The 115,343-nt window shown below is 61.3% G+C and carries 98 protein-coding genes, 3 tRNA genes and 2 pseudogenes (2 of these 103 only partly in view); 52 read left to right on the top strand and 51 right to left on the bottom strand.

The annotated features are described in order from the left end of the window. On the bottom strand, positions 1–695 hold the 5' portion of the coding sequence (locus tag SR908_RS11845; RefSeq protein WP_246921492.1) for an alpha/beta fold hydrolase. Its footprint begins 43 nt before the window's first position; only the first 695 of its 738 coding nucleotides appear in the window; it begins with the start codon at positions 693–695; its stop codon lies off the left edge, out of view. Positions 696–793: 98 nt separating this feature from the next. On the opposite strand from SR908_RS11845, the gene fnr reads away from it, so the two are divergent. Continuing rightward, positions 794–1,537: a fumarate/nitrate reduction transcriptional regulator Fnr gene (gene fnr, locus SR908_RS11840; RefSeq protein WP_246921489.1), complete on the top strand. Its 744-nt coding sequence runs from the start codon at positions 794–796 to the stop codon at positions 1,535–1,537. A 3-nt stretch (positions 1,538–1,540) separates the two neighbouring features. Here the strand turns inward: fnr and ttcA are convergent, their stop codons facing one another. From ttcA to SR908_RS11825, 3 genes are all read right to left on the bottom strand, one after another. Continuing rightward, on the bottom strand, positions 1,541–2,395 hold the full coding sequence (ttcA, locus tag SR908_RS11835) for a tRNA 2-thiocytidine(32) synthetase TtcA (protein WP_040244549.1): 855 nt from the start codon (positions 2,393–2,395) through the stop codon (positions 1,541–1,543). An 87-nt stretch (positions 2,396–2,482) separates the two neighbouring features. Next, positions 2,483–3,100 carry a 3'-5' exonuclease gene (locus SR908_RS11830; RefSeq protein WP_246921486.1) on the bottom strand — a complete coding sequence of 206 codons (618 nt, stop codon included), beginning with the start codon at positions 3,098–3,100 and terminating at the stop codon, positions 2,483–2,485. A 75-nt stretch (positions 3,101–3,175) separates the two neighbouring features. After that, positions 3,176–4,993 (bottom strand): putative nucleotidyltransferase substrate binding domain-containing protein, encoded by a 1,818-nt coding sequence (locus SR908_RS11825; protein ID WP_246921485.1) that lies wholly within the window; start codon positions 4,991–4,993, stop codon positions 3,176–3,178. 552 nt (positions 4,994–5,545) lie between these two features. Between SR908_RS11825 and SR908_RS11820 the strand changes: the two genes are divergently transcribed. The 6 genes and pseudogenes from SR908_RS11820 to mntR all read left to right on the top strand — a co-directional run. Further along, a complete protein-coding gene (locus SR908_RS11820) occupies positions 5,546–5,806 on the top strand; it encodes a DUF4212 domain-containing protein (protein ID WP_097022774.1) in 261 nt (86 codons plus the stop codon). 6 nt (positions 5,807–5,812) lie between these two features. Beyond that, the gene (locus SR908_RS11815; RefSeq protein WP_097022775.1) at positions 5,813–7,594 is read left to right on the top strand and encodes a sodium:solute symporter family protein; all 1,782 of its coding nucleotides are present in this window, start codon (positions 5,813–5,815) and stop codon (positions 7,592–7,594) included. A 93-nt stretch (positions 7,595–7,687) separates the two neighbouring features. Then, the gene (locus tag SR908_RS11810) at positions 7,688–8,203 is read left to right on the top strand and encodes a hypothetical protein (RefSeq protein WP_097022776.1); all 516 of its coding nucleotides are present in this window, start codon (positions 7,688–7,690) and stop codon (positions 8,201–8,203) included. Between the two features lie 66 nt (positions 8,204–8,269). Then, a complete protein-coding gene (locus tag SR908_RS11805) occupies positions 8,270–12,220 on the top strand; it encodes a hybrid sensor histidine kinase/response regulator (protein ID WP_097022777.1) in 3,951 nt (1,316 codons plus the stop codon). A 141-nt stretch (positions 12,221–12,361) separates the two neighbouring features. Beyond that, positions 12,362–13,642 (top strand): Nramp family divalent metal transporter, encoded by a 1,281-nt coding sequence (locus SR908_RS11800; RefSeq protein ID WP_097022778.1) that lies wholly within the window; start codon positions 12,362–12,364, stop codon positions 13,640–13,642. A gap of 10 nt (positions 13,643–13,652) precedes the next feature. Continuing rightward, positions 13,653–14,075, top strand: a pseudogene (gene mntR / locus SR908_RS11795) (manganese-binding transcriptional regulator MntR); the annotation flags it as partial. Positions 14,076–14,197: 122 nt separating this feature from the next. Here mntR and SR908_RS11790 read toward each other — a convergent pair. From SR908_RS11790 to SR908_RS11780, 3 genes are all read right to left on the bottom strand, one after another. After that, positions 14,198–14,860 (bottom strand): response regulator, encoded by a 663-nt coding sequence (locus SR908_RS11790; RefSeq protein ID WP_040244569.1) that lies wholly within the window; start codon positions 14,858–14,860, stop codon positions 14,198–14,200. A gap of 259 nt (positions 14,861–15,119) precedes the next feature. Beyond that, positions 15,120–17,069 carry an acetate--CoA ligase gene (gene acs / locus SR908_RS11785; RefSeq protein WP_246921483.1) on the bottom strand — a complete coding sequence of 650 codons (1,950 nt, stop codon included), beginning with the start codon at positions 17,067–17,069 and terminating at the stop codon, positions 15,120–15,122. 140 nt (positions 17,070–17,209) lie between these two features. Then, complete coding sequence (locus SR908_RS11780; protein WP_246921481.1) at positions 17,210–17,764, bottom strand: SprT family zinc-dependent metalloprotease; 555 nt, start codon at positions 17,762–17,764, stop codon at positions 17,210–17,212. Between the two features lie 72 nt (positions 17,765–17,836). Between SR908_RS11780 and SR908_RS11775 the strand changes: the two genes are divergently transcribed. Next, on the top strand, positions 17,837–18,475 hold the full coding sequence (locus tag SR908_RS11775; RefSeq protein ID WP_246921479.1) for a UPF0149 family protein: 639 nt from the start codon (positions 17,837–17,839) through the stop codon (positions 18,473–18,475). 8 nt (positions 18,476–18,483) lie between these two features. On the opposite strand, the gene SR908_RS11770 is transcribed toward SR908_RS11775, so the two are convergent. After that, complete coding sequence (locus SR908_RS11770; protein ID WP_246921477.1) at positions 18,484–19,596, bottom strand: phospholipase D-like domain-containing protein; 1,113 nt, start codon at positions 19,594–19,596, stop codon at positions 18,484–18,486. Between the two features lie 144 nt (positions 19,597–19,740). Between SR908_RS11770 and plsB the strand changes: the two genes are divergently transcribed. Further along, positions 19,741–22,176 carry a glycerol-3-phosphate 1-O-acyltransferase PlsB gene (gene plsB, locus SR908_RS11765; RefSeq protein ID WP_246921475.1) on the top strand — a complete coding sequence of 812 codons (2,436 nt, stop codon included), beginning with the start codon at positions 19,741–19,743 and terminating at the stop codon, positions 22,174–22,176. 23 nt (positions 22,177–22,199) lie between these two features. Here the strand turns inward: plsB and SR908_RS11760 are convergent, their stop codons facing one another. The 7 genes from SR908_RS11760 to ampD all read right to left on the bottom strand — a co-directional run bounded on the left by SR908_RS11760 (position 22,200) and on the right by ampD (position 31,422). Beyond that, positions 22,200–22,970 (bottom strand): class I SAM-dependent methyltransferase, encoded by a 771-nt coding sequence (locus tag SR908_RS11760; RefSeq protein WP_246921473.1) that lies wholly within the window; start codon positions 22,968–22,970, stop codon positions 22,200–22,202. Then, complete coding sequence (locus tag SR908_RS11755; RefSeq protein WP_075370337.1) at positions 22,967–23,764, bottom strand: undecaprenyl-diphosphate phosphatase; 798 nt, start codon at positions 23,762–23,764, stop codon at positions 22,967–22,969. The genes SR908_RS11760 and SR908_RS11755 overlap by 4 nt, the downstream gene beginning before the upstream one ends. Positions 23,765–23,849: 85 nt before the next feature. Beyond that, complete coding sequence (tsaB, locus tag SR908_RS11750) at positions 23,850–24,536, bottom strand: tRNA (adenosine(37)-N6)-threonylcarbamoyltransferase complex dimerization subunit type 1 TsaB (protein ID WP_040244583.1); 687 nt, start codon at positions 24,534–24,536, stop codon at positions 23,850–23,852. 143 nt (positions 24,537–24,679) lie between these two features. Further along, a complete protein-coding gene (gene adk, locus SR908_RS11745; protein ID WP_097022787.1) occupies positions 24,680–25,336 on the bottom strand; it encodes an adenylate kinase in 657 nt (218 codons plus the stop codon). A 293-nt stretch (positions 25,337–25,629) separates the two neighbouring features. Next, the gene (gene aceF, locus SR908_RS11740) at positions 25,630–27,687 is read right to left on the bottom strand and encodes a dihydrolipoyllysine-residue acetyltransferase (RefSeq protein WP_246921470.1); all 2,058 of its coding nucleotides are present in this window, start codon (positions 27,685–27,687) and stop codon (positions 25,630–25,632) included. A 156-nt stretch (positions 27,688–27,843) separates the two neighbouring features. After that, a complete protein-coding gene (aceE, locus tag SR908_RS11735) occupies positions 27,844–30,534 on the bottom strand; it encodes a pyruvate dehydrogenase (acetyl-transferring), homodimeric type (protein WP_040244589.1) in 2,691 nt (896 codons plus the stop codon). A 312-nt stretch (positions 30,535–30,846) separates the two neighbouring features. Further along, positions 30,847–31,422 (bottom strand): 1,6-anhydro-N-acetylmuramyl-L-alanine amidase AmpD, encoded by a 576-nt coding sequence (gene ampD / locus SR908_RS11730; RefSeq protein ID WP_040244591.1) that lies wholly within the window; start codon positions 31,420–31,422, stop codon positions 30,847–30,849. A 195-nt stretch (positions 31,423–31,617) separates the two neighbouring features. Here ampD and nadC point away from each other — a divergent pair, with 195 nt between their 5' ends. Beyond that, on the top strand, positions 31,618–32,472 hold the full coding sequence (nadC, locus tag SR908_RS11725) for a carboxylating nicotinate-nucleotide diphosphorylase (RefSeq protein WP_040244593.1): 855 nt from the start codon (positions 31,618–31,620) through the stop codon (positions 32,470–32,472). 45 nt (positions 32,473–32,517) lie between these two features. On the opposite strand, the gene nadA is transcribed toward nadC, so the two are convergent. The 11 genes and pseudogenes from nadA to pqqB all read right to left on the bottom strand — a co-directional run. Further along, positions 32,518–33,549: a quinolinate synthase NadA gene (gene nadA, locus SR908_RS11720; RefSeq protein ID WP_040244595.1), complete on the bottom strand. Its 1,032-nt coding sequence runs from the start codon at positions 33,547–33,549 to the stop codon at positions 32,518–32,520. A 205-nt stretch (positions 33,550–33,754) separates the two neighbouring features. Next, a tRNA-Lys gene (locus SR908_RS11715) sits at positions 33,755–33,829 on the bottom strand. Between the two features lie 34 nt (positions 33,830–33,863). Then, positions 33,864–33,938: transfer RNA gene (locus SR908_RS11710), tRNA-Lys, on the bottom strand. Positions 33,939–33,994: 56 nt separating this feature from the next. Then, a tRNA-Lys gene (locus tag SR908_RS11705) sits at positions 33,995–34,069 on the bottom strand. A gap of 68 nt (positions 34,070–34,137) precedes the next feature. Next, entirely contained in the window at positions 34,138–34,998 is an 861-nt protein-coding gene (gene rluB / locus SR908_RS11700) for a 23S rRNA pseudouridine(2605) synthase RluB (protein WP_040244597.1), read from the bottom strand. Continuing rightward, on the bottom strand, positions 34,995–35,858 hold the full coding sequence (gene scpB, locus SR908_RS11695; protein ID WP_040244600.1) for an SMC-Scp complex subunit ScpB: 864 nt from the start codon (positions 35,856–35,858) through the stop codon (positions 34,995–34,997). The genes rluB and scpB overlap by 4 nt, the downstream gene beginning before the upstream one ends. Next, the gene (locus tag SR908_RS11690) at positions 35,858–36,769 is read right to left on the bottom strand and encodes a segregation and condensation protein A (protein ID WP_040244601.1); all 912 of its coding nucleotides are present in this window, start codon (positions 36,767–36,769) and stop codon (positions 35,858–35,860) included. Before SR908_RS11690 ends, scpB begins: the two co-directional genes overlap by 1 nt. 114 nt (positions 36,770–36,883) lie before the next feature. Continuing rightward, the gene (pqqE, locus tag SR908_RS11685) at positions 36,884–37,999 is read right to left on the bottom strand and encodes a pyrroloquinoline quinone biosynthesis protein PqqE (RefSeq protein ID WP_040244604.1); all 1,116 of its coding nucleotides are present in this window, start codon (positions 37,997–37,999) and stop codon (positions 36,884–36,886) included. After that, positions 37,996–38,277 (bottom strand): pyrroloquinoline quinone biosynthesis peptide chaperone PqqD, encoded by a 282-nt coding sequence (pqqD, locus tag SR908_RS11680; RefSeq protein WP_040244607.1) that lies wholly within the window; start codon positions 38,275–38,277, stop codon positions 37,996–37,998. The genes pqqE and pqqD overlap by 4 nt, the downstream gene beginning before the upstream one ends. Then, entirely contained in the window at positions 38,274–39,041 is a 768-nt protein-coding gene (pqqC, locus tag SR908_RS11675; protein WP_246921466.1) for a pyrroloquinoline-quinone synthase PqqC, read from the bottom strand. The genes pqqD and pqqC overlap by 4 nt, the downstream gene beginning before the upstream one ends. Next, positions 39,041–39,922 (bottom strand): annotated as a pseudogene (gene pqqB / locus SR908_RS11670) (pyrroloquinoline quinone biosynthesis protein PqqB); the annotation flags it as partial. The pseudogene pqqB and the gene pqqC, both read right to left, overlap by 1 nt. 98 nt (positions 39,923–40,020) lie before the next feature. Between pqqB and SR908_RS11665 the strand changes: the two are divergent. Beyond that, entirely contained in the window at positions 40,021–41,058 is a 1,038-nt protein-coding gene (locus tag SR908_RS11665) for an IS481 family transposase (RefSeq protein ID WP_322527358.1), read from the top strand. Here SR908_RS11665 and pqqA read toward each other — a convergent pair. The 3 genes from pqqA to SR908_RS11655 form a co-directional block, all read right to left on the bottom strand. Beyond that, positions 41,030–41,098, bottom strand: coding sequence for a pyrroloquinoline quinone precursor peptide PqqA (gene pqqA / locus SR908_RS16775; protein ID WP_407652258.1), 69 nt, complete (start codon positions 41,096–41,098; stop codon positions 41,030–41,032). The two genes, SR908_RS11665 and pqqA, sit on opposite strands and share 29 nt — an antisense overlap. A gap of 251 nt (positions 41,099–41,349) precedes the next feature. Next, positions 41,350–42,027 carry an MOSC domain-containing protein gene (locus SR908_RS11660; RefSeq protein WP_246924407.1) on the bottom strand — a complete coding sequence of 226 codons (678 nt, stop codon included), beginning with the start codon at positions 42,025–42,027 and terminating at the stop codon, positions 41,350–41,352. Beyond that, complete coding sequence (locus SR908_RS11655) at positions 42,024–42,725, bottom strand: glutamine amidotransferase (RefSeq protein WP_246924404.1); 702 nt, start codon at positions 42,723–42,725, stop codon at positions 42,024–42,026. The genes SR908_RS11660 and SR908_RS11655 overlap by 4 nt, the downstream gene beginning before the upstream one ends. Before the next feature lie 100 nt (positions 42,726–42,825). Between SR908_RS11655 and pdxR the strand changes: the two genes are divergently transcribed. Beyond that, a complete protein-coding gene (pdxR, locus tag SR908_RS11650; RefSeq protein WP_246924401.1) occupies positions 42,826–44,289 on the top strand; it encodes a MocR-like pyridoxine biosynthesis transcription factor PdxR in 1,464 nt (487 codons plus the stop codon). Here the strand turns inward: pdxR and SR908_RS11645 are convergent. After that, positions 44,286–46,118: a DEAD/DEAH box helicase gene (locus tag SR908_RS11645; RefSeq protein WP_246924398.1), complete on the bottom strand. Its 1,833-nt coding sequence runs from the start codon at positions 46,116–46,118 to the stop codon at positions 44,286–44,288. The two genes, pdxR and SR908_RS11645, sit on opposite strands and share 4 nt — an antisense overlap. Positions 46,119–46,269: 151 nt before the next feature. Between SR908_RS11645 and SR908_RS11640 the strand changes: the two genes are divergently transcribed. Further along, positions 46,270–46,479 carry a hypothetical protein gene (locus tag SR908_RS11640; protein WP_097022797.1) on the top strand — a complete coding sequence of 70 codons (210 nt, stop codon included), beginning with the start codon at positions 46,270–46,272 and terminating at the stop codon, positions 46,477–46,479. Between the two features lie 48 nt (positions 46,480–46,527). After that, the gene (locus SR908_RS11635; protein WP_246924394.1) at positions 46,528–46,845 is read left to right on the top strand and encodes a putative quinol monooxygenase; all 318 of its coding nucleotides are present in this window, start codon (positions 46,528–46,530) and stop codon (positions 46,843–46,845) included. Between the two features lie 69 nt (positions 46,846–46,914). Here the strand turns inward: SR908_RS11635 and purL are convergent, their stop codons facing one another. Next, complete coding sequence (gene purL, locus SR908_RS11630) at positions 46,915–50,841, bottom strand: phosphoribosylformylglycinamidine synthase (RefSeq protein ID WP_246924391.1); 3,927 nt, start codon at positions 50,839–50,841, stop codon at positions 46,915–46,917. A gap of 191 nt (positions 50,842–51,032) precedes the next feature. On the opposite strand from purL, the gene mltF reads away from it, so the two are divergent. Further along, a complete protein-coding gene (gene mltF / locus SR908_RS11625) occupies positions 51,033–52,490 on the top strand; it encodes a membrane-bound lytic murein transglycosylase MltF (protein ID WP_246924388.1) in 1,458 nt (485 codons plus the stop codon). A 1-nt stretch (position 52,491) separates the two neighbouring features. Here mltF and tadA read toward each other — a convergent pair whose 3' ends face one another. After that, entirely contained in the window at positions 52,492–52,947 is a 456-nt protein-coding gene (tadA, locus tag SR908_RS11620; protein ID WP_246924386.1) for a tRNA adenosine(34) deaminase TadA, read from the bottom strand. 72 nt (positions 52,948–53,019) lie between these two features. Here tadA and SR908_RS11615 point away from each other — a divergent pair, with 72 nt between their 5' ends. Then, positions 53,020–53,826 carry an acyl-CoA thioesterase gene (locus SR908_RS11615; RefSeq protein WP_246924383.1) on the top strand — a complete coding sequence of 269 codons (807 nt, stop codon included), beginning with the start codon at positions 53,020–53,022 and terminating at the stop codon, positions 53,824–53,826. Positions 53,827–53,920: 94 nt separating this feature from the next. Here the strand turns inward: SR908_RS11615 and SR908_RS11610 are convergent, their stop codons facing one another. Then, complete coding sequence (locus SR908_RS11610; protein WP_246924380.1) at positions 53,921–54,976, bottom strand: NAD(P)-dependent alcohol dehydrogenase; 1,056 nt, start codon at positions 54,974–54,976, stop codon at positions 53,921–53,923. A gap of 240 nt (positions 54,977–55,216) precedes the next feature. Here SR908_RS11610 and SR908_RS11605 point away from each other — a divergent pair, with 240 nt between their 5' ends. Then, positions 55,217–56,152, top strand: a complete 936-nt coding sequence (locus SR908_RS11605) for an AraC family transcriptional regulator (RefSeq protein ID WP_246924377.1) — start codon at positions 55,217–55,219, stop codon at positions 56,150–56,152. A gap of 60 nt (positions 56,153–56,212) precedes the next feature. Here SR908_RS11605 and iolB read toward each other — a convergent pair whose 3' ends face one another. Continuing rightward, positions 56,213–57,019, bottom strand: coding sequence for a 5-deoxy-glucuronate isomerase (gene iolB, locus SR908_RS11600; protein WP_246924374.1), 807 nt, complete (start codon positions 57,017–57,019; stop codon positions 56,213–56,215). A 56-nt stretch (positions 57,020–57,075) separates the two neighbouring features. Then, positions 57,076–57,936 carry a MurR/RpiR family transcriptional regulator gene (locus tag SR908_RS11595; protein ID WP_246924360.1) on the bottom strand — a complete coding sequence of 287 codons (861 nt, stop codon included), beginning with the start codon at positions 57,934–57,936 and terminating at the stop codon, positions 57,076–57,078. Positions 57,937–58,404: 468 nt separating this feature from the next. Between SR908_RS11595 and SR908_RS11590 the strand changes: the two genes are divergently transcribed. From SR908_RS11590 to SR908_RS11545, 10 genes are all read left to right on the top strand, one after another. Continuing rightward, entirely contained in the window at positions 58,405–59,232 is an 828-nt protein-coding gene (locus SR908_RS11590; RefSeq protein WP_246924357.1) for a TIM barrel protein, read from the top strand. 43 nt (positions 59,233–59,275) lie between these two features. Next, positions 59,276–60,178, top strand: coding sequence for a sugar phosphate isomerase/epimerase family protein (locus SR908_RS11585; RefSeq protein ID WP_246924353.1), 903 nt, complete (start codon positions 59,276–59,278; stop codon positions 60,176–60,178). 15 nt (positions 60,179–60,193) lie between these two features. Then, positions 60,194–61,204 carry a Gfo/Idh/MocA family protein gene (locus SR908_RS11580; RefSeq protein ID WP_246924349.1) on the top strand — a complete coding sequence of 337 codons (1,011 nt, stop codon included), beginning with the start codon at positions 60,194–60,196 and terminating at the stop codon, positions 61,202–61,204. A 321-nt stretch (positions 61,205–61,525) separates the two neighbouring features. Next, a complete protein-coding gene (locus tag SR908_RS11575) occupies positions 61,526–63,466 on the top strand; it encodes a bifunctional 5-dehydro-2-deoxygluconokinase/5-dehydro-2-deoxyphosphogluconate aldolase (RefSeq protein ID WP_246924346.1) in 1,941 nt (646 codons plus the stop codon). Further along, positions 63,463–65,313, top strand: coding sequence for a 3D-(3,5/4)-trihydroxycyclohexane-1,2-dione acylhydrolase (decyclizing) (gene iolD / locus SR908_RS11570; protein WP_246924334.1), 1,851 nt, complete (start codon positions 63,463–63,465; stop codon positions 65,311–65,313). Before SR908_RS11575 ends, iolD begins: the two co-directional genes overlap by 4 nt. 46 nt (positions 65,314–65,359) lie before the next feature. Then, complete coding sequence (iolE, locus tag SR908_RS11565; protein WP_246924321.1) at positions 65,360–66,259, top strand: myo-inosose-2 dehydratase; 900 nt, start codon at positions 65,360–65,362, stop codon at positions 66,257–66,259. Positions 66,260–66,317: 58 nt separating this feature from the next. Continuing rightward, positions 66,318–67,820 carry a CoA-acylating methylmalonate-semialdehyde dehydrogenase gene (locus SR908_RS11560; RefSeq protein WP_246924318.1) on the top strand — a complete coding sequence of 501 codons (1,503 nt, stop codon included), beginning with the start codon at positions 66,318–66,320 and terminating at the stop codon, positions 67,818–67,820. Between the two features lie 250 nt (positions 67,821–68,070). After that, complete coding sequence (locus SR908_RS11555) at positions 68,071–68,454, top strand: tautomerase family protein (RefSeq protein WP_246924316.1); 384 nt, start codon at positions 68,071–68,073, stop codon at positions 68,452–68,454. Positions 68,455–68,674: 220 nt separating this feature from the next. Then, positions 68,675–70,408 carry a purine-cytosine permease family protein gene (locus SR908_RS11550; RefSeq protein WP_246924313.1) on the top strand — a complete coding sequence of 578 codons (1,734 nt, stop codon included), beginning with the start codon at positions 68,675–68,677 and terminating at the stop codon, positions 70,406–70,408. Positions 70,409–70,816: 408 nt separating this feature from the next. After that, positions 70,817–73,312 (top strand): EAL domain-containing protein, encoded by a 2,496-nt coding sequence (locus tag SR908_RS11545; RefSeq protein WP_246924311.1) that lies wholly within the window; start codon positions 70,817–70,819, stop codon positions 73,310–73,312. A gap of 158 nt (positions 73,313–73,470) precedes the next feature. Here the strand turns inward: SR908_RS11545 and SR908_RS11540 are convergent, their stop codons facing one another. Further along, positions 73,471–74,256, bottom strand: coding sequence for a DeoR/GlpR family DNA-binding transcription regulator (locus tag SR908_RS11540; protein WP_246924308.1), 786 nt, complete (start codon positions 74,254–74,256; stop codon positions 73,471–73,473). 244 nt (positions 74,257–74,500) lie between these two features. Here SR908_RS11540 and deoC point away from each other — a divergent pair, with 244 nt between their 5' ends. The 5 genes from deoC (at position 74,501) to cdd (ending at position 79,101) form a co-directional block, all read left to right on the top strand. Further along, positions 74,501–75,274, top strand: a complete 774-nt coding sequence (gene deoC, locus SR908_RS11535) for a deoxyribose-phosphate aldolase (protein ID WP_246924305.1) — start codon at positions 74,501–74,503, stop codon at positions 75,272–75,274. A gap of 64 nt (positions 75,275–75,338) precedes the next feature. Beyond that, on the top strand, positions 75,339–76,673 hold the full coding sequence (deoA, locus tag SR908_RS11530; protein ID WP_246924302.1) for a thymidine phosphorylase: 1,335 nt from the start codon (positions 75,339–75,341) through the stop codon (positions 76,671–76,673). Further along, positions 76,670–77,950, top strand: coding sequence for a phosphopentomutase (locus tag SR908_RS11525; RefSeq protein ID WP_246924299.1), 1,281 nt, complete (start codon positions 76,670–76,672; stop codon positions 77,948–77,950). Before deoA ends, SR908_RS11525 begins: the two co-directional genes overlap by 4 nt. 4 nt (positions 77,951–77,954) lie before the next feature. Then, on the top strand, positions 77,955–78,686 hold the full coding sequence (deoD, locus tag SR908_RS11520; protein WP_097022811.1) for a purine-nucleoside phosphorylase: 732 nt from the start codon (positions 77,955–77,957) through the stop codon (positions 78,684–78,686). Next, on the top strand, positions 78,679–79,101 hold the full coding sequence (gene cdd, locus SR908_RS11515; protein ID WP_246924296.1) for a cytidine deaminase: 423 nt from the start codon (positions 78,679–78,681) through the stop codon (positions 79,099–79,101). The genes deoD and cdd overlap by 8 nt, the downstream gene beginning before the upstream one ends. A gap of 15 nt (positions 79,102–79,116) precedes the next feature. Here the strand turns inward: cdd and SR908_RS11510 are convergent, their stop codons facing one another. Continuing rightward, positions 79,117–80,046: a LysR family transcriptional regulator gene (locus SR908_RS11510; protein WP_246924293.1), complete on the bottom strand. Its 930-nt coding sequence runs from the start codon at positions 80,044–80,046 to the stop codon at positions 79,117–79,119. Positions 80,047–80,130: 84 nt separating this feature from the next. On the opposite strand from SR908_RS11510, the gene SR908_RS11505 reads away from it, so the two are divergent. Continuing rightward, positions 80,131–80,559: a DMT family transporter gene (locus tag SR908_RS11505; protein ID WP_097022814.1), complete on the top strand. Its 429-nt coding sequence runs from the start codon at positions 80,131–80,133 to the stop codon at positions 80,557–80,559. A gap of 10 nt (positions 80,560–80,569) precedes the next feature. Continuing rightward, positions 80,570–81,052: a DMT family transporter gene (locus SR908_RS11500; RefSeq protein ID WP_097022815.1), complete on the top strand. Its 483-nt coding sequence runs from the start codon at positions 80,570–80,572 to the stop codon at positions 81,050–81,052. A gap of 3 nt (positions 81,053–81,055) precedes the next feature. On the opposite strand, the gene SR908_RS11495 is transcribed toward SR908_RS11500, so the two are convergent. After that, on the bottom strand, positions 81,056–81,262 hold the full coding sequence (locus SR908_RS11495; RefSeq protein ID WP_246924290.1) for a DUF3820 family protein: 207 nt from the start codon (positions 81,260–81,262) through the stop codon (positions 81,056–81,058). Between the two features lie 203 nt (positions 81,263–81,465). Here SR908_RS11495 and SR908_RS11490 point away from each other — a divergent pair, with 203 nt between their 5' ends. The 4 genes from SR908_RS11490 (at position 81,466) to SR908_RS11475 (ending at position 87,479) form a co-directional block, all read left to right on the top strand. Further along, positions 81,466–83,016, top strand: coding sequence for a BCCT family transporter (locus tag SR908_RS11490; RefSeq protein WP_246924287.1), 1,551 nt, complete (start codon positions 81,466–81,468; stop codon positions 83,014–83,016). Beyond that, positions 83,013–85,049 (top strand): CocE/NonD family hydrolase, encoded by a 2,037-nt coding sequence (locus SR908_RS11485; RefSeq protein WP_246924285.1) that lies wholly within the window; start codon positions 83,013–83,015, stop codon positions 85,047–85,049. The genes SR908_RS11490 and SR908_RS11485 overlap by 4 nt, the downstream gene beginning before the upstream one ends. Before the next feature lie 53 nt (positions 85,050–85,102). Beyond that, positions 85,103–86,014, top strand: a complete 912-nt coding sequence (locus SR908_RS11480) for a LysR substrate-binding domain-containing protein (protein WP_179703044.1) — start codon at positions 85,103–85,105, stop codon at positions 86,012–86,014. Between the two features lie 109 nt (positions 86,015–86,123). After that, a complete protein-coding gene (locus SR908_RS11475) occupies positions 86,124–87,479 on the top strand; it encodes a DEAD/DEAH box helicase (protein ID WP_246924282.1) in 1,356 nt (451 codons plus the stop codon). 63 nt (positions 87,480–87,542) lie between these two features. On the opposite strand, the gene SR908_RS11470 is transcribed toward SR908_RS11475, so the two are convergent. Next, on the bottom strand, positions 87,543–88,226 hold the full coding sequence (locus SR908_RS11470) for a GntR family transcriptional regulator (protein WP_246924280.1): 684 nt from the start codon (positions 88,224–88,226) through the stop codon (positions 87,543–87,545). 201 nt (positions 88,227–88,427) lie between these two features. On the opposite strand from SR908_RS11470, the gene SR908_RS11465 reads away from it, so the two are divergent. Genes SR908_RS11465 through SR908_RS11455 form a run of 3 tightly spaced genes read left to right on the top strand, consistent with a single transcriptional unit; the run spans position 88,428 to position 91,158 of the window. Continuing rightward, complete coding sequence (locus tag SR908_RS11465) at positions 88,428–90,062, top strand: gamma-glutamyltransferase family protein (protein ID WP_246924277.1); 1,635 nt, start codon at positions 88,428–88,430, stop codon at positions 90,060–90,062. Between the two features lie 2 nt (positions 90,063–90,064). Then, positions 90,065–90,631, top strand: coding sequence for a chromate transporter (locus SR908_RS11460; protein ID WP_246924274.1), 567 nt, complete (start codon positions 90,065–90,067; stop codon positions 90,629–90,631). After that, complete coding sequence (locus tag SR908_RS11455; RefSeq protein WP_178997592.1) at positions 90,628–91,158, top strand: chromate transporter; 531 nt, start codon at positions 90,628–90,630, stop codon at positions 91,156–91,158. Before SR908_RS11460 ends, SR908_RS11455 begins: the two co-directional genes overlap by 4 nt. Before the next feature lie 6 nt (positions 91,159–91,164). Here SR908_RS11455 and SR908_RS11450 read toward each other — a convergent pair whose 3' ends face one another. After that, positions 91,165–92,172 carry a zinc-dependent alcohol dehydrogenase family protein gene (locus SR908_RS11450; RefSeq protein ID WP_246924272.1) on the bottom strand — a complete coding sequence of 336 codons (1,008 nt, stop codon included), beginning with the start codon at positions 92,170–92,172 and terminating at the stop codon, positions 91,165–91,167. A gap of 218 nt (positions 92,173–92,390) precedes the next feature. On the opposite strand from SR908_RS11450, the gene SR908_RS11445 reads away from it, so the two are divergent. Further along, positions 92,391–92,912 carry a cupin domain-containing protein gene (locus SR908_RS11445; RefSeq protein WP_246924269.1) on the top strand — a complete coding sequence of 174 codons (522 nt, stop codon included), beginning with the start codon at positions 92,391–92,393 and terminating at the stop codon, positions 92,910–92,912. A gap of 18 nt (positions 92,913–92,930) precedes the next feature. Here the strand turns inward: SR908_RS11445 and SR908_RS11440 are convergent, their stop codons facing one another. Genes SR908_RS11440 through SR908_RS11430 form a run of 3 tightly spaced genes read right to left on the bottom strand, consistent with a single transcriptional unit; the run spans position 92,931 to position 94,978 of the window. Then, the gene (locus SR908_RS11440) at positions 92,931–93,548 is read right to left on the bottom strand and encodes a TPM domain-containing protein (protein ID WP_178997578.1); all 618 of its coding nucleotides are present in this window, start codon (positions 93,546–93,548) and stop codon (positions 92,931–92,933) included. Positions 93,549–93,569: 21 nt separating this feature from the next. Beyond that, positions 93,570–94,355: a TPM domain-containing protein gene (locus SR908_RS11435; protein WP_246924267.1), complete on the bottom strand. Its 786-nt coding sequence runs from the start codon at positions 94,353–94,355 to the stop codon at positions 93,570–93,572. Next, positions 94,355–94,978: a LemA family protein gene (locus SR908_RS11430; protein WP_371399745.1), complete on the bottom strand. Its 624-nt coding sequence runs from the start codon at positions 94,976–94,978 to the stop codon at positions 94,355–94,357. The genes SR908_RS11435 and SR908_RS11430 overlap by 1 nt, the downstream gene beginning before the upstream one ends. 190 nt (positions 94,979–95,168) lie before the next feature. Between SR908_RS11430 and SR908_RS11425 the strand changes: the two genes are divergently transcribed. The 5 genes from SR908_RS11425 (at position 95,169) to SR908_RS11405 (ending at position 99,175) form a co-directional block, all read left to right on the top strand. Next, a complete protein-coding gene (locus SR908_RS11425) occupies positions 95,169–95,891 on the top strand; it encodes a YebC/PmpR family DNA-binding transcriptional regulator (RefSeq protein ID WP_246924263.1) in 723 nt (240 codons plus the stop codon). A 121-nt stretch (positions 95,892–96,012) separates the two neighbouring features. Then, positions 96,013–97,023 carry an ABC transporter ATP-binding protein gene (locus SR908_RS11420; protein ID WP_082021409.1) on the top strand — a complete coding sequence of 337 codons (1,011 nt, stop codon included), beginning with the start codon at positions 96,013–96,015 and terminating at the stop codon, positions 97,021–97,023. After that, complete coding sequence (locus tag SR908_RS11415; RefSeq protein WP_040244998.1) at positions 97,020–97,781, top strand: ABC transporter permease; 762 nt, start codon at positions 97,020–97,022, stop codon at positions 97,779–97,781. Before SR908_RS11420 ends, SR908_RS11415 begins: the two co-directional genes overlap by 4 nt. A 68-nt stretch (positions 97,782–97,849) precedes the next feature. After that, positions 97,850–98,845 carry a nucleoid-associated protein YejK gene (gene yejK, locus SR908_RS11410; RefSeq protein ID WP_246924260.1) on the top strand — a complete coding sequence of 332 codons (996 nt, stop codon included), beginning with the start codon at positions 97,850–97,852 and terminating at the stop codon, positions 98,843–98,845. A gap of 141 nt (positions 98,846–98,986) precedes the next feature. Next, complete coding sequence (locus SR908_RS11405) at positions 98,987–99,175, top strand: DUF3008 family protein (RefSeq protein WP_075370445.1); 189 nt, start codon at positions 98,987–98,989, stop codon at positions 99,173–99,175. A gap of 66 nt (positions 99,176–99,241) precedes the next feature. On the opposite strand, the gene SR908_RS11400 is transcribed toward SR908_RS11405, so the two are convergent. Further along, positions 99,242–100,036: an RsiV family protein gene (locus SR908_RS11400; protein WP_246924257.1), complete on the bottom strand. Its 795-nt coding sequence runs from the start codon at positions 100,034–100,036 to the stop codon at positions 99,242–99,244. 363 nt (positions 100,037–100,399) lie between these two features. Here SR908_RS11400 and SR908_RS11395 point away from each other — a divergent pair, with 363 nt between their 5' ends. Further along, positions 100,400–101,446: an aldo/keto reductase gene (locus tag SR908_RS11395; RefSeq protein ID WP_246924255.1), complete on the top strand. Its 1,047-nt coding sequence runs from the start codon at positions 100,400–100,402 to the stop codon at positions 101,444–101,446. A 711-nt stretch (positions 101,447–102,157) separates the two neighbouring features. Next, positions 102,158–102,760, top strand: coding sequence for a class I SAM-dependent methyltransferase (locus SR908_RS11390; RefSeq protein ID WP_097022832.1), 603 nt, complete (start codon positions 102,158–102,160; stop codon positions 102,758–102,760). A gap of 160 nt (positions 102,761–102,920) precedes the next feature. Here the strand turns inward: SR908_RS11390 and SR908_RS11385 are convergent, their stop codons facing one another. Further along, positions 102,921–104,381: a catalase gene (locus SR908_RS11385; protein ID WP_097022833.1), complete on the bottom strand. Its 1,461-nt coding sequence runs from the start codon at positions 104,379–104,381 to the stop codon at positions 102,921–102,923. 454 nt (positions 104,382–104,835) lie between these two features. Then, positions 104,836–105,300 carry a transcriptional regulator gene (locus SR908_RS11380; protein WP_281256330.1) on the bottom strand — a complete coding sequence of 155 codons (465 nt, stop codon included), beginning with the start codon at positions 105,298–105,300 and terminating at the stop codon, positions 104,836–104,838. Positions 105,301–105,486: 186 nt separating this feature from the next. Here SR908_RS11380 and SR908_RS11375 point away from each other — a divergent pair, with 186 nt between their 5' ends. Continuing rightward, positions 105,487–107,832 (top strand): sensor domain-containing phosphodiesterase, encoded by a 2,346-nt coding sequence (locus tag SR908_RS11375; RefSeq protein WP_246924253.1) that lies wholly within the window; start codon positions 105,487–105,489, stop codon positions 107,830–107,832. Positions 107,833–107,838: 6 nt separating this feature from the next. Here SR908_RS11375 and SR908_RS11370 read toward each other — a convergent pair whose 3' ends face one another. Continuing rightward, entirely contained in the window at positions 107,839–109,032 is a 1,194-nt protein-coding gene (locus SR908_RS11370) for an aldose epimerase family protein (RefSeq protein WP_246924251.1), read from the bottom strand. 330 nt (positions 109,033–109,362) lie between these two features. On the opposite strand from SR908_RS11370, the gene SR908_RS11365 reads away from it, so the two are divergent. Further along, positions 109,363–110,367, top strand: coding sequence for an NADP-dependent oxidoreductase (locus SR908_RS11365; protein ID WP_246924248.1), 1,005 nt, complete (start codon positions 109,363–109,365; stop codon positions 110,365–110,367). A 10-nt stretch (positions 110,368–110,377) separates the two neighbouring features. On the opposite strand, the gene hemG is transcribed toward SR908_RS11365, so the two are convergent. Both hemG and SR908_RS11355 read right to left on the bottom strand, forming a co-directional pair. Then, positions 110,378–111,808, bottom strand: a complete 1,431-nt coding sequence (gene hemG, locus SR908_RS11360) for a protoporphyrinogen oxidase (RefSeq protein WP_246924245.1) — start codon at positions 111,806–111,808, stop codon at positions 110,378–110,380. 102 nt (positions 111,809–111,910) lie between these two features. Further along, entirely contained in the window at positions 111,911–113,206 is a 1,296-nt protein-coding gene (locus tag SR908_RS11355; protein ID WP_281505269.1) for a dicarboxylate/amino acid:cation symporter, read from the bottom strand. An 89-nt stretch (positions 113,207–113,295) separates the two neighbouring features. On the opposite strand from SR908_RS11355, the gene SR908_RS11350 reads away from it, so the two are divergent. Beyond that, the gene (locus SR908_RS11350; protein ID WP_246924243.1) at positions 113,296–114,069 is read left to right on the top strand and encodes an HAD-IIA family hydrolase; all 774 of its coding nucleotides are present in this window, start codon (positions 113,296–113,298) and stop codon (positions 114,067–114,069) included. A gap of 169 nt (positions 114,070–114,238) precedes the next feature. On the opposite strand, the gene yghU is transcribed toward SR908_RS11350, so the two are convergent. Both yghU and SR908_RS11340 read right to left on the bottom strand, forming a co-directional pair. Next, entirely contained in the window at positions 114,239–115,099 is an 861-nt protein-coding gene (gene yghU, locus SR908_RS11345) for a glutathione-dependent disulfide-bond oxidoreductase (protein ID WP_246924240.1), read from the bottom strand. Between the two features lie 157 nt (positions 115,100–115,256). Further along, on the bottom strand, positions 115,257–115,343 hold the final stretch of the coding sequence (locus SR908_RS11340; RefSeq protein WP_246924237.1) for an AGE family epimerase/isomerase. It continues 1,161 nt past the right edge of the window; 87 of the gene's 1,248 nt are visible here — the last part of the coding sequence; its start codon lies beyond the right edge, outside the window; its stop codon occupies positions 115,257–115,259.

Below are 115,343 nucleotides of genomic sequence, written 5' to 3'. Positions count from 1 at the left end.
TCTTCTATCAACGCCGCCTGATCATGCCTGGCTCGCCGTCGCGGCTGCCAGTCATGATCCCCATCGTCGAGAAAATGCACGTGTGCCGTCGCCGGCAAGGCATATTCACGAACTTCGCTCTCACCCCCGAACGGGTCCCGCGTGCCCTGCAATACCCAGGTGGGACAGGTCAGATTCGGCCAATGCGCCAACCGTGTGCGCTCGGGCTTGCCAGGGGGATGAAACGGATAGCCGAATAGCGCCAGGCCCGACGCCTCGTCACGCGCCGCCAGTAAACTCGCCACGCGCCCACCCATCGACTTGCCTCCCAGCCACAGTGGCGATGGCGCGTCGCCGGCAAGCGAGATCAACGCGTCTCGCCATACAGCCAGTTCGTCGACCAGGCTCTCGACACGCGGCGGCGGTCGCCGACGGTCTTCATGCCATACCCGCTGCATGTAGGCGAAATCGATAGCCCATACCTGCACGCCATGCAGCGCCAGCGACTCACGCAAGCGCTGCATGAAGAGCGATGTCTGCCCGGCCCCGGCACCGTGGGTCAGCAACAAGCGTCCTACACGTGGCATGCCACGCACTTCCAGGGGGCCAAGGCCGTCCAGATAATAATGCTGCGCCGCAATCGTGGGCGATACGCCGACCTTGCGCAGTGACGTCAGCGAGCGTGGTGTCGCCGCATAGGCATTTTCGAAACTCATATCAGCCGTGTCTCATAGGGTATCAGGGTGCGTCACTATGCGGCTTTGACGGGGTTCACACGCTACCCTAAGGTAGGCGCGTCCTAGGAGAAAACGCCATGACCGACGATACCGCCATTCCGGCCTCGCCGATGCATGCCCATTGCCAGACATGCCGGCTGAACTCGTTGTGTCTTCCGCTGGCGCTGGGGCTTGACGATCTTGACGACTTCGACGCCATCATCCGAAGACGCGCGCCTCTCAAGCCCGGTGAAACGCTTTTCGACACCACGACGCCTTTCACGCACCTCTTCGCGGTACGCTGCGGCAGTCTCAAGCAGAGCGTCGCACAAGCCCACGGCGAGGAGCGCATCACGCACTTTTACCTGCCCGGAGAACTCGTCGGTCTGGATGGCCTCGCCAGCGGTGGTCATCCGGGGCTCGTCGAAGCGCTCGAAACCACTGCCGTATGCGCGATTCCCTTCGATCAACTGGACCGCCTCTCCGTTGATCTACCCGAGCTGCGCCATGCGCTCTACCGCAGCATGAGCCGCGAGCTTCACGACGACCGGCATTGGCTTTGCCGGCTCGCCGGCCACACGGCGGAGGCACGCCTCGCCAGCTTCATCATCGACGTATCACACCGCTTTAAGCGCTGCGGTTTCTCCCCTATTCGTTTTCGCCTGCCCATGGCACGTGCCGATATCGGCAATCATCTCGGCCTGGCGGTGGAAACCATCAGCCGCCTGATGAGTCGTTTTCAGCAGGCCGGGTTGCTCCAAGCGGCACGCCGCGAGATCACGCTTCTCGAGTACGAGCGCCTCGCTGCCTTAGCGCGCGGCGAGACGTCGCTTCGCGAGTGAGCATCAAGCCTCGCGAGTCAGCACGTCGAGTGCCTCGATGCGCTTGCTCTGGAACTCGCGTTGCTTGTCTTCCAGCCCCACGAAATCGAAGAGGTCGCGGTCGGCCAACTGCGACGGCGCCACATTGGTGATCGACTTGAACATCGCCTCCAGGCGCCCTGGGTGTTTCTCTTCCCACTCCGCGAGCATCTCCTTGACCACCTGACGCTGAAGATTGGGCTGCGAACCGCACAGATTGCAGGGAATGATCGGAAACTCGCGCCACTCGGCGTACTCGGCGATATCGGCCTCACGGCAATACGCCAAGGGCCTAATGACGACATTCTTATTGTCGTCGGAGAGTAGCTTGGGGGGCATCGACTTGAGCGTGCCGCCGAAGAACATGTTGAGGAACAATGTCTCCAGCATATCCTCGCGGTGATGGCCCAGCGCGATCTTGTTGGCCCCAATCTCTTCGGCGAAGCCATAGAGCGTGCCACGCCGCAAGCGCGAGCAAAGCGCGCAGGTAGTCTTGCCTTCCGGGGTTTTCTCCTTGACCACCGAATAGGTATCGCGCTCGACGATGTGATAAGGCACGCCCACGCCGTCCAGGTATTCGGGCAACACGTGCTCGGGGAACCCTGGCTGTTTCTGGTCGAGGTTGACGGCCACCAGCTCGAACGAAACGGGTGCGTTACGCTGCAGGTTCATGAGGATATCCAACATTGTGTAGGAATCCTTTCCGCCGGAGAGGCATACCATGACCTTGTCGCCGTCTCGAATCATCCCGTAGTCGACGATGGCGTTCCCCACCTGGCGCCGCAGGCGTTTTTGCAACTTATTGAATGCCAGTTTGTCTTGGCCGTTGAGTGCATGCATGACGATAGCGCTTTGGCCTGCCGTGGTGAGTGAAGCACCCCATGTTATCACCGCAGGCTACTACGACGAAGTATCGGGCCCAGCCGCTCAGGCGCTGATCGCGCGCCCGTGACACAGGCGCAGATACATCAGTGCCGTGGTCACGGCATCGCCCAACGCTGTATGGCGCCCCATGACCGGCACGCCCAAGGCCTCGCTCATAGCCTCGAAACGCACATCCGGCTCGATGTCTGGCTGCACGCGCCGACGTTCACGCACATACAGCCGGCAGACATCCAGCGTCCGATTGGGTAGATCGAATCCCGTACGCGGGCGCAGGTGACGATTGATGACTGCCACATCGTAATCGATGCACCAGCCGACCAACGGGCGATTGCCGATGAAATCGAGCAAACGGTCGAGTGCATCGCCCAACGCCTCGCCGCCCCATAGATCGACACCGCGCAAGCCATGAATGCGGATGGAGTCGCCCGACAAGCTCTCCGGCCGCTGCAGGCGCAAGTCCAACGACTCGCTGGTCAGAACACGTCCATCGCGCACCTTGACCGCCGCCAGCGCCACTAACTCCGCACGCCGCGGGTCAAGATCGGTGGTCTCACAATCCAGAGCGATGACTTCGCTGCCGCAATACCGTTCGAAACGCCAGGCATGATGCCCGCCCAGTTGTCGGCGCCGATCACCGGCACGACGCAATGCTTTTATCATCGCAACCTCCCGTATACCCCTGACGATGGCCCGCGGAGCGTGACTCGATCTCGCGGCCCGTGCCTGACGAGCACCTCAATATTCAAGATGAAAACGCTGTGACAAGCGTTGTTTGAATTCCTTGACCGTATGCAACGCCTCGCGCAGCAAGTCACGCTCGAAGCCGCTGAGACGCTGAACGACCACGCGATTGGGCTCCTGCGACGCGTCGTTCCCCTCTAGGTTTTCCAACTGCTGACGCAGCCGCAGCTCGGAAAATAGCGACATGGCTTCGCCCAGATCGTCAGCGAAAGGCCGGTCGAGGCGACCGTCGTCAACCAATGCATCGAGACGCGCAAACGTCGAGGTGGCGGCGACTCGGCGCTCCAGCGCCAGCGTGCGCACGCCATGCACGATGGGAAAAATGCCTCCTTTCTTGATGTCGATGCCATGCTCCGGACGCTTGAGCGTGCCAAACAGGGTCAGCGGGGTGGAGTAACGCAATACGCCCCGCGCGAAGTAAGACAACAGCAACTCATCGTGGGAGCCGCGCGCGAACAAGTGCTCACGAAGACCTTCGAGCAAGCTCGCGTTACCGGCGATGGCATGGGCGTCGAGCATGATGGCGAGATTCATCAATGCATCTGGATCGCGACTCGAGGCCCAGCGAGCGATTTTGCCGCGCCATGCCGACTCGCTCGCTACCCACTGCGGATTGGAGACCATGATGTTGCCCGGGCAAGGCGGATAGCCAAGCCTGCCCAGTGTGTCGGTCAGGGCACCCATGGCGTCCTCGATACCCGGCCAATCGCTGCCATCGGCCAGAATCAGGGCATTGTCCTGATCGGTCTTGAGGATCTGTTCGCCGCGCCCCTCGCTGCCCATGACAAGCAGGCATGACTGAGACTGACGATCCTCGGGTATCAAGAACCGGAACGCCTTGTGGATGATCCGACCGTTGAGCGCCGCCAGAAGCTCCATGGCGAAGCGCAACTTCACGCCTTGCGCCGTCAATGTCTGAATCAACTGAGGCAGACGCGCGCTGGCATGCGCTAACGCCTCGATATCCTCCGCCTGCTCGATCTGCAGGCTAACGGCATGGGCGCGGCTCGAGAAATACCCCAGCACATCGGTCAACTCGACGACGCCCACCGCCTGCGCGCCCTCCATGACCACGACACGCGCCACCTCATGGCGCGTCATGCTCACCAACGCGGTAAAGAGATAGTCGTCGGCGTGCGAGGTGATCAGCGTGAAATGCGCAATGCCGCCCACCTCGGCGGAGTGCGGCAAGCCTTGCTGAACCAGCGCATCGAGAAGGTCAGTCTTGGTGACCATCCCGCAGCGTCCCGCATGGCTGACCAGCAAGCTATCGGCATGACGCTCGCGCAAATGCGTGACGGCCTCGGCAATCGTAGTATGCCCTTCGACCACGACGGGTTCGCGCATGCATTCCGCCACCCGTGCCAGCATGAAGCGTGCCATGCTCATGCCCCCTTCTGCGCGTCGCTCGAGCACATGGCGCGCCTTTTCGGCCAGATGCTGCCGAAAGTAGTTATCGAAGGCGGGGTACGCAGTGCAAATGTCCTCAAACAACGCGCGCGGCAGCAAATAACATAGACTTTCTTGCTCGGCCTGAAAGCGGTAGCGACTGGTGCCGTTGAGAATGCTGATCGCCCCAAACAGATCGCCCGCCGTGTAGTGGCCGATACGCCGCTCCCTCTCGCTAGCGTTGAGATCGAGTTCCGCCACTTCACCTTTGTGAATCAGGAATACATGCTCACCGGGTTGACCGGCATCGAGTATGACCTCGCTCTCATTGAAATAGGCGAGATCGACTCCGTCCCGGACACGCTGCCGCCCTTTTTCATCGAGCAAGCTGAAAGGAGGTTGCGAAAGGTTGATATCGACCATGGTAGTACCCTCGTCCTGTGCCGGCCCTGGCACGACTTGGTGTCATCATTACCGCTTCATATTCCTTATACTTTTCGGTAACACGGCCGAAAGATGCTAACCATATTACGCACTCAAGAGTAGCAAAGCTGACTTTTATTACGACACATAGACTATCGTTCTAGCTGGAGCCGCCTCCCCAAAATGGCCATTGACTTACGCTCCACAAGCCTCGACCACTTCTTTTTATAAGCCTGCTAAAAAAACTCACACCCTATCACAAAACCATGAAAAACATGACAATTCCAAAAATGACTCTTTAAACTAATGGCTTGATACCAAAGTATGGGGTTCTTTTTTTTCCGTCATTGGCCACTATCATAAGAATGGCCATTCAAGGCAATCTTAGGTAGTTAACACATGACGGATAGCACAGTCATTGTCGATAAAAGTCTAGCGCCACTATCGTATCAATGACGTTACCCCACATAATGTTCTATACCTGCGATTGCTTTGAAGCGTCTCGGACTCTTATCACAACACCAACCTGTTCTTACCAGTGGAGAGCACACCATGGCAGATGAAAAAACCAATGCCGAAGCTTACTGGAAAGCCAACGTGCGCCTAATAACCGGCTGCCTGATCGTCTGGGCACTCGTCTCTTACGGCTGCGCGATCCTGCTGCGCCCCCTGCTGTCCAGCATTCCCGTCGGTGGCACTGACCTGGGCTTCTGGTTTGCTCAACAGGGCTCCATCCTGACGTTCATTGGCCTGATCTTCTTCTATGCCTGGAAGATGAACCGGCTGGACAAGCAATACGGACTCGAGGAGTAAGCCAGCATGAGTCAATTTGCCATTAATATCCTGTTCGTCGGTGCTTCTTTCGCGATCTACATTGGCATCGCTATCTGGGCCAAGGCGGGTTCAACCAAAGATTTCTATGTCGCCGGTGGCGGCGTACACCCGATCACCAACGGCATGGCGATTGGGGCTGACTGGATGTCCGCCGCATCGTTCATTTCCATGGCGGGTCTCATCGCCGCTGGTGGCTATGCCAACTCCACCTTCCTAATGGGCTGGACCGGCGGTTATGTGCTGTTGGCCTTGCTGTTGGCGCCTTACCTGAGGAAATTCGGCAAGTTCACGGTGCCAGAGTTCATTGGCGACCGCTTCTACAGCCGCACAGCACGTATGGTTGCCGTCGTCTGCCTGATCGTGGCTTCCCTGACCTACGTCATCGGCCAAATGGCCGGCGCTGGCGTCGCTTTTTCACGCTTTCTGGAGGTCGATGCGACCACCGGCCTGATCATCGCCGCCGTCGTGGTATTCTTCTATTCGGTGTTGGGTGGTATGAAAGGCATCACGTATACGCAGGTGGCCCAGTACATCGTCCTGATCATCGCCTACACCATTCCGGCGGTGTTCATTTCGCTGGAATTGACCGGTAACCCGCTTCCGCCGCTAGGCCTGTTCTCCGATCATAGCGCCTCGGGTCAACCGCTGCTGGCCAAGCTCAACGAAGTGGTCACCGCGCTAGGCTTCGATGCCTATACGGCGATGGTGGACAACAAGCTCAACATGGTGTTGTTCACACTGTCGCTGATGATCGGGACGGCCGGCCTTCCCCACGTGATCATGCGTTTCTTCACCGTCCCCAAGGTGGCAGATGCGCGCTGGTCCGCCGGCTGGGCGCTGGTATTCATCGGCTTGCTCTATCTGACTGCCCCGGCCGTGGCTTCCATGGCACGCCTGAATCTAATGACTACCATCTACCCCGACATGGCAGGTCAAGTCGAGAATTACGACGCCGCCGCCGCCAACCCCCTCGCCTACGAAGACCGGCCGGAGTGGATACGGACCTGGGAAGAAACAGGGCTGATCACCTTCGAAGACAAAAACAACGACGGCAACATCCAGTTCTACAACGACGGCGCCAGCTTTGAGGACCGTGGCTGGGAAGGCAACGAGCTAAGCGTCAACAACGACATCCTGGTGTTGGCCAACCCGGAGATCGCCAACCTACCCTCCTGGGTCATAGGACTGATCGCCGCCGGCGGTCTGGCGGCGGCACTCTCCACCGCTGCCGGACTACTCTTGGCCATCTCCTCGGCGATCAGTCATGACTTGATCAAAGGGGCCATAAACCCAGGCATAACGGAGCGAGGGGAGTTACGAGCGGCACGCATCTCGATGTCGGTTGCCATCGTCGTCGCCACTTACCTCGGCGCCAATCCACCAGGATTCGCGGCACAGGTCGTGGCATTGGCCTTCGGTATCGCCGCTGCATCGCTATTCCCGGTGCTGATGATGGGGATCTTCTCCAAGCGGGTGAATAACAAGGGGGCCATCGCAGGGATGTTGTCAGGGCTGATCTTTACCCTCGTCTACATCTTCATCTACAAAGGCTGGTTCTTCATCCCCGGCACCAATAACCTGGCGGATACGCCTGAAAATTGGGTGCTCGGCATCTCCCCCCTCTCCATCGGCGCGGTGGGTGCGATCGTCAACTTCGCGGTCGCCTACCTGGTTTCCAAATCATCCGAGGAACCGCCCCGGGAGATCCAGGAACTGGTAGAAAGCGTGCGCTATCCCAAAGGTGCTGGTGGTGCCATCAACCACTAAGCGATAATATCCATCGGCTCGGCTGGCCCGGGCCGCGGGATCACACTATCGGGCTTCCCAGGGGGAGGCCCGATTTCGTTGCAGGGAGAGATTATGATTTGGCAATTGGTCGCAGTGATATTTGCCGGCCTCGGCGCTGCGGGGATCGGGTTGATCCTGCGACAGCTCAGCGGCAAGCGCTTGCCCCGCTGGATCGTGCCGGCACTAGCAGGCGTAGGAATGCTCAGCTATCAGATCTACTATGAATACACTTGGCTGGCTTCCAAGCAGCAGCAACTGCCCGACTCCGCCGAGGTCGTCGATGTCGAATACGATTCGATGTTCTGGCGTCCCTGGACATATCTGTACCCCTTACCCGTCGCCTTCGAGGTGATCGATCGCGATCATTTACGCATCACCGAGGCCAACGGCCAGCGCCTCATGGAGTTTATCCTCTACCGTTTCGAGAAACAGGTCACGGACCGTGTGACCCATCAGGCCTATCTGATGAACTGCGGCGAACGGGAATGGACGCCACTGGTCGGCGATGAGCGCCAACCCGACACCTCCGCGCTGCACGACATTGGCGCCGACAACCCGCTTTACCAGGCCCTGTGTGAAACGTCCTAAGCGTACGGACGACTGACGCGTGCCAGCGGATTACCCTAGAATGGCCGCAAACACAGGGGAGAGAGCATGTTTGCTGGCTGGCTACTGATCGTCGTATCGCTGATCTACATTGCCGTGTTGTTTGCCATCGCCTGGCGTGGCGACAGCCAGGCCAAGCGCCATGGGCCGGGCAGACGGCGGCCCATCGTCTACAGCCTCGCGCTGGCGGTCTACTGTACATCATGGACGTTCTACGGCGCCGTCGGCGAGGCCGCTACGTCGGGCTGGTCGTTCGCCAGCATCTTTGTCGGCCCGATTCTGACCTTCCTGCTGTTCTGGCCCGTGCTGGCCAAGATGATCCGCGTCGCCAAACGCCAGAACGTGACCTCGATCGCCGACTTCATCGCCTCGCGCTACGGCAAGACACAATCGCTTGCCGCTTTCGCCAGCCTCGTGGCCTTGATCGGCACGCTGCCCTATATCGCCTTGCAGCTGAAGGCCGTGGCCTCGGCGTTCACCGTATTGACCGACAGCGCCGACCTGACTCGCGCCCCTGTGTTCGGCGATACGGCCTTCTATATCGCGGCCGTCATGGCGCTGTTCGCCATTCTCTTCGGAACGCGACATACCGATGCCACCGAGCACCACGAGGGCTTGATTCACGCCATCGCCTTCGAATCGCTGGTCAAGCTGGTCGCCTTCCTGGTGCTCGGCGCCTATGTCACCTGGGGCATGTTCGACGGCCTCGGCGACCTGCTCGGCCGCGCCGATACCCATCTGGAATTGCAGCGCCAGCTCACCGAGCAGGATTTCGGCCACGGTTTCTGGGCACAGACGCTACTCGCGATGCTGGCCATCTTCTGTCTGCCCCGCCAGTTCCACCTCGCCGTGGTCGAAAACACGCACGCGGATGACGCTAAACGCGCCCGCTGGCTATTCCCGCTCTATCTAGCCGCCATCGGTTTCTTCGTGCTGCCTATCGCAGCAGCAGGCCTGACGGTATTCCCCGATGGCAACGTCAATCCCGATACCTTCATGCTGGCGCTGCCCATGGCCGGCGGCAGCGAATGGCTGGGACTGCTCACCTTCATCGGTGGGCTCTCGGCCGCGACCGGCATGGTCATCATGGCCGCCGTGGCGGTATCGATCATGATCTCCAACGAGATCATCATCCCGCTGCTGTTCCGTCTACGTTGGTTCGTCACCGAAGGCGACTACGCCAAGCTGGTACTACGTGCGCGACGCGCGACTATCGTCGTCATCCTGCTGCTGGCCTACATCTTTTATCGCCTGATCGCCGAATACAGCACCCTGGCCTCGACAGGCATGCTGTCGTTCGCTGCGGCCGCCCAGTTCGCGCCTGCCTTGCTCGGCGGGCTTTACTGGAAGCGTGGCAACCGCCTCGGCGTCATTGCCGGCATGAACGTGGGTTTCGCGGTGTGGGCCTACACGCTCCTGCTGCCGGCGCTGGTGCAGGCCGAATTGCTGCCGATAACCTGGCTGACCAGCGGCCCCTTGGGACTCGACTGGCTGGCACCGACGCACCTGTTCGGGCTCAACGTCGGGGACAGTTTCACTCACGGCGTCATGTTGTCCTTGGGGCTCAACCTGTTCTGCTACATCTTTGTCTCGCAGATCACCCCGCAGCGCGTGGTCGAGCGCATCCAAGCATCACTGTTCGTCGATAGCGTCGAAACTCGCCAGACCTCGGTCAACCGTCCCTGGACCGGCGCCACCACGGTGGGCGATCTCAAGGTCCTCTGCGAACGCTTCCTGGGCACCAGCCAAGTACAGCGCGCCTTCGAGGATTACTCCCGCCGTGGCGGCCAGTCCGTGGACGACAATACCCGCGCTTCGATCGACGTCATCCAGTTCACCGAACGGCTATTGTCATCGGTTCTCGGGGCGTCCTCGGCACGCATCGTGGTCAATTCGGCGCTGCAAGGGCGCGGTATCGGCATCTCCGATGTCATCTCGATCGTCGACGAAGCCTCGCAGGTGCTGGAGTTCAACCGTGCCCTGCTGCAAGCGACCATCGAGAACATCAACCAGGGCATCAGCGTGATCGATCAGAACGCGCGCCTGGTGGTATGGAACCAGCGTTATCTGGAGCTGTTTCGCTTCCCCGACAGCTTGATCCGGGTCAACGCGCCGTTCGACAAGATTCTGCGCTACAACGCGCATAACGGCGAATACGGCCCCGGCGACCCCGAGGAGCACGTCGAGCTGTTGATGGACAACATCCGCCAAGGGCAACCGCACCGCTACGTGCGTTACCGCCAGGACGGCACGGTGCTCGAGGTCCAGGGCAATCCCATGCCAGGCGGCGGATTCGTCTACACCTATCAGGACATCACCCAGCAAAAGCGCACCGAAGAGGCGCTGATCCGCTCCGAAAACAACATTCGCATTTACACCGACAATGTGCCGGCGCTGATCGCCTATTTCGATAAGGAATGCCGCTACCTCTTCACCAACCGCGCCTATGAAGCGGCGATGGGCATCGACCGCAACGAAGCGATCGGCGAACGCTTCGACCACGTCATGCCCGCCCAGGTCATCCGCGAACGTTCGCCGTGGATGCAGCGTGTCCTGGCCGGTGAGCGGGTGAGCTTCGAAATCTCCCAGGATGACGGTGACGGTGGCGTGCGCTACATGCTGGTGACCTACACGCCTCACTTCGGCGAAGGCGAGAGCGTGCTCGGGTTCTTCGCCCTCTATCAGGACATCACCGAGCGCCGTCTGGCCGAAATCGCCCTGCGCGAGACCAACGAAAATCTCGAGGAACGCGTCCGCGAGCGGACCCAGGCGCTGTCGGAGGCCAACGCGGCTCTGCGCCAGGAAAACCGCGTGCGCGCCGAGGCCGAGTCGGCGCTGCGCCAAGCCAAGCAAGTCGCCGAGGAGGCCAATGCCTCGAAGACACGCTTTCTGGCCGCCGCCAGCCATGACCTGCTCCAGCCGCTCAACGCCGCGCGTCTGTTCACCTCGGCACTGGGGCAGCAGGTCGAGGCCGACGAGCTGCGCCATACCATCGACCATATCGACAATTCGCTACAGGCCGCCGAGGAGCTTTTGAGCACGCTGCTCGACATTTCCAAACTCGATGCCGGCGCCCTGACACCTCGACGCACGCAGTTCCCGCTGACCGACATCCTGCGCCCGCTGCGCGCCGAGTTCGAGGTCATGGCCACGGATCGTGGGCTCGACCTTGATGTCGTCGCCACCGGCACCTGGGTCGATAGCGATGCCCAGATGCTGCGCCGCATCGTGCAGAACTTCCTCTCCAACGCACTGCGCTATACCCAGCAAGGGCGTGTACTGCTGGGTTGCCGGCGCAAGGGCGAGCAATTGAGTATCGAGGTCTGGGATACCGGTCCGGGGATTCCCGAGGCCAAGCAGGCGGAAATCTTCCAGGAGTTTCGCCGCCTCGATCAGGCCTCGCGTCACAAGGAGAGCGAGAAAGGCCTGGGGCTCGGGCTGTCCATCGCCGACCGCATGAGCCGGGTACTCGAACATCCCATCAAGATTCGCTCGTGGGAAAACGTCGGCACCGTATTTTCGGTGTCGGTGCCCCGGGTCGAGGGACGCCAGCAGGAAAAAAGTACCGAGGACACGCCCACGCGGCGTCCCGGCAACAAACTCGCAGGTGCCAGAATCCTGTGTATCGACAACGAGACACTGATCCTCGAGGGCATGAAGGCGATGCTCGATGGCTGGGAGTGCGAAGTATTCACTGCCACGTCCATCGGCGGCGCCAAGTCGGTGTTACGCCATCTGGATAGCGATCCCGAGGCCATCCTCGCCGACTATCACCTGGACAACGAGGTTACCGGGTTGATGGCCCTGGAAGCGCTCGAAGAGCTCTGCGAAGGCCCCGTTCCAGGTATCGTGATCACCGCCGATCGTACCGACGAGGTCGCCGAGGAGATTCGCCGCAATGGTTATCAGTTGCTGCTCAAGCCGGTGCGCCCCGCCGCCTTGCGGGCGCTTTTGACACGCACCTTGCAAGCCAACCGCGCCGCTCGCCAAGACCGCTAGCGCGCGGGACACGCACGACGTCCAGACGCGACTGATAGTCAAACTCAATCGCCTCTGGGGACAACGGCTATTGGTCAAGCCAAGGCCTCTAAGTTAACCTTTAGACATTCGATTAACCATGGTTAACTTAGAGTCGCTACCATGCTGAGTACGATTTCCGACAGCGCGATCCGCGAGCAAGCGGCGTCGACGCTCAATGGCAAGGCTCGACGCTGGGGATGGACCGCTTTTTTCGGCCCCGCGCTGATCGCGGCGGTGGCCTATATCGACCCCGGCAACTTCGCCACCAATATCGAAGCGGGGTCACGCTACGGCTATACCCTACTGTGGGTGGTGCTCGTCGCCAACCTGATGGCCATGCTGATCCAGACCCTGTCGGCACGTCTGGGGCTCGCCACCGGGCGCAACCTGCCCCAGGTGATTCGCGCACGCTATCCGCGCCCCGTGGTCTGGTGCTACTGGATACAAGCAGAGGTCGTGGCCATTGCGACCGACCTCGCCGAGTTCCTCGGCGCGTCGCTGGCCTTCAACCTGTTGTTCGGGCTATCGCTGATGGAAGGCGCGCTGCTCACCGGGGCGATTACCTATCTGGCACTGCATCTTTACCATTACGGTTTCCGACTCATGGAAATCGTCATCGGCGCCATGATCCTTGCCGTGGCGAGCGGATTCATCCTCGAGCTGGTGATCAGCCGACCGGAACCGACACCCCTGCTCGAGGGTCTGCTGATTCCCGGCTTCCCGGATGGCTATTCGCTCTACCTGGCGGCGGGCATACTCGGCGCCACCGTCATGCCGCATGTCATCTACCTTCACTCGGCGCTTTCACAGCAGCGGATTCAAGTGAAAGATGATGCCCATCGCATACGCTTGATGCGTTACTATCGCCTCGATGTCATCATCGGCATGGCCATTGCCGGCGTGGTCAACCTCAGCATGCTGGCCATGGCGGCGGCGGCCTTCCATGCCAATGGTCGTCTCGATGTCGCCACCATCAGTGACAGCTATAAATTGCTGGCACCGATGCTCGGCCAGGTCACCGCCAGCCATGTCTTCGGCGCCGCGTTGCTAATCGCCGGCCTGTCGTCGTCCATCGTCGGTACGCTCTCGGGGCAGGTGATCATGCAAGGCTTCATGGCCTTCACGATCCCCCTTTGGCTACGCCGTCTAGTGACCATGTTGCCGGCGCTTGTGATCATCATGCTCGGCGTGTCCGAGCAGAAGGCCTTGGTTGCCAGTCAGGTGATTCTTAGCTTCGGAATTCCGTTCGCACTCATCCCGCTGCTTTTTTTCACCGCCAATCGCCGTATCATGGGCAACCTAGTCAATCACAGATCGGTAACCGTGGTGGGCGGTATTGTGTGCACGTTGATCGTCGCCCTCAACGCGTACGTGCTATTTTCTACGTTCACGGGACACTGAAAGCAGGGGTTGCATGAAGTCTCAGCCCAAGCACGAATATTTCAAACGCGTCCGGCAGGATCATCAGACCGAACTGGTCGAGGATTATGTCGAGGAAATCGCGCACCTGCATACGCAGCTGGGCGAAGCACGGGCCAGCGATCTGGCCGAGTGTTTCGGCGTCAGCGCGGCGGCGGTGTCGAAAGTCATTGCACGCTTGAAACGCGACGGGCTTGCCGTCGCTCGTCCCTACCGCGGGATCTTCCTTACCGATGAGGGAGACGCGCTCGCCAAGCGCGTCATGGCACGCCACCGGGTAGTACTCGATGCCTTGCGGGCGCTCGGCGTGCCCGAGGAAGTCGCGCGTGCCGACTCCGAGGGCATCGAGCATCACTGCAGTGAGGAAACCGTGAACGCCATGCGCGATTTCCTGGACCGCCAGTCGCAGTCATAGGCCGCCTTGCATGGCCCGGGGAGCGCATGCTGATACACAGAGACGAAGAAGCCGTTCCCATTAAGCTACGGGAACGGCTTCTTGTCTCTCACGTGGCCTCGTATGCTGCCGCCAAGGACAGTCTAGGACTCGACCTTGGGCGGCTCGACCTCGAGTTTCTGTGCAGCGATGACCGCCTGGGTGCGCGAATGCACCCCCAGTTTACGGAGAATCGCCGTGACGTGCGCCTTGATGGTCGCCTCCGACACGTTGAGTTCATAGGCGATCTGCTTGTTGAGCAGACCTTCGTTCAACATGTTGAGTACCCGGAACTGCTGGGGTGTCAGTGAAGCGATGGCTTCGGCGAAGCGCGCTTCATCTTCGTTCGACTCCCCGAGAACATCGGCCATTTCCTCGGGCAACCAGACCTCCCCTTCGAGCACCTGGCGGATCGCCTCGGCGATAACATCCAGCGACGAGGATTTGGGAATGAAACCCGATGCGCCGTAGTCGATGGCACGACGCACTACCGGCGGCTCCTCGCTGCCCGAAATGACGACCACGGGCACCTCAGGCGACTGACCGCGCAACTGGATCAGTCCCGAAAAACCATGTGCGCCCGGCATGTGCAAGTCGAGCAAGATAAGGTCGGCATCGGGATGGCGCATCACCATGTCGGACGTCGCCTCCATGGTATCGGCTTCGACGATCTCCGCCTGTGGCGCTACTTGGCGCAACGCCTGGTTGAGCGCGGCACGAAATAGCGGGTGGTCATCGGCGACGATGAATTTCTGGGCAAAAGCCATTGTGTCTCCTCCGGATCCCCCTGGAGCGAACGGTCGTGCCGCGAATGTCATCGGCAAGCATCAGGTTCACTTCTTGTTTTCAGCATGTTACCCCATGCTGTAGACAATACCCAAGCCTTGCGTCGACGCACCCCTGAACGTTCCTGGTGGCACGAAAAAGCCGGCCAGCGGCCGGCGAAAGTCGGGCGGGTACCCGAGGCGAGCTGGCGTGCCGCCCCGTGTCGAACGAACCGACGCTGGATACCCACCCCAACGCGTATCAACGATTGGCGCGGTGCTCGATCAACTCATCGACCACGCTCGGATCAGCCAGCGTACTGGTATCACCCAAGCCCTCGCACTCGTTGGCGGCGATCTTACGCAAGATACGCCGCATAATCTTGCCGGAACGGGTCTTCGGCAGCCCCGGCGCCCACTGAATGACATCCGGCGTCGCGATAGGCCCGATATCCTTGCGCACCCATTGCGTCAATTCCTTGCGTAGCTCCTCACTAGGCTCGACGTCGTCACCCAGGGTCACGTAAATGTAGATGCCCTGACCCTTGATGTCGTGGGGGTATCCCACCACAGCCGCTTCGGCCACGGCGCTGTGTGCCACCAGCGAGGATTCGATCTCGGCGGTGCCCATGCGGTGCCCGGAGACGTTGAGCACGTCGTCGATACGGCCAGTGATCCAGTAGTAGCCATCCTCGTCGCGACGGCAGCCATCGCCGGTGAAGTAGACGCCTTCGTAAGGAGAGAAGTACGTCTGTACGAAGCGTTCATGATCGTTCCAGATGGTCCGCGCCTGACCGGGCCAGGAATCGAGAATCACCAGGTTACCCGAGGTGGCGCCTTCAAGCACATTGCCCTCATTGTCGAGCAGCGCCGGCCGCACGCCGAAAAACGGCCGCGTGGCGGAACCCGGCTTGAGATCGGTGGCCCCGGGCAGCGGCGTGATCATGATCCCGCCGGTCTCGGTCTGCCACCAGGTGTCGACGATCGGGCAGCGCGAGCTGCCGATCACACGGTGGAACCAGCTCCAGGCCTCGGGGTTGATCGGCTCACCCACCGAGCCCAGCACGCGCAGGCTGTCACGCTGGCTGGAGTCCATGATGTCCTCGCCATGCGCCATCAACGCGCGGATCGCGGTCGGCGAGGTGTAGAGGATCGATACCTGATGCTTGTCGATGATCTCACCGAGGCGTCCGTGCGAGGGATAGCTCGGCACGCCCTCGAACATCAGCGTGGTGGCACCGTTGGCCAGAGGCCCATAGACGATATAGCTGTGACCGGTGACCCAGCCCACATCGGCGCTGCACCAGTAGACTTCACCCTCGTGGTAGTCGAATACGTAGCGATGCGTCAGCGCCGCATAGAGCAGATAGCCTCCGGTGGTGTGCTTGAGCCCCTTGGGACGCCCAGTGGAGCCAGAGGTATAAAGAATGAACAGCGCATCCTCGGCGTTCATCTTCTCCGCCGGGCATTCGCTGGACTGACGCTCGACCCACTCGTGGTACCAGACGTCGCGGTCGTCGTGCCATTCGATATCGCCACCGGTGCGGCGCACTACCAGCACCTTGTCGACGATATCGGTACCGTCGCGGGTCATCGCGGCGTCGACGTTGTCCTTGAGCGGCACATGCTTGCCACCGCGCACCGACTCGTCGGCGGTGATTACCACACGCGATTGGGCATCGACCACGCGCTGTGCCAGGGCATCCGGTGAAAAGCCACCGAAGACCACCGAGTGAATCGCCCCAATACGGGCACACGCCAGCATCGCCACCGACGCCTCGGGGATCATCGGCATGTAGAGCGTGACGGTGTCGCCCTTGGTGACCCCCATTTCCTTGAGTGCGTTGCTCAAGCGGCACACCTCGGCATGCAGCTCACGGTAGGTGATGGTCTTATCCTGCCCCGGGTCGTCGCCTTCCCAGATGATCGCTGGCTGATCGCCGCGGGTCTCAAGATGACGATCGAGACAGTTGTAGGCGGCGTTGAGCTCGCCATCCTCGAACCAGCGAATATCCACGTTGGAAGCGGCGAATGAAGTGTTCTTGATCTTGGTCGGCGCCTTGAACCAATCCAGAGACTCGGCCTGTTCTGCCCAGAAGCCTTCGGGGTCGTCGACGGAGCGCTGATAAAGGCTCAGATACGTCTCGTTATTCGCCCAGGCATTGGCGGCGAAATCCTCTTCCACCGGGTAGACTTTCGGCTGTTCGGTCATGGCTGCCTCGCAAAGGTCGAGAAATGGATGATCGGCCACACGGTTGCCAACGTGACCGTCCAAGAATACCTATCCAGCATATACCCCTAGACCCCCTGGCCCCCTATTAGACCTTGGTATTACCATTTTTTCTTTTTAATTCATTGAGTTACATCACTTTTTCCAACGAAACGCAAGCGCTGTCGACAATGTCGGCAATGATAGTTCGCACCTCGCTGTGCCCGCGAATGGCGCCGCGCGGAAAATCGATGTTCGGTGCCACAACCACAACGGTAGCAATACGGCGCGGGACTGGCACGCGTAACATCGAAACGATGCGTGGTACGTGGCGGCAAGCCGTAGAGTTTCTGCATGACGGTACGCCATTCGTGGCCGTGCGGACGCGCCGGCGGTCCTTCCAGGTGAAAGACCAGCCAATGCGCCATCTCGTGCGGCACGACGTCTTCCATGAACGCCCGACGGTTCTCGCGCAGCAGGACCGGATTGAAGCGCAGGCCACCACGCGTGAAGTGCGCCTGACCGGCCCCCTTGCCACGCAGGTCCAACCATACGTCGGGGCGCGGCAGTGAAGGATGAACATCGAGGGCGACACGCCAAGCCGCCTCAACGCGTGCACGTAGCGCCTCGTGGAGGGCCGGCTCGTCGAGCGACACTAACCAATCGTAATCGGGAGAAGGCAAGGTGGCAGACATCATGGGATGCTAGAATGCCGCGCAACGCGACTGGCGTCCACCACTCACCGACCGCTACCCTGCAAGAGGCCCATCATGTCCGAGACGTCGCCCCCCATGCCACTGCTCGACGACACAGCGCTCGAGACCCTCGACGATTTCCTGGAATCCGATCAAGTCGACCCCGAAGCGCTCGACTTGATCGGCACGCACGGTTTCCTCGTCGCCCTGGCAATCGCACCGATCGAGACACCGGCCACGACCTGGGTCGCCGAGCTATACCATGGCGAGCCGCAGTTCACCGACGCCGCGCAGCGCGAACAGATCCTCGGCCTCTGCGAGACGCTCAAGCAAAACGCCATCGATGCCCTCGAACATGGTCACCTGCCCGAACTACCCTTCGATCTTGAGCTCGGCGACATCGGCCCGGAGGAAACGCCCATCGGTGATTGGTGTGCGGGCTTCATGGAAGGCGTGTTTCTCAATGAAGTCGCCTGGTTCGAGCACGACGAGGCCCGGGTTGCCGAGTTACTACTGCCCTTCATGGCCTTGTCAGGTCTATTCGACGACGAACCCGACATGCACGAATTGATCGCCGACAGCACCCGGGCCGAGGCTCTCGTCAAGCAGCTACCCGAGCTGATTCTCGATCTCTACCTGCACTACCGCGTCCCCGAGGAAAAACCCAAGCCCACGCCGCGCAAGAAGAAGCCTGCCGGACGTCCGGGTCGCTAGGCGTGTGCTCAGCGCAATCGCGTCATCCATCCATTGAGGGTCCCGAAAACCCACTCACGGCAACGCTGAGTCCATGGACGATGGCGCCACTGATCCCAATGGATTTCCTCGCTGGCGGCGAAGTTACGCTCGAACAGGGCCGCCACGTCGCAGGCAAACCCTGTATCCTCGACTTCCTGGTTAGCCTCCAGATTCCATTGCAGGCTCCAGTGATCGAAGTTGCACGAACCAATCGACGCCCAATCGTCGACCAGCACGAACTTGGCGTGGATGAAGGTCGGCTGGAACTCATAGATACGTACCCCGGCCCGCAACAGTCGCGCGTAGAAACGTTGCCCGGCATAGCGAATGCTCGGGTGGTCGTGGCGCGAGCCCGGTAACAATAGCCGCACGTCAACGCCTAGACGCGCGGCACGGATCAGGCGTCGGCGCAGGCTAAAGGTCGGCACGAAGTAGGGCGTGCACAGCCACAACCGCCGCTCGGCGGCGACAATACGCCGATGCAGCGAATGCCGGATCGCCTGGTAACGATGCCCACGCCCACTGATCATGCGCCCGCGCATGTTCTCCGTGAGTGGTGCAATCGGGGCCGGGGACGGCCAGTGACGCGGCGCTGTCTTGCGGCGTGTCAAAGGCGACTCCCAGAGCTGCGCGAACAGGCCGACCCAATCCGCGACGACTGGCCCCTCGATACGTACGGCGACTTCATACCATGCCTCGACGAAGGAATCGACGGCCCCGAAACCACCGGTAAAAGCCAGCTGCTCGTCGACGATCAGCAGCTTGCGGTGATCGCGCGACAGATTCTTGCCCAACTGACGCCAGGCCAGCGGATTGAAGAAGCGCAGCGCCACACCGGCCTCACGCAGGCGCCCACGGTCCGAATACGCGAGTTTCATCGAACCATAGCCATCGAGCAGTACCAGCACCGTGACACCACGCCCGGCCGCCGCGCACAAGGCATCGATCACCCGTGTGGCGAGCGTTCCCGATTCCATCAGGTACAATTCGAGATAAAGCGTGGTGCGCGCTTCATCGATGGCTTTAAACAAGGCGGGAAGAAAACGTTTGCCTTCCGGCAACAAGGTGAAACGGTTGCCTACCTGCCAACGTCCGCGCATGGTGTCTCCTTGATTCGCCGCCTGCGCGGCGGCTTGATCATGCGATATTGACGCACGTTTGCAACGTCGCTGAAAAGCGCCGGCCTTGGGCCTACCCGGCCTGGCTGGCTATACTGCTTCATCGCGTTCCTTCAAGGCTAATGGATGGCTGTTCTACGCACGCTCCTCGCTCCCTTGCGCGCCCTGTGCCGCACGCTGCTCGGTCACTGGCTCGATTATCGTCATGTCGAAGCGCCACGGCCCGTGCTCGATGCCACGCGCCCCACACTTTACGTGCTGCCGCATCCCGCCTTCTCGGACAGATTGGCACTCGAACTGATGACCCGCCGCGAGGGCTTGCCCAGCGCCCGAGGCAGCGTCACGCTCGGCGAGACGCGCCTTCCCGCTTGTATCGCCCTGCCCCGACTCAGCCGTGGGCTGACAAAGGTACGCGGGCGGCACTCACCGCACCTCGACACCTTACTGGCACAGCTAGCCGACGAACCCGGGCGAGATATACAGCTAGTGCCGGTCAGCGTGTTCTGGGGGCGCGCCCCGGGCAAGGACTTCGGCTTCTGGAAACTGCTCGCGGCGGATAGCTGGCAGTGGAGCGGACGCCTGCGCCGACTCTTGTCGATGGCGATCAATGGCAAGCACGTGCAAGTGCATATCGGCGCACCGTTGCAACTACGCACGCTGGTCGAGACACGTCCGCTACCGGTCGCCCAGCGCAAGACGGCACGCGTGCTGCGCGTTCACTTTCGTCGTGTTCGCGCCCGCGTGCTGGGCCCCGACCTCTCGCACCGTAACACGCTGATCCGCGGCGTGGTCGACAGCCCACAAGTGCGCCAGGCGATCTCCGACGCGGCCACCGCCCGCGGCACCAGCCCCGAGCGTGAAACACGCCGCGCGCTGCGCTATGGCCGCGAGATTGCCTCCAACACCTCATACCCGGTGTTGCGTTTCCTCTACCAACTGCTACGCCGGCTCTGGAATCGCCTCTACGACGGCGTCACCGTCAACGGACTCGATGACGTCAAGGCGCTGGCCGGCGACCACGAGTTGATCTACGTGCCCTGTCATCGCAGCCATATCGACTATCTGTTGTTGTCCTATGCACTATTTCGCGAGGGATTGATGCCGCCGCACATTGCGGCGGGCCGTAACCTCGACATGCCGGTGATCGGCGCACTGCTACGTCGCGGCGGGGCGTTCTTCCTGCGCCGCAGCTTTCGTGACAACCGCCTCTACGCGGCGGTGTTCAACGAGTACGTGCATCGCCTGATCTCCCGCGGGCACCCACTCGAGTACTTCATCGAAGGTGGCCGCTCGCGCACCGGGCGAATGCTGGCGCCGCGCCCAGGCATGCTCGCCATGACCCTACGCTCCTTCGCCCGCGATCCCCGTCGCGAGGTCGCCTTCGTGCCGGTCTACGTCGGCTACGAGAAGGTCCTGGAAAGCGGTAGCTACCTCAAGGAATTGCGCGGCGGGCACAAGAAGAAGGAATCGCCCCTCGACCTGTTGCGCATCGTGCGTCGCCTGCGACAGTCATACGGGCATGTCACGGTCAATGTCGGCGAGCCGCTCATGCTCAGCGGCTTTCTCGACCGCCAGGTACCCGATTGGCGAGACAACCGCCGCCAAACACGCCCCGACTGGCTGAACCAGGCCGTGCCCGCGCTGGGCGCCAGCCTGGGCCAGCGCATCAACGCGGCAGCGGCCATCACGCCGGTTTCGCTGGTCGCCCTGGGGCTTCTGGCCAATTCGCACCATGCCATCGAGGCCGACCTGCTCGAGCGTCATATGCGCTTGCTAGTGGATTTGAGGCAGCATCTACCGGGCGGTGAGCGAATCACTCTGCCCGAAGGCGAGCCTCGGGACTGGATCGCCCATACCGCTCAATTGGAGTTCATCGAACGCCGCCAACAGGCACTCGGCGAACTCGTACTCGCCACGCCAGAACAGGCCACTTTATTGACGTGGTATCGCAACAACGTCTTGCACTTGTACATCGACATGGCACTGGTCGCCTTCGCGTATCGGCATAACGCACGCTTCAATACCGAGGAGCTGCTGACTCTCTTGGGGCCCGCGTGGCCGGTACTCGCGCATGAGTTTCACCTGCCCGTCGATGCCTTTTCGACGCGGCTGGAACGCGCCTTGGCGGCGCTCGCGTCAGAAGACCTGCTGATTGAGACCGATCACGGTTGGGAGCGCCCGGCGGGGCACCTGGCCAGCAGCGAGCATCTACGCCTGCTAGGTCGGCTGGTACAGCCAACCCTGGAGCGCGGTTATCTGCTGTTGGCCGTGTTGCTACGCGAAGGAAGCGGCACCCTGACCCGCGAGGCGCTAGAGGAACAAAGCCGTCAGTTGGCTGAACGCCTCACCCTGCTCTCCGGGCTCAACGCACCGGAGTTCTTCGACAAACGCCTGTTCAGCGGCTTGCTCGACACCCTCGAGTCTCAGGGCTGGTTATGGCAGGAAAACGACAAACTATGCTATGACAGCTCGCTCGAAAACGCTCAGCGTCGCGGGCAAGCACTCTTCGATCCCAGCCTGCACCACCGCCTGACCCAGTTGGTACATCGCCGGTCATCGTAGTATCAGGTGCGTGAAAATTATCGTCACGCGGATTTCAGGCTGCGATGCACGTAGAGATCATAGCGACTGGTCTTGCCCTCGAGCACGTGATCGGGTGCCGGGCCCTCAAGCGGCGGCGCGCGGCGGGGGCGCTTGACCACTACCCGGTGCGTAGCAACGTCCAGGGCAGCCTCCAGCAAACGTGACGCGTCGTCATCGTCACCGGCCAGTTCGCGGAAGACGCGCATCTCCTTCTTGACCAACGCGCTCTTGTCACGGTGTGGGAACATGGGGTCGAGATGCACCACCTGCGGCGCAACGTCGTGAAGCGCCACCAGCGTCGCCAGCTCACGCGCGGCATCGCCATTCGCCACCCGCATGCGCGCCACGATCTCGGCGGCCTCTTCATCCGCTCGGGCACGCCGCACGCCATCTTCGAGCAGGGCGTATATCGCCGCCACGCGCTCGATCAATAAAATCTCGGCGCCGAGACTCGCCAGCACGAAGGCATCACGCCCCAGCCCCGCCGTGGCATCGACGATGCTCGGCGTCACACCGTGCGCCAGTCCGCATGCTTTGGCGATCAGTTGCCCACGCCCACCGCCGAAGCGGCGCCGGTGCGCGACTTTGCCGGCGGTGAAGTCGACCCGAATCGGCGCACCGTAGCGCCGCGCCTCGCCCGATAGCGCCAATCCTTCAGGCGTCATCACCAATCGCAAGGCAGCGTTGGCGTCGCCCTCGGCTTGCCAAGGCAGCCCCAGCCGCGCGGCCAGGTCGCGCAATGGCTCGCCCATGGCGACGACGGATTCGCTCATGCAACCCACACCAACAGAACGATGCCCAGAATCAGACGGTAGATGACGAACGGCAGCATGCCGATGCGATCCAGCGCGGCGAGAAACAACTTGATGCACAGCCACGCCGCGACGAATGACATCAGCGTCCCCGCGATGATCGTGCCCCAGGCCACACCCTCGCCCGCTTCGACAAGCTCAATGCCCTTGAGCGAACCAGCGGCAAGAATCAGTGGGATCGACAACAAGAACGAGAAACGCGCGGCGGCCTGGCGGGTAAAGCCCAACAGCAAGGCGGCGGTAATGGTAATCCCCGACCGCGACGTCCCAGGTATCAATGCCAAAGCCTGGGCGAGCCCGATGATCAGCGCATTGCGCAGCGACATCGCGGTCAACGCATGGCGGCGACTACCGCGTACATCCGCCCACCACAGCAGCAAACCGAAGAGCAGCGTGGTGATCGCGATCACCAACGAGGCACGCAGGTACGACTCGATGACGTTTTCCAGCAAGAAACCGATGACCACGGCCGGCAGCGTCCCGATAATCACCGCCCAGCCCAGGCGGCTTTCCGGCGTTGCCGGCCCGCCGCGACACTGCGCCACCCAATCACGCACGATTCGAGTCACTTCACGATGAAAGACCAGCACCACCGCGGCGAGCGAGCCGACATGTACAGCCACATCGAAGGCCAATCCTTGATCGGGCCAGCCCAGCAACTGCGACGGGAGAATCAGGTGAGCGGATGACGAAATGGGCAGGAATTCGGTAAGGCCTTGAATGATGGCCAGCGCAACGACGTGCAACCAATCCATGAAATGTCCTTGAAGCAACGAAAAAATGACGCTGCGTACGAGCGTGCGAGCACGCCATTATTATTCTCGGGAGCTTAAGAAACGCTTAGGCGCGTTTCCACGCCACTTCATTGCGCAAATACACCGGGACCGCCTCGTCGGCGGCGGGACGCTCCCCCGCCTCCCAGGCCTGTGCCGCCAGTCGCACCATGTCTTCGGCGGCAGGCTGCGGCTCGCTCAGGCATTGGCCGAGCGCCGATTGCACCTCGACGGGCATACGCTCGCGTAAGGTCCAGCCCGAGCCGATGCCAACCCAGTCGACATCGTGAAAGGCCGCAGGCAGGCGCAACCGCTCCGGTATCAACACGGCTTCCTCCACGAGTGGCTCGAGCGTGCCGTCGTGGCAACGATAGGCAGCGGCGTATATCTCGTCCATGCGCGCGTCCATTGCCGCCACCACATAGCGCGCATGGAGACGCCGATGCGCAGCAAGCGCCAGGGCTTCCAAAGTAGATACGCCGATCAAGGGACACTCGAGTGCGAAAGCCAGCCCCTGCGCCGTCCCGGCAGCGATACGCAAGCCGGTGAACGAGCCCGGCCCACGACCGTAAGCCAACGCATCGAGATCGGAGAGACCGACGCCTGCCTCGGCCAGCACGTCATCGACCATCGGCATCAGCAGTTGGGTGTGTTGACGCGGGGCGTCACGATAACGGGAGATGACATGGCCATCGCGCCACAGGGCGCAAGAACAGGCGCTAGTAGAGGCATCCAGGGCCAACAGAGTAGGCATCGGCGATCATTGAGCAGCGGGTGAGCACGCACTATAAACGTGCCATCAGTCATTGGCAAAACGCCCGGCGCACCGCCCGATGCAATCTTGACGCAGGTCGTCATTACGCGGCGCCAGGGACGCCGCGCAGCAAGCAGAGAGGTTTATCCCTCGAGCGCCGTCAGCACCTGCTGGCGAATCGACTCGACACTGCCAGTGCCTTCGACACGGTGGTAGGCTGGCGCGCTTTGCGGGTCTTGCTGTGCCCATTCGCGGTAATACTTCACCAGCGGCTCGGTCTGTTCATGATACACGGACAAACGGTTGCGCACGGTCGATTCCTGGTCGTCGTCACGCAGCACGATTGCCTCGCCCGTCACATCATCCTTGCCCTCTTCTTTGGGCGGCTGGTAGTCGACGTGATAGACACGCCCCGAACCCGGGTGCACTCGGCGGCCCGCCAGACGCTTGACGATTTCTTCGTCGTCCACGGCAACTTCCAGAACGTGGTCGAGCTTGACGTTAGCGTCTTTCATGGCATCGGCCTGGGGAATCGTGCGCGGGAAGCCATCAAACAGGAAACCGTTGGCGCAATCCGGCTGGGCGATACGCTCCTTGACCAGCGAGATGATGATATCGTCGGACACCAGCCCGCCACTGTTCATGATCTCCTTGACCTTGAGTCCCAGTTCACTTTCCTCCTTGACCGCCGTACGCAACATGTCACCGGTGGAGATCTGCGGAATGTCGAAATATTCGCAGATGAATTGGGCCTGGGTGCCCTTGCCTGCGCCCGGGGCGCCCAACAAGATCAAACGCATCGATAGTGCTCCTTGAACGAGTCATCACATGTTCGTTGTCGGCCATGACATGCCCCATGAAGCGCACGCCATTGCCTTGGGAATGGCCCATGACGATACCTGCACGGCTCAAGCGGCACAAGCACGCCCGCCTTGGGAGCGGCCGGCTCCAAGCGCCATAATTCGCCTTTTTTCATGGAGTTACCTGAAGCGTTGTACTTTCGTCGCGCGCGTGAAAGCCGGCTCCGTTTGTCGCGACATAAAAAAGCGGCCCCCGAGAGGGCCGCTTTTGTCACGTCGTGAACGCGCTTGGATCACATCAGCAGGCGACGAATATCACTCAGCGCCTGGGCCAAAAAGGCCGTGAAGCGAGCCGCGTCGGCGCCGTTGACTGCCCGGTGGTCGTAGGACAACGACAGCGGCATCATCAGCCTTGGGGCGAACTCCGCACCGTCCCACACCGGCTTCGTCTGCGCCTTGGAAACGCCGAGGATGGCGACTTCCGGGGCGTTGACGATGGGCGTGAAGGCAGTCCCGCCGATGGAGCCCAGGCTGGAGATGGTGAAGCAACCACCGGTCATCTCCTCGCGCTTGAGCTTCTTCGACTGCGCCTTGCCGGCCAGCTCGACCGATTCCTTGGCCAGGTCGATCAACGATTTCTGGTCGGCGTTGCGGATCACCGGCACCATCAACCCGTCCGGCGTGTCCACGGCGATGCCGATGTGCACGTAATGCTTCTGCACCAGGGTCTCGCCGTCGCTCTTCAGGCTGACGTTGAACTGCGGGAACTTCTGCAAGGCATAGGCGCAGGCCTTGATCATGAACGGCAGCGGCGTGAGCTTGGCGTCCTGCTTGGCGGCCTCGTCCTTCATCGACTTGCGGAAGGCTTCGAGCTCGGTGATATCCGCTTCGTCGAACTGAGTCACGTGCGGTACGTTGAGCCAGCTGCGATGCAGGTTGGCCGCGCCCGCTTTCATCAGGCGACCCATGGGCTTTTCCTCGACCTCGCCGAACTGGCTGAAGTCGATGTCCGGCACCGCCGGAATGCCCGCACCGCCACTCGGCGCTGCCCCCTTCTCGGCGCCGCTGGAACGCTGCTGAAGCGCATTCTTGACGTAGCCCTGCACGTCTTCCTTCAGCACGCGGCGCTTGGGCCCGGTAGGTGTGACCTGGGCCAGATCGACACCCAGTTCGCGGGCCAGCATGCGCACCGCCGGACCGGCATGCACATGAGCACCCGCCGTCTTGTCGTCGCCTTGCTTGTGACGCGCTTCGGGGCTCGGCTCGCCCGCCGGGTGCTTGGCAGCACTGGCTTTTTGCTGGCCGGCATCGGCCTTCTGATCCGCCTTACCAGCGTCGGGCTTCTTGCCGGCATCGGCTTTCTTGGCCGGCTTCTTGGTGCCAGCCGCTTCTATATAGCCGATCAGGTCACCCTCGGAGACGCTGTCGCCTTCCTTGACCGAGACCTCGACCACCTTGCCCTTGTAGGGGCTGGGCACGTCCATGGAGGCCTTGTCGGATTCCAGCGTGATCAACGTATCTTCCGCGTCAATCTCATCGCCTTCGCTAATCGCCAATTCGATGATCGGCACGTTCTCGCTGCCGCCGATATCCGGGACGCGGAGTTCCTTGCGGCCTCCCTCGTCGCCGCCTTCTTCGGCATCCTCGTCGGCGTCTTGATCCTCGGTGTCCGCGTCCGACTCGGCACTGCCGGAGTCGCCTTCCGCCGGCGCTTCGTCGGTATCGTCGTCTTCGTCGTCACCTTCGCCGGCGATCTCCATGCTGCCGATCAGATCACCCTCGGAGACGCTGTCGCCCTCCTTGACCGCCAACGAGACGAGCTTGCCGCTGTAGGGGCTCGGTACGTCCATGGAGGCCTTGTCGGATTCCAGCGTGATCAGCGAGTCTTCCGCGCTGACCTCATCGCCCTCACTGACCGGCACCTCGATGATTTCGACGCCTTCGCTGCCACCGATATCCGGCACCTTGATCTCGACGGTGCGCTTGCCGCCACCGGAAGACTTCTTCTTCGGCGCCGCCTTTTCGGGCTTGGCGTCGTCTTGATCTTCGTCGCTATCGCCTGATGCACTGCTTTCCTGCGACGGAGCATCCTTAGCATCGTCGTCGCCACCGCCTTCCGCTTCGAGCTCGAGAATATCGTCGCCCTCGGAGACGCTGTCGCCTTCTTTGACCAGCACTTTGACGACCTTACCGCCCTTGGGCGCAGGGACGTCCATGCTGGCTTTGTCGGATTCCAGAGTGATCATGGTGTCCTCGGGCGCGATGACATCGCCCTCGGATACCGCCACCTCGATGATCTCGACGCCTTCGCTACCGCCGATATCGGGAACTTTGATGATTTCGCTACTCAAGGTCGCGCTCCTTTCCAATCTGGCGGTCTGATCGCTCCGGCCCTCGATACCGACCGGATGACGCGATCAGACCAGGCAATCTGGCCATGGCCGCCACCGCATTTAAGCGGTGACGGCACCTTGATGGGACCCTTCGGTCCAAGACATCAACGGGGCTCAAGACACCAGCGGGCTGGGCTTGGCGGGGTCGATGCCGTACTTCTTCATGGCATCATTGACGACCTTGGCGTCGATCTCACCGCGGTTGGCCAGCGCGCGCAGCGCTTGAATGGTGACGTAGTAGCGGTCGACTTCGAAGAAACGACGCAGCGCTTCACGCGTGTCGGAACGCCCGAAACCATCGGTCCCCAGCACGTGAAAGTCACTCGGTACCCAAGCACGAATCTGATCGGCGTAGAGCTTCATGTAATCGGTCGAGGCGATGACCGGCCCTTCGACACCAGCCAGTTGCTGTGACACCCACGGCTGCTCACGCTTTTCATCGTAGTCGAGGAACTGCAACCGGTCGTATTCGAGCGCTTCGCGACGCAGTTCGTTGAAGCTGGTCACACTCCACACATCGGCGACGACGTCGTGCTCTTCCGCCAGCATCTCGGCGGCAGCCTCGACTTCACGCAGAATCGTCCCGCTGCCCATGAGCTGCACGCGCGGCTGCTTCTTGCGACCATCCTTCTTGCCTTCCTGCAGCAGATACATGCCGCGAATGATGCCTTCCTCGCTGCCCTTCGGCATCTCCGGGTGCGGGTAGTTCTCGTTCATCACGGTCAGGTAGTAGAAGCAGTTTTCCTTGTCTTGGAACATGCGCTTCAGGCCATCCTGCAGGATCACCGCGACTTCGTGGCCATAGCACGGGTCGTAGGCACGGCACGACGGCACGGTCGACATCAGGATATGGCTGTGACCGTCCTGGTGCTGCAGGCCTTCGCCATTGATGGTGGTACGCCCGGCGGTGCCGCCGATCATGAAACCACGCGCCTGCAGGTCGCCGGCGGCCCAGACCAGATCACCGACGCGCTGAAAGCCGAACATCGAGTAATAGACGTAGAACGGAATCAGCGGCAGATGGTGGTTGGCATACGCCGTCGCCGCCGCGATCCACGCGGAGATAGAACCGGCTTCGGTGATGCCTTCCTCGAGAATCTGGCCCTTCTGGTCCTCGCGGTAGTACATGATCTGACCGGCATCCATCGGCTCGTATTTCTGGCCTTCGGCGGCGTAGATGCCGAGCTGACGGAACATGCCCTCCATCCCGAACGTACGTGCCTCGTCGGGAATGATCGGTACCACACGCGAGCCGAGCTGCTTGTTCTTGACCAAGCCATTGAGCACACGCACGAAGGACATCGTGCTGGATACTTCACGGTCGCCGGAACCCTTGAGCTGGCTGGCGAACATCTTGTCATCGAGACCGGGGATCTCGAGTGCCTCGAAGTCGTTCTTGCGCGCCGGCAAGAAGCCGCCGAGCTTTTCACGCTGGAGATGCAGATACTTCATCTCCGGGGTGTCGTCGTCAGGCTTGTAGTATGGGATGTCACCGCTGTCGATCTGCTCGTCAGAGATCGGCACGCCGAAACGATCGCGAAACGCCTTGAGGGCGTCGGTATCCATCGACTTGATCTGGTGGGCTTCCATGTCGGCTTCGCCGCTGCCGCCACCCATGCCATAGCCCTTGACGGTGTGCGCCAGGATCACGGTGGGCTGATTGCCGGCATTGTTGACCGCTTCATGGTAGGCCGCGTAGACCTTCTGCGGATCGTGACCGCCGCGATTGAGACGGAAGATCTGCTCGTCGGAGTAATCCTCGACCATCTCCGCGGTTTCATCGTACTTGCCGAAGAAATGCTCGCGGGTGTACTTGCCACCCTGAGCTTTGTAGTTCTGGTACTCGCCGTCGACCGCCTCATCCATGCGCTTTTGCAGCATGCCCTTGGTGTCCTGTTCGAACAGCGGGTCCCACTGACCGCCCCAGATGACCTTGATCACGTTCCAACCGGCACCGCGGAAGACGCCTTCGAGCTCGTCGATAACGCGCGAATTGCCGCGCACCGGCCCGTCGAGACGTTGCAGGTTGCAGTTGATGACGAAGATCAGGTTGTCGAGCTTCTCGCGGCTGGCCAGATGCAGCGCGCCCAGCGATTCCGGCTCATCGCACTCGCCGTCGCCCAGGAACGCCCAGACCTTGCGGTCTTTCATGTCCTCGAGCTCACGCGAATGCAGATACTTCATCACGTGGGCCTGATAGATTGCCTGGATCGGACCCAGTCCCATGGAAACCGTGGGGAACTGCCAGTACTCCGGCATCAGGTACGGGTGGGGGTAAGAAGGCAGCGCTTCGCCGTCGACTTCCTGACGGAAGTTGTCCATCTGCTCCTGCGTCAGACGGCCTTCCAGGAATGAGCGCGCATAGATGCCCGGCGTGACGTGCCCCTGGATATACAGCAAATCGCCCTTATGGTCGCCATTGTCTGCGCGGAAGAAGTGGTTGAAACCCACTTCGTACAAGGTCGCACTGGACTGATAACTGGCGATATGACCGCCCAGGCCCTTGTGCTTCTTGTTGGCGCGCAGCACCTGCACCATCGCGTTCCAGCGAATAGCCGAACGTATCTTGCGCTCGATGAACATATCGCCGGGCATCTTGGCTTCACGATGCACCGGAATGGTGTTGCGATGCGGCGTAGTCCCGGAAAAGGGGGGTGAAGAGCCATCGCGACGCAGACGATCCGCCAAGCGGCTCATGATATACCGAGCGCGCTCTTCGCCCTCATGCTCGATGACCGAGGCCAAGGAATCCAGCCATTCCGTGGTTTCGATCGGATCGAGATCGTTTCTTGCCTCCAGACTCATAGACGTCTCTCCGAATGAAGATTGTATGTCGGTCATGGCCCGTCTACGCATCGCGATGGGGCCTGTGGCGCTCTTCAGTGCGGGCGCGACCTTCTTTGGGTCGTGTCTCCGAGAAAACTTTCTGTAATTTCCTTACAGCGGGGCGTGCAAGACGCACGGATTCAGGGCACGACGATACCGCAAACGCCGTCTGCTGCCAATTCGATAGGCCGCAAGCGACTTGCAAAATACTTATTGACCATGCCCGCTTAGGCCATATCGCAGGGGTACAACAAAGTCTTACACGATGTAGTGAATTTACACGCATGCAGTTCAGCAGGACGCTGAGTCCACCATCTCCTCGAGACAACGACGAAAATAGGCCCAGTCAAAGGCCGGGCCGGGGTCGGTCTTGCGCAACGGCGCAATATGCGCGTGACTGGTCATCCGTTCGACACTCAAGGCAGGATATTGTGCTCGCAAGGCGGTAAATACGCGCACCAGACAACGATACTGCGCGTCGCGATAGGCATGAATATCGTCGCCTTCCAACTCGATACCGATACTGAAGTCGTTGAGTTCACGGCGTTCACGCTGGCCATCCCTCCAGCGAGAGCGACCGGCATGCCAGGCGCGCCGGTCGAATCCCACGAACTGCACCGCTTCGCCGTCACGACGGATCAGCACATGCGCCGAGACCCGCAAGGCGTGAATCGTGGCAAAGTAGGGATGCGCGCCGGGGTCGAGACGATTGGTAAACAAACGCTCGATGGCCTCGCCACCGAAGCTCCCCGGCGGCAGACTGATGGCATGCAGCACCAATGCCGACACTTCCCCCTCGGGGCGCGCGTTATGATTGGGCGAGACGACGTGTCGCGCCGTGGTGAGCCAGTGATTGTCGACCCGCATGCCTGCTCCTATTTTATCGACGTACACTTATCGACGTGCACTGTTCGAAACGCGTCTTTCGGGACGGCATGCGGATGTCGCTTTCGAGATGCGTCTTTGCCAAGACGCGCCCGGATGACTCGCGTACCCCTGACCGAATTGCCATGATCCCGATATAATACCCATATTGTCGCACATCAAAGAAAGGCGCCTGACATGCAATATCGCGAAGCTCTCGCGGAAGATATCCGCACCAGTGCCGCCCGCCTGCTGGCCGAGGACGTTGGCCCCGGCGACATCACTGCACAGTTGATTCCCGCCAAGCAGTGGGCCTGGGCACGGGTCGTGGCCCGCGAGGACGCGGTGCTGTGCGGAGTGGCCTGGGTCGACGAGCTTTATCGGCGCCTCGACCCAAGCGTCAAGCTCCATTGGCATGCCGCCGATGGCGATGCGCTGGAGCCCGAAGAGACCTTTCTCGAACTGGAAGGCCCCGCGCGCAGCCTGATGACCGGTGAGCGCGCAGCCTTAAACCTGCTGCAGACACTCTCGGGCACGGCGACACGCACGCGCGATTACAGGGCGCGGGTCGCCGACACCGGCGTGGCACTGCTGGATACTCGCAAGACCCTGCCCGGCCTGCGCTTGGCGCAGAAATACGCCGTCACCTGCGGCGGCGGCCACAACCACCGCCTCGGACTACACGACGCCTTCCTGATCAAGGAAAACCATATCGCCGCCTGCGGCGGCATTGCCAAGGCCGTCACCGCCGCACGCCGCATCGCTAGCGACCTGCCGGTGGAAGTAGAGGTAGAAACGCTCGACGAGCTCGACGCGGCACTCTCCGCAGGCGCGGACACCATCATGCTCGACAACTTCGATCTCGAGACGCTGCGCGAGGCGGTCACACGCACGGCCGGGCGCAGCCGCCTGGAAGCCTCCGGCAATGTCAGCGAGGCAACCCTGCGCGATATCGCCGACACCGGAGTCGACTGCATCTCCATCGGTGCGTTGACCAAGGACGTCAAAGCCGTCGACCTATCGATGCGCGTCGTGCGTACCGAAACGCTGTGACGATACTCACGCGGCCGTTGCCACTGTTCAGCAGCCGAGCGCCAGTCAGCGGCCGAACGCCAGCATCCGTTCCAGGGGTTTGAGAGCTCGCTGACGCAACGCCGCCTCGATGTGAATCTCGCCACCGCCTTCGCTGAGGGCGCGCTCAAGGCGATCCAGGTCATTCATTGCCATCCACGGGCAGTGCGCGCAACTCCGACAAGTCGCGCCGTTGCCCGCCGTGGGCGCCTCGAGCAGCGTCTTGTCCGGCACCGCCTGCTGCATCTTGTAGAAAATACCGCGGTCGGTGGCCACGATCAGGCGTTGCTGGTCGAGTTCGCGCGCGGCCTTGATCAACTGCGAGGTCGAACCCACCACGTCGGCCAGTTCGACCACCCCCATCGGCGACTCGGGGTGCACCAGCAAGGCAGCGTCGGGATAAACCTTCTTGAGATCCAGCACGCCCTGGGCCTTGAACTCCTCGTGCACGATGCAGGCGCCATCCCAGAGCAGCATGTCGGCACCAGTACGCTCGCGGATATAGCGCCCCAGGTGCTTATCCGGCGCCCACAGGATCTTTTCACCGCGGGCCTGGAGGTGCTCGATCACCTCGATCGCGATCGATGAAGTCACCACCCAATCCGCGCGCGCCTTGACCGCCGCCGAGGTATTGGCATAAACCACGACCGTGCGGTCGGGATGCGCATCGCAGAAGGCCGCGAACTCATCCGCCGGACAGCCCTCGTCCAGCGAGCAAGTCGCTTCCAGCGTGGGCATCAACACGTGCTTTTCGGGGGACAGGATCTTGGCGGTCTCGCCCATGAAGCGGACCCCTGCCACCACCAAGGTCGTGGCCGAGTGCCGGGCGCCGAAGCGCGCCATCTCCAGGGAATCAGCCACACAACCGCCGCTTTCCTCGGCCAGTTGCTGAATGGCATCGTCGGTGTAGTAATGCGCCACCAAGGTGGCATTACGCTCGCTCAGCAAACGCTTGATCGTTTCGGTTTGCGCACGTGCCTGTTCAGTCGTCGCGTCCGGGCAGTACGCACGGACCAGCGACGAGGCTGCCTCAGGCGCTTTCGGTGTCATGATCGTCATCGTGTCTACCACTGTGACTGGCAGGGGATCCCCCTGCATAACGAGAAGCGTCGCGCCGCGATCTCTTCGCGGACACATCGCACCCGATGTCATGATACTGCCCGTCGACGCAGGCATGCCAGCATCATGCTCGCACGAATATCGTCACCGCCGCATAGCGCCCAGAACGCAAAAACCCCGCCTCATGCGAGACGGGGTTGAATGCTGGTGGGTCGTGTAGGATTCGAACCTACGACCAATTGGTTAAAAGCCAACTGCTCTACCACTGAGCTAACGACCCATAATCTGTCCATTCAGACAGTTGTCGGCGGCAATGGTGGGTCGTGTAGGATTCGAACCTACGACCAATTGGTTAAAAGCCAACTGCTCTACCACTGAGCTAACGACCCGCCGCCGGGTCTTCGAAACGTATCATCGCACCACGCCATTCAATGACGCTTGCCAATGGTGGGTCGTGTAGGATTCGAACCTACGACCAATTGGTTAAAAGCCAACTGCTCTACCACTGAGCTAACGACCCGTCCCGATAGGGCGCACATAGTACTGATAACACTCGACATTGACAAGATTTTTTTGCTGAAAAGCCGCTCACTGAGAGCGCCGCGAGCTCTTCGGCTTGCGCATGGCATTGACCGGGCGGCGCTTGTTCTTGTCGCGGCTCCAACGGTTCTGCTCGTCGGGCGTCAACGCGGGTACCTTGCGCGCCGACAGGCCTGCCAATTGCGCCAGGTCGTCTACTTCTTCCTGGGAAAGCTCGACCCATTCACCCGCCTTGGCGCGCTTATCGAGGAAAATATTGCCGTAACGAACTCGCTTGAGGCGGCTCACCGTGAGCTCTTGCGACTCCCAGAGCCGTCGCACCTCGCGATTGCGCCCTTCGAGAATCACCACGTGGAACCACGTATTGATCCCTTCGCCACCGAACTCCTGAACATCGGTGAAACGCGCCGGACCATCTTCGAGCATCACGCCCTCGGTCATGGCAGTCACGTGCTCCTGGCGAACGCCGCCCATCACGCGTACCGCGTATTCGCGCTCGACCTGCGTGGAGGGATGCATCAAGCGATTGGCAAGCTCCCCGTCAGTGGTGAATAGCAACAGACCGCTGGTATTGATATCCAGGCGACCGATGGCGATCCAGCGCTCCCCTTTGAGGCGCGGCAGGCGGTCAAAGACAGTCCGCCTTCCCTCGGGATCACGGCGCGTACACAACTCGCCCTCGGGCTTGTTGTACATGATGACGCGCCGCGGCACTTCCTCGGCAGCGCGCAGGTTGACGGGGCGCTCGTCGAGGGTGACCCGGTCACGCGTCTCGATGCGATCACCCAGTGTAGCGACCTGGCCGTTGACCTTGACGCGGCCATCGGTGATGGCCGTTTCCATCTCACGGCGCGAGCCGAAGCCCGCGCGGGCCAGGACCTTCTGCAATTTTTCGGTAGGCGTGTTCATGAATCGAACGTTGTCTCGTCTGTTGAATGTTCCGCGTCCGCCGCGTGGGCGTCGTCGTCCGGATGGGACGGTTCGGCCTCCTCCGTGCGCCGGCGGGCGCGTTCGGCCAGGCGAGTCTCGAGTTCGGCGAAACTCAATCCCGACCGCTCGGACGCCGTCTCGGCGTGCTGGTCGTCGGCCATCCCGGCCGTCGTTAGATCTTGCGTGTCCTCGGATACCGCTGTGGCATCCTCGTCCAGAGGCGTATTCTCGGCGTTGTCGGCGTGACTGTCACGCGCTGATGATAGCGACGCGTCGCTATGCCCCAGGGCCTCCTCGAAACGCGTCTCGAATTCCTTGAGTTCGTGCATCGGCGGCAAGGCATCGAGCGTCTTGAGGCCGAAGTCGTCGAGAAAAGTACGTGTCGTCGCATAGACCGACGGCCGCCCCGGCACGTCACGCTGCCCCACGACGCGGATCCATCCCCGTTCGGTCAGGGTACGCATGATTGAGCTGCTGACAGAGACGCCACGAACCTCTTCGATATCGCCACGGGTCACTGGTTGACGATAGGCGATCAGTGCCAAGGTCTCCAGCAGCGCGCGCGAATAACGCTGCGGTTTTTCATCCCACAGCCGCGATATCCAAGGAGAAAAGCGTGCACGGATGCGCACTTGAAACCCAGATGCGGTCTCGATGAGTTCCAAAGCGCTATGTTCGAGGCGCTCGCCCAGGCGCGCCAAGGCATCGCGCAACTCACCACGCGATGGACGCTCACGCTCGTCGAACAGACTCTCCAGGCGTTCAGAGGTCAACGGTTCGCCGGCGGCCAACAATGCTGCTTCGCAGACTTCGTCGAGAGACGTCGACGCCTCATTCATCAGGGGTCCTCTTCGGCATCGGCAAAGGCGCTTTCCCCGCCATCGTCATCGTCCGTCCCGGCGGTGTCGTCGACCGACTCGGCCGACAATCGAGCACGCACATGAATCGGCGACAGCGGCGCGTTCTGCGCGATCTCGATCATCGCCTCCTTGGCCAGTTCGAGAATCGCCATGAAGGTCACCACCACGCCCGCGCGCCCTTCCTCAAGCGTGAACAACGTCTCGAACGGGGTATAACGCTGGCCGTCCAGTTGCTCCATGATACGTAACATGCGCTCGCGGGTGGACAGCACCTCGCGACTGATCTGGTGAGACTGCTGAAACTCAGCCCGCTTGAGCAATCCTGACAGGGCGTGTAGAAGCTCATCCAGCTCGACTCGGGGATGCACCACCCGGGTTTCGAGCGTGGGTAGCGCGGCCTGAGCCGCTACCCAGTCGCGCCCTTCGCGCGGCAGCTCATCCAGCCCCTCGGCGGCCAACTTCAACTGCTCGTATTCCTGCAGGCGACGGATCAACTCGGCACGCGGGTCTTCCGCGTCCTCATCCTCGCTCTTGGGCGGACGCGGCAACAACGTACGCGACTTGATTTCCGCCAACATGGCGGCCATCAGCAAATACTCGCCGGCCAGATCGATCTCCAGCGCACGCATCAACTCGACGTATTCGATGTACTGATGCGTGATCGCCGCTACGTCGATACCCAGGATGTCGAGATTCTGGCGTCGGATCAGGTACAGCAACAGATCGAGCGGCCCTTCGAAGGTCTCGAGAAAGACGCGCAGCGCCTCGGGCGGAATGTAGAGATCTTCCGGCAGTTCGGTGATCGGCTGATCGTGCAGGCGCGCCAATACAGCCGCTTGGGACGCGACCGAGGCGGTATCGGCACTGACAGGCTCGGCGGTATCACTCACGCGTGACGTTCTCCTCGACTGCGCCTCACGGCGCGACCTTCGACAAGCGCGCAGTGTAGCAAGGCCACCGGGAGGCGAACACGCCCCCGTCACGCAAGACGCGTCGGTGGATCGTCAGGCGCCCTCGGTCGTCCGCGCAAAGCGCCGATAGGTGAAGTCGGGATCCCCCGCGGCATCGAGCACTGCCAAGGTCTGGACCTCGTCGTGATAAGGCGATTTTTCGCATACCGGGTCCATCTGCGCGGCATCACCGGTGAGCATCAGCGCCTGACAACGGCAGCCGCCCCAGTCGATTTCCTTGCGCTCGCAGCTCTGGCAAGTCTCGGGCATCCAATCCGTACCGCGATAGGCGTTGAAGGCCGGGCTGTCGTACCAGATATCGCCCAGCCCATGATCCGCGACATTCCAGAACTCCAGGTGCGGGATCGTCTCCGCTGCATGGCATGGCAGCACCTTGCCCGATGGCGTCACATTGAGTGACTGACGCCCCCAGCCGTTCATGCAAGGCTTGGGCAGACGCGCATGGTAATCCGGCACTACGGCATCGATGACCAGGCGCCCTTGCAGGCGTTCACGCGCGGCCTCGACCCGCTCGACAGCCTCCATGACCTGCTCGCGACTCGGCATCAGAGCCGCGCGATTGACCAACGCCCAGCCATAGTACTGCGCATGGGCGATCTCCAGCCGCCGCGCGCCCAATTCTACGGCCAGATCCACGAACTCATCGATCTGATGCAGGTTGGCGCGGTGAATCACCGCGTTCAACGTCAACGGCAGCCCAATGTCCGTCACCTCGGCGGCGAAGGCGCGCTTGCGCGCATGGGCGCCGGTCATGTTGGCGACGTGATCAGTCACCTCGGGCGTCGCGCCCTGAAACGACAGTTGAACGTGATCGAGGCCCGCATCCGCCAGGGTCTCCAGCCGGGCGCGGTCGATGTTGACGCCGGCGGTAATCAGGTTGGAATACAAGCCCGCGTCAACGCAGGCCTTTACCAGTTCGGGCAAGTCGGGGCGCAGCGCGGGCTCGCCGCCCGAGAGATGGACTTGCAGCACGCCAAGCTCGGCGGCTTCGGCGAAGACGCGTTGCCAGGTCGCGGTATCCAGCTCTTGGCGGCGGCGCTCCAGCGCCACGGGATTGGAGCAGTACGGGCACTGCAGCGGGCAGCGGTGCGTCAACTCCGCCAGCATCCCCATAGGCGGCTGCACATCATAAGCTTGCGAATGTGTCATGCGACCTCCAGGACACGTTTCTCGACCAACCCAGCGAACATGGCCGTCACGTCTTGGGCGATACGCTCGCGCGGCGCCTGATAGGTCTCGCACAGCTGATCGATGATCGCGCCGACGCTGCGCTCGCCATCCACCTGGCTGACCACGGTTTGAGCAATGCCATCGAGCTGAAAGACACGCTCGGGCGCCAGCAATACCCAGCCACCCCGCTGCTTATCTTCGCGCAGCCTGACGCCGCGTGGCAGGCGCACGATGTCGCTTTCCTGAATTGCCGTCATAACGCCTCTGTTTGCGCTTCGCCATCCCAGGCCCCGGGTGGCACATGGCCGGGCGCGACATAGGCGTGATGCAAGGCGTCCAGTTGTGTCCACAGCACCTGGCATTTGAATATCAATGCCTCGAGCACCGCCTGCTGCTGATCCGGACGTTCGGCATGGCGCTTGACGTAGTCGAGCGCCATCTCCGCATCCCGCGGCGCCTGGGTCAGACGCGGTTCGAAATAGGCCAGAGTCTCGGCGGAGACGAAGTCGTAGTGCTTGAGCATGCCACTGACCCGCTGGCCGATCACCAGCGGTGAAAACAGCTCGGTCAACGACGAGGCAATGGCCTCCAGCACGCTGCGCTCGCGCACGAAATGAAGGTAAGCCTCCACCGCGAAACGTGTAGCTGGCAGAACCCGCCGGGTCGAGACCACCATCTCGCGGTCCAGTCCCAACCCGTCGGTGAGCGTCAGCCAACGCGAGATGCCGCCCTCGCCCTCCGCTTCACCGTCGTGGTCCACCAGCCGGGCGCGCCACTCGCGGCGCAGCGCCGGGTCGTCGAGGCGTGCGATCAGCGAGGCATCCTTGAGCGGAATCATCGACTGATAGTAATAGCGGTTGAGGGCCCATGCCTGCACCTGACGGCGATTCAACTCACCGTTTTGCAGCATGAGCTGAAAAGGGTGACGGTGATGGTAACGCTGCTCGCCTATCGCCCGTAAACGTGCTTCCAGGTCGTCCGCGCTCAACGCCTCGCGGATCGGGGTTTCAATATCACTCATCAGCATTCCAGTTCCATGCCGTCGTGGGCGATTTCCCAACCGTGACGCGTGGCTTCCCGGCGCTCCGGGGAATCGTCGATCAACACCGGATTGGTGTTGTTGATATGGATGAAGACACGCCGCCCGATGTTCAGAGACGACATCGCCGCCATACTGCCCGACTCGCCGGCCATCGACATGTGCCCCATGCGGCTCCCCGTCTTGTGGCCAACGCTGGCGCGGATCATCTCGTCATCACGCCATAGTGTGCCATCGAACAGCACCAGGTCGGCGCCCTCGAGACGCGCCGCCAAACGCTCGGTCAGCGCCGCGCAACCGGGGATGTAATAGGCACGTCGCGCGCCGACGCGAAACTCCACGCCCACGGTGGCCTCGCCTTCGCTGCCGATGTCGGGGTCCTCGCCCTCCAGGTACAGCGCTGCCTTGCCGGGCACCGCGAATATCCGCGCTTCGAGCCCATCGGTTAACGTCAGGGTCTGCTCCAGATCAACGCCGACGCGTTCGACATAGTCGGGATTGAGGACGTTGAAGACCGGGCTGTCGCGCAACGCGGCATGAATTTCCGACGTGGCATAAAGGCGATAGGGCGAACTTTCACGCAGACTCAGCAGACCGCCGACATGGTCGACGTCGCCGTTGGTCAGCAAGATCGAGGCTATCGGAGTGTCACGCTGCCCCTGCCGCGGAAACAGCGCAGGGGTCCGGCGTATCTGGGTCAGCACCTCGGGGGCGCAATTGATCAAGGCCCACGAGCGGCCATCGGCGCTCACGGCCAGAGAAGATTGGGTTCGCGGCGTGACGCGCGGGTCGCCCGCCCACGCCAGCCGGCATACATCGCAACGACAGTTCCACTGAGGGAGGCCGCCACCGGCGGCCGCCCCGAGTACATGTAGGGTCCCGGATGATCAGATGAGCTATAGAAGTTATCCTTTGCTGGCCGCCAAGGAGCTTCTTCACCAGTTCATCCGGGAGCAAGGATATGGACATCAAGCTACATAAACAGGCGACCACCACTCCGAAGATCCGGGCCGAGATCCAGGCAGCGCCTTCCAGCATCAGCGACAGCGAGCTAGCACGCCAGTACGGCGTCGCCGTCTCGACCATCCGGCGCTGGCGGTACCGTGACGATGTCCAGGACCGACCGCACACGCGTCACAACCTGCTGGCCACGCTCACTTCCGAACAGGAAGAGGTGCTGATCGCGGCGCGCGAATTCCTGCGCCTCGGCCTGGATGATCTGCTCGTCGTGGCGCGTGAGTTCCTCAATCCTGGCTTGTCGCGTTCTGGTCTGCATCGCATGCTCAAGCGGCGCGAGGTGCCGACACTGGCAGAGCTGTCTAGACGGGACGCGGGCGACGATGAGAAACCCCGGCACAAGCCCTTCAAAGATTATGAGCCGGGCTACGTGCACATCGACATCAAGCACCTGCCCCGGATGCCCGATGAGGAGCAAAAACGCTACCTGTACGTCGCCATCGATCGCGCCACGCGCTGGGTCCATCTGGAGGTGAGACGCAGCCAGTCCGCGAAGGATGCGCGGGCGTTCATGAAGCGGGTGGAGGAGAAGGCTCCCTTCCAGGTCCAGACGGTACTGACCGACAACGGCAAGTCATTCACCGATCGCTTCACGCGGGCGGGGGAGCGCAAGCCCAGCGGGAATCACCCGTTTGACCAAGAGTGCCAGGCCCTTGGTATCGAGCACCGTCTGATCAAGCCGGGAAGACCGCAGACAAACGGCATGGTGGAGCGCTTCAACGGCCGTATCAGCGATGTGCTGGCGACTCGGCGCTATACCTCAGGCGAGGACCTGGAGCAGACGCTCAAACGCTACACCTGGCTGTACAATCACCACATCCCGCAGAAGGCGCTGCACCATCAATCACCGATTGCGATGATGAAGGAATGGCAGACCAAGCGTCCTGAGTTATTTACCAAGCGGGTAGTCAATCACACGGGACCCGACAAGTACATGAATATACAACGCCGCCTCAGAATTCGGCGGGCATGTAATCGTTGATTTCCAGTGCGATGCAGATTTCCTTCACTTCCGGGGTCATCCAAGCCATTTTCGTCTCTCCATCAAAGTGAATTTCGCTGTTCCATCATAAACCGTTAGCGTGATTAGCGCATCATCAACTAGTCCTTGCCTGTCGCGCCATCGGCCTTGCGGTAGCGCCCCGCGTAGTCGAAAAGCTTATCGCGGATCTGCCAGTGGCATGGCCGCTCCTACCCACGATGCCCGGGGGGCAAAATTAGCAAAGAGGCATAAGGGGGATAGATTCCACACCATGGAGCTAAGCATAGCTGACTACCGACTATAGAGACGGGGATTCCAGTTTTCGACTTGGCGCGTTTGCAGCCTTTTCGACGCGATCTTGCGCCACGAGTCGGATAAGCCGTCGAGGCCGGCAATGACACTCAAGACGTCAAAATTAAGAGTATCGACATAAAGTGAATGCCAGATACGGTACAACGTCCATCCTGGGCTTGGGCTATCCAACTTGATCAGCGTATCACCGCACCCTACCACCCCGGGCTCGAGCACTCTGTAGTACCACCCCGTACGACCGGAGTTCTGCAGTCGCAACGCCATATCCGAGACGCCGAAGCGTAAATTCAGCTTCCAACAGGGTTGCCGCCCCTGTGAAACTTGCAGAGTCGCCTCACCAAGACGAAAAATATCGCCAACAGCGACTGTATGTTCCATTAAACCCACTGTTGACAGGTTCTCACCGAAAGCTCCCGCTGAGCGCAACACAGATAGGTTACCGAGTTCGTGTTGCCAAGTAGCGTAGTGTTCAAATGGATAATGATGAACCGCTTTCTCGACGCCGCCATGAAGGCGACGATCAGCTTGCTCATCAACCTCGAACCCTTCCCAACCCAAGTAGCAGGAATCTGTAATGGGCGTCTTGGCAATGGCACTGGTTTTGTCGCTGCCGACCAAGGGCACAGTGCGACCTGCCAGAACAGTTACCTGAGTCATGAAGCGAAACCTGCTAGCCAATCTCGAAGCAGTTTTTGCCCCGCCTTTTTGAGAAGCGGGCCATTTAGCAAGGCTTGCTGACGCAAATTTTCAGGCGATATATCCGCCTTTGCCAACTCCAGCGTATGCCCGATCAACCACCGCTCAAAGCCACCACTCCCCACTTCTGGATGAAACTGTAAGCCCATCAGCGTATTGCCAAAGCTAAATCCCTGGACCGGGCAAACGTCTGTCGAAGCCAGAGCCGTTGCTCCCTCAGGCAACGTAAAGCGCTCACCATGCCAATGGAGTACTGGCACCCCTTCTAGATGTCGCAAGGGCCCCAAGCGCCCGGAAGACGAGAGTGAAAGCGCCTTGAAGCCAATTTCTACTCGTGGCTGAGACACGACTTCTCCACCTAAGGCTTGAGCCATCATCTGCGCTCCTAGGCAGATTCCAAGCGTGGGCATACCAAGCTCCAGACGCTTACTCAAAAATCGTTGCGTGTCGCTCAGAAAAGGATAGTCCAGCTTATCGTTAACGCTGATTGGGCCGCCCAGCACTATCACCAAGTCCGGAGCCAAGGGGTCGCGACTATCAAGCTCTTCAACGCCGTTATCTATGTATTCCAAGATATAATCGGCAGATTCCAAGACGCTTTTCCAGTGCCCAAGATCCTCGAATGAAACATGGCGCAGTATGAGTGCAGTGCGAGACATGGAAGCGATCCATTGCGAATTTGCATTGAGTCTGGGAGGCCTCTGGCCTGATGATAAGTGCCAGTTTTTAAATTTTAACTAGGCCAGATGCCAAGGTCATATGTCGACTATCACCTTTTCGTTAGACTTAGACGGCAATAGCCAAGCGCCGCTTTTCCTAGTCATTGCCAAGGCGATTATCCGCGATATCCGGAGTGGACGCCTTCCACCGGAAACACGACTTCCCGGGACACGGACGCTAGCACGTCAACTAGCAGTCAACCGCAATACCGTCGACGCTGCTTATCAGGAGTTGATAGCCCAAGGTTGGGCCGAGACCCTCCCCGCTAGTGGAACTTACATCTCTCGGGATCTGCCGCAGAGCAGCGAGCCACCTGAACCATCTCATTCAGTACGGGCCACGCAGAGGGGTTCTGTCTCCTCACCGACGCCTTCTCTCTCATTCAATGATGGGGCTCCCGATACACGGTTGGTGCCGTCGAAGGCGTTGGCACGCGCATTCCGACGCGCCCTGCTACGCCCTGACTTCCAACAGCGTTCGGATTACCAAGACGGGATGGGTAATGCAGCCTTGCGCCAAGCATTGTCCGATTACTTGACTTCACATCGAGGTAAGCATTACGCCGCGGAGCACCTCCTGGTGACCCGCGGTAGTCAGATGGCCCTTTATTTATCGGCTAGAACACTTCTGTCGCAGGACAACGCCATTGCGATGGAAGACCCTGGCTATCCGCAGGCCCGGGAAGCTTTTCTCGCCACAGGTGCACGCGTTATAGGTATACCTGTTGACGACAAGGGGATCTGCGTTGAGTCGTTGGAGAACGCTTTGAAAGCTAATCCTGAAATACGCGCGGTCTATATCACGCCCCACCATCAATATCCCACCACAGTGACCTTGGGGGCTGCCAGACGCCTTAGGCTTTTAGAGCTAGCCCGGCGATACGGCCTTGTTTTGATAGAGGATGACTACGATCACGAGTATCATTTTGAAGGACGCCCCGTTCACCCAATAGCCTCCATGGCCAACGAGAACGAGCAAGTCATTTATATAGGGTCTCTTTCCAAATTACTCAGCCCGGGAATCAGAGTTGGATACGTCCATGCACCACCCAACCTGCTAGACCCCATGCTGGAAGTGAGGTCGGTCATTGACCGTCAGGGTGACCTCCCCCTGGAAATGGCGATTGCCGAGCTGATGACGAACGGCGAGCTGGCACGCCATACGAGAAAGGGTCGCCAGCTGTATCGTGCCCGCAGAGATATAATGGCCGATACACTTCATGCTGCATTCGGCGAAGCAATAGACTTCAATCTTCCTACGGGTGGCCTGGCCATTTGGCTCCGTCTTCCCTGCGGCGTCGACATACGTAGCTTGGCACATGAAGCTGAGCGGCAAGGATTATCCGTGACTCCAGGAGAATATTTCACCGTGGATGTCATGCCACCGCGTGCATTCCGGCTCGGGTATGGCGCTCTCGACAACAGCCAGATCCAGGAAGCCGTCAAGATACTCTACAGCGCGTACAGACAAGTTCGCTTTGAATCGTCAGTTTTCGCCCCTTAGCCCGCTTCATCGGCCTTGCGGTAGCGCCCCGCGTAGTCGAAAAGCTTATCGCGGATCTGCCAGTAACGACCGACCTTGCGTCCCACGACGAAATCCGGGGCCTTGAGCCGCTGCTCTCCGGCGATGACGTCTTCCGCCGAGCGTGGCTGCCAGTCGATCCCCGGTGCGCGCAGGTGATGGCGCAGAAAGGCCAGGGTGAAGGCGCGACGCTGAGCGGCAGTTTCCAGCGCAAACCATTCGTCGAGCGTGGCGCCGTCCTCGTCATGGTAGGTCACCTTCAGGCGGGGCAGCCCGCGGCCGTTGGTGACCGCCTGTAACTGCATTCCCGAGACGCGCAGCACTTTGGCTTCCTTGAGGCGCAGCGCGGCCTTGAGTTTGTCGTCGGGATCGACCATGCGCTCGCCGCATTGATGGCAGGCGCGCGCGGCGATGTCGTTTTCTGCACCGCACTGATCGCAGACCTTGAAACGAAAGCGAAAGTCGCACTGCCGGCGCTGGCCATCCGTGTCTTCCAGCAGGCCTTGGCAGCGACGGCCGTAATGCTCGATGACCAGTTCGCCATCGCGCTTGCCCCAGAACAGATTGGCATGCTCGCATACCGGGCATTCGACCTGCACCGGCTCGGCGTCGGAATCGGGCCGGGGCTCGCCGACCTCCGGCGCATACAAGTCCCAGGGATTACCCGCGTAATCGAGGATCAGGCAATCCTCCTTGCCCGGCGCCAGGCGCAAACCGCGCCCGACGATCTGTTGATACAGACTGACGGACTCCGTGGGCCGCAGGATCGCGATCAGATCCACGTGCGGCGCATCGAAGCCGGTGGTGAGAACCGCCACGTTGACGAGATACTTCAGCCGCTGCGCCTTGAAGTCCTCGATCAGCGCCTCGCGCTCCTGCCCTGGCGTCGCGCCCACGATCAGTGCCGCCTGCACCGCCGGCAAATAGCCCATGATTTCCCGCGCGTGCGCCACCGTGGCCGCGAAGATCATCACGCCGCGTCGCTCGCGCGCCTGCTCGACAACCTCGGCGATGATGCCCGGCGTCGCCCGATTTCCCTGCACGACGCGGTTCAGCTCCGCCTCCTCGAAGCCACCGCCACGACCGGGCGACAGCCGCGAGAAGTCATACCGGGTCTGCTCGCCATCCTCGGCATACAGCGCGGCATCCACACGCTTTGGCGCCGCCAGATAGCCTTGGTTGACCATCAGCCGCAGTGGCTGCTCGAACACGCAATCCTGAAAGAAGCAGTCCGCGTCACCGCGTACCATGCCGTGGTGATGACGGTGATAGATGAAGCCTTGGCCCAGACGATACGGCGTCGCAGTCAGGCCCAGCACCTTGAGGCGCGGATTGTGGCGCCGCAGATGCGCGATCACCTGATGATAGCTCGACGCACCCTTGTCATCCCGGACCTTGCCCGCCGACGCCCCCGGCGGAATGCGGTGGCACTCATCGATGATCAGCAGGGTGAACGCCCCCCACGCTTCGTGGGCCTCGAAACGTTCCAGGCTCCTGACCACAGACTGCACCGAGCCGAAGACCACCTGGCGCTCGCTCTCCTTGCGCCCCAGCCCGGCACTGAACAGATCTGCCTCCAGGCCATAGGCGCGGTACTTGGCGTGGTTCTGCTCGACCAGTTCCCGAACGTGTGCCAGCACCAATACCCGGCCGCGTGCCAGTCGCGCCAATTCGGCGATAACGAGCGACTTGCCACTACCGGTCGGCAGCACCACCACAGCGGGATCATCGCCGCGCTGAAAATGTGCGATGACGTTATCGACGGCCTGATGCTGGTAGGGACGAAGCGAGGGCGCGCTCATGCGGGACATCCACGGGACAAAAGGCGAATGTTAGCATCGCCGACAAGGCCACGGTGGCAGCCTACGCCTTGATCTTGCCACCGGGCGCCCCGATTTCATGAGTACAACGCGATGTCATGGTGTTATCGAATCGCAGCAACATCGACTCTCAGGAGGTCTCATGCAAGCACCCACCAGCCCCGACTGTCCCGATTGCGGTAGCCGTGCCAAGCGCTTCCCTCCCGGTCGCGAGGGCCAGTACCACGTCTTTTGTGAAGATTGCGGCCATGACTTCGGGCGCTACGACCGACTCGTCGCGAACTATCGCCATGCCCTCGACGAGTTGGAAGCACATCTCGAGACGTCGACCAGCGCATCGCGAGACGCCTGACCCCGTGCCGACAAGGCATTCATCATTTTCTTTTCCAGCGGAGACCACATGTCCTCGACCACATCGCATTTCGTCGTACTCGCCGAGTTCCATCTCAAGGAAGGCCAAGTACCTGCGTTTCTCGCCCTGGCGCACAATGACGCCAACGAATCCCTGGCCAATGAAGAAGGTTGTCTAGCATTCGACGTGCTGACGCCGGAAGGCAGCGACAACCTCGTCGTGCTGCACGAGGTCTATCGCGACCGCGCCGCCTTCGAGCACCATATGCAGATGCCCCACTACGCGCCGTTCAAGGAAGGTAGCGAACCACTGCTCGCCGACGAGCCGAAAGTGCGCTTCTTCTACACGGCCACACGCCCCGAATAACGCTCGCGCTCGCTCAGCGAGCGACCGCGGCCCTGAGGAGTATCCTTGGCCGCGGTCCTGCCTGTTCTTTTAGCCCAGCCAGGCACGTGCGTTGCGGAAAAGGCGCATCCAGGCGCCGTCTTCCTGCCACTCAGCGGGACGCCAGGAGTTGGTGACCGCACGGGCCACGCGCTCGGGGTGCGGCATCATGATCGTCACGCGTCCATCCGGTGTGGTCAGTCCCGTGATCCCCGAAGAGGAGCCATTGGGGTTGGCAGGATAGCGTGTCGTTACCTGGCCGTAGTTGTCCACGTAGCGCATGGCGATCTGGTCGCTGGTCTGCATGCTGCGTAAATGGCCACTATCGCGGAACTCAGTGCGCCCTTCACCGTGCGCCACGGCGATCGGCAGGCGCGAGCCTTCCATGCCAGCCAGCAGGATCGAGGGACTCTTCTCGACCTGAACCATGCTCACGCGCGCCTCGAACTGCTCGGACTCGTTGCGCACGAAACGCGGCCAGTCCTCGGCACCGGGAATCAACGATTTGAGCTGCGAAAGCATCTGGCAGCCGTTGCACACGCCCAGCGAGAAGCTGTCATCACGCTGGAAGAAGCCTTCGAAGGCATCGCGGGCGCGGCCATTGAACAGGATCGACTTGGCCCAGCCACCGCCAGCGCCGAGCACGTCACCGTACGAGAAGCCGCCACAGGCGACCAGTCCCTTCATGGTCGCCAGGTCGACGCGCCCTTCGAGGATATCGCTCATGTGCACGTCGATGGCCGCGAAGCCGGCATGATCGAAGGCCGCCGCCATCTCGACATGCCCGTTGACGCCCTGTTCGCGCAGCACCGCCACACGGGGTTTCTCGCCGCGTCCGACATAGGGCGCGGCGATGTCGTCGTCGACATCGAAGCTCGGGTGCGCCGAAAGACCCGGATCACGAAGATCGAGCAAGGCATCGAATTCGGATTTGGCGCATTGCGGATTGTCGCGCAGCGCCTGCATGCGGTAGCTGGTCTCGGTCCAGGTACGCTGCGCGATGGCCCGCGTGGTTTCGAGAAGCGGCTCTTCGAAGAGCGTGACGCGCACCTGATCGTCATAGCGAGGCCGGGCGACTACACCGCTGGTTTCGAGTCCTGCGGCCGCGAGCTGGGCGAGCACGAACTCGGTATCGCGGCGATTGACCTGAATCACCGCCCCCAACTCCTCGGCGAACAGGGCATCGAAGGCTTCATAAGCGTCGTCGATCAGCCAGTCGAGCTTGATCTCCAACCCGCCGCGCGCCGCGAAGGCCATTTCCAGCAACGTCACCAGCAAGCCGCCGTCGCTGCGGTCGTGGTAAGCGAGCAGCTTGCCGTCGGCGTTGAGACCCTGAATGACGGCGAAGAAGGCTTTAAGGTCCTCGGCATCCTCGAGATCGGGACACACATCACCGACCTGCCCATACACCTGTGCCAATGCCGACCCACCGAGACGATTCTGACCGCGCCCCAGGTCGATCAGGATCAGGTCGCTTTCGTCCTGATCCAGTCGCAACTGCGGGGTCAGGGTGCGCATGGCATCGGTGACCGGGGCGAAACCGGTGATATCGAGCGTCAGCGGCGCGGTGACGCTTTTCTCCTCGTCATCGGATTGCCACGCGGTACGCATGGACATCGAGTCCTTGCCCACCGGAATGGCGATGCCGAGCGCCGGGCAGAGTTCCATGCCCACCGCGTGCACGGCATCGAACAAGGCCTGATTCTCGCCGACGTGCTCGGCAGCACTCATCCAGTTGGCGGAGAGCTTGACGTCGGAAAGCTTGGCGATCGGTGCCGCTGCCAGGTTGGTGATCGCCTCGGCCACCGCCAAGCGCGCACTGGCCGCCGGATCGATCAGTGCTACCGGCGGTCGCTCGCCGAGCGCCATGGCCTCACCCGCATGCGTATCGAAACTCGCCGTGGTCACCGCGCAGTCGGCCACCGGCACCTGCCAGGGGCCAACCATTTGATCGCGAGCCACCATCCCCGTGATCGAGCGATCGCCAATGGTGATCAAGAAGCTCTTGGACGCCACCGTCGGCAGGCGTAGCACACGATCCAGCGCCTCGCGCAGGTCGAGATTGTCGAGTCCCAGTCCCGGCATGACCGATGAACGGCGCTCGAAGGAACGCGTCATCTTGGGCGGTTTGCCGAACAGCACGCTCATCGGGAGGTCGACGGGGCGGGTGTCGAAATGCCCGTCACGGATGTCCAAATGGTGTGCCTCGGTGGCTTCGCCGACCACAGCGTAAAGGCAGCGTTCACGCGCACACAGCGCATCGAACGCCTCGAGATCGTCCGGTGCCACCGCCAGCACATAGCGCTCCTGGGCCTCGCTGCACCAGATGGCCAACGGGCTCATGCCGGGCTCGGCATTGGGCACGTCACGCAACTCGAAACGTCCGCCGCGACCACCATCCTTGACCAGTTCCGGCAAGGCGTTGGAAAGCCCTCCAGCACCCACGTCGTGGATGAAGCAGAGGGGGTTATCATCGCCCAGCGCCCAGCAGCGGTCGATGACCTCCTGGGCACGGCGTTCCATTTCCGGGTTGTCACGCTGCACGGAGGCGAAGTCGAGATCCTCACTAGAGGCACCCGAGGCCATGCTCGACGCCGCGCCACCGCCAAGGCCGATCAGCATCGCCGGGCCGCCCATCACGATCAGCTTGGCGCCGACCGGAATTTCGCCCTTGGCGACATGGCCCTCGCGAATATTGCCGTAGCCGCCGGCCAGCATTACCGGCTTGTGGTAGCCACGCCGTTCGATGCCGCCGGCACCCTCTGCGTCCTGCTCGAAGGTGCGGAAAAAGCCGGTCAGGTTGGGGCGGCCGAACTCGTTGTTGAACGACGCACCACCGATGGGCGCTTTCAGCATGATGTCCAGCGCCGACTGAATGCGTGCAGGCTTGCCGTAATCGAAGGCTTCCCAGGGCTGCACGAACTCGGGAATACGCAGATTGGAGACCGCAAACCCGGTCAGCCCGGCCTTGGGCTTGCCGCCAACGCCCGTGGCGCCTTCGTCACGAATCTCGCCGCCGGCGCCGGTCGCTGCGCCGGGGTGCGGCGCTATAGCCGTCGGGTGGTTGTGGGTTTCCACCTTCATCAAGATGTGAATTGGCTCCTGTGTCGCCGCGTAGCGCGCTTCCTGCTCGCGGCCCGGTAGCCAAGGCGCGGCGAAGAAGCGTCCAGCTTCGGTGCCACGAATCACGGCGGCGTTATCGCTATAAGCGGAAAGGATACCGTCGCTGGAACATTCATAGGTGTTCTTGATCATCTTGAACAGCGAATGCGGCTGCGCCTCGCCGTCGACATGCCAATCGGCATTGAAGATCTTATGCCGGCAGTGCTCGGAATTGGCCTGCGCGAACATCATCAGTTCGACATCGGTGGGATTGCGATCGAGTCCCTGGAAGGCATCGAGCAGGTAGTCGATCTCATCGTCGGCCAACGCCAGCCCCAGTGCATCATTGGCCTCGGCCAGCGCAGCACGCCCACCGCCGAGCACGTCGACACGCCCCAGCGGCGCAGGCTCATGGCGCTCGAAGAGCTTGACCGCGTCGCTCGCATTGGCCAGCACCGTTTCCGTCATCGGGTCATGAAGCGCCACTACCAAACTCGCGAAGGCCGCCTCGTCGAGCGAGCCTTTGAGCGTCACACGGTAGGCGATGCCGCGCTCAATCCGGCGAATCTGCGTCAAACCGCAGTTGTGGGCGATATCGGTGGCCTTCGATGACCACGGCGATAGCGTGCCCAGGCGCGGCACGACCAACAACAGGTGCCCTTCGTGCTCAGCATCTTCACCATCACGGACGGGACCGTAGCTCAGCAACTGCGCCAGCACCTCTTGCGCCGCGTCATCGAGCGTATCCTGGTGGTCGACGAAATGAACGTAATCGGCATGCAGCGCCTCGACCTCGGGCACGGCATCACGCAGCGCGGCTAGCAGTTTGGCATGACGGAAGGCGGAAAGGGCGGGCGCTCCTCGCAGTTCGAGCATGTCGAATAGGCCTCTGGGACAGCAAGTAGACGATGCCGCGGGCGGCGGCCAATGAGCGATCATGATACTGGAAAAGGCTCCGACGGGCGAAGACGCCTTCACGCCCTCACCCATTGCGTGGAATCCCTGCCAGGTGACACAAGACACAACGCCCGCTAAGGTGGCCCCTCTCATCGCTGACTAGAACTGGCATGCTCGATGCTCTCTTGCGCTACATGCGTCCAGCCGCGACCGCACTCGTCGCCCTGCTGGCGCTACTGATTCCCGACGGCCGCACGCTTCCAATTCGGGACGCCGCGTTGTCGGAGGTTCTCTCGCGTGATTTTATCCAGGTATTCACTCGCAATACGCCGTCGACCTATTACGAAGGTCGCCACGGCCCGACGGGGTTCGAATACGAGCTGGTACGGCAATTCGCCGAGGAACTGGACGTCAGCCTGTCGATCGATAACCAAGGCAGCATCGGCGAGGTACTCAGTGCCGTGCGCGATGGCCGTGCCGACGTCGGCGCCGCCACCCTGGCGCTCGACCCTGCCGAACCCGGAGTGAATTACACCCGCCCGATCATGTCGATGCAGCCCATGGTCATCTATCGCCATGGCATTGCCCCTCCCAAGGCTCCGGAAGACCTCCTGGGGCTGGATATCGCCGCGCTGCGCGGCTCGGGAACCGGCCACGCGCTACGCGACCTACAAGAGTCCCTTCCCGAGTTGACGTGGCAAGAAACCGACGAACTGGAAGTCACCGACCTCATCGAAATGGTCGAAAACGGCGAGCTCGATGCCGCCGTCGTCTATGCCCATCAGTTCAAGCTCAATCGGCTGTTCTTTCCCGATGTCGAGAGCGGCTTTCCTCTGGGCGACACGCAAAGCTTGGTGTGGGCACTCCCCAAAAACAGCGGCGTGGCGCTCCTGCAAGCCGCCAATCAGTTTATCGCACGTCTGAGAGAACACGGCGAGCTGGCAGATTTGATCGCTCGCTACTTCGGTCATGACAACTATCTCGAATATGTGGGGGCGAGCCTTTTCATCCGTCATGCCCAAAACCGCCTGCCGCGCTATGAAGACGCTTTCAAGCAAGCGGCGCGCGATTCCGGCTTCGACTGGAAACTGTTGGCTGCACTGGGCTACCAGGAATCGCACTGGAAGCCGCGTGCAACCTCACCGACCGGCGTGCGCGGCCTGATGATGCTGACCAACGCCACCGCCGCCGAGGTCGGGGTGAGCAACCGACTCGACCCCGAACAGAGCATCGAGGGCGGCGCCATCTATCTTGGCCATGTGAAGGGTCGCCTGCAGGAAGAGATCACCGAGCCGGACCGTACCTGGATGGCGCTTGCCGCCTACAACGTCGGCCTGGGGCACCTTTACGATGCTCAGAAGATCGCCGAAATGCAGGGCGGCGACCCTTACAACTGGGCAGACGTACGCAAGGCATTGCCCCTGCTGCAAAAGCGCCAGTGGTACAGCAAGGTCCATCATGGTTACGCGCGTGGCGGCGAACCGGTGATTTACGTGCGCAACATTCGTCGCTATTACGAAATTCTCAACTACGTGGATCGCAGTCGGCGCCAATTCCACCAGCTCGGCGAACGCGAGGATCCGATGCTTCAGGGAACGCCTTTCGACACCGTCCCCCCGGTGCTCTAACTCACTCGCGCCGGGCAGCGAAAAAGGCCTGAAGGAGTCGCGTCGCGCGCGTAGCCAACAGCCCGCCTTCCACTTGCACGCGATGATTGAACCAAGGCTGGGCAAACAAGTTGGCCCGTGATTCGACCATGCCACTCTTGGGTTCGGCAGCGCCGTACACGACCCGAGTCACGCGCGCATGAATGATCGCCCCGGCGCACATCATGCAAGGTTCCAAGGTGACGAAGAGCGTGCAGCTATCCAGCCGATAGTTGCCCAGATGCGCGGCGGCGTCGCGCAAGGCGCGCACCTCGGCATGCCCACTCGGATCATGGCACGACACCGGAGCATTGAAGCTCGCGCCCACGATCTCGCCACTCGGCTCGACCACCACCGCGCCCACCGGCACCTCGCCTGCTTCCAACCCCATGCGCGCTTGATCTAGCGCACGGTGCATGTAGAAGGTATCGCTGCGCATGACAGGGGCACTCCGGTATGCTGGTAGAATTGGAACAGTCGTATGAAAACGAGCCATCAGAAGGATGCCGGCATGACGCAACCACTCGCCACCCTCGTCGATCTATTGGGCCTGGAATCCTTGGAGGAGGACCTGTTTCGCGGTCGTAGCCAAGACCTCGGCCTTCCTCAATTGTTTGGCGGCCAGGTGCTCGGCCAAGCGCTTTCTGCTGCCACCCGCACGGTCGATGCGACGCGCCGCGCCCACTCGCTGCACGGCTACTTTCTACGTCCCGGCGACGCCAAACGCCCGGTAGTGTATCAGGTCGATCGCGTACGCGACGGTGGGAGTTTCACCACCCGGCGTATCAGCGCCATCCAGAACGGCAAGACCATTTTCTTCTGCAGCGCCTCGTTCCAGGGCGAGGAGCCGGGCTTCGGCCACCAGCGCGAGATGCCCGACCTCGAGTCACCCCAAGCGCTACTCGAAGCTGGCGCCGAGGTACAGCGTTTCGACGGCCATCCCATCGAGTTCCTGCATTTTCCGGATACCACCACCGACATGCCGCGCAAGCGACTGTGGTTCCGCCTCGCTGGCGAATTGCCCGAGGATGGCTCGCTGCATCGCTACCTGCTTGCCTATAGCTCCGATTTCAATCTACTGACCACCAGCCTCGTCTCGCACGACACCTTTTTCGGTGACCCCCGGCTGCAGATCGCGAGTCTCGATCATGCCGTGTGGTTCCACAACGACGTGACCATCAACGACTGGCTGCTGTATGACATGGAAAGCCCGTGGGCCGGTGGGGCGCGTGGGTTCGCACGCGGCAGCGTCTATGATCGAAAGGGACGTTTGGTGGCGTCGGTAGCCCAGGAAGGATTGACGCGTCTACGAGACTGAGCACCACGCTGGAGCGAGGAAGAGGCATCAACAATTAAAAGGCGCGGGCATAGCCCGCGCCTGACACGATCACTGGTAAGTTATCGCGACTTTTTCAGCCGTTCTGCATCGATGCCATGTCGATGACGAAGCGATAACGCACGTCGCCTTTCTGCATGCGATCCCAGGCTTCATTAATGTTCTGGATATCGATCATCTCGACATCGCAGGTGATGCCCTTCTCGGCGCAGAAATCCAGCAGCTCTTGCGTCTCGGGAATCCCACCGATCAGTGAACCGGCCAGCACACGGCGCCGGAAGATCAGGTTGGCGCCCGCCACGCCAGGCTCCAATGGTTGCATCTGCCCGACCAGAATGTGCGTGCCGTCGTACTTCAAGGCTTGCAGGTACGGATTCAGGTCGTGCTCGTTCGGCACGGTATCGAGCATGAAGTCGAAGGTCTCGGTGACCGCCGCCATCTGCTCCTCGTCGGTAGAGACCACCACGTGATCGGCGCCGTTGGACTTGGCCTCGGCGACCTTGCTCTCGGAGCGCGTGAACAGCGTGACCTCAGCGCCCAGCGCTTGAGCCAGCTTGACCCCCATATGGCCGAGACCGCCCATACCGATTACGCCGACCTTATGCCCCGGCTTGACGCCGTAATGCTTGAGCGGCGAATAGGTGGTGATACCGGCGCACAGCAGCGGCGCGGCGGATTTAAGGTCAATGCCTTCCGGCATGCGCAGCACGAAACGCTCGCTGACCGTGACCCGGTCGGAATAGCCGCCCTGAGTAAGGCTGCCGTCGTGCCGATCAGGGCTGCCGTAGGTCATGGTGAAACCTTCGGCACAGTACTGCTCCAAACCATCGCCACACGCCTGACAATGACGGCAAGAATCGACCATGCAACCCACGCCGACCACATCGCCTTCCTTGAAATTGGCGACATCGCTGCCGACGGAGGTGACCCGACCGACGATCTCGTGGCCCGGCACGATCGGATACTGCGCCATTCCCCAGTCGTCGCGTGCGAAGTGCAGATCACTGTGGCAAACGCCGCAGTAGAGGATCTCGATGGCGACATCGTCGGGACGCGGCGTGCGGCGCTCGAAGGCAAACGGCTCGAGTGCTGACTCCGCAGAGTGCATTGCATAGCCCGTAGCTTCTGGCATAGCGAATATCCTATGAATGGTGAATGCAATCGCGTAGTGGCTCGGCGTCAGGCGCGAGCGATACCGAGCCTCGATCACGGACGCCGACAGTGTGGGCGCGACACGGCGTCTCGACCATGCCCGATTCTGTGCAATGTTTGCCAGATACTGCTCGCCTCCCACACGACAATCATGCCAGACGGCAAATTTCATGCACGATGTTATCCTATGGCGGCGTTCGCTATCGCCGAGGAGATGCCGATGACCCTGCTACGCCCCCACGCCCCGAGTCCCACGCGTGCTGCCGTCGAGCACACGCAGGAAGAACGTCTGGCATCGCGCCTGGCCCCGCTGGCGACCCAGGAAGGATTCGCCGCCACCTCCCTGCCCGACGTGCAGTTGATCACCTCGCACTGCGGGCACGCGCGTACGCCACTGATGTACGAACCAAGCCTGGTGATCATCGTGCAAGGCAACAAGACCGGCTACCTCGAGGATCGCATCATCCACTATGGCGCCGGCCACTATCTGATTCAGGCCATGCCGCTGCCCTTCGAATGCGAGACCCATGCCAGCGATACGGCGCCCTTGCTGGGGCTTTCGGTGAGTCTCGACATGGCGATGCTCGGCGAGCTGGTCCGACGCCTGCCCTCGACACCCCCAACGCGCATGCCCGCCCCCATGGCAGCCGTCGACATGGATGCGGACATGGGCGATAGCGTCATGCGGCTGATCGATTGCCTGTACGACCACGAACAGGCCGCAGCGCTGGGCGATGGCCGCATCCGCGAGGTGCTGTTCGCCGCACTGCGCGGCCCCCAGGGCGCCTCGTTGCGCCAGCTGGTGGCCCATCACGGTCAATATTCCCGCATCGCCGAGGCGCTGACTTTCTTGCACCAGCAATATACCCAACCCTTGAACGTGGAAAGCCTCGCACAGCGCGTCAACATGAGCGCCTCGCACTTTCACCATCACTTCAAGCGCACGACGCAACTCGCACCGATGCAGTACCTCAAGCGCTTGCGGCTACTCAAGGCGCGTCTGCTGCTCACTCAGCAAGGCTACCAAGTGGCGCAGGCCGGCAGCCAAGTGGGCTATCAGAGCGCCTCGCAGTTCAGCCGCGATTACAAACGCTATTTCGGACAAAGCCCCTTGGGGGATCGTCAACGCACCACCGAAACGCCCGCCGCCTCGTGAGCTGCAGCCAATCACACAATGGCCATGAGACATTAGGCATGGGCTCTAATGCTCATGTCTTCATTGCTGCTTAGTAATCCATTCATGGTCGGGATCGTTCTGGAATTTCCAGACCCGCTTGGGGCCGGCCATGACGTTGAGGTAGTAGAGCTCGTAGCCGTGCGCCGCGCCCACCGGATGGTAACCGCGCGGCACCATCACCACGCAGCCGTCCTCCACCGCCATGCTTTCGTCCAGCGAGCGATCGTCGGTGTAGACCCGCTGGAAGGCGAAGCCCTGCGAGGGATTAAGGCGATGGTAGTAGGTTTCCTCGAGGATCGATTCCTCGGGTAGATTGTCGACGTCGTGCTTGTGCGGCGGGTAGCTCGACCAGTTGCCGGCCGGTGTGTAGACCTCGACCACCAGCAGGCTGTCGGCGGGCTCGGTCTCCGGCAGGATGTCCTGGATGTGCCGGGTGTTACTGCCCGTGCCACGGGTCGCCCGCTTGACGTTGTCAGGCTCGATCAACCGCGCCTCGTGATTACCCTGCCCTGGCGCACTGCATACCGCCACTTCAAGATCGGTCAGCGCCTCGACGCTGAAGCCCACCCCGTCGGGCAGATAGACGGCATAGGGCGGAATCTTCTCGAAGACGTCCATACGCTCGCCGATATCTTCCCAGCGATGGCGACCGCTGGTGACGCTGGCCCTGCCGGAGAGCAATACCAGGCAGTGCTCCCGCCCGCCGGTATGGGCCTCGAGACACTGCCCCTTCTCGAGCTTGTGAACGCGAAAACCGACATGCTCCCAACCGGCGGATTCCGGTGTCACTTCGAGCACCTTGCCCTGCTCGTCGGGCTGCTGGGGGCGAACCAGTAGTGAAGTCATTAGCGCTGCCCTCCTATCATTCGATTAGATCGTTTCTTGGTCATAGAACGTTGCCGTCATCCCTTCGACTGCGGCTCATCCTGGGCTGGCTCATTCGCCTTGTCCTGACGCACCCCCAGGGCAATCGCCAGCGTCTGCGCCAGGCATAGCGATGCCGTCAGGCCACGAAAGCTCTTCACTTCCGCTTCATGCACTACCAGGCTGATATCGGCCATCCGCGCCAGCGGGCTCAGGCTGGAGTCGGTGATCACCACCATAGGGATTCCGCGCGCTTTGGCCTCGGCTGCGGCATCCCGCGTTTCCTGGGCGTATGGCGAGTAACTCACTACGAGCATGGCATCCCGGATACCGACGGCCTTCGTCTGTTCGCCATGCATCCCTCCCAGGCCATCGATCAGGAAGGCCCGCTTGTCGATATGGTGCAGGGCATAAGCAAAATAGCTGGCCACCACGAAGCTTCGCCGTGCACCCAGCACATGGACGATCTCGGCGCGCTCGAGTACATCCAGGGCCCGTTCGAGCTCGTGCGGATCGATACGGCTGGGCAAGGCCTCGAGCACCTCGCGGTTGGCCTCGGAGAACTCCCAGAGAAGCTGGGTGCTGTCGGGGGTCTCGCCAGTCGCCGTGCGCACCGCACGGATCCTCTCGGCGTAGTTGGGCAACTCGTCGACCAATCGGGTTCGGAATAGCTGCTGCATGTCCGAGAAGCCCTTGAAGCCGAAGTTGTTGGCAAAGCGGATCAATGTCGAAGGCGTTACACCGGCACGTTCGGCCAGCTTGGCCACCGTGGCAAAAGCCACTTCCTGGGGATGATCAAGCAGAAAGCGCGCCGTCTGCTGCAAGCGCCGGCTCAAGGCCCCGTACTCGGCCGTGATGCGCGCTTCAAGTTCGGCAAAGTCTTGTGGTAACTGATTCATTGAAGCCTGTTCTCCGAGTTCGATGCACCGGACATAGCCTGCTGACTAAATGACAGCCTAGGCAAAATGGAATAAAAATTCCACACATACCAAAGTATAGAACAATCAGTCTCCAAGATACATGAACGCCGCCCCCACCCGGCACTCACTATAGAGGGTCGATTGTTTGCGCCCTGGATCTTTTTCTCCGATCAATTTCACCCCCTACGCCCCCACTACATCTTTGGTCGCAGAGCCATGCCTAATCATCCTCTCAGGCCACATTCCAACGAAGCATTGGAAAATATACAAATAATTGTTTTAAAAGGATTTTTTATCACCCGGTTAAAAAATACACGCCCATGCAAGATGGAATTTTCCAAATATTGATTTAATGGAACGCATATTCTAACCTCATTCCAATCCAACGCTTGCGCGCCGGCATGGCCGGAGCCTGCGTCTTAGCTCGCCAGTCAAGAGAGAAGCACCATGTCCCAACACGCCCCACGTTTTGCCTTGAACCACATGATCTGTCCGCGCCTGAGTGTGAGAGAACTGATTGACGGCGCTACCCAATTGGGCCTGAGCGCGATCGAGTTACGCAACGACGTCGGCGATAACAGCATCAAGACACTCGACCAGGCCCGGGAGGCAGGCCGTCTGGCACGTGACCAAGGTATCGAGATCCTGAGCATCAATGCCCTTTATCCATTCAACATCTGGAACGACGAGCATGCCGAACAGGCCGAGAACCTGGCTCAACTGGTCGATGCCTGTGGTGGTCGCGGCCTAGTCCTGTGTCCCTTGGTCGGGGCCGACCACAACGCCTCCGAGCAAGAAAAACGTGATGGCCTCAAGGAAGCGCTAACCGCGCTGGATCGTATTCTTGGGCGCTACGACCTGCAGGGCTTCGTCGAGCCGCTGGGGTTCCCGATCTCTTCATTGCGTAGCAAGCAGGCCGCCGTCGACACGATCCGCGAACTCGAGCTTTCACATCGCTTCAGCCTTGTGCATGACACCTTTCACCATGCCGGCGCCGGGGAACAGGCCCTCTTCCCCGAACATACCGGTCTGGTGCACGTCTCCGGTGTCGAGGACCAATCGGTCGACTTCGAGACAATGCTCGATGAACACCGCCTGCTGGTTGGCCCTCACGACCGCCTTGGCAGCATCGCCCAAGTACAGCAACTGCTGTCGGCCGGCTATGACCGCTACATTTCCTTCGAACCCTTTGCACCTGCGGTCTGTAACCTGGACGACCCGTTCACGGCCATTCAGGAAAGCATGGACGAGATTTGCCGCAAGCTGACCGCCTAGACCGCGGAATCAATGAATAAATGCCGATTTTGAGGAGCTCCGCATGAAAATCGCCCTGGATCCGTTCATGCACCGCCATGTCCCGCTCAACGACCTGCCGCGTTTGGCGGCCGAACTGGGCTACGAACACATCGAACTATCGCCACGTGCCGATTTCCTCGACTGGTTCGTGCATCCCCGCGTCTATCCCGAGCGCCTGAACGCTTTCAAGAAGTCGCTCAAGGACCACGACGTCCAGCTCTCTTCGCTGCTACCCATGTATCGCTGGGCCAGCCCGCACGAGGACGAGCGTCAGGCGGCGGTAAAATACTGGAAAAAGGCCATCGAGATCGCCGTGGAGTTGGGTGTCGACACCATGAACTCCGAAATGGGGCGCGGCCCGCACCCGGAACGAGGTAGCTGCTCCAGCTGCTGCCAGGGCGGGGCGACCACCGAGTCCAGCGAGGCATCCTGGTGGCGATCCATGGAAGAGCTGGTGCCGATCTTCGAGCGTGAAGGCATCCAGCTCAACGTCGAGCCCCACCCCGATGACTTCGTCGAAACGTTGCACCCGGCCGTGGATATGATCCGTACGGTCAACTCGAACAACGTCAAGTTCCTCTATTGCGCGCCGCACACCTTCCACTTCGGCGACGACATGGAACAGATGATCCGCGACTGCGCACCGGTGCTGGCTCATGTGCATATCGCCGACACCTTCAATCACAAGGCCTCCTCAGGGCTGCGCTACATCATCAACCCCCCCGGATCCACCGCCCGCGTTCACCAGCATCTCAACATCGGTGAAGGCGAGGTCAACTGGGAGCTGTTCTTCAAGACACTCGCCGACGTCGGCTTCGACGGCATCATGACCGCCTGCGTCTTCGGCTGGGAAGAAAAGGCCGAGGAATCCTCTCGCTTCATGCGCAACGAGATCCAGCGCTACGTCGACAAATACTGGAAATAATTCGGAGACAACATCATGACAGTCAGAATCGGAGTCATCGGCACCGGGATGATCGGCGAGGAACACTCTCGCCGCATCTCCCAGCAACTCACCGGCGGCGAGATCACCGCCGTCACCGACGTCAATCAGGAACAGGCCCAAACCATGGTCGACCGCCTCAGCCTGGACGCCAAGGTCTACGACAACGGTCTGGAGTTGATCCAGGCTGAACACGTCGACGCCGTCATGGTGACGTCCTGGGGGCCGACTCACGAAGAGTATGTTCTCGCCGCAATCCAGGCAGGCAAATACGTTTTCTGCGAAAAGCCGCTGGCCACGACCGCACAAGGCTGTCGCAACATCATCGATGCCGAGATCGAGGCCGGCAAACGTCGGGTTCAGGTCGGCTTCATGCGTCGCTACGACAGTGGCTACCAGCTCATGAAGGAAGCCATCGAGGCCAACCGCCTCGGCGAGCCGCTGATGATTCATGCGGCCCACCGCAACCCCACGGTGCCCGAACGCTATGTCACGCCGATGGCGATCCACGACACCCTGATCCACGAACTGGACACCTTCCGCTGGCTGCTCAACGACGACTATGCCACCGCTCAAGTTATCTTTCCGCGCAAGACCCGGCACGCTCACGGCAAGGTCGAGGATCCCCAGATCATACTGCTTGAGACGACTCAGGGCGTACGCATCGATGTCGAGGTCTTCGTCAACTGCCAGTACGGCTATGACATTCAGTGCGATGTGGTCGGCGAGGAAGGCATCGCGCACCTGCCGGAGCCACAGAGCCTGACCCTCCGCCAAGCCGGGCAACGCAGCAACGAGATCCTGCAGGACTGGAAGAAACGCTTCGGCGAGGCCTTCGATGTCGAGTTGCAAGCCTTCATCGACGGGGCGGCCAGCGACACAGTCGGCGGTCCATCGTCCTGGGATGGCTATGCCGCGGCCATTGCCAGCGACGCCTGCGTCAAGGCGCAGGAAAGCGGGCAGATCGAAAAGATCGAGATGCCCGAGCGACCCGCCTTCTACGCCTGACCCGTCCCGGGAGCTATAGCAGCCCGTCTTGTCAACTGCAAGGCGGGCCGGAACGAGGCCGGCATGCCCAAGCATGCAATCCCTTTGGCTCCCCCGACACCTCCTGCCACACAGATTGTGACAGGCCGTTTAGCGGCTCGAGGATGGCGCTCGAAGCGTAAAAGGAATTTTTATTCTATTTATTGAATTTTTGAAACTTAAATTCTATATTTATCTTTAACGAAACGCCTGACGTGACTACACCATCACTGGCCGGCAGTACCTGACACAACGCGTACGTGCAAGCAGGCATACGGTGGCGGCCTAACGTAGGAAAACGCTATGAACAATACCGAGTCATTGGACCTGATTTGCCTGGGCAGAGTTGCCGTTGACCTGTATTCCGAACAGATCGGCAGTCGCCTAGAAGATGTCTCCAGCTTCGCCAAGTACTTGGGCGGCAGCTCCGGCAACATGGCTTACGGCACGGCCCGCCTAGGACTCAAGTCGGCCATGCTGTCACGCGTTGGTAACGAGCAGATGGGCAACTTCGTGCGCGAGGAGCTCGAACGCGCCGGGGTGGATACCAGTGCCCTGCAGACCGATCCTGAGCGGCATACCGGACTGGTACTCCTGGCTCTGAAGGATCGCGACAGCTTCCCACTGCTGTTCTACCGCCGCGACTGCGCCGACATGGCCATTGACGCCGAGGCGATCGACCCAGACTTCATTGCCCGGGCTCAAGCGCTGGCCATCACCGGCACCCACCTGTCCACCGATACCACCCAGAAAGCCTGTCGCAAGGCACTCGACGCGGCGGCGCGACATGGCGTGAAGCGGGTCCTGGACATCGACTATCGCCCGGTACTCTGGGGACTCACCAATCCCGGTGACGGCGAAACGCGTTTCATTGCCGATGATCAAGTCACCCAGCATCTGCGGCACTGGCTTGGCGATTTCGACCTGATCGTGGGCACCGAGGAGGAGTTCCACATCGCCGGCGGCAGCGTCGATACCCTTGAGTCGCTGCGTAACGTCCGCAAGATCAGTGACGCCACGCTGGTCTGCAAGCTCGGCGCGCTGGGCTGCGTGGTCTTCGAAGGCGAGATTCCCGAACGTATCGAGGACGGCATCCTGGTCGAGGGCGTCAAGGTCGAAGTTCTCAATGTGCTCGGCGCCGGCGACGCCTTCATGAGCGGCTTACTCCGAGGCTGGCTCAAGGGCGAGAGCTGGGAAACCAGCGCCACCTACGCCAACGCCTGCGGCGCACTGGTCGTATCTCGCCATGGCTGCGCGCCGGCCATGCCCACCGAGGAAGAGCTATTCGACTACCTGAGTCGCCGCGCCTCAGTGAAACGCCCCGATCAGGACAAGCGCCTCAATCATCTGCACCGCGTGACTACCCGTGTACCCGCCGATTGGCCGCAGGTGTGCGGACTGGCCTTCGATCACCGCCGTCAGCTCACCGATATGGCCCGCGACGTCAAGGCCGACCCGGCCCGCATTCCCACGCTCAAGCAGCTGCTGGTCAAGGCCGCCGAGGAAGGTGCACGACGCACAGGTCTGAAGAGCCCGGCCATCCTGGTCGATGACGTGTTCGGCCAGGATGCCCTCAACGACGCAAGTGGCAAGGGTTGGTGGATCGGCCGTCCGGTCGAGCTGCCCGGCTCGCGACCGCTGCGCTTCCAGCATGGCGACGACCTGGGAAACACCTTCCGCCACTGGCCGAGCGAGCACATCATCAAGTGCCTGGTATTCTATCACCCGGACGATGAGCTGGCGCTGCGTCTCGAGCAGGAAGCCCGGTTGCGCCAGCTCTACCAGGCCGCCTGTGCCAACAACCTGGAGCTGCTGATCGAGGTGATCCTCCCCGAGGCCTCGGAGATCGACGATCGGACGCTGTCCCGCTCACTGACGCGCCTCTACAACCTGGGCATCCGCCCCGACTGGTGGAAGCTGCCGTCGATGTCTGATGCCGCCTGGGAAGCGGTCAGCCAGGCCATCGACGATCAGGACCCGCACTGCCGCGGCGTGGTGCTGCTAGGTCTCGATGCCCCCATGGCGGACATGAAGCTCGGCTTCACCATTGCCGCACGTCACGACCAGTGCAAGGGCTTCACCGTGGGCCGCACACTGTTCGCCGCCCCCAGCCACGAGTGGCTGGCCGGTCGAATCGACGATGCGCAGCTGATCGAGCGGGTCGCCGGCAACTACGCCGAGCTGATCGAGGAATGGCAGCGGCTACGCACCGCACAGCCCAACTCAGAGGAAGTCTTGTCATGAATACCGTTCGCCTGACCATGGCCCAGGCCGTCATTCGCTACCTGACGGCCCAGAAAGTCGAGATCGATGGCGAGATCAAGCCGCTATTCGCCGGCTGCTGGGCGATCTTCGGCCACGGCAACGTCGCCGGGCTGGGCGAGGCGCTCTATCACGTCCGCGACCAGTTGCCGACCTACCGTGCCCACAATGAGCAGGGCATGGCGCATGCCGCCATCGCCTATACTAAGACCCTCGACCGGCGACAGATGATGGCCTGCACCGCCTCCGCCGGCCCCGGCTCAACCAACATGGTCACTGCCGCCGCGGTGGCCCACGTCAACCGTTTGCCGGTGCTGTTTCTGCCGGGCGATACCTTCGCCACGCGCCTGCCCGACCCGGTGCTGCAGCAGATTGAGACCTTTCACGACCACACCCTGACCACCAACGACTGTTTCAAACCGGTCAGTCGTTTCTTTGATCGCATCACTCGCCCCGAGCAGTTGCTCACCTCGCTGCCCCAAGCGATCCGCGTGCTGACCGACCCCGTCGAGTGCGGTCCGGTCACCTTGGCCATGCCGCAGGACGTGCAGACCATGGCCTACGACTACCCGAGCCACTTCTTCGCCGAGAAGATCCATCGCCCGCGCCGTCAGAACGCCGACCGTGGTGAGCTGACCCGCGCCATCGAGCTGATCAAGCAGGCCAAACGGCCGCTGGTGATCGCCGGTGGTGGCGTGCACTACGCCGAGGCTCGCGAGGCGCTCGACGCGCTGGTGTCCACCTACCACCTGCCGGTGAGCGAAACCCAGGCCGGCAAGGGTGCCCTGCCCTGGGACCATGAGCAGAACATGGGCACCATCGGCGTCACCGGGGCGTTCTCTACCAACACTCTGGCCGCCGAGGCCGATCTGATCGTTGCCGTGGGGACCCGGCTGGGCGACTTCGCCTCCGGTTCGCGGGCCATGATCAACCCCGAGGCCAAACTAGTGTGTCTCAACGTCGCCTCGTTCGATGCCGTCAAGCACAAGGCCCAGCCCTTGGTCGGCGACGCCCTTCTCACCCTGCCTGAACTGGTCGACGGTCTGGCCGGCTGGCAACCCGACGAGGGATGGGTCGCACAGGCCGCCAAGCTGCGCAACGACTGGAACAAGACCGTCGACATCGCCACCACGAACCGTGGGACCGACTTGCCTACCGATGCCGAGGTGGTGGGCGCCGTCAATCGCGCCGCCGGTGAGCGCGATATCGTGGTGTGCGCCGCTGGTGGCCTGCCCGGCGAGCTGCAGAAGCTATGGCGTACCCGCTACGCCCGCGGCTATCACATGGAATACGGCTATTCGTGCATGGGCTACGAACTGGCCGGTGGCCTGGGCACCAAGATGGCCAAACCCGATGCAGAAGTGTTCGTGATGGTCGGCGACGGCTCCTACCTGATGCTCAACTCCGAGATTGCCACCTCGGTGATGCTCGGCCACAAGATCGTCGCCGTAGTGCTCGATAATCGTGGTTACGGCTGTATCCATCGCCTGCAGCAGGCTTGTGGCGGTCCCGGCTTCAACAATCTGCTCGACGACTGCCTTAGCGTCGAGGGCGGCGCGCCCAAGACCGATTTCGCTGCCCACGCCGCAGCGCTGGGAGCACGTTCCGAGAAGGTCGGCAACATCCGTGAACTGGAAGCGGCGCTGGAACGCGCCAAGGCATCGAGCATCAGCTACGTGATCACCCTGGACACCGACCCGCTGGTCGATACCGAGGACGGCGGCTCCTGGTGGGACGTGGCCGTCGCCGAGGTTTCCGAGCGCAGCGAGGTCGAGGAGGCCCGTCGTCGCTACGAGTCCTATAAGGCACGTCAATGGAAGAATCAGTAACGGCTCTCATCACGACATCATCAACAGTTACTTTCGGGAGTTCGCCATGAGCGTAAGACTGGGTATCAACCCCTTGACCTGGACCAACGACGACCTGCCCAGCCTGGGCGGTGACACGCCACTGGAAGTCTGCCTGTCCGAGGGCCGCGAGGCCGGTTTCAGCGGCTTCGAACTGGGTCACAAGTTTCCCCGCACCCCCGACGCCCTATCGAAGGTGCTGGGCGACCATGACCTGTCGCTGGTCTCCGGCTGGTATTCCAGCCGGCTACTGGAACGCAGCCCAGAGGAAGAGATCGAGGCAGTCAAGGATCACCTCGAGCTACTCAAGCAGTGTGGCGCCCAGGTGATGGTGTTCTGCGAGGTCACCCACTGCGTGCACGGTGACCAGTCGAATCCGCTATCCCAACGCCCCCATCTCGGCGAAGACGAATGGGCGCGGCTCACCGAAAGGCTGAATATCGTCGGTGACTACCTCAAGGAACAGGGCGTGCAGATGGCCTATCACCACCACCTGGGGACGGTGGTGGAGAGTCAGGCCGACGTCGAGCGGCTAATGGACTCGACCCGCGATTCGGTGGGCCTGCTCCTTGACCTCGGCCACCTGGTGGGCGCCGGCGGCGATCCTCTGGCGATTGCCCGGCGATATGCCTCGCGCATCAACCATGTGCATTGCAAGGATATCCGCTTTCCGGTGCTCAAGGAGGTGCGCAACCGCGACAAGAGCTTCCTCGACGGTGTGCTCGACGGCCTGTTCACCGTTCCGGGCGACGGTAACGTCGAATTTCTGCCCACCCTCCAGCACCTCAGCGAGGTCGGCTATCAGGGCTGGTTGGTGGTCGAGGCCGAACAAGACCCGCAGGTCGCTCATCCGCTGACCTATGCACGCATGGGCTACCAGAATCTACGTTCGCTGGCCGAGCAGGCAGGCTTCACCATCGAGACATGAGCGGGTCGCAGGATGCCTCCTCACTCGCAGAGATTACTGACTCATCGAAGGTAACGTCATGAACCAGATCCATCACTACATCAACGGCAATTCCGTGACCGGCCGCAGCGAACGCTTTGCCCCCGTCTACGACCCTGCCACCGGCGAGCAGACAGCCCAAGTCGCACTGGCCTCAGCCGAACAGACCCACGAGGCCGTGCACATCGCCGACGAAGCATTCGCCAAGTGGTCCAAGGTCTCGCCGCTCAAGCGCGCGCGTATCCTATTCAAGTTCAAGGCACTGGTCGAGGAGCACGCCGACGAGCTGGCACGGCTGATTTCCAGTGAGCACGGCAAAGTGTTCTCCGATGCCAAGGGTGAACTAACCCGAGGGCTGGAGGTTGTGGAATTCGCCTGCGGTATCCCGCACCTGCAGAAGGGCGAGCACTCGATGAACGTCGGCACCGGTGTCGACAGCTTCTCGCTGATGCAGCCCCTGGGCGTGTGTACCGGCATCTCGCCGTTCAATTTCCCGGCGATGGTGCCGATGTGGATGTTCCCCATCGCCCTGGCCTGCGGCAATACCTTCGTCATGAAACCCTCCGAGAAGGACCCGTCGACACCCCTGCGCCTGGCCGAGCTGTTGACCGAGGCGGGCCTGCCCGACGGCGTCTTCAACGTGGTCAATGGCGACAAGGAGGCCGTCGACGTGCTGCTCACCGATGAGCGCGTCCAGGCGGTGAGCTTCGTCGGCTCCACGCCGATTGCCGAGTATATCTACGCCACCGGATCGGCCCACGGCAAGCGCGTCCAGGCGCTGGGGGGCGCCAAGAATCATATGGTGATCATGCCCGATGCCGACCTCGACCAGGCCATCAACGCCCTGATGGGCGCCGCCTACGGCAGTGCCGGCGAGCGCTGCATGGCGATCTCGGTGGCGGTGCCGGTCGGCGAGGAGACCGCCAGCCGCCTGCGCGAGAAGCTCATCGAGCGGTTGGGTACTCTCAGCGTCGGCCCTGGTCTGGCCGACGGCCCCGAGCACGACATGGGCCCGCTGGTCACCAGAGAGCATCTGGAGAAGGTCAAGAGCTACATCGACACCGGCGTCGCGGAAGGCGCTGAACTGGTCGTCGACGGCCGCGAGACCACCCTCGACAACGCCGGTAACGGTTTTTTCGTCGGCGGCACTCTGTTCGATCACGTCAAGCCGGGCATGCGCATCCATAGCGAGGAGATCTTCGGCCCAGTGCTGGCAATCGCCCGCGCGGCGAGCTTCGACGAGGCGGTGACCATGATCAACGCCCACGAGTATGGCAACGGCACGGCGATCTTCACTCGCGATGGCGACGCCGCGCGTCAGTACTGCGAGCAGATCCAGGTCGGCATGGTCGGCGTCAACGTACCGATCCCGGTACCCATGGCTTTCCACAGCTTCGGCGGCTGGAAGCGCTCGCTGTTTGGTCCGCTGCACATGCACGGCAGCGACGGCGTGCGCTTCTACACCCGCATGAAGACCGTGACCCAGCGTTGGCCAAGCGGCATTCGGGAAGAAACCAACCACTTCACGATGCCGATTCACTAAGCGCTCGTTGTTGCTACCCATCTGAGGGGGGACGCCGGAAGCAAGCTGCTGCGAGGGGTCATTCGTCATGGCCGGAAAATAGTGCCCGAATTTTCCGGCATTTCCGCCATCCATGGCGGTCAGATGACGGATGTAGAGCCCAATGACGGGTTATAACGCCCTCGCGTAAGCTTGCTGCCAGGCGGTCCAACTGCCTAACGAGTCACGGAAGACGTACTTCTACACAACAGTTTGCCTGGAGAACGAACATATGCCGCTCGTGACCATTTCCGTTCCCGATCACCGTCCGGCGCTGTGGCGCAAGCAGGTCGCCGATATCGTCAACGCAGCAGTGATCGAGACCCTCGACTTTCCCCCGGATGATCGCTATCAGCTCATCCAGACACTGCCAGCGGAGCAGATCGAACTGCAGGATCGCAACCGGGATGCCATCGTGTTGCAACTGACCATGCGTGCCGGCCGCCCCAGTCACGCCAAGCAAGCCTTCTATCAGCGTATCGTCGACGATCTTGCCAGCCAGGCCGATCTCGACCCCGCCAACGTGATGATCGTGATCACCGAAAATGCCGATGCCGACTGGTCGTTCGGTCATGGCGAAGCCCAGTTTCTCGTCGCTCAACAGAGTGTCAACTGAATCCCCTTCCACTCATTGATCCTCCCTTGCAGCCCCTACAAGCCGGCATTGCCGTATTGGGGTGGGGCTACCCCCTTAATGGAATAAAAATTCCATTAATACCAAAGTATAGAATAAATGATTTGAAATACCATAGCCCGGCATATAAATTCAATGAGTGTTCCTTCAAAACATCATCGCCCGCTGCCGCCCGTGCAAGACGGCCCTGGGAGGAAAAACAATGACTTCGACTTCAAGCACAAGGAAAGTTACCGAGACCGCTGAAAGCGGCGAGTATGAGCGCCAGCGTATTCCAGCCGACAAACAACTCAACGGTACCTACTTTCTCGGCGCCTATGCCGGTGAGCATGTGGCCGGCACGGAGTTCGTCATCGGCGCCTCGCTGGTCGCTCTGGGTGTCAGTACCAGCGACCTAATCTGGGGCCTGCTGCTTGGCAATCTGCTCGCCGTGCTGTCCTGGGCCTGGGTTTGTAGCCCGATCGCCACTCGCTCGCGCATGACCATCTATTGGTATCTGGAGCGACTGGCCGGCAAGCACTTCTCGACCGCCTATAACCTGCTCAACGGCCTGATCTTCGCGGTGGTCTCCGGCGCCATGGTCACGGTATCGGCCTCGGCCTTCCGCGTCATGACCGATATACCGCCACAGACAGCCTGGTATCCCCAGAGTGTCAGCTTCGTGATGCTGGCGCTGTTCGTCGGCGCCATCACCGTGTGGATGACGATCAAGGGTTTCAAGCTGATCGCCAACTTCTCGACGGTCTGCTCCCCGTGGATGGCTACCATGTTCCTGGCCAGCGGTATCGTCACCGTGCCCGTGCTGCTGCACACCGGCCAACTCGACGGCATCACTTCGCTCAATGGCGTTCTCGATACCTTCGTATGGACCGGCACCACGCCTGACGGCTCCGCAGGGATTTCAGTGTGGGTCATTGCCGCCTGGGCCTGGGGCGCCAACCTGCCCATGCATCTGGGCATGAGCGACATGAGCATCCTGCGCTTCGCGCGCAAGTCCAGCTATGGCTACTTCTCCGCCGCCGGCATGTACATCGGCCATTTCATGGCCTGGATTTGCGCTGGCCTGATGGGGGCCACCGCCGCCCTGCTGGCGAAATCCTCGCTCATCGAGATGGACCCGGGCGGTGTTGCGTTCCGTATCCTCGGCGCCATGGGGCTGATCGCCGTGGTGGTCGCCGGCTGGACGACGTCCATCCCCAGCCTGTACCGCGCCGGCCTGGCCTTTCAGGCCGTGTTCGACCGCTTCTCACGTGTCCAGGTCACCGTCGCCACCGGCGCCGTGACGACGGTGATTGCCTGTTTCCCGTTCGTGTTCACCCAATGGCTGAACGTCCTGTCGTATTTCATCATGCTGATCGCCCCGGTCGGTGCCATCATAGCTGCTGAGCACTTCCTGCTGCCGCGTCTGGGTATTCGTCCCTTCTGGCGTGAGCAACACGGACTCGCCATCAACCTGCCTGCCTTTGCTTCGTGGGGACTCGGTGTAGTAGTAGGGATCATGCTGTTGTCACTTCACGCCATCCACCTGTTCGCCCTGTTTATTCCCGTGTGGCTGGTCAGCTTCCTCGGCTATCCGCTGCTTTGCCATCTCGCTGGGGCCGCCAAAGGCAATGACGCCCGGGAGCCTTACGAAGACGCTTATGGTCCGGTACTCAAACGTGATTCCACGGAGACTCCACCTACAGGCTACCAGCCGGTCAATCGCCGCAACCCTTGGTATGCCATCGCCGCGGTCTGTCTGATTGCCATCCTGGGCATCGCCGGCTGGGGCGCGGTCACCGATAGTCCCGTGGAACATTTGGATATCTTCCAGAGCCTAATAATCATCCCAACTCTGCTCTACTTCATTGCCGCCATCGTGTGGATGAAAAGCCGTCGCAAGCCACGCTCCCGGACCGGTCACGCCACCTCGTCTCTAGTCAGTCGCGCCGATTGAGTTCCTTATTCTCCGATTCCTTACGCCGCCTATCGAAAACGATAGGCGGCGTTTTCTTGTACTACCTTCAATAATTATGCAAGACTCACATATTTTATAAATAAAAACTAATATAAATATACTGAGCAACACTCTTGAGTGAGGTTAGGCCCGTGCCACTAATTACAATAGCTACACTTATGGCCTTTATAATTTCGGCTAGGTGTGCCACCCCGCTAGACATAAGAACATACCAACCTTTGGAATCCTCATCGCCTCCTAATCTCAAGTAGCGACGCCACCATGCCGATAACGTTATCCTGACGTAGGATGTGCGATCTTGACGAGACGGACGCGCCCGTCCCTTCTCATGCTCTAGTATCCGCCGGCCATCGCCATATACCACGCGACGAGGAATAAGCCGACCGCATGACTCACCATTTCATGATGCCCGGCCCTGTACCCCATGCCATCCAAGGCCACTGGAACCCCTGGCTGATCGTACTTTCCTGTCTCGTGGCATGGTTGGCCGCCAGCATCGGCTTGTTGATCGGTGAGCGCATGCAAGACGCTGAAGGTCGGGAACGCCGCTGGGTATGGCTAATGGCGGGTGCCGGCATGATGGGGCTGGGAGTGTGGAGCATGCATTTTACCGGTATGCTGGCGTTGCGACTCCCCTTACCCATGCAGTACGACATTAGTCTGACACTCATCTCGCTATTGCCCGCCATGCTCGGCAGCGGCTACGCCTTGCATAGCATGGCTATCCCTCATCCATCTCCTGGACGTGCACTAGGCGCTGGCTTCGTCCTGGGGACCGGCATCGGCGCCATGCACTACTTGGGCATGGAAGCGATGCGCATGCCCGTGGAAGTTCACTACGACGTCATCCTGTTCACCCTGTCGCTCGTCGTTGCCTGGGCACTCGGCATCGTTGCTATGCTCCTTCACCGCCGCTGCGTGCGACACCAGCGTTTGACACATCTAAACGGGCGCTTGCTAGGGGTCGCCGCCTGCATTTCACTGGCTATCAGTGGCATGCATTACGTGGCCATGTCCGCCACGTATTACATGCCGACTCCCGCGCCTCACCACACGGTGGAAACCTCTTCCGAGTGGCTCGCCATCAGTGTCAGCGGTGCCGTCACGCTGGTATTGATGCTAGTAGCGCTGAGCGTGTTCATCGACCGGCGCCTACAACGCCACGCCCGTCAGTCGACGATGTCCCGCGAGCAGTTGATGGAAGTCATCGCCGCGATCAATGACGCCTTCCTGCTGTTCGATTCCCACGGCCGGATCGTACTCAGCAACCGGGCCTTCACGGCCATGACCGGTTACACCTCCACCGACATTCAGGGCAAGCCTCTGTCAGTGCTCGAGCACTCCCATGAAAGCGCCCGGATCCATCGCGATATCCGCCGTCACATCATCGATAGCGGACAATGGCAAGGTGAGATCAAGGCGCGACGCAAGGACGGCCAGGCGTTTCCCGCGCGCCTCAGCGTCAGCTGCGTCGAGTACAGCCACGGCGCCACCCGCCATTATGTTGCCACGCTCCACGATCTGAGCGCGCGCCGCGAGGCGGAGGCAAAAATTCATCGCCTCGCCCATCACGACACTCTGACTGGCCTGCCGAACCGCCAGACCCTATATACGCGCCTCGACGCCGTGCAAGCCGCGAGTCACACGCAAGGGCAAAGCGGTGCGCTGATCATGCTCGACATCGACAATTTCAAGGCACTCAACGACTCGCGGGGCAATGCCGCCGGCGATATGCTGCTGCGTCATGTAGCACGCCGGCTCAAGCGTTTCGCTCGTCACGAACACGACCTGGCACGCTTGGGCGGCAATGAATTCGCTCTGGTGGTGAGCGGCTTGCCATCCGATCCCGACGCCGCCCTTGCCGAACTGCAACACCACATGACCACCGTGCGACAGGTCATCGGCGGCGTGTACGATCTCGACGATCATTCACACACTACGACACATAGCCTGGGCGGGGTGTGGTTCGGTGACGACGACGTGGCAACGGACGAACTGGTCAAACGCGCCAGTCTGGCACTCTCGCGGGCCAAACAGGACGGTGGCAACGCATGTCATGTCTTCCATCCCGAGATGGAAGCCGCCCTGCAGGATCGTCTATGGATGGAAGCCGAGCTGCGCCAGGCTATCCAGGACGAGCAGATGCGCTTGTACTACCAACCCCAGGTCGATGCCGAAGGCAACATCATCGGGGCCGAGACGTTGATCCGCTGGCAGCATCCCGAACACGGCATGATCTCCCCGGGTGCATTCATTCCCCTCGCCGAAGAAACCGGTTTGATCGTGCCCATCGGGCAATGGGTGCTGGCAAAGGCATGCGAGCGGCTGGCGCACTGGGCCACCGATCCGGCCTTGGCCCACTTACAGCTGTCCGTCAATGTCAGCGTGCACCAGTTTCAGCAGCACGACTTCGTCGCCCAGGTACTGGCTACACTCGCCGATCATCACGCGCCGCCCGAACGGCTGACCCTGGAGCTCACCGAGAGCCTGCTACTCGCCAACGTCGAGGGTGTCATCGAGAAGATGATGCAGCTCAAGCACCACGGCGTGAGCTTTTCTTTGGATGACTTCGGTACTGGCTATTCGTCGCTGGCCTATTTGAAACGTCTGCCGTTCAATGCCTTGAAGATCGATGTTTCCTTCGTGCGAGATGTCCTGGTCGAGGCCAACGACGCCGCTATCGTCAAAACCATCATTGCCCTGGCCGACAGCCTGCAACTAAAAACCGTGGCCGAAGGTGTGGAAACCCTGCCCCAACGCGATTTCCTCGCGCAGCTCGGCTGTCATCATTATCAGGGCTATTACTACGGACGCCCAGGCCCGGTCGAGGCCTTCGAGACGCTCGTCACGCCGCCTCCCGCACAGCGCACTACTCTCAGATAGCCCCATCAGAATCAAGCCGCCCGCCATGCAGAAGACGCCGGACAGCGCTGAGACAAAAAGCACCACGCTGAGAAACACCTGAGAGAGAAAGAGGAAACGTCATGCCTGTCCCGAACCGCCCCCGTCGCGCCTATTGACCCACCCGCATTCGCGCGCCCTCACAACACCTGGAGCGTCGGCCAAGCGTGCCCCGGCCGCGCCACCAGGGTGTCACGCAATGCCTCGCCCGCCGCACCGCTGGTCAGCATCACATCGAAGGTCTCGAGATCGGCGAAAAACGCCGGGCGCACCAGGTCGAGCTTGCTCTCGTCGGCGATGAGGATCCGTTGCACGGCGGTTTCCAGGGCCACCTGCTTGGGCACCACCTCGTGGAAGTGAAAGCAGCTCACCCCCTTATCGACATGGACGCCAGCGGCGGAAATGAACGCCTTGTTGATGCCCAAACGGCGGATCGCGGTGACCAGTTCCTCGCCTCCAAATGACTGCGACACGGGATAATAGAGCCCGCCGAGCAATACCAGGCGCACGTGAGGCAGCGCCATTTGCTCGATGGCATTGGCGACGTTGAGCGCGTATGTCACCACCGTCAGCGGCATGTTGGGATCGAGCCGGGCGAACAGCGGAATCAGCGTTGTGCCGCAATCCACGAAGATCGTGTCATCGGCCTCGACCATGCGTGCCGCCTCATCGCACATGCGCTGCTTGGCCTGGGCGAAGCTGTCCTGCTGGGCGGCGAAGTCGTACCCGGTGGCCACCTGCGGATGCTCGGCCAGCAATAAACGCCCGCCTAACGAGACGATGGTGTCCTGGCTGGCGGCGATGTCGCGGCGTATGGTCATCTCCGAGACCTGGCAGCGCTGAGCGGCCTCAGCGATCGGCAGCATGCCTTCTGCGCGCAAGGTGTCCTGTAGCCATTGAAGGCGTGCCGCACTGCGGCTATTCATTTCAAATATCTCCGTCGACACGCCGGTCGACGAGCGTCGCTCGCCATCCCCCGGCACATTTTGTTAGCTTAGCCACAAATTTTCTGTTAGAAAAATAACAAAGGCGGCCTAACAATAAAGACAAGGACATTACCATGCCAACGTCTTCCTGCGCGTCTTCCGGCACATTCGTCGTCCGCGCGACCGACTCATCGACCCATGCAAACGCGCCAGGCGCATGCATGCCACTCGGGGACTCACGCCCATGACCGATCTCAAGCCCATCGCCCGTCAGGCCTTGGCCCTGATGGATCTCACCTCACTCAACGACGACGATGACAGTGCCCGTATCCAGACGCTGTGCCGTCGCGCGAACACGCCCGTCGGCTATCCCGCCGCGCTGTGCCTGTACCCGGCCTTCATCGAGGACGCCCAACGCGAACTCGACGCCCTTGGCCTGACCCGACGCATTCGCATCGCCACGGTGACCAACTTCCCCGAGGGTGCTTCCAACGCCGAGCGCGCAGCGCGCGAGACACGTCGCGCCGTGGCCGCGGGCGCCGACGAAGTCGACGTAGTCTTTCCCTATCGGGCCCTGCTCGACGGCGCGCCCGATGTCGGCCGCTTGCTCGTCGAGGCGTGCCGCGAGGCCTGTGGCGGCGCGACGTTGAAGGTCATCCTCGAAACCGGCGAGCTCCAGGATCCCGCTCTGATTCGCCAAGCCGCCGACATCGCCATCGCCGCCGGTGCCGACTTCATCAAGACCTCCACCGGCAAGGTCGCCGTCAACGCCACCCTCGAATCCGCCGAGATCATGCTCGAGGCAATTCGCGACAGTGGCCGCGACGTCGGTTTCAAGGCCGCCGGCGGTATTCGCACCACCGAGGACGCCAAGGCGTATCTCGAGCTGGCCGCACGCATCATGGGCGACGACTGGGCCACACCCGTGCACTTCCGCTTCGGCGCCTCGGGGCTGCTCGACGCGTTGCTCGCCACCTTGGAAGTCGGTGACACCAAGGCGCCCCAAGACGGTTACTGAACGCTCACCGGCAGATATCGACAATCAACGGCAGACATCGACAAACAACAACACGGTTATCGCCATGCTGATTCAAGACATCCTCCGCCGTAAGCGTAACGCCGAGGTCCTCGACGCCGACGCCATCCACACCTTCATGCGCGGCGTCGCCGATGGCAGCGTGGGCGATGCTCAGATCGGTGCCTTCGCCATGGCGGTCGTGCTCAATGGCATGAACCGCGAGGAGGCCATCGCGCTGACCGAGGCCACCCGTGATTCCGGCCAGGTCCTGCGCTGGCACGACCTGAACCTCGACGGCCCGGTGCTCGACAAGCACTCCACCGGCGGCGTGGGCGATCTCGTGTCGTTGGTACTCGGGCCGTGGATCGCCGCCTGCGGCGGTCACGTGCCCATGATCTCCGGGCGCGGGCTCGGCCACACCGGCGGCACGCTGGACAAGCTCGAAGCGATTCCTGGCTATAACGTCACGCCCGACGACGATCTCTTTCGCCAGTTGGTGAAAGACGTCGGCGTGGCGATCATCGGCCAGACCGGCACCCTCGCCCCCGCCGACAAGCGCCTGTACGGCGTGCGCGACGTGACCGCCACGGTCGAGTCGTTGCCATTGATCGTAGCCTCGATTCTGGGCAAGAAACTGGCCTGCGGGCTCGACACCCTGGTCATGGACGTCAAGGTAGGCAACGGCGCCTTCATGCCCACGCCCGACGCCTCGCGAGAACTGGCCGAGGCCATCGTCGCCATCGGCAGCGGCGCCGGCACGCCCACCAGCGTGCTGCTGACCGACATGAACCAGCCGCTGGCCGACTGCGCCGGCAATGCCTTGGAAGTCCACGAGGCGTTGAGGCTCTTGCGCGGCGACGGGCGCGATAGCCGCCTCTACCAGGTCACCCATGCCCTGGCCACGGAAATGCTCGTGCAGGCCGGCCTCGCCACCGATGCCGCCGACGCCGCAACGCGTCTGGAGACCGCCCTGGCCTCCGGCGAGGCGTTGGAGCGCTTTTCGCGCATGGTGCATGGCCTCGGCGGCCCGAGCGATCTGGCAGAACGCCCCGCGCACTATTTAGCGCCAGCGCCCTTCACGACCGATGTCGTTGCTCCTCGGGCCGGCACCGTCAACGCCATCGACACCCGCGCACTGGGTCTCGGCGTCGTCGAACTGGGCGGCGGTCGCCGCAACGCCGGCGATGCCATCGACCACCGCGTCGGTCTCTCGCACATCGCCGCGCTCGGCCAGCGCATCGAGATCGGCCAGCCTCTGCTGCGCCTGCATGCCACCAGTCGAGCCGAGGCCGACGCCGTCTCTCGGCGCCTGAGCGAGGCTTTCACTCTCGGCGAACCGGCTCACGCTGTGCCGCCCGAACTGATCCACGCCACCCTGCGTCAGGAGACATCGTCATGACCCGCGCCATCCTGCTCGTCCTCGATTCCTTCGGCATCGGCAACGCCCCGGACGCGTCGGCGTTCGGTGATGCCGGCGCGGATACGCTAGGCCATATCGCCCGACATCGTGCTGCCTCGGGCCGGCCTCTCGCCCTGCCCAACCTGGCAAGCCTTGGGCTCTATCACGCGCATCATCGCGCCACCGGCGAGTGGGCAGAAGGTGTCACGCCACCCGACATGCTCGACGGCGCCTACGCGGCAGCGGCGGAGATCTCCTCAGGCAAGGACACACCTTCCGGGCATTGGGAAATCGCCGGGGTGCCGGCGCTGTTCGAGTGGGGCTACTTCCTCGACGAGACCCAAAGCTTCCCGCCCGACCTTCTGGAAGCACTGATCGAGCGCGCCGACCTGCCCGGCGTTTTGGGCAACTGCCATGCGTCCGGCATGCCGATCCTCGAGGCACTTGGCGAAGAACATATCGCCACTGGCAAGCCCATCGTCTATACCTCCGCGGACTCAGTGTTCCAGATCGCCGCCCACGAGACCCACTTCGGCCTGGACCGCTTGTATGCGCTGTGCGAAATCGCCCGCGAGCTGCTGATGCCCTACAACATCGGCCGCGTCATCGCCCGCCCCTTCGTCGGCGAAACGGCTTCGGGTTTTATTGGAGAGACACCCGAGACCTTCGAGCGCACCGGCAATCGCCGCGACTACGCCATCGAACCGCCCACGCCGACCGTACTCCAAAAGCTGCACGACGACGGCGGCACGGTGCTCGGCGTGGGTAAGATCGGCGATATCTACGCCCATTGCGGCGTTTCGAAAGTGCTCAAGGCCCACGGCCATGACGCGCTGTTCGACGCGACGCTCAAGGCCATCGATGAGGCCGGCGAGCGTTCACTGGAGAATAAGCAGACGCTGGTGATGACCAACTTCGTCGACTTCGACACGCTCTACGGCCACCGGCGCGACCCGGATGGCTACGCCGAGGCGCTGGAAGCCTTCGATCGGCGTTTGCCGGAAGTGCTCGCCAAGCTGCGTCCCGAGGACCTGCTGATCCTCACCGCCGATCACGGCAACGACCCGACCTGGACGGGTACCGACCACACCCGCGAGCAAGTGCCCGTGCTCGCCAGCGGTGCAGGCTTGACGCCGGGACCGTTGGGCGACGAGGCCGGTCGTCTGGCGACCTTCGCCGATATCGGCCAGAGCCTGGCGACGCATTTCGGTCTCACGCCCATGGCCCACGGCAGCGACTTCCTAACCGACTCCACCACGACGACAACAGGAGACTGATGCCATGTCGACGCCGCACATCAATGCCCCCGCAGGTGCCTTCGCCGATACCGTGCTCATGCCCGGCGATCCGCTGCGCGCCCAATTCATCGCCGAGACCTTTCTGGAAGACGTCGAGTGCGTCAACCAGGTGCGCAACATGCTCGGCTTCACCGGCACCTATCGTGGTCGCCGCCTGTCGGTCATGGGTAGCGGCATGGGCATTCCTTCTATCTCCATCTACGCCAAGGAGCTGATCACCGACTACGGCGTCAAGCGTCTGGTGCGTGTGGGCTCCTGCGGCGCGGTACGCGACGACGTGGCCGTCAACGACATCGTCGTGGGCATGGGTGCCTGCACCGACTCCGGCGTCAACCGCACCCGCTTCAAGGGGCATGACTTCGCCGCCATCGCCGACTTCGCACTGACCCGCCACGCCGTCGACGCAGCCAGCGCACGCGGCACCCCGGTCAAGGTCGGCAACCTGTTCTCGGCAGAGCTCTTCTATTCGCCCGACGAGGCAATGTTCGAGGTCATGAAGCGCCATGGCGTGCTCGGCGTCGAGATGGAAGCCGCCGGCCTGTACGGCGTCGCCGCCGAGTTCGGCGCCCGCGCGTTGACCGTGTGCACGGTGTCCGACCATATTCTGAAAGGCGAAGCCCTCGATGCGCAGACACGCCAGACCGGCTTTCACGAGATGATGGCGATTACCCTCGAGGGCCTGCTACGCGACGACAAGGAAACTTCCCATGCCTGAGACGCGACCCGCCCCCCTTTCCGAGGCGTCGCGCCAGGCGTTGATCGCGGTACGCGACAGCGCCTACGCGCCCTACTCCCGCCATCCGGTCGGCGCCTTGCTGGTCGCCGAGAGCGGCCAGCACTACCTGGGCTGCAACGTGGAAAGCGCCAACTTCAAGGGCCTCTGCGCCGAAGCCGGTGCCATCAGCGCGATGATCGCGCAGGGCGAGCGAGAGATCGCCACGCTTTACGTCATCGGCCCCGGTGAACACCTGTGCACGCCCTGTGGCGACTGCCGCCAGCGCATTCGCGAGTTCGCGACTCCGGAGACCGTCATCGTCGTCCTCGATGGCAATGGCGCGCCGCTCCGGCACTACACCATGGAGCAGTTATTGCCTGACTCCTTCGGGCCGGAGAACCTGCCTCCGTCGTGAGGCAGACAACGGACATCAAGCATCCCAATACGGCGGCTCGCCGATCGTCGCCTGCAAGTCCTCCAGGAATGCCGCCACCTTGGAGGAGCGCAAGCGGTTTTCCGGAAAGATCGCATGGATGCCTTGCGGTGCTGGCTCACCGGAGGCTTCCCAATCGGACAATACCGGCGTCAGCCGCCCGGCCTTGAGTTCCGCGTGAATCAGCCAGGTCGGAAACAGCACGATACCCTGCCCCTGCAAGGCGGCTTCCAGCAAGCTCTCGGCGTTGTTGCTGCGCAAGTTGCCACGCACTTCCCGCGCCTGATACTTGCGGGTTCCCTCGGCTCGGAAATACCACTGCTGGACGCCTCGCGTGCCCTTGTAGATCAGACAGTTGTGCTCTACCAGCGCATCGGGCGTCGACGGCACGCCCCACCGCTCGAGATAGCCCGGCGCGGCGCATACCACGAAGTGCTGTTCGGCCAGCCGACGCGCCACCAGGCTGGAATCATTCAAGGCGCCCACCCGCACCACGACATCGACGCCTTCTTGTACCGGGTCGATGAAGGCATCGCTGAGCGTCAGCTCCGTCTCGATATGCGGATAATTGGCCTGAAAACTCGCCAGACGCGGTGCGATATGCCGCCGCCCGAATGCCACCGGGGCGTTGATGCGCAACAACCCCTGCGGCTGCGACGCGGTGCCCGCCGCCTGCTCCGTGGCGATATCCAGCGTATCCAGGATCTCGCGCACTTCCTGATAATACCGCTCGCCCACTTCCGTCAGCCGCACCGCGCGCGTGTGCCGATAGAGCAGTCGTTGGCCCAATGCCTTCTCCAGCGCCGCGATATGGCGCGACACCGACGAAGCCGGCAACCCCTGCTGGCGTGCCGCCCCCGCAAAGCTCCCCGTGGCCGCAACCCGTACAAACAAGCGCAGCGCCACCAATGAGATCGAGTTGCTCATAGAACAATTCACCTATGCCAAATCACTGTATTGTAGCGTTAAAAGCAAGAGGCTATCGTCGTCTGCCTTTTACGGAGACGTCACATGAAAACCATCAGCATCTTGCTGGCCGTACTTCTCGCCGGCATGGGTCTGTCCATGGAAGCCGGCCTGCTTGGCCCCTTGGGCGAGGAAATCGGTCACTTTTCAGCGACCCTGTCGATCTTTCTCGTCGGCGGTCTGTTATTGACCCTGGCACTAATCTTCACCCGGCCCCGGCTCGGCCAGCTGTTCCAGCAACCCCGCTGGCTACTGACCGGCGGCATTCTAGGTCCGGTGTACGTCGTCGTGCTCACTATCGCCACTCCCTTCGTGGGCGTCGGCACGACCATGATCGGCATCCTCAGTGGGCAAGTCGCCGCCAGCCTGGTCATCGATCATTTCGGCCTGCTGGGTAGCGAGCGCCGCACCGTCGACGGCTACCGACTTCTCGCCCTGGTCTTGATCATCGCCGCCCTCTGGCTCATGCAGTAAGGAGACTCTCATGCTATTGCCGATCATCTTTCTCGTACTTCTCATCGGCGGCGCCGCTCTCGCCGCCCAGTCGTCGATCAACGGCCGTCTAGGCGCCAATGTCGGCGTGCTGGAAAGCGCCTGGCTAACCTTTGTCTCGGGCGCATTGATCACCTTCTTGTTGATGTTTTTCTTCGAGCCTGCGCACCAAGAGACGTTGTTCACGGTGCCCAAATGGCAGTTGATTGGTGCCCTGTTCGGCGTGGTCTACATGCTCGTCATCGTCTTCGCTGTGCCCCGCGTCGGCACCGCCGCCGCCACGGTCGCGACGATCTCCGGCCAATTGCTGATGAGCGTATTGATCGACAACTTCGGTTGGCTGGGCAACGCCCACATGCCGCTGGACGCCTCGCGCTATACCGCCCTGGCCCTGCTCGCCGGTGCCTTGGTGTTGATCTATCTGAGCAACACGCGACGGCGGGTCGGGCAGGCCAAGGCGGCCGCCGCGGGTTAACCGTCAACGCAGCGGTTCTAGCAGCGCGTTGAGTCCGTTGTGGTCGATTTCATGCATCAGGGCGAGCAGTCGCCCGATTTCCCCCTGAGGGAAGCCCTGCCGGGCAAACCAGGCCAGATAAGGGCCAGGCAGGTCGGCGATCAGCCGACCTGCGTACTTGCCGAACGGCATCGTGCGGGTGGCGAGCTTTTGCAAATCTTCGGAGTTCATGGCGGCGCTTCTCGCGTAATGATTCGATGCGGTCATGCTAACGGACGCGTCATCGCACGTCGCCATGGCGCATATGCCATGCGTCGCACGCATACCCCCATTACCAAGTAGCGTTTGAGCGTAGCGCACCGTGTGTCGGTAGAGTGGCATGCCATGCTATTGGCGCATGGCGCCACACGATAACGACAAACGGAGACTGGGTGATGCAAACATCGCTACGGCCCTTGGTTTTCTGGCCAACCTTCCTGGTATTGCTGGCAGCGGTAATCGCCAGCTACGTCAATCTCGATGCCTTCCTGGCGACCGCCAGCGCGCTAAACGATGCCATTCTGGATAACTTTGCGTGGCTCTTCAGCCTGGGCAGCCTGTACCTGCTGGTGTTGGCCGTCATCGTTTATTTTTCGCCACTGGGTAAGCTACGTATCGGCGGCGAGCAGGCAACGCCCATGCTGTCGCGGCTGCGCTGGTTCTCGATCACCTTGTGCACCACCCTGGCCGTGGGAGTGTTGTTCTGGACCACCGCCGAGCCGCTGTATCACTTCATGTCGCCGCCCGAGTCGCTGGGCCTGGAGGCCGGCTCGGGCGATGCCATGCTGTTCGCGATGTCGACCATGTTCCTGCACTGGTCGTTCACGCCCTACGCCATCTATGCCGTCCCGGCGCTGATCTTCGCCCTGGCCTTCTACAACCTGCGCCTGCGCTTCTCGATCTCGAGCATGTTGGAGCCTGTCTTCGGCCCCAAGGTCAAGCGTTTCGGCGGTCTGATCGATGCCGTGTCGCTCTACGCCCTGGTGGCCGGCATGGCATCGTCGCTGGGCACCGGCGCGCTGACGCTGGCCGGCGGCGCGGGCCAATACCTGGGCGGCGAAACCAGCCCCCTGCGCCTGGGCGTGGTCATTGCCCTGATCGTGGTGACCTTCGTGATTTCGGCGGCTAGCGGCCTGCAGAAAGGCATCGCGCGGCTATCGTCGCTGAACGCTATATTGCTGTTGATTCTGGGCGTGTTCATCTTCGTGGTGGGGCCGACGAGCTTCATGCTCTCGCTGGGCGTGGAATCCTTCGGCGTCTATCTCGATGGCTTCTTCACCAAGAGCCTGTTCACCGGGGCCGCCGGCGAGGACCAGTGGCCACAGTGGTGGTCGATCTTCTATTGGGCGGTATGGTTCGCCTGGGCACCCATGGCGGCGCTGTTCCTGGGCAAGATTTCACGCGGCTACACGGTACGCGAGTTTCTGCGCGTCAATCTGTTTTATCCAGCACTTTTCGCCTCCGCTTGGGTCATCATCTTCTCCGGCGCGGCGCTTTATTTTCAGGCCCATACCGGTGTCGACCTGCATGCCATTCTTAATGATCGCGGCGTGGAAAACGTGCTCTACGAGCTGTTTCGACAGATGCCTTTCGCCGGTGTCTGGATTCCCTTGCTGCTGTTCATTGCCTACATCTCCTACGTCACGGCGGCGGACTCGCAGACCGATGCCATCGGCAATCTTTGCACACGCGGGCTGACCGCCGACTCGGACCTCAACACTGGCGTGTCGATGAAAGTCCTGTGGGGCGTCATCGTCGGCATCGTGTCCTGGGTCATGGTCAGCTTCGTGGGCATCGACGGCATCAAGATGCTCTCCAATCTCGGCGGCCTGCCGGCGCTGATCATCGTGCTGCTCGCCACGGGCTCGCTGTGGCGCTGGTTGAAACATCCTGAGCGCCTCGCGACACCGCCTCACTCTTCTCACGCTTCCAAGGACGACGCATGAACATCAAGCACGACTTTCCACACCGCGTGCGCGAGATCGAGAACCAATGGATCGTGCTCGCCGATGGCACGCGGCTAGCGGCCCGTATCTGGTTGCCCGAGGATGCCGAGTCGAAGCCAGTGCCGGCGATCCTCGAATACCTGCCCTATCGCAAACGCGACGGCACGGCGGTGCGCGACGAGCTGACTCACCCCTACTTCGCCGGCCACGGTTACGCCTGCATTCGGGTCGATATGCGCGGCAACGGCGAGTCCGACGGGTTGATGGAAGACGAATATGCCCCGCAAGAGCAACGTGATGCGCTGGAGGTGATCGATTGGATTACCGATCAACCCTGGTGCGACGGCAAGCTCGGCATGATGGGCATCTCCTGGGGCGGCTTCAATAGCCTGCAACTCGCCGCGCTGCGCCCCGAACCGCTCAAGGCGATCATCACGCTGTGCTCCACCGACGACCGCTACGCCGACGACATCCATTACAAGGGCGGCAACATGCTGCTCGAGAACCTCGGCTGGGCGGCGACCATGCTGAGCTTCTCCGCCGCCGTGCCCGATCCGGCGCTGGTCGGCGATCGATGGCGCGAGATGTGGAAGCATCGCCTCGACAACATGCCGCTGCTGGCGGAAACCTGGCTCGAGCATCAGCATCGTGACGACTACTGGAAACATGGTTCGATCTGCGAGGGCTATCACCAAGCGCTAGGCGGCATCGAAGCGGCTGTCTATATGGTCAGCGGCTGGGCGGATTCGTACATCGATGCCATTCCGCGAATGATGGAGCACCTGTCGTGCCCCAAGAAGGCGCTGATCGGGCCGTGGATGCACAAGTACCCGCACTTTGCGATCCCCGACCCGGCCATCGGCTTTCTGCAGGAGGCGCTGCGCTGGTGGGACTACTGGCTCAAGGATACCGACACCGGCATCATGGACGAGCCCGCGTGCACCTTCTATCTGCAGGATGGCGTGCCGCCCGCACCGAAGTACCTCGAACGCCCGGGGAAGTGGGTGCGGACCTCAGCCTGGCCAGCGCCCAGCGACGAGGTCGAGATGCAGTCTCTGGTACTCGGCGATTACGGCCTGGGGAGCAAGGGTCGGTTGAGCAATGATCGACAAATCGCCTCCCCGCTGACCACAGGCTCGCTGCAGGGCGAGTACATTCCGCTATGGTTTGGCGCCGACTTTCCCCCCGACCAGCGTCGCGACGACGGCCTGTCGTTGACCTTCGACTCGGCGCCCTACATCGAAGGGCTCGACATTCTCGGCCAGCCGACGGTGAGGGTGACGCTCGCCAGTGCCGAGGATTGCGGTCAGTTCCACGTGCGCCTTTGTGACGTAGCGCCGAGCGGCGAGAGCGCGTTGATCACCTACGCCACGCTCAATCTCAATCTGCGCGACGATCCCGGCACGCTCACGCCGCCGGTCCCCGGCGAGCCGATGGATATACGCCTGCCACTGGACCTGATCGGCTACCGCCTGCCCCCAGGACACCGCCTGCGCGTGGCGCTCTCCAGCGCCAGTTTTCCGCTTGTGTGGTCGCCCCAAAAGCGCGCTGACCTGACGCTTCAGTCGGGCATGCCGACACTCGAGCTGCCATGTTCAAAAGCGGCTTACATCTCGATGCCATTCGAAGCACCGGAGAGCGCCGCGCCGTGTCGCGTCGAAACGCTTCGCGGCGGACAACCCAAGCGCACTCTCAGCGAAGACGTCGGCAGTGGCGAGGTGACCGTCACCGTGGAAGACGACATGGGCGACATTCGCTTCGAGGATCACGGCTTACGTGTCGAGCAAAAAGCAAAAGAGGTCTACAGCAGTCACCCGACCGACGCCACACGGACACGTGCCGATATCGAATGGGTCTATCGTGCCAGCCGCGATGAAGGCGACGGTCAGTTCGCCGTCGAGGTGACCAGTCGCTATCACCTGCATTGCGACGCCGATACCTTTTATCTCAGTGCCGAACAGATCGCCCACGAAGGTGAGACCCAGGTGAGCGCGAAGTCGTGGCAGCGCGAAATTCCACGCACGGCCATCTGACCGGCGGCGTGCATGTTATGCTCCGGGGCCGTTTCATGGCCCCGGATACGTCTATGTCATCCCGTGATGCGTTACCGCCGCTGGCGTGCCTGCGTGCCTTCGAGGCCGCCGCACGACATGCCAGTTTCACGCAGGCCGGCAGCGAACTGTACCTGACCCAGAGCGCCGTCAGCCGCCAGATCAAGCGGCTCGAGGATGATCTGGGTCGGCCGCTGTTCGAGCGTCATTACGAAGGCCTGCGCCTGACACCCGCCGGCGAACACTACTTTCGCGTGGTGCAGCGTCTGTTGCGTGATCTGCGCGACGAAACGGCGCGCCTGCGGCGTCGCGGCGACGACCGTCAGCTCACGTTGGCCTCCAGCCCCACCATTGCCTCGATCTGGCTGGCGCGGCAGCTTCCCGACTTCCAGCGTGCGCATCCGCATATCGAGATCCGCATCCTGACGGTCGAGGACCCTCACCGCCTGGACCTCGCCGAGTTCGATCTGGGCATCTACTATCACGTTCCTCACGAGGTCGACCCTACCGGCCTCGACGCCGAGGCGATCTTCTCCCACGAGGAGGTCGCCGCGGTATGCAGTCCGGCCTACCTGACTCGTCATGGTGACATCCGCGATGCCGATGACCTGCTCGCTCGTCACACGTTGATGGTCGTCGAAGATCATTATCATGACTGGCTAACCTGGGAAGGCTGGTATCAGGCCCAGAACCTGGCCTGGCGCACGCCGGAGCACAGCCTGCGTGCCAACAGCTTCCAGTTGCTCATGAACGCGACCCTGGCCGGCCAAGGCGTGACCCTGGGGTGGACGCGACTGCTCGCCGCGGACCTCGCGCAGCACAACTTGGTGCAAGCACTGCCGCATACGCTGCCCAGTCGGGGGTGTCTGTCACTGCTCACCCCGCAACATCGCCACCTGACCGAGCCCATGCGCGCATTCCGTGCCTGGGTACTGAACACGGCTTGAGAAGTGCCTGCGCTATACGCCTAAAGTGGCAAGCCTGGTTCATATCCGGTAAGCTGCACGCCCGCTGCCCGCCTACTCTGGCCCACTTCGCAGCCACCGAGACGACTTCATGAGCTTTACCTCCTTGGGGCTTTCCGCTCCGATTCTGGATGCCGTGGCCGAGCAAGGCTACGAGACACCCTCGCCGATTCAAGCCAAGGCGATCCCCGCCGTTCTCGAAGGACGCGACGTGATGGCCGCCGCCCAGACCGGCACCGGCAAGACCGCCGGGTTCACGCTGCCGATCCTCGAACGCCTCGCTACCGGCACGCGCGCGCCCGCCAAACAAGTGCGCGCGCTGATTCTCACGCCGACCCGCGAGTTGGCTGCCCAGATCGGCGCCAATATCGAGGCGTATGGCAAGCATCTACCGCTACGCAGCGCCGTGGTCTTCGGCGGCGTGAAGGTCAACCCGCAGATCGCCAAACTACGCGGCGGGGTCGATATCCTGGTGGCAACGCCGGGTCGACTGCTGGATCTGTATAGCCAGAAGGCCGTCAGCTTCGATGCGCTGGAAGTTCTGGTGATGGACGAAGCCGACCGCATGCTCGACATGGGCTTCATTCACGATATCCGTCGGATCCTCAAGACCCTGCCCGCCAAGCGTCAGAACCTGATGTTCTCGGCGACCTTCTCGCAGGAGATCCGCACGCTCGCCAAGGGCATGGTCAACGACCCGGTGGAAATCTCTGTCACGCCGCGCAACACCACCGCCGAGACGGTCACGCAGTGGATCCACCCGGTGGACAAGACCCGCAAGCCGGCGCTGCTCACGCACTTGATCCACGAGAATCAGTGGCAGCAAGTGCTGGTCTTCATGCGCACCAAACACGGCGCCAACCGCCTGAGCCGCCAGCTCGAAGACGCCGGTATCGAGGCGGCTGCGATTCACGGCAACAAGAGCCAGAATGCGCGTACCAAGGCCCTAGACGGCTTCAAGAGCGGCGACATTCGTGTGCTGGTGGCGACCGATATCGCCGCGCGCGGCCTCGACATCGATCAGCTCCCGCAAGTGGTCAACTTCGAGCTGCCCAATGTCGCCGAGGACTACGTCCACCGTATCGGACGTACCGGACGCGCAGGTGCCAGCGGCCACGCGGTGTCGCTGGTCAGCCCCGAAGAAGGCAAGGAGCTCGCGGGAATCGAGCGGCTGATTCGTCAGACGCTGGAGCGTCAAACCATCGCCGGCTTCGAGCCCAGCGAGGCACTCGTCAGCGGCCAGGGCACCAGCCCGCCGCGCGGTGGTAACGGTGGGGGCCAACGCAACGGTAACGGACGCGACAACGGCCAGCGTCGCGGTGGCAATTCAGGCGGTAACGACTCACGCAACAGCAATGCATCCCGCGATCGCGACGGCGGCGAAAACCGTCCACGCCGCCGTCGTGGCGGTCGGGGTCGTGGTAACGGCACCCAAGGCGGGGCGTAAGTCACGCTAGTCGCTGACACGATGATGGGCCGCTGAGTCGTGGCGAGATAACCGCCCAATGGCTTACGTATCGTCGTCGGATGCCGATGACTCGCAACAACCGCGGGCAACACTGTGAGACATTCGGATGTGATCATCGAGCAATGCCCGTGCGGCGCGAATGTCTCGACTCAGTGCCAGTTCGACCAGCTCGCCATGTTGGCGATCAAGCGCCTTTCGCACCTCCGGATTGGGCGGCGCCAGGCGCCGGTAGCGGTCGAACTGGTCGTGTAGTTGTTCGATGAAGCGTAACAACCAGTGCGAACCGCACGACGCTAGCAATGCCCGATGAAAACGCAGATGTGCTTGTTCCCATTCCTCCACTTGCTCAGGATGCTCGTCGGCACGGCGTAACCGATGGTGCGCCGCCAATACCTGTGACTCCCATTCTGAATCTCCCGCCTGAAAGGCCTGCGTCAACGCCATGCATTCAAGCTGAGCGCGCAGCCCCGCGATATCATCGAGCTCCTCAAGGTCCATTGCCGGCACTCGAAACCCCCGCTGATTGACCTGCTCGAGCAGGCCGTAGGCCGCCAGCCGGTTGAGCGCCTCGCGCAGCGGGCTGAGCCCCACTCGGTAATGGTCCTTGAGAGCACTGATGGCGAGCTTCTCACCCGCCGCGAAACGTCCACGAATCAAGTCCTGCTTGAGTGTCTCGAAGATTCGGCTCGAGGCCATGTCGCGACTAGTCGATGGCGATGCGGTCATGGCGTGGTTCTCTTATCAAGTTCAAAGGTAATGGCTGGCGATATGTGTTTCCGTTCGGCGAGCAAGGATTTGCCTCAGTGCAGTAAGCCCTTTGCCAGAATCCCATATTGACGTTAATTAAATTGCGCGCCATAGTCATCTCAACAAAATCGATTTTTTCATTCAAAACGATTTATAACATAACAATCGATCGGAGACGGCATGTTGACGCCTTTTTCCCAGGCAACGCCCTACGCTTCCCAGCGCAGCGCTACCTACGCCAAACACGGTATGGTTGCCGCGTCCCAGCCCCAGGCCAGCCAGATTGGCCGTGACATCCTCGCGCAGGGCGGCAACGCAGTGGACGCCGCCATCGCCACCGCCGCGGCGCTCACCGTGGTCGAACCTACCGGTTGCGGGATCGGCGGTGACGCCTTCGCGCTGGTGTGGATCGCCGACGACAATGCAGGCAAAGGCAAGCTTCACGGCCTCAATGCCAGCGGCACCGCCCCCGCCGCGTTGACTCCACAGGCGGTCGCCGAGGACGGCTTCGAGTCCATGCCGCTTTACGGCTGGACGCCGGTGACCGTGCCCGGCATTCCCGCCGCCTGGGCCGAGCTGTCGCGGCGCTTCGGCAAGCTCGATTTTCAGACGCTGCTCGCCCCGGCGACCCGCCTAGCCCGAGAGGGTTTTCCGGTCTCGCCGGTCATCGCCAGTCTCTGGCAACGCGCCGAGGCGACTTTTCGCGAACATCTCACCGCCCCTTCTACGAACGGCTGGTTCGACACCTTCGCGCCGACCGGGCATGCCCCGCGTGCCGGCGAGTGGCACCGCTGCGAGGACCAGGCACGAACCCTGGAAGCCATCGCCGCAACGCACAGCGAAAGCTTCTATCGCGGCGAGCTAGCCGAGCGCATCGACGCCTTCTCCCGCGAGACCGGCGGCTATCTGCGTGCAGAAGATCTTGCCGGTTATCAGCCGGAATGGGTCACACCGATCGCGGCAGACTACCGTGGTCATAAAGTCTGGGAGATTCCGCCCAACGGCCAGGGGCTGGTCGCACTGATGGCGCTGCGCATTCTCGAGGGCTTCGAGGTCGACAACCGCGACAACCCCGAGGTGCTGCACCGCCAGCTCGAGGCGATGAAGCTTGCGTTCGTCGACGGCCAGACCCACATCACCCAGCCCGAGCACATGACCCACAGCGTCGAGGCGCTGCTCGGCGACGCTTACACCCGCGAGCGCCGCGCGTTGATCGGCGAGCGTGCACTCGAGCCGACCCCGGGCACCCCGCAGGCCGGCGGCACCGTCTACCTGGCGACCGCCGATGGCGACGGCAATATGGTGTCATTCATCCAGAGCAACTATCACGGCTTCGGCTCCGGGGTGGTGGTGCCGGGTACCGGCATCGCACTGCAAAACCGCGGCCACAACTTCAGTCTCGACCCGAGCCATGACAACGTGCTCGCGCCGGGCAAGAAGACCTTCCACACCATCATTCCCGGCTTTCTGAGCCGCGACGACGGCACGCCGCTCGGGCCGTTCGGGGTAATGGGCGGCTTCATGCAGCCTCAGGGACACGTCCAGGTGGTAATGAACCTGATCGACTTCGGGCTCAACCCGCAGGCCGCGCTCGACGCGCCGCGCTGGCAGTGGATGGGCGGCAAGCGTATCGGCATCGAACACGGCTACCCGGCGCCGCTGGTACGCGCGATGGCCGAGCGCGGCCACGACATGCAAATCGATCACGACCCACGTGGCTTCGGCCGCGGCCAGATGATCATCCGCGACCCGAACAGCGGCATCTACTGCGGCGGCACCGAACCGCGCACCGACTCCAGCATCGCGGTGCTGTGATCATGCTGCGTACTCAAGCCCAGTTGTTTTTGGCCTTTCTGCGCATCGGCCTGTTCGGTTTCGGTGGCGGTCCGTCGATGATCCCGCTCGTTCATCTAGAGGTGGTCAAACGCCACGCCTGGATGGACGACGAGGCGTTCGCCGACGTGCTGGCGATCGGCAACACCCTACCCGGGCCGATCGCCACCAAAATGGCCGGCTATATCGGCTACCGGATCGGTGGCGTGCTGGGCGCGCTCAACGCCGTCATCGCGGTGATAGGGCCCATAATCGTGGCCATGATCGCGCTGCTCAGCCTCTACGCACGTCACGGCGACCAGCGCTGGGTGCAGGGCATGGGCCAGGGTGTGGTGCCGGTGGTGATGGTGATGATGGCCAAACTGACCTGGGATTTCTTCACCAAGTCGCGGGCCAGCCTCGGCTGGCTCATGACACTGGTAATGGGCGCCGTCGCCGGTGGGCTGATCTACTGGCTCGATGTACATCCTGGCCTGGTCATCGGCGCGATCTTGATCGCTGCGTTACTGCGCCCCGAACCACAGCACGCGACCAGTGAGACGGACAAATGATCTATTGGCACCTGTTCCTGGCATTTTTCATCCCCAACATCGTCGGTTACGGCGGTGGGCCGGCAATCATCCCGCTGATCGAGAACGAGGTGGTCGGCCGCTATGGGTGGATGAGTTCACAGGCCTTCGCCGAGACTCTGGCGCTGGGTAACGCCCTGCCCAGCCCGATCGCTACCAAGATGGCCGGCTACATCGGCTACGACGTCGCCGGTATCGCCGGTGCGCTGATCGCTACCTTCGCCACCGTGGCGCCGTCTCTACTACTCATGCTGATCGCGCTGGGTACCCTGTATCGCTACCGTGACTCGATCAAGGTCAAGTCAATGAGCCAGTGGGTGCGCCCGGTTGTGATGACGCTGATGGCCTACCTGACCTGGCGCTTTCTCGACGAAGGTGTGACGACCGCCGGCGCCGTGCACACCGCAATTATCGGTGGCGTCGCCGCAGTACTCATCCTGGCAACTCGGGTTCACCCGGCGTTCGTCGTGTGTTTCGGGCTCGTCTACGGCGCCCTGCTACTCGGTTAGCAAAGATCAAAATTCCAGGCAGATCTTGCCGAAGTGACGCCCTGCTTCTTGGTGACGAAACGCCTCGGCGATCTCATCGAGGGCGAACCGGCGGTCGATGACCGGGTGTAGGTCACTGGCGTCGATGGCACGGATCATCTCGATCTGGTCGCGCCGGCTACCCACGATCAAGCCCTGCAGACGCGCTTGCTTGGCCATCAGCTTGGCAGTAGGGATTTCACCGCCGCGCCCGGTGAGCACACCGATCAATGAGATGTGTCCGCCGATGCGCACGGCGTCGATGGATTGCGGCAGCGTGGCGGGACCACCCACTTCGATGACATGATCGACGCCCTGACCGTTGGTGAGTGCCTTGACGCGCTTGCCCCATTCCGGCTCGGTCTTATAGTTGAGCGTGTGATCGGCGCCTAGTTCGCGTAACCGTGCGATCTTCTCGTCCGAGGACGAGGTCGCAATCACCGTGGCGCCCATCAGCTTGGCGAACTGCAAGGCGAAGATCGAGACACCGCCGGTGCCCAGCACCAGCACCGTGTCACCCGCCTTGAGATTGCCATTCACTACCAGCGCGCGCCAAGCGGTCAACCCGGCCGTGGTCAGGGTAGCGGCTTCGGCATGGTCGTAATTGCGCGGCGCGTGAGTAAACCACGTCGTCGGACGCACGACCTGCTCACGGGCATAGCCATCGACGCCATCACCGGGCGTGGTGCTGAAGTCACCGATGCGTGCCGGCCCTTCGAGCCACTCGGGAAAGAACGTCGATACCACCCGATCACCCACGGTGAATTCCTCGACGCCTTCACCCACGGCTTCGACGACACCGGCCCCATCCGACATAGGGATACGGCCGTCTTCGGTCGACATGGCGCCGGCAACGACACCGTAGTCATGATAATTGAGCGAGCTGGCATGCACGCGCACGCGCACCTCGCCAGGCCCCGGCTCACCCGGCGCTTCGCATTCGTGGATATCGAGCTTATCCAGCCCGCCCGGACTACGTAATGTGACGACGTTCATCGTGCTCTCCTGTGCTGTCATCCTATGCTTGCGGGATACATCCGACATGACGCGCCCCGCAGGGTCCTTCCTAGATGATGGTGACGAATCGCCGGGAGGCAAGGGCCACCCTGTCAGGCAGTACGTCTCTGGCGGCGCTGCGATCAACCCGACGAGGGATTGCCGGGACCATACCATCGAGGCATAGTGCTCTGTTCTGCGTTCATCAGGACACGCCAATGCCTCTTTCTCCGGTCATCCCCCTCGATCAACTGGTGCTCGAACGGCACACCCATGGCGCGCATTTCGAGGCCGCCCATGCCGCCGTCGCGGGCCCTGCCGGCGCCAAGCATCTTGGAGCACGAGTAGTCGAGGTGCCGCCCGGCAAGCGTGCCTGGCCTTATCACGCTCACCACGCCAATGACGAACTCTTCGTGGTTCTCGCCGGTCAAGGGGAATTGCGCATGGGAGAGGATCGATATCCCGTCACTACTGGTGACGTCGTGGTCTGCCCCGCGGGCGGCGAGGCAAGCGCGCACCAACTGATCGCATCGGCGGACAGCCCGGTATCGCTTCGCTACCTGGCCGTGAGTTCGATGCGCGAGCCGGATATCCTCGAATATCCCGATTCCGACAAGCTCGGGGTTTTCACTGGCAGCGCTCCGGGCGGTGATGCCGATAAGCGAACGCTTACCCGATTCATGTCGCGCGGTGATTCGGTCGCCTACTGGGAGGGGGAAACCGGCGACGACACGCCATGAGGCGTGCCGTCGGGCTTTTCATTCCAGCACGATCAGACGATTGGGGAGTTCATTGCGCTCGTGAGTGGCGGGCACGTGCTCTCGGAGGTGCTCACCGCATGCTTCGATACATGAGAGAAAGCCCTGCAACGTCTGACCTTGCTTCACCTGCTGGGTGAAGGTCGAGACGATGCTCTGCCAGGTCTCGTCGTCGAGACGGCTGGAAATTCCGCGATCGACCAGAATCTCCACGTAGCGCTCGGCTTCGGAGACGAAGATCAGCATGCCGGTACCGGCTTGGGTGTGATGCAGGTTCTGCTCGAGAAACTGCCGCCGCGCCAGGTTGGCGGCGCGCCAGAAGCGCACGCGGCGCGGGATCAGCCGCGTCGTCACTGCCGGCAGCCGAAATACGATTGCGAGCACCGCGAAACACGCCCACTGCACGATCAACAGCTCCGAAGCACCCAGCCATTGGGGGAAATAATTGATCGCCCCCGGGATCAACAGGGACAGAATCCCTGCCCAGAGCAATGGGATGTAAGTGTAATCGTCGGCCTGCGGCGCGAGTACGGTGACTAGTTCGGCGTCGGTATCGCGCTCGATGTGCGTAATCGCATCACGCACCTGCTGCTGCTCGCTGTCGCTCAATAATGCCATGGTGATGTCCCTTGCGTTGATCTACCAGCCACCGGAGGCACCGCCCCCGCCGAAACCACCACCGCCGCCGCCGAAGCCGCCGCCTCCGAGGCCGCCACCGCCGCCTCCGAAACCGCCGCCCATGGCGCCGCCAAGCAGAAGACCGCCGAGCAAGCCACCGCCGCGTCCGCGACGACGCCCGCCGCGTCCGCCACCACCGATGCCGCGTACGATGCCCATGACGATCATCAGCATGACGAAGAACGCCACCGAGGCGCCGCCGACATCGCGCGATTTATCGTGCCCGGACGCCGATCCGGCAGGAGGCGCATCGGCCATCGGGTCGCCGCCCAGAACCTGAATGATCGCTTCCGTACCTTGGGTAATCCCGGTTGCGTAATCTCCTTCGCGAAACGCCGGGGCGATCTTCTGCGTGATGATCGCCGAGGACTGTGCGTCGGTCAGGCGACCCTCGAGGCCATACCCAACCTCGATGCGGATGGCCTGCTCTTCCATGGAGACGATCAACAATGCGCCGTTATCTTCGTCTTCCTGGCCAATGCCCCAATGTCGCCCCAGCTGGTAGCCGTATTCCTCGATCGGCGCCCCCTGTAAATCGGGCAGCGTGACCACGACGACCTGTTCGCCGGTGTCTTCCTCGTGCGCCGCGAGCATGCCGCTCAACTCATCTCGAGTCGACGCATCCAGCAGATCGGCCTGATCGACCACGCGCCCGGTCAGCTCGGGAAACTCGATGTCCTGCGCCTGAACGCTGAGGGCACAGGCCCACAGCAGCATCAAGCATGTCAGACGGATGCAATGCCTCATTAGAACTCCACCTCAGGCGCCTGATCGGCGTTCTCGGCAGTCGCTTCGAAGTTTTCGCGAATCGGCATGTCGCTATACAAAAGGCCATGCCAGAGTCGCCCGGGGAAAGTACGAATTTCGGTATTGTATTGCTCGACCGCCTGGATGAAATCGCGACGCGCCACGGCGATGCGATTCTCGGTGCCTTCCAGTTGTGATTGCAGCGCCAGGAAGTTCTGGTTCGACTTCAACTCCGGATAGCGTTCGGACACCGCCATCAGGCGACTCAGTGCCCCGGTCAGTTGGCCCTGAGCTTGCTGGAATTGCTTCAACTTCTCGGGATCGTCCAACGAGTCGGCGTCGATGTTGATCGAGGTCGCCTTGGAGCGCGCTTCGATCACGGCCGTCAGCGTTTCCTGTTCCTGATCGGCGAAGCCTTTGACGGTTTCCACCAAATTGGGCACCAGGTCCGCACGCCGCTGATATTGGTTCTCGACCTGCGACCAGGCCGACTTCACTTTCTCGTCGAGCGTGGGAATATTGTTGATACCGCAGCCCGTCAGTGAGACGGCAAGGCACAGCAACAGCATGACGTGCCAGATGGAGCGAGCGGTAAACGGCATTGGCAAGGATCGCATCGACATACGCATTTCCGATGAAGGTGGCAAATAGAGACTCCCTAAGCTACAGGTGAGCGCGCATTAAGCATAGCGTCGACTGTAGGGGACGGCGTATCGTCGAAGGCCAAACGCGGGCTACGCAAAATTAAACCTGCCTCGACCGGCGATGTTGCGTAGAATCTTGTGCGTTGCGAATCATTTGATAGGGCATGACATGGGTAGGGCTTTCCAGAACCGCAAGGAATCCATGGCCAAGACGGCCGACGCCAAGACCAAGGTGTACAGCAAATACGGGCGCGAGATTTACGTCTGCGCCAAAGCCGGCGGAATCGACCCCGAAGGCAATCTCGCCCTGCGTGGCTTGATCGAACGCGCCAAGAAAGACCAGGTCCCGTCGCACGTCATCGACAAGGCACTGGACAAGGCCAAGGGCGGTGGCGGCGAGGACTACTCCCTCGCGCGCTACGAAGGCTTCGGTCCGGGCAGTTGCATGGTCATCGTCGAATGCCTGACCGACAACCCCAATCGCACCTTCGGCGACGTACGCGCCTGCTTCAACAAGGCCAAGAGCAAACTCGGCACCCCGGGCAGTGTCAGCCATATGTTCGATCACTGCGCGATCCTCGCCTTTGAGGGCAGCGACGAGGAAGCGGTGCTGGAAGCCTTGATGGAGGCCGATGTCGATGTCACCGACATCGAGAGCGAAACCGATCGCATTACCGTTTTCGCCCCTCATACCGAATACGCCAAGACCAAGCAGGCACTCGCCGAGGCCTTCGGTGAGCTCGATTTCGAAGCCGACGAGATTCAGTTCTTGCCGCAGACCACGACCCCCGTCGCCGGCGATGACGTGGCCATGCTCGACAAGTTGCTCACCACCCTCAACGATCTTGATGACGTGCAGAACATCTATCACAGCGCCGAGCCGCAGGACTGACCCGGCCTCGTCGACGATGCACTCGCCGACGATGTACTTACCGATCAGGTGAGCGCCGGCCACGACATGCTGGCGCGCGCCTATACTGATCGCCCCATTCTCCACGGGAGCCCGGTATCGCATGAGTCATGACATCGCAGACGCCACTGCCACCGAAACTCGCCCCGCCGCGCGCGCCCACACCTTGCAAGCCACGCCCTCGGTGATCACCGTTCAGGGGCTGACCAAGCGTTACGCCTCGGGCTTCGAAGCGCTCAAACGCATCGACCTGGATATCCAGCGTGGCGAAATCTTCGCTCTGCTGGGCCCCAATGGCGCCGGCAAGACCACCCTGATCAGCATCATCTGCGGGCTGGTCAACGCAAGCGACGGTCAGGTCCGTGTCAACGGCCACGACATCGTCACCGACTACCGTGCCGCACGCGAGCAGATCGGCCTGGTCCCGCAGGAATTGACCAGCGACGCCTTCGCCACGGTCTGGAATACGGTCAGCTTCAGCCGTGGTCTGTTCGGCAAGCGCGCCGACTCTGCGCACATCGAGCGTGTGCTCAGGTCGTTGTCGTTGTGGGACAAGCGTCGCAACAAGATGATCACGCTCTCGGGCGGCATGAAACGCCGGGTACTGATCGCCAAGGCACTGGCGCACGAGCCACAGATCCTGTTTCTCGACGAGCCTACCGCCGGGGTCGATGTCGAGCTACGCCGCGACATGTGGGACGTGGTGCGGTCGCTACGCGACCAAGGCGTCACCGTCATCCTGACTACGCACTACATCGAAGAGGCCGAGGAGATGGCCGACCGCATCGGCGTAATCAACGATGGGGAGATCGTGCTCGTCGAAGAGAAAGCCGCCCTGATGCGCCAGTTGGGCCGCAAGCAGCTGCGGCTCGATCTGCAGACGCCACTGGCGGCCATTCCCGAGACGCTGGCGCACTATCCTCTGAGTCTCGCCGACGACGGCCACGTACTGGTCTATACCTACGCCGCGTCACCTGACGAACACTCGACGCCGGCAAGCATCAGCGCCCTGCTCAACGATATCGAAGCGGCGGGCGTTCGCTTCAAAGACCTCCACACCGAGCAAAGTTCGCTGGAGGAAATTTTCGTCAATCTGGTGAGGAAGGACGCATGAATCTCCGCGCGGTCGGCACCATTTACCATTTCGAATTGGCACGCGCGTGGCGCACGTTGCTGCAAAGCCTGGTCTCGCCAGTGATCTCCACATCGCTTTATTTCGTGGTCTTCGGCGCCGCCATCGGCTCGCGCATTCAGGAAGTCGAAGGCGTCAGCTACGGCGCCTTCATCGTGCCCGGGCTGATCATGTTGATGCTTCTCACGCAGAGCGTCTCCAACGCCTCGTTCGGGATCTTCTTTCCCAAGTTCACCGGCACCATCTACGAGGTACTCTCGGCGCCGGTCTCTTATCTCGAAATCGTTCTCGGGTACGTGGGCGCGGCGGCCACCAAATCGCTCATCCTGGGCTTGATCATTCTCGTCACCGCCAGCTTCTTCGTGCCATTACGTATCGACCACCCATTCTGGATGTTGCTGTTCCTGGCACTCACCGCCCTTACCTTCAGTCTGCTGGGCTTCATCATCGGTATCTGGGCAGAAGGCTTCGAGAAACTACAACTGGTGCCGTTGTTGATCATTACGCCGCTGACCTTCTTGGGAGGCAGCTTCTACTCCATCGACATGTTGCCCCCTGTGTGGCAGACGGTGACGCTGTTCAACCCGGTCGTTTATTTGGTCAGTGGCTTTCGCTGGAGCTTCTACGGCATCAGTGATGTGAGTGTCGGCGCCAGCCTGCTCATGATCCTGGTATTTCTGGGCCTGTGCTTGGCGCTGGTCGGTTGGATCTTCAAGACCGGCTACAACATCAAGCCCTAGATAGGCCTTAGAAGCTGGCCCGTGCTGCGCGTTATCATGCCCGTTTTCGTTTTCACCAAGATGCCACCATGCCGATTCTGACCAGCACTATTCATCGCGTCGACAAGCCCGATACCGAGACGCCCGCCACGCTGACCTGCGCCGAGCACGCACAGTCTTCGACGGCATCTCTCGAGGCGCTGCTGACAAGCGTCAATGACAGCTTTCATGCCAAGCCCAAGGCCTGGGGTCACTTCGGCGAGACCGGCAGCAGCGCCTTCGCCGCGGGGCTCTCCGAGTACCTTGCCGGATCGATCGATTTCGTCACCTGGAGCACCCGGATGGCGGAGCGCATCAACACCTTGGTCGACGCCCACCTCTCGGTGGGTGGCCATCTGCTGTTCGTGCATTATCAGCACGGCGAGACACAGTACGTCAGCGTGGCACTCCTCCATCATCGCCAGGGCTTTGCCATCGACAATGCCCTCGAAGTGACCGAAACGCCTCAGCTCAATCTTGGCCAATTGATGCTCGCCGTGCGCATCGACCTCGCCCAATGGCAGGGCGGCACCTCGCATCAGTACGTTTCTTTCATCAAGGACCGCGGCGGCAAGAAATTCGCCGAAGGCTTCCGCGAACTGCTCGGCGTCGAGGAAGGCGTGGATGCCAGCGGCGAAACCCGGACCCTGCTCAAGGCATTCAGCGACTATGTCGAGCGCGAGGACTTGTCCGACGACGAGAGCCGCGAGAAGACCGATGCCGTGATCGACTACGCCAACACCCAGGCCAAACACGGCGAGAAGGTAACTCTCGACGAGCTGTCCGAACTCGTCGATGAGCAACACCCCAAGGCGTTTTACGACTACATTCGCCATCAGGATTACGGACTCTCCGAGGAGATTCCGCCGGACAAGCGAGCGCTCAATCAATTCCGGCGCTTCACGGGGCGCGCCAGTGGCGTCTCGATCAGCTTCGACTCCCATCTGCTCGGCAACAGCATCGAGTTCGATGCCGAGCGCGATCGCCTGATCATCAAACAGGTGCCCGGCCCCTTGAAGGAACAGCTCAAGCAGCGCAAGGAATAATAAAAAAGGCGAGAGACGCCTGGCTGGCGTCGGACGGGACACATACTGTCACCATCGTGACATTGCGACACCCGAGGCAGCATCTATCTTACTTAAGATAGCCACCGCTTATTGAAGCGCCATCACGGAAGAGGTGACGATATGCCCGCCAAGTCCCAAGCCCAGCAGATGGCTGCCGGCGCCGCGCTTGCTGCCAAGCGCGGCGAGAAAAAGGCCAGTGAGCTCGAGGGTGCCGCGAAGTCGATGTACGACTCGATGAGCGAAGAGGAACTGGAAGCCATGGCCTCGGCCCAGCAAAAAGGCAAGCCCGAGCACGACTCGAACGCCTGATCGTACGATAATCGCCTGCGACTGCCGCCCTCACGAGACACTACGTCAGCAGGTTAATACATGGCGTCAGCGCTCCAGATAGCGTGGCTTGACGATGCCTTCGAGCGCCTGGGCAGGAATGCGTAGCTCCGGTTGCCCATAGGAATAAGGCGCGATGTCATAGGCGTTGTAACGCACCCGCCATTCATCAGCGAACGGTGCCACGTTGCGGTTCATGCTCAGCGGCCAGGATTCGGCAAAGTCGGCGCCCGCCTGTTGTTCTTCCAGCCAGCGTAGATGCGCGCGTGACAGCGCCTCGCGATAGGCCGGTGTCTGTCCCTCGCGCAGCATGTCATCGAGTGTCACCACGCGTTTCTCGCGCTCGTCGATGACCATGAATTCCGTCAGCGGCATACCGTGCGCCCCACCGGTGAACACGTAGCTATCGAGCTTGATGGTCGTCAGCTCGGCATGCCGGTCGTAGACCTCCGCCTTGAAGACCGCCTGGTAGCCGGGCAATTCAGGCACGCGCTCCCGCGCCGCCTTGGCCTCGTCGAAGAACGTCTGCGCATACTCTTCCCAGGACGAAACCACCGCTTCGCTTTCACCATTGGTAATACCCGACCCCATGCTCAGCAAGTCGTCTCGTAGTCGCTCGCTCAGGCCCGGTGCCCCAGGAAAACTCAGCGACCCGACCTCGACGGTCGCGCAACGTCCTGCCGGACAATCTCGCTCGACGAAGCGTTTCTTCACGCGCTCGACATCCAGCCCTTCTGGCGCCGGTGACCATGCTTGGCAACCGCCGAGCACCGCCAGGACACCCAACATGACGCCACCGCCCGCCAAGCGGCGCGCGATCGATACATTAGCCTCACAGAACACGGTTCTTCCTCCCTGATACGCCGGGGCCAGCCCGACTATTACTCCTGACGCAGTTCCACTGCGTTGCGCATGACCCACTATAGACGATATCCAGTGATGAAAGCGTGAGGCCGCATTGGCCATCTATCGGGAAGAAGACAAGACGAGCGAGCTGACAAGCTGACAAGCTGACAAGCTGACAAGCTGACAAGCTGACAAGCTGACAACAGAATTGAGCATGAACTCGACAGAATCACGCATTCTGTCTTCCGCTACAGGGTCCATACTTAAAGAAGCCGCCCTGGCCCCAGCCGCTTATCAGCGCCACGGGCCACAACGGCGGTTACCTACGAGGGTCGAATTCGTCACCGTCAGGAGTGTTTCATGCGTTATCAACCATTTGGCAATACCGGTTTGTTCGTCTCAGAACTGTGCCTCGGCACCATGACCTTCGGTGGCCAGGGCGAGCTCTGGAGCCAGATCGGCGATCTACAGCAAAGCGATGCCGAGCGCTTGATCGGCCGCGCGCTGGATGCTGGCATCAACTTCATCGATACCGCCGATGTATATTCCCAGGGCCAGTCCGAGATCATCACCGGCCAGGCGCTCAAGAATCTGGATGTCCCGCGCGACGAGATCGTCGTCGCTTCCAAGGTGTTCGGCGAAACCGGCAAAGGCGTCAACGCACGTGGCATGTCGCGCTATCACATCATGGAGGGCATCAAAGCCAGCCTGAAGCGACTGCAGCTCGATCATCTCGACGTCTACCAGATACACGGCTTCGATCCCGCTACCCCCATCGAGGAAGCCGTTCGCGCACTCGATACCCTCGTGCAGCACGGTCACGTGCGTTACGTCGGGGTCTCCAACTGGGCGGCTTGGCAGATCATGAAGGCGCTAGGCATTGCCGAGCGTCATGGTCTGGCACGCTTCGAGTCGCTGCAGGCGTATTACACCCTTGCCGGGCGCGATCTCGAGCGTGAGCTGATCCCCATGCTGCAGAGCGAAAACCTCGGGCTGATGGTCTGGAGCCCACTCGCGGGTGGCTTCTTGAGTGGTAAGTACACGCGCGACAGCCAAGGCGAAGCGGGCAGCCGTCGCCTTAACTTCGACTTCCCCCCAGTCGATAAAGAGCGTGCCTTTGACTGCATCGATGTGATGGGCAAGATCGCCAAGGCACACGGCGTTTCCGTGGCCCAGGTCGCACTGGCTTGGTTGCTGCATCAGCCGGCGGTGACGAGTGTCATCGTCGGAGCCAAGCGCATTGACCAGCTCGACGACAACATCGCCGCCACACACGTCACGCTGAGCACCGAGGAGCTCGCCGAGCTCGATGCCGTCAGCGCGCTCCCCGCTGAGTATCCCGGCTGGATGCTCGAACGTCAGGGCGACTATCGGCGTCAGCAAATCGATCAGTCGCGTCAGCGCTGATCAACCGTAGCGTAATGTGCCCTGACGGAGTGACCGATCCACTCCAGCACACGCACCCACGTCTCCAGAAAGAGACGTCTTAATCAGTTGAATTTAAAGGATTTTTAAATACCTCTCCATATGCGTCTGCAATTGGCGACGTTTTCACGAATTTGCGCGCCATGCATCCCTTCGATTCCAGGACTAGACGCGACAACCAGAAAACAAGTTATTGTTTATAAAATATAAACTGATCCATTGGCACGGATTTAGCATATAATAGGTAAGATCTGAAAAGGTTGCCCCCAGTGGCGCTTTTCCAGACAGGAAATACTGGATCTCGCCAAGGAATGGCGAGGGTGGGACGGACCCCGGCAAGGATGCCTCCTCTTTACCGCTGGCCGTCGAGCAACATGGCAGCCAGCCAGTATGACCTTTAGTTCCCTGCGTACTTGGGCCGCTCAGCGGCCCATTTTTTTGCGCTTGTGCTTTCGTTGCTCAGCCTTCGTCTTTCCCTACTGGGTTCATATCCGCGGCCTTTTGGTCATCGCCCTTTTTGTAATAGCCGCCTCTGTGACGGCCTTCGCGTGACTGTCACTCATGTATCGCTGGATCAGCCCGCCATACCGGCGCTGGTATGCCCTGGCCTTGTATTCTTTTACTCATCGAAGCGGTGCTATACCGTGAAGTGACGATGAGATCCCGGTTCCCACTGAACGAGAATAGTAAGCCATGGACGAACACCAGCAGACAGCAAGCAATACCCAACAATCCCGGCGCAGGCAATTCACTCTGTTTGCCAGTAACTTCCTCAAGCATCCCAAGATGCTGGGCTCGATCATTCCCAGCTCGCCCTTTCTGGTCAGGCGCATGCTGAGCCATGTCGACTGGGAGCGCACCCGGGTGCTGGTCGAGTACGGTCCAGGCATCGGCACCTTCACCAAGGAAATCCTGCGCCAGATGCACCCCGACGCGGTGCTGCTGGTGCTCGAGACCAACAAGGATTTCGTCGATTACATCAACGGCGCCTTCTCGGATCCGCGCATGCAGGTCGTGCATGGCTCAGCGGCGGATATCCAGCAGGTGCTGAACGAGCGCGAGCTCGGTGCGGTCGACTACGTGGTCGCCGGTATCCCGTTCAGCACGCTACCCGACGTGGCGCGGGAAAACATCCTAGATGCGACGCGACAGGTCATCTCGCCAGATGGCACTTTCCTGCTCTACCAGTTCTCGCCCAACATCCTGCCCTCGCTACACAAGACTTTCTCCCAGGTGACGCGAGAGTTCGAGCCGATGAACTTCCTGCCTGCGCATTTCTATCGCTGCCGCCCCTAGCATGCTGAGCGCAACGGCCCTGAACCGCGCCATCCTCGATGACGACGACGTAGACCGGCACCAGGCAGAGCATTCACTCCCCCGCAACGGCGCCGTCGCAAACGACAACGGCCCGACCATCTCTCGATGGCCGGGCCGTATTTTACGTCATACCACGTAATTAACCGCGACCGGCTTTCACCCCTTCTTCGATACGACGGCCAATCTCGGCGTCGATGTTCTTCCAGTATTCGAACACGCGCGACAGTACCGGTTCCTCGACTCCGTCAGAGACATGGCCGACCACGTTGTTGACCAGCCGATCCCGCGCAGCATCGTCCATGACCTTGTTGATCAGGTCATTGGCTTGGCTGTAGTCATCATCATCCTTGCGCAAGGCATAGGGCGCGCGAACCATCTGGCCATTGGCTTCCCAGGTGGAATCGGTGGGATAGCGCTCGCCATCCGCTGCCGGGCCACCCTTGGAGTTGGGTGCATACACCGGGTCGGACACCTTGTTGATGCGCATCGCCCCATCCTTGCTGTAGCTATGCACGGGGGCCTTCGGCGCGTTGACCGGGATCTGCTTGTAGTTGACCCCGAGGCGCGCACGGTGCGCATCGGCATAAGAGAAAACACGACCGATGAGCATCTTGTCAGGGCTGATACCAATGCCGGGCACGAGGTTATTGGGCTCGAAGGCCGCCTGCTCGATCTCGGCGTGGTTGTCGGTCGGGTTACGATTCAGCTGCAGCTTGCCGACCTTGATCATCGGGTAATCGTCGTGCGGCCAGATCTTGGTCAGATCGAACGGATTGATGCGGTACGTATCGGCATCCGCGAACGGCATGATCTGCATGTAGAGCGTCCAGCTCGGATAATCGCCGCGCCCGATGGCGTCGTACAGATCGCGAGTATGATAGTCGCCATCTTCACCGGCCAACTGATCGGCTTCTTCCTGCGTCAGACACTCGATGCCCTGGTCGGTCTTGAAATGGTACTTCACCCAGAACTTCTCGCCTTGGGCATTGGCCCACATGTAGGTATGGCTGGAGTAGCCGTTCATGTGGCGCCATGTCTTGGGAATGCCCCGATCGCCCATCAGCCAGGTGACCTGGTGGGCAGACTCCGGCGACAGCGTCCAGAAATCCCATTGCATGTCGTGGTCACGCAGGTTGTTGTCGGCGCGACGTTTCTGGGAACGGATGAAGTGCTGGAACTTCATCGGATCACGGATGAAGAACACCGGCGTGTTGTTCCCCACCATGTCGTAGTTGCCTTCACTGGTGTAGAACTTGATCGAGAACCCACGCGGATCGCGCCAAGTATCGGGGCTCCCGCGTTCGCCAGCCACCGTAGAGAAGCGAATCAGCACGTCGGTCTTGGTACCGGGCTGGAAAACGGCCGCCTTGGTATATTGGCTGACATCCTCGGTCACCTCGAAATGACCGAAGGCCCCGCTGCCCTTGGCGTGCGGTTGACGCTCGGGAATCCGTTCGCGGTTGAAGTTCGCCATCTGCTCGATGAGATAGTGATCGTGCAGGACGAGCGGACCGTCAGGCCCCACGGACAGCGACTGCTCATCACTGGCCACTGGAATTCCGGCGTCTGTGGTTGTCGGCTTATGGTTGTCTTGCGTCACGATAATATCTCCCCATCATTTTCGTATGTGGCACAGCATGCCGCCACGCCCTTTCCTTGGGATCGAACCGCTGGCCTTGGGATCGAACCGCTAGCGCGATAGTGCAATCTGACTGGGGGACTTCCCGTCCCCACATCATGTATAGGAAACAACCGCAGTGACTGTCTACCTACACACAACTGCCTAGGCGGCCAGGAAGGCCGTTACCCGCCTCTCCCCAATCATCACCGATGAGGCAAGAAAAGCCCGCCAAGCCCCGCATGGCAAGGGATCGCCATGAGCGGTACTCAATCAACGCCCTCCCCACGATAGTCTGGCACAATCTTCATCATCAAGAAGTTTCATAGCACGTGACATGAGGTGCGTTAAAATAACTCATAATCTCAATACGTTACTTTCGCAGAGCCCTTCGCTTTCACTGCCGAGGTACGGCTCGACACCCTGGCGGTTTCGCTCATGGCATCTCCTCGTTATCGTTGGGAGTATTCGCCTTGCCGAATGTGGCGATGACATGGCGAAGCACTTTGCGTTGCTCGCTAGGCAGGCTACGGTAGATTTTCAGCATTTCAGCTTCGTCTCCGCAGAGCGATACGACATCCAATTCATTGGGCGTGGCATAAAGCGCTCTCTCACTCTCATCCCCATAGCGCAACACATGCGGTTCGATACGCAGCCACTCGGCAAGCACCTGGAGTTTATCCTGGGCAGGAATGGAGTCACCACGAAGCCAACGCCGTACCGCTTGAAATGTGATCGGCTTACCCCAGTAGCGAAGATTGAACTCGCGTTCAAGTACCGAGGGGCGAGGCTCATAGCCTGCGGCAATAAGGGCCTTTTGAAGGCGTTCGGCAAACATGGTTTTTTCATTCATACGCTGAATTTGAATCAATGATTCAATTCGCGTTGAATCGTTATTCACTTTAATATTGAATTATCCATTCAGTGCGCTGACTGGACGGTTCATGATTCAGCCCCTATTGCCGTGGTGCTTCCGGGTGAAGCCAACCATGATACAGGGGGAAGGGGGATCGGCTAAGCGCCTCGTACGACGTCTCACTGAATTCAAACAAACGGTTGCGTATTCTAGACATCTGGGGATGGCATTGTGACGCTAAAAAGACATGAGCAACTTCGACTTCATGCACTGCATGAAACCGGGCTTCTGGACACCCCCCCGGAAGAACGCTTCGATCGCCTGACGCGTATTGCCAAGCAACACTATCAAGTCAATACCACGCTTTTCACGCTCATCGATGCCAAGCGCCAATGGTTCAAATCCAAGCAAAATATCGGCATAGAAACGACCCCCCGGCGACATGCCTTTTGCGACCACACTATTCAACAAAATAGTATTTATGTCGTTGAAGACGCAGCCAATGACCCTCTTTTTCATGCAAACCCGCTCGTCACCGGCACGCCCTTCATTCGATTCTATGCCGGCATCCCCGTGCGCGACCCCACAGGCTTCAAGGTCGGCACCTTATGCCTTATTGACTCCAACCCACGCAATGCATCTAGCATGGACTTCAGTATCCTGCGTAGTCTGGCAGCGATATTGGAAGAAGAAATCGAACGCGTATGCACCGACTCCCAAGCGCACTACGACGCCTATACGAAAAAAATGGCGTATGCCATTCAGCGTGTACAAGACGTCTTTTTATCCAGTGAAGAGAAAACACCGGCTTATGAAGCGTTGCTATCAGAGTTATTGTATTTAACCGATAGCCAGGTAGGTTTCGTCGGCGAGATTGACGATAAGTCGCATGAGACATCTCATCTTGATATCACGGCTCTATCCGATATAACACGGCGCCAGTCTCCCAACATCCGCGAGAATATCGGCACCGGCATCCACATACCTATCGACGGACTCGATGACCTTTTGGGACTTCCCATCCGTACTCGATATACCGTCAGCCGAACATTCGAGTCACCTCTGACATTGCCCCTTCTTTTCCCAGGCAATTACCCTGACATTCACACCTACATGGGCATCCCTTTACATGCAGGGAACGAACAGATAGGACTGATCGGTGTTGCCAACCGCAGCGAAGGCTATCCACCGTCATTGATTGCCTTGCTGTCACCGCTTTTACAAACCGTGGAAACACTGTTCGAGCGTGAACGCCTCAACGCTGTCGATCAGGAAAAAAAGCAATGGCTGCATGAAAACATCAATATCGATGGTCTCACGAGCCTCCCCAATCGCCGTCTTCTCAATGAACTTTTCCAAGATGAGCTCACTGCTGCAAGGCACCGGCGCGGTTCGATTTCGGTGTGTTTTCTCGACCTGGATGACTTCAAGGCAATCAACGACCTCCAGGGCCACGCAGTCGGTGACGAGGTGCTAAGATGCGTTGCGGATCGGCTTCGCGGCGCCGTGCGCCATCACGATGTCATTGCCCGGCTGAGTGGCGACGAGTTCGTGATCATTCTCCGTGACGTAGAACACCCAAGAACCTACCGCCATATCCTCGATCAACTGCGTCACCCCATGCATCTTCAAGGACACGTTATCGAGTTGTCCGCCAGCATGGGGATAACACGCTTTCCAAGCGATGACTCGGATAGCGACTTGCTGCTACGCCATGCCGATCAAGCCATGTATACCGCCAAGGAAACAGGGAAGAACCGTTATCATTTCTTCGATCTTGAGAGCCATCATTCCCAGCAAGAGCGCTTTGCCATCGGAGAGCAAGTGCAGCACGCTTTGGACAACGATCAACTCGAACTCTTCTATCAACCCAAGTTACATTATAAGACTGGTACCGTATCGGGATTCGAATGCCTGATACGCTGGCATCACCCGTCCGGCAAGCTCGTGTATCCGGGCCATTTCCTGCCGTATATCGAACATACCAAGCTCGATATCGAACTCGGTAAGCATGTCATCAACCAAGCAGTCTCAACCCTCGAGACGTTCCAGGCACAGGATCTGCCCTATACCATCAGCATCAACTTGAGCCCGTCCCATTTTCTCAACGACGAGTTTCTCGACCACCTGAACACCACATTAAGCCGATATGACATGGCGTTCCGCAAACGCCTGACGCTCGAAATTCTCGAAAGTACGGCACTCGATGACGCAGGCCTCGCGGCGTCGAACATCAAGGCATGTCAGGCACTGGGTGTACAACTCTCCCTCGATGACTTTGGCACCGGTTTCGCTTCATTGAGTTACCTGCGCAAGTTCTCTACCAATGAGATCAAGATCGACCGCTCGTTCATCCTCGGCATGCTGGACGACCCCGAGGATGAAATGATCGTCGAGGCGATCATCGCGCTATCCAGGAGTTTCAACCGCCGCGTGATCGCAGAAGGTGTCGAGCATCGTGCCACCGAGGAAAAGCTCATCGCCATGGGCTGTGACATGGGGCAAGGCTTTCTTTACAGCCCCGCCTTGCCCCTCGATGAAGCGCTGGACTGGGCGGCATGCTATGCGCGCCCCTGACATCGTTCAGCTGCCGTCGCCCTGCGTGGCAAAGCGCCATACCGTGCGCGACTCATACGTGTCGCCGGGCTTGAGGATCGTCGACGGGAAATCAGCCTGGTTGGGAGAATCCGGAAAGTGCTGAGTTTCCAGTGCGAAACCGCCACGCTTTTCGTAGGCTTCGCCCCCCTTGCCGGTCAGCGTGCCATCGAGAAAATTCCCCGAGTAGAATTGAATCCCAGGCTCAGTAGTGGCGACCTCCAGCACACGGCCACTGTCCGGCGCTACGACGCGGGCAGCCGTTACCAGCTCGCCTGCAGCCGCTTCGTCACGCATTAACACGAAATTGTGATCGTAGCCCTGGCCGTACTCGAGCTGAGTATTGTCGTCGCCGATGCGGGCCCCGATTACCGTGGACTCGCTGAAATCGAATGGCGTGCCCATCACGGCTCGAATCTCACCGGTCGGGATCAACGTGTCCCCAATCGGGGTAAAGGCATCGGCATTGAGCATCAACCGATGATCGGTGATCGGCCCGCTGCCCTCGCCCTCGAGGTTGAAGTAACTGTGCTGGGTCAAGTTGACCGGCGTCGCCTTATCGGTGGTGGCGTGATAGTCGATGATCATTTTGTCGTCAGTGGTCAGCGTATACCGCACGCGGGTCTCGAGCGTCCCGGGATAACCTTCCTCGCCATCTTCGCTGGTATAGCGCAGTTCGACACCGACGCCGGTGTCGTTCTCGAAGGAATGTGCCTGCCAGAGCCGCTTGTCGAAGCCTTTATCGCCTCCGTGGAGATGATTGGGGCCGTCATTGGTCGCCAGCTCGTAGGTCGTGCCATCGAGCGTGAAGCGCCCCTCGGCGATACGGTTGCCATAACGCCCGATCAGGGCCCCGAAATAGGGATTGGATTTACGATATGCCTCGGAACGGTAGTCTTCCAGGGAATCGAACCCCAGCACGATGTCGTCGACATTACCCTGCGCGTCCGGGGTGCGCAGCGAGGTAATGATGCCGCCGTAGGTAATCACCTGCATGTCGATGCCCTGGCCGTTGCGTAGGTGGTACGCCTCGACCTCGCGGCCATCGGGAAGTTGGCCGAAGCGATGCTTTTCGACGGAAGGAGTCTGTGTGGTCATCTCGTCTGCCTGTGCCGCATTCAACGCTAGGCACGTCATTCCCATGCCCAACGCCAAGCGCGGAATCGTCTGAAATCGTGTCATCCTCGGCCTCTCGATAGCGCACCTCAGCGCCACCCCATGCGACGCTTCATTATTCACGCTAGACGGGGCGAGTCCCTCTCACCAATAACCGAGTGACGACATCCTCATGTCCTAATGGATATCGACTCTGCACGAAGGGTGTCGATACCCTCGTGCGCGCCCTCGCATGCCGATCTCACGCTAGACCAACGTCGTGTCAAAATCAGCTTATCAGAGCGTCGCCATGAAACGCCCCTTGCGTCCGGCCGCCATCATGCCCATCTAATGAATACAGGCACGCCCATCCGAGTGGGCGGCATGACACATACTGGTCATCACAGCGGAGACATCATGGAATCGCGCTATTTCACCATCCATTCCCATCCCCAGGGCCTACCATCTCGAGATTTTTTCGCGCTGGAGTCCCGGGCGTTACCTGAGCTGGCAGCAGGCGAGGTCCGCGTGCAGAACCACTGGCTCTCGGTCGATCCCTACATGCGCGGGCGTATGGACGGCGTGACGACCTATGTCCCGCCCTTCACGCTGGGCGAGCCCCTCGAAGGCGGCGCCATCGGCGAGGTGCTCGAATCACGTGACGAACGCTTCACCCCCGGAGACCGCGTCGTCCACATGGGCGGCTGGCGCGATATCGCCCAGGTCCCCGGCGATAGCTTGCAGGCATTGCCCGATCTCGACGTGCCACCGCAAGCCTTTCTCGGCGTGCTCGGCATGCCGGGCATGACCGCCTGGACCGGGCTCAACCGCATTGCCCAGCTCAAGGAAGGCGAGCGCGTGCTGGTCAGCGCGGCGAGCGGCGCCGTCGGCTCCCTGGCCGTGCAATTGGCCAAGGCCAAAGGCTGCCTCGTCGTGGGGATCGCCGGTGCCCCGGAAAAGCTCGAATGGCTGGAATCGCTCGGCGTGAGCGCGGTCAGCTATCGCGACAAAGACGCGCAACAGCTCAGCGCCGACCTCAAGGCGGCCAGCCCCGACGGCTTCGATGTCTACTATGAAAATGTCGGCGGCGACTGCCTCGAGGCCGCGCTCGACAACATCCGCGTCGGGGGGCGCATCGCAGTGTGTGGCCTGATCGACACCTACAATGCCCAAACGCCCACGCCCGGCCCCAGCAACCTGTCTCGGGTGCTGATACGCCGCGCGCGGATGGAAGGCTTCATCATCCTCGACGCCGAAAACTGGGAACACTACCCCGAGTTCCTGCAAGAGATCGGCCCGCTCGTAGCGCGTGGCGAGATCGACTACCGGGAAACCATCGAGAAAGGCCTCGAACGCACACCCGACGCCTTCCTCAAACTCTTCGAAGGCGGCAACACCGGCAAGATGCTGGTCCAGCTGTAAATACCAGCGGTTAAACCCTACCCAGCGTCTCGGCGATCCGCTCGCCGAGGCGCCGTCCGTTCTCCAAGCAATCTCCCACCGCGATACCATCGCGCCAGTTGCCAATGAGCGAGAGGCCCGGATGATCCTCGAGCGCCGTTTCGAGGGCAGCGATACGCTCAAGATGCCCCAGCTCGTACTGCGGAATCGCCTGCGGCCAGCGACTTACGCTCTGCCACACCGGCTTACCGCTAATGCCCAGCAGGTCACGGAGATCAGCGACGACCTGCGCCACCTGGGCGTCGTCATCGCTGGCAGCAGCCTCGGGCTGGCGACGGCCACCGAGAAACGCGGTCAGCAACACATGGCCAGAAGGCGCTCGCCCAGGAAATAGCGTTGAGGAAAACAACGCGCCCAGAGTCCGGCGATGCTCGACGCCAGGAATCAGCATGCCGAAACCATCCAGCGGATGGGCGATATCGGCACGACGAAACCCCACTGACACGGCATTGACCGGCGGATAAACGATCGCCTCCAGCGGCGCGGCCACGTCCGGGTCGAGCGGTGCCAGTAGCGCGGCGGCCGTGGGCGCTGGAACCGCCAGCACCAGCTCTCGCGCACGAACACCCGGCCCCGATGCCGTCTCCACACGCCAGTATTCCCCCTCGCGATACACGGCACTAACCTCGCACTCGCAGTGGATCGCCGCGCTGGACTGGGCGGTGATGTCCTCAGCCAAACGCTCGGCGAGACGTTGAAGCCCAGAGGGAAAGCTCACCAACTGGCCACGCCACTCACGCGGCAATACAGGGGCCGCACGGCGCGCTTGGCGCAGCCGCACCAGCCCCCCGCGAACCAGTGAGCCATACTCGCGCTCCAATGCCACCAGCCGGGGCATCGCCGCCTGCGCCGAGAGCCGTTCAGGATCGCCGGCGTAGACACCGGAAACGAAAGGATCGACCAGATGATCGAGCGCGCGACGCCCCAAGCGCCGCGTGACGAAATCAGCCAGACTTTCCTCGGCCTGCGGTGCACGCCGTTGGAAGGGTTCGCATAGCAACGCGCCCACGCCTCGCGGACCGATCAGCGAATTGATCGGCGCCTTGAGCCAATGCGACGGCAGCGCCACCGGTGCGCCCCGATAGGCAATGTAACGCCGCCGCGCAGTCGGATTGGCAGGCTGCGCCTCATCGAGCAGGCCGAGCTCATCGAGCAACGCATGCAGCGGCGGCTTCATCATCAGGGTGTTGGGGCCGAGCTCAATCTGCCAGTCGCCGTCGCGGCGGGTACGCAGATTACCGCCGACCTGTGGCGTACGTTCCAGCAAGGTGACGCTTAGCCCACGCCTGGCCGCCGCGCGTGCAGCCATCAAGCCGCTGGCTCCACCGCCGACGACCACCACATCGCGCGCCTCGGGCTCGGCGTGCCGAGCCGACGCGTCGGGTTGTGCTTCAGACTGCATGACATCTCCCGTAACAGGGTGCGCCGGCGCGTACCATTCGGTCAGGCGCGTAGGGTGCATTCAGGTGCCTAGCATAGCGGGGAATGCCGTCGCCGCGCGCCTTCACGAGCGCGGCGCATCGACGCACGCATCGCGTTGCCCGTCTTCTTCACTGCGGGCGATGATCGAGGCACCGACCATATCCCCGGTGACATTGAGCGCCGTGCAGCCCATGCCCACCAAGGCATCGATGGCGGTCAGCAAGGCCACCGTCTCAATCGGCAGGCCGACCTGCGAAAACACCGTGGCGATCATGATAATGCCGGCCCCAGGTACGCCCGCTGTGCCAATGGACACCAACGTGCCGATCAGCACGATCTCCAGCATGCTGGTGAAATCCAGCGGCGCGCCGATCACATTGGCCGCGAACACCGCAGAAATGGCGATACGAATCGCCGCGCCATCCATGTTGATGGTCGCCCCAAGCGGCAAGCTGAAGCCGTACACACCGCGTGACAAACCCATACGCCGCGCGGCGTCCAGCGTCAGTGGCAACGTCCCGGAGCTACTCTGGGTCGCGAAGGCGGTGGCCATCGGCGTGCGGGCCTCGCGGAAAAAGCGCCGTAGCTTGACGCCAAAGGCCCCCATCAAGACGCAATAGAGCAGCAGATGCACGCCCAGAGCGATATACAGCACCAGTACCATGTCGCCCAGCGACAACAATGTTTCCATCCCCTGCTCGGCCACCGTACCGGCAACAATGGCAAACACGCCGATCGGCACGTAATGCAGCACACCCGACATCACCTTGAGCGTGACCTCGTTGAGCGCCTCGATCACACGGTACAGTTGCTCGGCCAGCGCCCCATGCGACTCGGACGTCCGCAGCTTCAACAGGGCGATGCCGAAGACGATGGCGGTAAAGATGATACCTAACAGGTTCAACTCGGCGAACGCCCCGATGATGTTGTCCGGCACCACGCCAAGCAGCACCTGAGCAATACCTGGGTTCTCCGGCACCGACACCTCGGCGCTGCTATCCAACGTCATCCCGCTACCCGGGGAAAACAGCGAAGCCACCGCCAACCCCACGGCGATCGCCAGCGCCGAGGTGCCGATATAGTAGACGAACACCTTACGCCCGACGCGGCCCATGCTGCCGGCGCTGGCTTGGTTGATGCCCACCATCAATGTGAACAGCACGATGGGCACGATCAGAAACTTCAACAGCCGCAGTAGCAAATCACCGAATGGCGCCAGCCAATCCGCAACATCCTGGCCGCCGACCAGACCCACGACGACGCCGAGTACCAACGCAATCGTGACCCTCAGGATCAATGAGCTCTTCGTATAGGCCTGCCACAATGCTTTCACCGCTCCCTCTCCTCCTTGTTTGGCCGACACCGTATTTCGCCTCATGTTAGACAAAATGCCCGACACGGAGGCTGCGGCAGCGCTACATTACCATTATGCTGGTCGCATCGATTCAGCAACAGGACATCAAGGCGATGAGCGAACGCGCGATCGACTGCTGGTTAACGGACATGGACGGCGTACTGATCGGCGAGGACCGGGCCCTACCCGGCGCGGTCGAGTTGATCGACCAATGGCGCGCCAATGGCACGCCTTTTCTCGTGCTCACCAATAACTCCATCTACACGCCGCGCGACCTCAGCGCCCGACTGACGCGCCTGGGGATCGATGTCCCCGAAGACCGGCTGTGGACATCCGCCCTGGCGACCGCCGCCTTCCTGCGCGATCAGGCGCCCGGCGGCTCGGCCTTCGTGATCGGCGAAGCCGGCCTGACCACGGCGATTCACGAAGCCGGGTTCGTGATGACCGATGTCGCGCCGGACTTCGTGGTACTCGGTGAGACGCGCAGCTATTCGTTCGAAGCGATCACCCGCGCGATCCGCCTGATCAACGGCGGCGCACGTTTCATCGCCACCAACCCCGATGTCACCGGCCCCAGCCCCGAAGGACCGTTACCCGCCACCGGTGCGGTCGCGGCTTTGATCACCGCCGCCACCAAGCGCGAGCCGTACTACGTCGGCAAGCCCAACCCGATGATGTTCCGCTCGGCCATGAACAAACTCGGCACGCACTCCGAACGCACTGGCATGATCGGCGACCGCATGGACACCGACGTCATCGCCGGCATCGAGGCCGGCCTGCACACGGTACTGGTGATGACTGGCATCGCCACGCGGGACGAAATCGAGCGCTACCCCTTCCGGCCCCGCGAAGTGCTCAACTCGGTCGCGGAACTGCTGGATAAGTAGCGCTCGTTGACGGCGCGAGCGTTATGCCTAAGCTCTTCTGAAAAGTCGGCGAGCGATAGCCAGACAAGGCAAAAATTGGCGAAAAAACGGAGTTTACGAGGTGTAAATGAGTATTTTGAGCCGATTTTTAACGCCGTATGGCTGAGCGCAGACACTTGTCAGGCAGAGCTTAACGCTTGTCCTCGGTCCGAGTCTCGAAATCGCTGGCATCGTGGCGCTCGTGGAGCTGGAGTTCCGGCTCCCCGAAGGTGCGATTGACCATCCGCCCACGCAGCACCGCCGGGCGCGCGTCGATCTCCTCGGCCCAGCGCACGACATGCGTGTACTCATGGACTTGCAGGAACTCGGCGGCATCGTAGAGACGCCCCAGCACCAACTGCCCGTACCACGCCCAAGTAGCGATATCGGCGATGCTGTACGCGTCGCCGGCCAGATAGCGGTGCTCCGCCAGATGGCGGTTCAACACATCGAGCTGACGCTTGGTTTCCATGGCATAACGGTCGATGGGGTACTCGAGCTTGACCGGCGCGTAGCTGTAGAAATGCCCGAAACCGCCACCGAGGAACGGCGCGCTGCCCATCTGCCAGAATAGCCAGTTGAGCGCTTCGGTGCGCGCCACATGCTCCTTGGGCAGAAATTCCCCGAACTTCTCGGCGAGATACAGAAGAATCGAGCCCGATTCGAACACGCGTGTCGGCGTGTCGCTGCTGTGGTCCATCAGCGCCGGAATCTTCGAATTGGGATTGGCTTCGACGAAGCCGCTGCCGAACTGATCACCCTCACCGATGTTGATTAACCACGCATCGTACTCGGCGCCCTGGTGACCCAGCGCCAGCAGTTCCTCGAACATGATCCCCGCCTTGACGCCATTGGGCGTGGCCAGCGAGTAAAGCTGGAACGGGTGCTTGCCCACCGGCAGCTCTTTCTCATGGGTGGGCCCTGCGACCGGGCGGTTGATGCTCGCGAACTTGCCGCCGCTTTCTTTCGGCTCCCAAACACGGGGTGGGGTGTAATCGGTCTCTTGGCTCATGAAGCCTCCTGGTCTGTGCGTCGGATCACGCCTCGCCAAACGGCAGGACGTATCCAGTCGCCTGAAAAGGTAGTCTGATAATCATTGGGACGCGAGACGGGTGGTTCAAGTCAGCCGACGGACGCATGTGCCCGCCAGCCAAAAGCACAAGACGGTGTTACAAGCGCTCGACCGACACGGCCAAAGCGGGCGCCAGCGGTAAACGCGGCAGCAAGGTGGCTTGATAGGCGTGATAAAGGTCGGG

The organism is Chromohalobacter canadensis (assembly GCF_034479555.1).
In the GTDB taxonomy this organism is placed as follows: Bacteria; Pseudomonadota; Gammaproteobacteria; order Pseudomonadales; family Halomonadaceae; genus Chromohalobacter; species Chromohalobacter canadensis.
Note: the sequence above shows the minus strand (reverse complement) of the source record. Positions and strands in the feature narration are given on the sequence as shown.

Bases quoted from the DNA above. Each gene is read 5' to 3' on its own strand.
- fnr (WP_246921489.1), top strand. From the start codon at position 794: ATGACCGACGATACCGCCATTCCGGCCTCGCCGATGCATGCCCATTGC.
- ttcA (WP_040244549.1), bottom strand. From the start codon at position 2,395: ATGCATGCACTCAACGGCCAAGACAAACTGGCATTCAATAAGTTGCAA.
- SR908_RS11830 (WP_246921486.1), bottom strand. From the start codon at position 3,100: ATGATAAAAGCATTGCGTCGTGCCGGTGATCGGCGCCGACAACTGGGC.
- SR908_RS11825 (WP_246921485.1), bottom strand. From the start codon at position 4,993: ATGGTCGATATCAACCTTTCGCAACCTCCTTTCAGCTTGCTCGATGAA.
- SR908_RS11820 (WP_097022774.1), top strand. From the start codon at position 5,546: ATGGCAGATGAAAAAACCAATGCCGAAGCTTACTGGAAAGCCAACGTG.
- SR908_RS11815 (WP_097022775.1), top strand. From the start codon at position 5,813: ATGAGTCAATTTGCCATTAATATCCTGTTCGTCGGTGCTTCTTTCGCG.
- SR908_RS11810 (WP_097022776.1), top strand. From the start codon at position 7,688: ATGATTTGGCAATTGGTCGCAGTGATATTTGCCGGCCTCGGCGCTGCG.
- SR908_RS11805 (WP_097022777.1), top strand. From the start codon at position 8,270: ATGTTTGCTGGCTGGCTACTGATCGTCGTATCGCTGATCTACATTGCC.
- SR908_RS11800 (WP_097022778.1), top strand. From the start codon at position 12,362: ATGCTGAGTACGATTTCCGACAGCGCGATCCGCGAGCAAGCGGCGTCG.
- SR908_RS11790 (WP_040244569.1), bottom strand. From the start codon at position 14,860: ATGGCTTTTGCCCAGAAATTCATCGTCGCCGATGACCACCCGCTATTT.
- acs (WP_246921483.1), bottom strand. From the start codon at position 17,069: ATGACCGAACAGCCGAAAGTCTACCCGGTGGAAGAGGATTTCGCCGCC.
- SR908_RS11780 (WP_246921481.1), bottom strand. From the start codon at position 17,764: ATGATGTCTGCCACCTTGCCTTCTCCCGATTACGATTGGTTAGTGTCG.
- SR908_RS11775 (WP_246921479.1), top strand. From the start codon at position 17,837: ATGTCCGAGACGTCGCCCCCCATGCCACTGCTCGACGACACAGCGCTC.
- SR908_RS11770 (WP_246921477.1), bottom strand. From the start codon at position 19,596: ATGCGCGGACGTTGGCAGGTAGGCAACCGTTTCACCTTGTTGCCGGAA.
- plsB (WP_246921475.1), top strand. From the start codon at position 19,741: ATGGCTGTTCTACGCACGCTCCTCGCTCCCTTGCGCGCCCTGTGCCGC.
- SR908_RS11760 (WP_246921473.1), bottom strand. From the start codon at position 22,970: ATGAGCGAATCCGTCGTCGCCATGGGCGAGCCATTGCGCGACCTGGCC.
- SR908_RS11755 (WP_075370337.1), bottom strand. From the start codon at position 23,764: ATGGATTGGTTGCACGTCGTTGCGCTGGCCATCATTCAAGGCCTTACC.
- tsaB (WP_040244583.1), bottom strand. From the start codon at position 24,536: ATGCCTACTCTGTTGGCCCTGGATGCCTCTACTAGCGCCTGTTCTTGC.
- adk (WP_097022787.1), bottom strand. From the start codon at position 25,336: ATGCGTTTGATCTTGTTGGGCGCCCCGGGCGCAGGCAAGGGCACCCAG.
- aceE (WP_040244589.1), bottom strand. From the start codon at position 30,534: ATGAGTCTGGAGGCAAGAAACGATCTCGATCCGATCGAAACCACGGAA.
- ampD (WP_040244591.1), bottom strand. From the start codon at position 31,422: ATGCGGGTCGACAATCACTGGCTCACCACGGCGCGACACGTCGTCTCG.
- nadC (WP_040244593.1), top strand. From the start codon at position 31,618: ATGCAATATCGCGAAGCTCTCGCGGAAGATATCCGCACCAGTGCCGCC.
- nadA (WP_040244595.1), bottom strand. From the start codon at position 33,549: ATGACGATCATGACACCGAAAGCGCCTGAGGCAGCCTCGTCGCTGGTC.
- rluB (WP_040244597.1), bottom strand. From the start codon at position 34,998: ATGAACACGCCTACCGAAAAATTGCAGAAGGTCCTGGCCCGCGCGGGC.
- scpB (WP_040244600.1), bottom strand. From the start codon at position 35,858: ATGAATGAGGCGTCGACGTCTCTCGACGAAGTCTGCGAAGCAGCATTG.
- pqqE (WP_040244604.1), bottom strand. From the start codon at position 37,999: ATGACACATTCGCAAGCTTATGATGTGCAGCCGCCTATGGGGATGCTG.
- pqqD (WP_040244607.1), bottom strand. From the start codon at position 38,277: ATGACGGCAATTCAGGAAAGCGACATCGTGCGCCTGCCACGCGGCGTC.
- pqqC (WP_246921466.1), bottom strand. From the start codon at position 39,041: ATGAGTGATATTGAAACCCCGATCCGCGAGGCGTTGAGCGCGGACGAC.
- SR908_RS11665 (WP_322527358.1), top strand. From the start codon at position 40,021: ATGGACATCAAGCTACATAAACAGGCGACCACCACTCCGAAGATCCGG.
- SR908_RS11660 (WP_246924407.1), bottom strand. From the start codon at position 42,027: ATGACTCAGGTAACTGTTCTGGCAGGTCGCACTGTGCCCTTGGTCGGC.
- SR908_RS11655 (WP_246924404.1), bottom strand. From the start codon at position 42,725: ATGTCTCGCACTGCACTCATACTGCGCCATGTTTCATTCGAGGATCTT.
- pdxR (WP_246924401.1), top strand. From the start codon at position 42,826: ATGTCGACTATCACCTTTTCGTTAGACTTAGACGGCAATAGCCAAGCG.
- SR908_RS11645 (WP_246924398.1), bottom strand. From the start codon at position 46,118: ATGTCCCGCATGAGCGCGCCCTCGCTTCGTCCCTACCAGCATCAGGCC.
- SR908_RS11640 (WP_097022797.1), top strand. From the start codon at position 46,270: ATGCAAGCACCCACCAGCCCCGACTGTCCCGATTGCGGTAGCCGTGCC.
- SR908_RS11635 (WP_246924394.1), top strand. From the start codon at position 46,528: ATGTCCTCGACCACATCGCATTTCGTCGTACTCGCCGAGTTCCATCTC.
- purL (WP_246924391.1), bottom strand. From the start codon at position 50,841: ATGCTCGAACTGCGAGGAGCGCCCGCCCTTTCCGCCTTCCGTCATGCC.
- mltF (WP_246924388.1), top strand. From the start codon at position 51,033: ATGCTCGATGCTCTCTTGCGCTACATGCGTCCAGCCGCGACCGCACTC.
- tadA (WP_246924386.1), bottom strand. From the start codon at position 52,947: ATGCGCAGCGATACCTTCTACATGCACCGTGCGCTAGATCAAGCGCGC.
- SR908_RS11615 (WP_246924383.1), top strand. From the start codon at position 53,020: ATGACGCAACCACTCGCCACCCTCGTCGATCTATTGGGCCTGGAATCC.
- SR908_RS11610 (WP_246924380.1), bottom strand. From the start codon at position 54,976: ATGCCAGAAGCTACGGGCTATGCAATGCACTCTGCGGAGTCAGCACTC.
- SR908_RS11605 (WP_246924377.1), top strand. From the start codon at position 55,217: ATGACCCTGCTACGCCCCCACGCCCCGAGTCCCACGCGTGCTGCCGTC.
- iolB (WP_246924374.1), bottom strand. From the start codon at position 57,019: ATGACTTCACTACTGGTTCGCCCCCAGCAGCCCGACGAGCAGGGCAAG.
- SR908_RS11595 (WP_246924360.1), bottom strand. From the start codon at position 57,936: ATGAATCAGTTACCACAAGACTTTGCCGAACTTGAAGCGCGCATCACG.
- SR908_RS11590 (WP_246924357.1), top strand. From the start codon at position 58,405: ATGTCCCAACACGCCCCACGTTTTGCCTTGAACCACATGATCTGTCCG.
- SR908_RS11585 (WP_246924353.1), top strand. From the start codon at position 59,276: ATGAAAATCGCCCTGGATCCGTTCATGCACCGCCATGTCCCGCTCAAC.
- SR908_RS11580 (WP_246924349.1), top strand. From the start codon at position 60,194: ATGACAGTCAGAATCGGAGTCATCGGCACCGGGATGATCGGCGAGGAA.
- SR908_RS11575 (WP_246924346.1), top strand. From the start codon at position 61,526: ATGAACAATACCGAGTCATTGGACCTGATTTGCCTGGGCAGAGTTGCC.
- iolD (WP_246924334.1), top strand. From the start codon at position 63,463: ATGAATACCGTTCGCCTGACCATGGCCCAGGCCGTCATTCGCTACCTG.
- iolE (WP_246924321.1), top strand. From the start codon at position 65,360: ATGAGCGTAAGACTGGGTATCAACCCCTTGACCTGGACCAACGACGAC.
- SR908_RS11560 (WP_246924318.1), top strand. From the start codon at position 66,318: ATGAACCAGATCCATCACTACATCAACGGCAATTCCGTGACCGGCCGC.
- SR908_RS11555 (WP_246924316.1), top strand. From the start codon at position 68,071: ATGCCGCTCGTGACCATTTCCGTTCCCGATCACCGTCCGGCGCTGTGG.
- SR908_RS11550 (WP_246924313.1), top strand. From the start codon at position 68,675: ATGACTTCGACTTCAAGCACAAGGAAAGTTACCGAGACCGCTGAAAGC.
- SR908_RS11545 (WP_246924311.1), top strand. From the start codon at position 70,817: ATGACTCACCATTTCATGATGCCCGGCCCTGTACCCCATGCCATCCAA.
- SR908_RS11540 (WP_246924308.1), bottom strand. From the start codon at position 74,256: ATGAATAGCCGCAGTGCGGCACGCCTTCAATGGCTACAGGACACCTTG.
- deoC (WP_246924305.1), top strand. From the start codon at position 74,501: ATGACCGATCTCAAGCCCATCGCCCGTCAGGCCTTGGCCCTGATGGAT.
- deoA (WP_246924302.1), top strand. From the start codon at position 75,339: ATGCTGATTCAAGACATCCTCCGCCGTAAGCGTAACGCCGAGGTCCTC.
- SR908_RS11525 (WP_246924299.1), top strand. From the start codon at position 76,670: ATGACCCGCGCCATCCTGCTCGTCCTCGATTCCTTCGGCATCGGCAAC.
- deoD (WP_097022811.1), top strand. From the start codon at position 77,955: ATGTCGACGCCGCACATCAATGCCCCCGCAGGTGCCTTCGCCGATACC.
- cdd (WP_246924296.1), top strand. From the start codon at position 78,679: ATGCCTGAGACGCGACCCGCCCCCCTTTCCGAGGCGTCGCGCCAGGCG.
- SR908_RS11510 (WP_246924293.1), bottom strand. From the start codon at position 80,046: ATGAGCAACTCGATCTCATTGGTGGCGCTGCGCTTGTTTGTACGGGTT.
- SR908_RS11505 (WP_097022814.1), top strand. From the start codon at position 80,131: ATGAAAACCATCAGCATCTTGCTGGCCGTACTTCTCGCCGGCATGGGT.
- SR908_RS11500 (WP_097022815.1), top strand. From the start codon at position 80,570: ATGCTATTGCCGATCATCTTTCTCGTACTTCTCATCGGCGGCGCCGCT.
- SR908_RS11495 (WP_246924290.1), bottom strand. From the start codon at position 81,262: ATGAACTCCGAAGATTTGCAAAAGCTCGCCACCCGCACGATGCCGTTC.
- SR908_RS11490 (WP_246924287.1), top strand. From the start codon at position 81,466: ATGCAAACATCGCTACGGCCCTTGGTTTTCTGGCCAACCTTCCTGGTA.
- SR908_RS11485 (WP_246924285.1), top strand. From the start codon at position 83,013: ATGAACATCAAGCACGACTTTCCACACCGCGTGCGCGAGATCGAGAAC.
- SR908_RS11480 (WP_179703044.1), top strand. From the start codon at position 85,103: ATGTCATCCCGTGATGCGTTACCGCCGCTGGCGTGCCTGCGTGCCTTC.
- SR908_RS11475 (WP_246924282.1), top strand. From the start codon at position 86,124: ATGAGCTTTACCTCCTTGGGGCTTTCCGCTCCGATTCTGGATGCCGTG.
- SR908_RS11470 (WP_246924280.1), bottom strand. From the start codon at position 88,226: ATGACCGCATCGCCATCGACTAGTCGCGACATGGCCTCGAGCCGAATC.
- SR908_RS11465 (WP_246924277.1), top strand. From the start codon at position 88,428: ATGTTGACGCCTTTTTCCCAGGCAACGCCCTACGCTTCCCAGCGCAGC.
- SR908_RS11460 (WP_246924274.1), top strand. From the start codon at position 90,065: ATGCTGCGTACTCAAGCCCAGTTGTTTTTGGCCTTTCTGCGCATCGGC.
- SR908_RS11455 (WP_178997592.1), top strand. From the start codon at position 90,628: ATGATCTATTGGCACCTGTTCCTGGCATTTTTCATCCCCAACATCGTC.
- SR908_RS11450 (WP_246924272.1), bottom strand. From the start codon at position 92,172: ATGAACGTCGTCACATTACGTAGTCCGGGCGGGCTGGATAAGCTCGAT.
- SR908_RS11445 (WP_246924269.1), top strand. From the start codon at position 92,391: ATGCCTCTTTCTCCGGTCATCCCCCTCGATCAACTGGTGCTCGAACGG.
- SR908_RS11440 (WP_178997578.1), bottom strand. From the start codon at position 93,548: ATGGCATTATTGAGCGACAGCGAGCAGCAGCAGGTGCGTGATGCGATT.
- SR908_RS11435 (WP_246924267.1), bottom strand. From the start codon at position 94,355: ATGAGGCATTGCATCCGTCTGACATGCTTGATGCTGCTGTGGGCCTGT.
- SR908_RS11430 (WP_371399745.1), bottom strand. From the start codon at position 94,978: ATGTCGATGCGATCCTTGCCAATGCCGTTTACCGCTCGCTCCATCTGG.
- SR908_RS11425 (WP_246924263.1), top strand. From the start codon at position 95,169: ATGGGTAGGGCTTTCCAGAACCGCAAGGAATCCATGGCCAAGACGGCC.
- SR908_RS11420 (WP_082021409.1), top strand. From the start codon at position 96,013: ATGAGTCATGACATCGCAGACGCCACTGCCACCGAAACTCGCCCCGCC.
- SR908_RS11415 (WP_040244998.1), top strand. From the start codon at position 97,020: ATGAATCTCCGCGCGGTCGGCACCATTTACCATTTCGAATTGGCACGC.
- yejK (WP_246924260.1), top strand. From the start codon at position 97,850: ATGCCGATTCTGACCAGCACTATTCATCGCGTCGACAAGCCCGATACC.
- SR908_RS11405 (WP_075370445.1), top strand. From the start codon at position 98,987: ATGCCCGCCAAGTCCCAAGCCCAGCAGATGGCTGCCGGCGCCGCGCTT.
- SR908_RS11395 (WP_246924255.1), top strand. From the start codon at position 100,400: ATGCGTTATCAACCATTTGGCAATACCGGTTTGTTCGTCTCAGAACTG.
- SR908_RS11390 (WP_097022832.1), top strand. From the start codon at position 102,158: ATGGACGAACACCAGCAGACAGCAAGCAATACCCAACAATCCCGGCGC.
- SR908_RS11370 (WP_246924251.1), bottom strand. From the start codon at position 109,032: ATGACACGATTTCAGACGATTCCGCGCTTGGCGTTGGGCATGGGAATG.
- SR908_RS11365 (WP_246924248.1), top strand. From the start codon at position 109,363: ATGGAATCGCGCTATTTCACCATCCATTCCCATCCCCAGGGCCTACCA.
- hemG (WP_246924245.1), bottom strand. From the start codon at position 111,808: ATGCAGTCTGAAGCACAACCCGACGCGTCGGCTCGGCACGCCGAGCCC.
- SR908_RS11355 (WP_281505269.1), bottom strand. From the start codon at position 113,206: ATGAGGCGAAATACGGTGTCGGCCAAACAAGGAGGAGAGGGAGCGGTG.
- SR908_RS11350 (WP_246924243.1), top strand. From the start codon at position 113,296: ATGAGCGAACGCGCGATCGACTGCTGGTTAACGGACATGGACGGCGTA.
- yghU (WP_246924240.1), bottom strand. From the start codon at position 115,099: ATGAGCCAAGAGACCGATTACACCCCACCCCGTGTTTGGGAGCCGAAA.